Source organism: Cellvibrio sp. UBA7661 (assembly GCA_002483365.1).
Taxonomy (GTDB): Bacteria; Pseudomonadota; Gammaproteobacteria; order Pseudomonadales; family Cellvibrionaceae; genus Cellvibrio.
The window spans coordinates 1-114362 of sequence record DLHT01000019.1 but is presented as its reverse complement, the minus strand read 5'-3'; the positions used below and the strand labels follow the sequence as shown (position 1 = coordinate 114362).

At 47.0% G+C, this 114362-nt stretch carries 82 protein-coding genes; 37 read left to right on the top strand and 45 right to left on the bottom strand.

The window, feature by feature from the left end:
- On the top strand, positions 1 to 3156 hold a 3156-nt coding region (locus B2739_RS17860), incomplete at its 5' end, for a carbohydrate-binding protein (RefSeq protein ID WP_331347195.1).
- A gap of 103 nt (positions 3157 to 3259) precedes the next feature.
- On the opposite strand, the gene B2739_RS17855 is transcribed toward B2739_RS17860, so the two are convergent.
- From B2739_RS17855 to B2739_RS17845, 3 genes are all read right to left on the bottom strand, one after another.
- Positions 3260 to 4771 (bottom strand): tryptophan halogenase family protein, encoded by a 1512-nt coding sequence (locus B2739_RS17855; RefSeq protein ID WP_331347194.1) that lies wholly within the window; start codon positions 4769 to 4771, stop codon positions 3260 to 3262.
- 32 nt (positions 4772 to 4803) lie between these two features.
- A complete protein-coding gene (locus B2739_RS17850) occupies positions 4804 to 6309 on the bottom strand; it encodes a tryptophan halogenase family protein (RefSeq protein WP_331347193.1) in 1506 nt (501 codons plus the stop codon).
- A 146-nt stretch (positions 6310 to 6455) separates the two neighbouring features.
- Positions 6456 to 9596 (bottom strand): TonB-dependent receptor, encoded by a 3141-nt coding sequence (locus tag B2739_RS17845; protein ID WP_331347192.1) that lies wholly within the window; start codon positions 9594 to 9596, stop codon positions 6456 to 6458.
- A gap of 887 nt (positions 9597 to 10483) precedes the next feature.
- Here B2739_RS17845 and B2739_RS17840 point away from each other — a divergent pair.
- Positions 10484 to 11977, top strand: a complete 1494-nt coding sequence (locus B2739_RS17840; RefSeq protein WP_331347191.1) for an MFS transporter — start codon at positions 10484 to 10486, stop codon at positions 11975 to 11977.
- A gap of 23 nt (positions 11978 to 12000) precedes the next feature.
- On the top strand, positions 12001 to 13236 hold the full coding sequence (locus tag B2739_RS17835) for an RNA polymerase sigma factor (protein WP_331347190.1): 1236 nt from the start codon (positions 12001 to 12003) through the stop codon (positions 13234 to 13236).
- Between the two features lie 85 nt (positions 13237 to 13321).
- Here the strand turns inward: B2739_RS17835 and B2739_RS17830 are convergent, their stop codons facing one another.
- Genes B2739_RS17830 through B2739_RS17820 form a run of 3 tightly spaced genes read right to left on the bottom strand, consistent with a single transcriptional unit; the run spans position 13322 to position 16410 of the window.
- Positions 13322 to 13990, bottom strand: coding sequence for a polysaccharide deacetylase family protein (locus tag B2739_RS17830; RefSeq protein WP_331347189.1), 669 nt, complete (start codon positions 13988 to 13990; stop codon positions 13322 to 13324).
- Positions 13991 to 14033: 43 nt separating this feature from the next.
- Entirely contained in the window at positions 14034 to 14579 is a 546-nt protein-coding gene (locus B2739_RS17825) for a DUF4256 domain-containing protein (protein WP_331347188.1), read from the bottom strand.
- A gap of 28 nt (positions 14580 to 14607) precedes the next feature.
- Positions 14608 to 16410 (bottom strand): monovalent cation:proton antiporter-2 (CPA2) family protein, encoded by a 1803-nt coding sequence (locus B2739_RS17820; RefSeq protein ID WP_331347187.1) that lies wholly within the window; start codon positions 16408 to 16410, stop codon positions 14608 to 14610.
- Positions 16411 to 16591: 181 nt separating this feature from the next.
- On the opposite strand from B2739_RS17820, the gene B2739_RS17815 reads away from it, so the two are divergent.
- From B2739_RS17815 to B2739_RS17800, 4 genes are all read left to right on the top strand, one after another.
- Entirely contained in the window at positions 16592 to 16960 is a 369-nt protein-coding gene (locus tag B2739_RS17815; RefSeq protein WP_331347186.1) for a DUF1428 domain-containing protein, read from the top strand.
- A gap of 31 nt (positions 16961 to 16991) precedes the next feature.
- Positions 16992 to 17399 carry a VOC family protein gene (locus B2739_RS17810; RefSeq protein ID WP_331347185.1) on the top strand — a complete coding sequence of 136 codons (408 nt, stop codon included), beginning with the start codon at positions 16992 to 16994 and terminating at the stop codon, positions 17397 to 17399.
- 91 nt (positions 17400 to 17490) lie between these two features.
- A complete protein-coding gene (locus B2739_RS17805) occupies positions 17491 to 17877 on the top strand; it encodes a YciI family protein (protein ID WP_331347184.1) in 387 nt (128 codons plus the stop codon).
- Positions 17849 to 18367, top strand: coding sequence for a GyrI-like domain-containing protein (locus B2739_RS17800; RefSeq protein ID WP_331347183.1), 519 nt, complete (start codon positions 17849 to 17851; stop codon positions 18365 to 18367). Before B2739_RS17805 ends, B2739_RS17800 begins: the two co-directional genes overlap by 29 nt.
- On the opposite strand, the gene B2739_RS17795 is transcribed toward B2739_RS17800, so the two are convergent.
- From B2739_RS17795 to B2739_RS17785, 3 genes are all read right to left on the bottom strand, one after another.
- Positions 18354 to 20051 (bottom strand): carboxylesterase family protein, encoded by a 1698-nt coding sequence (locus B2739_RS17795; RefSeq protein WP_331347182.1) that lies wholly within the window; start codon positions 20049 to 20051, stop codon positions 18354 to 18356. The genes B2739_RS17800 and B2739_RS17795 overlap by 14 nt on opposite strands.
- Positions 20052 to 20230: 179 nt before the next feature.
- Positions 20231 to 22432, bottom strand: a complete 2202-nt coding sequence (locus B2739_RS17790) for a hypothetical protein (RefSeq protein WP_331347181.1) — start codon at positions 22430 to 22432, stop codon at positions 20231 to 20233.
- Between the two features lie 317 nt (positions 22433 to 22749).
- Complete coding sequence (locus B2739_RS17785; protein WP_331347180.1) at positions 22750 to 24675, bottom strand: L,D-transpeptidase family protein; 1926 nt, start codon at positions 24673 to 24675, stop codon at positions 22750 to 22752.
- 183 nt (positions 24676 to 24858) lie between these two features.
- On the opposite strand from B2739_RS17785, the gene B2739_RS17780 reads away from it, so the two are divergent.
- The 5 genes from B2739_RS17780 (at position 24859) to B2739_RS17760 (ending at position 32938) form a co-directional block, all read left to right on the top strand.
- Positions 24859 to 25626, top strand: coding sequence for a murein L,D-transpeptidase catalytic domain family protein (locus tag B2739_RS17780; RefSeq protein WP_331347179.1), 768 nt, complete (start codon positions 24859 to 24861; stop codon positions 25624 to 25626).
- 234 nt (positions 25627 to 25860) lie between these two features.
- Complete coding sequence (locus tag B2739_RS17775) at positions 25861 to 26670, top strand: DUF1080 domain-containing protein (protein WP_331347178.1); 810 nt, start codon at positions 25861 to 25863, stop codon at positions 26668 to 26670.
- A 109-nt stretch (positions 26671 to 26779) separates the two neighbouring features.
- Positions 26780 to 30031, top strand: coding sequence for a DUF7133 domain-containing protein (locus B2739_RS17770; protein WP_331347177.1), 3252 nt, complete (start codon positions 26780 to 26782; stop codon positions 30029 to 30031).
- Between the two features lie 180 nt (positions 30032 to 30211).
- Positions 30212 to 32074 carry a TonB-dependent receptor plug domain-containing protein gene (locus B2739_RS17765; RefSeq protein ID WP_331347176.1) on the top strand — a complete coding sequence of 621 codons (1863 nt, stop codon included), beginning with the start codon at positions 30212 to 30214 and terminating at the stop codon, positions 32072 to 32074.
- A 225-nt stretch (positions 32075 to 32299) separates the two neighbouring features.
- Positions 32300 to 32938: a hypothetical protein gene (locus B2739_RS17760; protein ID WP_331347175.1), complete on the top strand. Its 639-nt coding sequence runs from the start codon at positions 32300 to 32302 to the stop codon at positions 32936 to 32938.
- Between the two features lie 145 nt (positions 32939 to 33083).
- On the opposite strand, the gene B2739_RS17755 is transcribed toward B2739_RS17760, so the two are convergent.
- The 13 genes from B2739_RS17755 to B2739_RS17695 all read right to left on the bottom strand — a co-directional run bounded on the left by B2739_RS17755 (position 33084) and on the right by B2739_RS17695 (position 52418).
- Positions 33084 to 34604, bottom strand: coding sequence for a tryptophan halogenase family protein (locus B2739_RS17755; protein ID WP_331347174.1), 1521 nt, complete (start codon positions 34602 to 34604; stop codon positions 33084 to 33086).
- 11 nt (positions 34605 to 34615) lie between these two features.
- The gene (locus B2739_RS17750; RefSeq protein WP_331347173.1) at positions 34616 to 36106 is read right to left on the bottom strand and encodes a tryptophan halogenase family protein; all 1491 of its coding nucleotides are present in this window, start codon (positions 36104 to 36106) and stop codon (positions 34616 to 34618) included.
- Positions 36107 to 36116: 10 nt separating this feature from the next.
- Complete coding sequence (locus B2739_RS17745) at positions 36117 to 37619, bottom strand: tryptophan halogenase family protein (protein WP_331347172.1); 1503 nt, start codon at positions 37617 to 37619, stop codon at positions 36117 to 36119.
- A gap of 71 nt (positions 37620 to 37690) precedes the next feature.
- The gene (locus B2739_RS17740) at positions 37691 to 40966 is read right to left on the bottom strand and encodes a TonB-dependent receptor (protein ID WP_331347171.1); all 3276 of its coding nucleotides are present in this window, start codon (positions 40964 to 40966) and stop codon (positions 37691 to 37693) included.
- A 347-nt stretch (positions 40967 to 41313) separates the two neighbouring features.
- Positions 41314 to 42612: an adenylosuccinate synthase gene (locus tag B2739_RS17735; protein ID WP_331347170.1), complete on the bottom strand. Its 1299-nt coding sequence runs from the start codon at positions 42610 to 42612 to the stop codon at positions 41314 to 41316.
- A gap of 44 nt (positions 42613 to 42656) precedes the next feature.
- Positions 42657 to 43829 (bottom strand): ATP phosphoribosyltransferase regulatory subunit, encoded by a 1173-nt coding sequence (locus B2739_RS17730; RefSeq protein ID WP_331347169.1) that lies wholly within the window; start codon positions 43827 to 43829, stop codon positions 42657 to 42659.
- 179 nt (positions 43830 to 44008) lie between these two features.
- Positions 44009 to 44881 (bottom strand): protease modulator HflC, encoded by an 873-nt coding sequence (gene hflC, locus B2739_RS17725; protein ID WP_331347168.1) that lies wholly within the window; start codon positions 44879 to 44881, stop codon positions 44009 to 44011.
- A complete protein-coding gene (gene hflK, locus B2739_RS17720) occupies positions 44881 to 46011 on the bottom strand; it encodes an FtsH protease activity modulator HflK (protein WP_331347167.1) in 1131 nt (376 codons plus the stop codon). Before hflK ends, hflC begins: the two co-directional genes overlap by 1 nt.
- Before the next feature lie 81 nt (positions 46012 to 46092).
- On the bottom strand, positions 46093 to 47406 hold the full coding sequence (gene hflX, locus B2739_RS17715; RefSeq protein WP_331347166.1) for a ribosome rescue GTPase HflX: 1314 nt from the start codon (positions 47404 to 47406) through the stop codon (positions 46093 to 46095).
- 36 nt (positions 47407 to 47442) lie between these two features.
- Positions 47443 to 47709 carry an RNA chaperone Hfq gene (hfq, locus tag B2739_RS17710; RefSeq protein WP_039912679.1) on the bottom strand — a complete coding sequence of 89 codons (267 nt, stop codon included), beginning with the start codon at positions 47707 to 47709 and terminating at the stop codon, positions 47443 to 47445.
- A 132-nt stretch (positions 47710 to 47841) separates the two neighbouring features.
- The gene (miaA, locus tag B2739_RS17705; RefSeq protein WP_331347165.1) at positions 47842 to 48849 is read right to left on the bottom strand and encodes a tRNA (adenosine(37)-N6)-dimethylallyltransferase MiaA; all 1008 of its coding nucleotides are present in this window, start codon (positions 48847 to 48849) and stop codon (positions 47842 to 47844) included.
- A complete protein-coding gene (mutL, locus tag B2739_RS17700) occupies positions 48849 to 50738 on the bottom strand; it encodes a DNA mismatch repair endonuclease MutL (protein WP_331347164.1) in 1890 nt (629 codons plus the stop codon). Before mutL ends, miaA begins: the two co-directional genes overlap by 1 nt.
- A 24-nt stretch (positions 50739 to 50762) precedes the next feature.
- Complete coding sequence (locus tag B2739_RS17695; protein ID WP_331347163.1) at positions 50763 to 52418, bottom strand: N-acetylmuramoyl-L-alanine amidase; 1656 nt, start codon at positions 52416 to 52418, stop codon at positions 50763 to 50765.
- A gap of 272 nt (positions 52419 to 52690) precedes the next feature.
- Between B2739_RS17695 and traF the strand changes: the two genes are divergently transcribed.
- A complete protein-coding gene (gene traF, locus B2739_RS17690) occupies positions 52691 to 54064 on the top strand; it encodes a conjugal transfer protein TraF (protein ID WP_331347162.1) in 1374 nt (457 codons plus the stop codon).
- 25 nt (positions 54065 to 54089) lie between these two features.
- Here the strand turns inward: traF and B2739_RS17685 are convergent, their stop codons facing one another.
- The 3 genes from B2739_RS17685 to B2739_RS17675 all read right to left on the bottom strand — a co-directional run bounded on the left by B2739_RS17685 (position 54090) and on the right by B2739_RS17675 (position 58528).
- On the bottom strand, positions 54090 to 56423 hold the full coding sequence (locus B2739_RS17685) for a putative bifunctional diguanylate cyclase/phosphodiesterase (protein ID WP_331347161.1): 2334 nt from the start codon (positions 56421 to 56423) through the stop codon (positions 54090 to 54092).
- Positions 56424 to 56550: 127 nt separating this feature from the next.
- Positions 56551 to 57015 (bottom strand): tRNA (adenosine(37)-N6)-threonylcarbamoyltransferase complex ATPase subunit type 1 TsaE, encoded by a 465-nt coding sequence (gene tsaE, locus B2739_RS17680; protein WP_331347160.1) that lies wholly within the window; start codon positions 57013 to 57015, stop codon positions 56551 to 56553.
- Positions 57016 to 57028: 13 nt separating this feature from the next.
- Positions 57029 to 58528: an NAD(P)H-hydrate dehydratase gene (locus B2739_RS17675; protein ID WP_331347159.1), complete on the bottom strand. Its 1500-nt coding sequence runs from the start codon at positions 58526 to 58528 to the stop codon at positions 57029 to 57031.
- 156 nt (positions 58529 to 58684) lie between these two features.
- Here B2739_RS17675 and B2739_RS17670 point away from each other — a divergent pair, with 156 nt between their 5' ends.
- The 3 genes from B2739_RS17670 (at position 58685) to B2739_RS17660 (ending at position 61954) form a co-directional block, all read left to right on the top strand.
- The gene (locus B2739_RS17670; RefSeq protein WP_331347158.1) at positions 58685 to 60499 is read left to right on the top strand and encodes a DUF1631 family protein; all 1815 of its coding nucleotides are present in this window, start codon (positions 58685 to 58687) and stop codon (positions 60497 to 60499) included.
- Positions 60500 to 60531: 32 nt separating this feature from the next.
- The gene (locus B2739_RS17665; RefSeq protein WP_331347157.1) at positions 60532 to 60885 is read left to right on the top strand and encodes a PilZ domain-containing protein; all 354 of its coding nucleotides are present in this window, start codon (positions 60532 to 60534) and stop codon (positions 60883 to 60885) included.
- Positions 60886 to 60952: 67 nt separating this feature from the next.
- Positions 60953 to 61954 (top strand): sensor domain-containing diguanylate cyclase, encoded by a 1002-nt coding sequence (locus tag B2739_RS17660; protein WP_331347156.1) that lies wholly within the window; start codon positions 60953 to 60955, stop codon positions 61952 to 61954.
- Positions 61955 to 62067: 113 nt separating this feature from the next.
- Here the strand turns inward: B2739_RS17660 and B2739_RS17655 are convergent, their stop codons facing one another.
- The 4 genes from B2739_RS17655 to B2739_RS17640 form a co-directional block, all read right to left on the bottom strand.
- Entirely contained in the window at positions 62068 to 63945 is a 1878-nt protein-coding gene (locus B2739_RS17655; RefSeq protein WP_331347155.1) for a tetratricopeptide repeat protein, read from the bottom strand.
- Between the two features lie 175 nt (positions 63946 to 64120).
- Positions 64121 to 65194, bottom strand: a complete 1074-nt coding sequence (locus tag B2739_RS17650; RefSeq protein ID WP_331347154.1) for a PEP-CTERM sorting domain-containing protein — start codon at positions 65192 to 65194, stop codon at positions 64121 to 64123.
- 426 nt (positions 65195 to 65620) lie between these two features.
- Positions 65621 to 66442, bottom strand: coding sequence for an SIMPL domain-containing protein (locus B2739_RS17645; RefSeq protein ID WP_331347153.1), 822 nt, complete (start codon positions 66440 to 66442; stop codon positions 65621 to 65623).
- Positions 66443 to 66509: 67 nt separating this feature from the next.
- The gene (locus tag B2739_RS17640; protein WP_331347152.1) at positions 66510 to 67376 is read right to left on the bottom strand and encodes a diguanylate cyclase; all 867 of its coding nucleotides are present in this window, start codon (positions 67374 to 67376) and stop codon (positions 66510 to 66512) included.
- 124 nt (positions 67377 to 67500) lie between these two features.
- On the opposite strand from B2739_RS17640, the gene queG reads away from it, so the two are divergent.
- Complete coding sequence (gene queG / locus B2739_RS17635) at positions 67501 to 68607, top strand: tRNA epoxyqueuosine(34) reductase QueG (RefSeq protein ID WP_331347151.1); 1107 nt, start codon at positions 67501 to 67503, stop codon at positions 68605 to 68607.
- 32 nt (positions 68608 to 68639) lie between these two features.
- Here queG and B2739_RS17630 read toward each other — a convergent pair whose 3' ends face one another.
- Positions 68640 to 68810 carry a hypothetical protein gene (locus tag B2739_RS17630; RefSeq protein ID WP_331347150.1) on the bottom strand — a complete coding sequence of 57 codons (171 nt, stop codon included), beginning with the start codon at positions 68808 to 68810 and terminating at the stop codon, positions 68640 to 68642.
- Positions 68811 to 69304: 494 nt separating this feature from the next.
- On the opposite strand from B2739_RS17630, the gene gnd reads away from it, so the two are divergent.
- Together gnd and B2739_RS17620 are read left to right on the top strand one after the other, a co-directional pair.
- Positions 69305 to 70759: a decarboxylating NADP(+)-dependent phosphogluconate dehydrogenase gene (gene gnd, locus B2739_RS17625; protein ID WP_331347149.1), complete on the top strand. Its 1455-nt coding sequence runs from the start codon at positions 69305 to 69307 to the stop codon at positions 70757 to 70759.
- 86 nt (positions 70760 to 70845) lie between these two features.
- Entirely contained in the window at positions 70846 to 71628 is a 783-nt protein-coding gene (locus tag B2739_RS17620) for a DUF2971 domain-containing protein (RefSeq protein WP_331347148.1), read from the top strand.
- Between the two features lie 153 nt (positions 71629 to 71781).
- Here the strand turns inward: B2739_RS17620 and B2739_RS17615 are convergent, their stop codons facing one another.
- Complete coding sequence (locus tag B2739_RS17615; protein WP_331347147.1) at positions 71782 to 72138, bottom strand: hypothetical protein; 357 nt, start codon at positions 72136 to 72138, stop codon at positions 71782 to 71784.
- A 184-nt stretch (positions 72139 to 72322) separates the two neighbouring features.
- Positions 72323 to 72679 carry a hypothetical protein gene (locus tag B2739_RS17610; protein WP_331347146.1) on the bottom strand — a complete coding sequence of 119 codons (357 nt, stop codon included), beginning with the start codon at positions 72677 to 72679 and terminating at the stop codon, positions 72323 to 72325.
- A gap of 174 nt (positions 72680 to 72853) precedes the next feature.
- Between B2739_RS17610 and fos the strand changes: the two genes are divergently transcribed.
- The 4 genes from fos (at position 72854) to B2739_RS17590 (ending at position 77113) form a co-directional block, all read left to right on the top strand.
- Positions 72854 to 73252 carry a fosfomycin resistance glutathione transferase gene (gene fos, locus B2739_RS17605; RefSeq protein ID WP_331347145.1) on the top strand — a complete coding sequence of 133 codons (399 nt, stop codon included), beginning with the start codon at positions 72854 to 72856 and terminating at the stop codon, positions 73250 to 73252.
- A 100-nt stretch (positions 73253 to 73352) separates the two neighbouring features.
- Positions 73353 to 73751, top strand: coding sequence for a GFA family protein (locus tag B2739_RS17600; protein ID WP_331347144.1), 399 nt, complete (start codon positions 73353 to 73355; stop codon positions 73749 to 73751).
- An 83-nt stretch (positions 73752 to 73834) separates the two neighbouring features.
- Entirely contained in the window at positions 73835 to 74932 is a 1098-nt protein-coding gene (locus B2739_RS17595) for a DUF2817 domain-containing protein (protein WP_331347143.1), read from the top strand.
- A 93-nt stretch (positions 74933 to 75025) separates the two neighbouring features.
- Positions 75026 to 77113, top strand: coding sequence for a tetratricopeptide repeat protein (locus B2739_RS17590; RefSeq protein WP_331347142.1), 2088 nt, complete (start codon positions 75026 to 75028; stop codon positions 77111 to 77113).
- Positions 77114 to 77241: 128 nt separating this feature from the next.
- On the opposite strand, the gene B2739_RS17585 is transcribed toward B2739_RS17590, so the two are convergent.
- The 7 genes from B2739_RS17585 to rfbF all read right to left on the bottom strand — a co-directional run bounded on the left by B2739_RS17585 (position 77242) and on the right by rfbF (position 83487).
- Positions 77242 to 77892, bottom strand: a complete 651-nt coding sequence (locus B2739_RS17585) for a hypothetical protein (RefSeq protein ID WP_331347141.1) — start codon at positions 77890 to 77892, stop codon at positions 77242 to 77244.
- Entirely contained in the window at positions 77876 to 78730 is an 855-nt protein-coding gene (locus tag B2739_RS17580) for an NAD(P)-dependent oxidoreductase (RefSeq protein WP_331347140.1), read from the bottom strand. The genes B2739_RS17585 and B2739_RS17580 overlap by 17 nt, the downstream gene beginning before the upstream one ends.
- A gap of 15 nt (positions 78731 to 78745) precedes the next feature.
- Positions 78746 to 79729, bottom strand: a complete 984-nt coding sequence (locus tag B2739_RS17575) for an FkbM family methyltransferase (protein ID WP_331347139.1) — start codon at positions 79727 to 79729, stop codon at positions 78746 to 78748.
- A gap of 131 nt (positions 79730 to 79860) precedes the next feature.
- Complete coding sequence (locus B2739_RS17570) at positions 79861 to 81096, bottom strand: class I SAM-dependent methyltransferase (RefSeq protein ID WP_331347138.1); 1236 nt, start codon at positions 81094 to 81096, stop codon at positions 79861 to 79863.
- Positions 81093 to 81656, bottom strand: coding sequence for a dTDP-4-dehydrorhamnose 3,5-epimerase family protein (locus B2739_RS17565; protein WP_331347137.1), 564 nt, complete (start codon positions 81654 to 81656; stop codon positions 81093 to 81095). The genes B2739_RS17570 and B2739_RS17565 overlap by 4 nt, the downstream gene beginning before the upstream one ends.
- The gene (gene rfbG, locus B2739_RS17560) at positions 81641 to 82717 is read right to left on the bottom strand and encodes a CDP-glucose 4,6-dehydratase (RefSeq protein WP_331347136.1); all 1077 of its coding nucleotides are present in this window, start codon (positions 82715 to 82717) and stop codon (positions 81641 to 81643) included. Before rfbG ends, B2739_RS17565 begins: the two co-directional genes overlap by 16 nt.
- Positions 82714 to 83487 (bottom strand): glucose-1-phosphate cytidylyltransferase, encoded by a 774-nt coding sequence (gene rfbF, locus B2739_RS17555; RefSeq protein ID WP_331347135.1) that lies wholly within the window; start codon positions 83485 to 83487, stop codon positions 82714 to 82716. The genes rfbG and rfbF overlap by 4 nt, the downstream gene beginning before the upstream one ends.
- Before the next feature lie 182 nt (positions 83488 to 83669).
- On the opposite strand from rfbF, the gene B2739_RS17550 reads away from it, so the two are divergent.
- From B2739_RS17550 to B2739_RS17525, 6 genes are all read left to right on the top strand, one after another.
- A complete protein-coding gene (locus tag B2739_RS17550; RefSeq protein WP_331347134.1) occupies positions 83670 to 84464 on the top strand; it encodes an alpha/beta hydrolase in 795 nt (264 codons plus the stop codon).
- Positions 84465 to 84638: 174 nt separating this feature from the next.
- Positions 84639 to 85283: a gluconate 2-dehydrogenase subunit 3 family protein gene (locus tag B2739_RS17545; protein WP_331347133.1), complete on the top strand. Its 645-nt coding sequence runs from the start codon at positions 84639 to 84641 to the stop codon at positions 85281 to 85283.
- Between the two features lie 77 nt (positions 85284 to 85360).
- Positions 85361 to 87094 (top strand): GMC family oxidoreductase, encoded by a 1734-nt coding sequence (locus B2739_RS17540; protein WP_331347132.1) that lies wholly within the window; start codon positions 85361 to 85363, stop codon positions 87092 to 87094.
- 116 nt (positions 87095 to 87210) lie between these two features.
- The gene (locus tag B2739_RS17535) at positions 87211 to 88077 is read left to right on the top strand and encodes a sugar phosphate isomerase/epimerase (protein ID WP_331347131.1); all 867 of its coding nucleotides are present in this window, start codon (positions 87211 to 87213) and stop codon (positions 88075 to 88077) included.
- A 100-nt stretch (positions 88078 to 88177) separates the two neighbouring features.
- Positions 88178 to 89254 (top strand): SGNH/GDSL hydrolase family protein, encoded by a 1077-nt coding sequence (locus tag B2739_RS17530; protein ID WP_331347130.1) that lies wholly within the window; start codon positions 88178 to 88180, stop codon positions 89252 to 89254.
- A 119-nt stretch (positions 89255 to 89373) separates the two neighbouring features.
- Positions 89374 to 90354, top strand: a complete 981-nt coding sequence (locus tag B2739_RS17525) for a family 43 glycosylhydrolase (protein WP_331347129.1) — start codon at positions 89374 to 89376, stop codon at positions 90352 to 90354.
- Between the two features lie 233 nt (positions 90355 to 90587).
- Here B2739_RS17525 and B2739_RS17520 read toward each other — a convergent pair whose 3' ends face one another.
- The 5 genes from B2739_RS17520 to B2739_RS17500 form a co-directional block, all read right to left on the bottom strand.
- Complete coding sequence (locus B2739_RS17520; RefSeq protein ID WP_331347128.1) at positions 90588 to 92774, bottom strand: xanthine dehydrogenase family protein molybdopterin-binding subunit; 2187 nt, start codon at positions 92772 to 92774, stop codon at positions 90588 to 90590.
- A complete protein-coding gene (locus B2739_RS17515; protein ID WP_331347127.1) occupies positions 92775 to 93239 on the bottom strand; it encodes a (2Fe-2S)-binding protein in 465 nt (154 codons plus the stop codon). It abuts the gene before it with no gap.
- Positions 93240 to 93263: 24 nt separating this feature from the next.
- Positions 93264 to 93875: a nucleotidyltransferase family protein gene (locus B2739_RS17510; protein ID WP_331347126.1), complete on the bottom strand. Its 612-nt coding sequence runs from the start codon at positions 93873 to 93875 to the stop codon at positions 93264 to 93266.
- Entirely contained in the window at positions 93872 to 94915 is a 1044-nt protein-coding gene (locus tag B2739_RS17505; RefSeq protein ID WP_331347125.1) for an XdhC family protein, read from the bottom strand. Before B2739_RS17505 ends, B2739_RS17510 begins: the two co-directional genes overlap by 4 nt.
- Before the next feature lie 351 nt (positions 94916 to 95266).
- Positions 95267 to 95920, bottom strand: coding sequence for a phosphatase PAP2 family protein (locus B2739_RS17500; protein ID WP_331347124.1), 654 nt, complete (start codon positions 95918 to 95920; stop codon positions 95267 to 95269).
- 199 nt (positions 95921 to 96119) lie between these two features.
- On the opposite strand from B2739_RS17500, the gene B2739_RS17495 reads away from it, so the two are divergent.
- From B2739_RS17495 to B2739_RS17485, 3 genes are all read left to right on the top strand, one after another.
- Entirely contained in the window at positions 96120 to 97043 is a 924-nt protein-coding gene (locus B2739_RS17495) for a peptidoglycan-binding protein (RefSeq protein ID WP_331347123.1), read from the top strand.
- Complete coding sequence (locus B2739_RS17490) at positions 97040 to 97582, top strand: hypothetical protein (protein WP_331347122.1); 543 nt, start codon at positions 97040 to 97042, stop codon at positions 97580 to 97582. The genes B2739_RS17495 and B2739_RS17490 overlap by 4 nt, the downstream gene beginning before the upstream one ends.
- A gap of 233 nt (positions 97583 to 97815) precedes the next feature.
- Positions 97816 to 98073, top strand: a complete 258-nt coding sequence (locus B2739_RS17485) for a hypothetical protein (RefSeq protein ID WP_331347121.1) — start codon at positions 97816 to 97818, stop codon at positions 98071 to 98073.
- Positions 98074 to 98182: 109 nt separating this feature from the next.
- Here the strand turns inward: B2739_RS17485 and B2739_RS17480 are convergent, their stop codons facing one another.
- Positions 98183 to 98812: a tyrosine-type recombinase/integrase gene (locus B2739_RS17480; protein ID WP_331347120.1), complete on the bottom strand. Its 630-nt coding sequence runs from the start codon at positions 98810 to 98812 to the stop codon at positions 98183 to 98185.
- A gap of 208 nt (positions 98813 to 99020) precedes the next feature.
- On the opposite strand from B2739_RS17480, the gene B2739_RS17475 reads away from it, so the two are divergent.
- The 5 genes from B2739_RS17475 to B2739_RS17455 form a co-directional block, all read left to right on the top strand.
- The gene (locus B2739_RS17475) at positions 99021 to 101219 is read left to right on the top strand and encodes a type I secretion system permease/ATPase (protein ID WP_331347119.1); all 2199 of its coding nucleotides are present in this window, start codon (positions 99021 to 99023) and stop codon (positions 101217 to 101219) included.
- A complete protein-coding gene (locus tag B2739_RS17470; RefSeq protein WP_331347118.1) occupies positions 101212 to 102630 on the top strand; it encodes an HlyD family type I secretion periplasmic adaptor subunit in 1419 nt (472 codons plus the stop codon). Before B2739_RS17475 ends, B2739_RS17470 begins: the two co-directional genes overlap by 8 nt.
- A 35-nt stretch (positions 102631 to 102665) precedes the next feature.
- On the top strand, positions 102666 to 103889 hold the full coding sequence (locus B2739_RS17465; protein WP_331347117.1) for a glycosyltransferase family 4 protein: 1224 nt from the start codon (positions 102666 to 102668) through the stop codon (positions 103887 to 103889).
- A 171-nt stretch (positions 103890 to 104060) separates the two neighbouring features.
- Entirely contained in the window at positions 104061 to 104645 is a 585-nt protein-coding gene (locus tag B2739_RS17460) for a hypothetical protein (protein ID WP_331347116.1), read from the top strand.
- 17 nt (positions 104646 to 104662) lie between these two features.
- Positions 104663 to 114362, top strand: a 9700-nt coding sequence (locus B2739_RS17455; RefSeq protein ID WP_331347115.1) for a flagellinolysin, incomplete at its 3' end; no start/stop codon positions are given.

The window sequence follows — 114362 nt, the reverse complement described above, 5'->3', positions numbered from 1 at the left end:
GCGCGCTATGTGCGGGTGAATGTCGCGAGCAACACCGGTTGGCCTGCAGCGCAAATTTCAGAACTGGAAGTGTTTGGCGATAACCAGACTCCACCACGCGATGCTTTTGCACAAATCAAAGCAACCTCGTACAACAGCATGAGTGGCATTCAAACCGAAGGCACTTCAGATACCGGTGGTGGCAGTAATATCGGTTGGATTGACGATGGCGATTGGGTTGCTTTCAACAATGTGAATTTCGGTACTGGCGTAAATAAAGTGAGTGCGCGCGTTGCAACTAACACCGCAGGCGGTACGATTGAAATGCGTTTGGGTGGCGTGAGCGGTTCACTGATTGGCACTATCGCTGTGACCAACACGGGCGGCTGGCAAAACTGGACAACCAAAACCGCGAACGTTTCGGCGATGGGCACGCATGATTTGTATCTGGTCTTTAAAGGGACTGCCGCAGGTGGTTTGTTTAATGTGAATTGGCTGCAATTCAGTAACGATAATGCGCCTGCCGTTCCTGCGGTACCGCAAAATTTATCGTCTACTGGAAAAACCACATCGAGTGTTTCACTGTCCTGGACAGCCGCAAGCGGTGCTGATGGTTATGAAATTTTGCGCAATGGTAATGTGGTCACCACAACCACCGGTACCACTTACACCGATAGCGGTTTAAGTGCAGGCACCACTTATGCGTATACAGTGCGTGCGTTTAATGCAGCGGGGAGCTCTGCGCAAAGCAATAGCGTAAGTGTGACTACCGATACCAATAACCAAAATCCGTTGGTGGTAAAAGTCTCTGCAGGCAAACCGATTGTGGCAAGTACATCGCTCGGGCATACACCGGCCACTAACGCGGTGGATAACAACCAGGCGAGCTATTGGGAAAGTAATAACAACGCCTTCCCACAAACACTCACCATCGATTTGGGTAGCACCCATCGCGTGAGCAAAGTGATTTTGAAATTACCAAACGATGCAGCATGGGCAACCCGCACGCAAACCTTGTCAGTTCTTGGTAGCAGCAACGGTACTGCATTTACCAATTTGGTAAATTCATCCGGATACAGTTTTAATCCAGCATCGGCCAATACCGTGACGATTAACTTCACTGAAACTGCCACACGTTTTGTGCGCATTAATGTCACCGGCAACACCGGTTGGCCTGCAGCGCAAATCTCCGAATTTGAAGTACATGGTTATCCTGATCCGGTACCACCGGCGACTCCGCAGAATGTTGCAATTGCGGGCGGCACTTCATCCACATTATTTTTAAGTTGGGATGCAGCGGATTTGGCAAGCGGCTATAAAGTGTTGCGCAACGGCGTACAAGTTGCCGATGTCACCGCCACTTACTATCAAGACACAGGTTTAACCGCGAGCACGAGTTATCAATACCAGGTTCGCGCGTACAACCAATTTGGAAATTCTGCGTTGAGTACAACCGCAACAGGAACAACACTGGCAGAAAACCAAAATCCAAACCCCGGTACTCAACGCGGTGCCAATATGCCTTATAAAATTTATCAGGCAGAGAGTGCAACGGTTGGCGGCGGCGCACAAATTGTTGGACCCAATCGAAATATTGGTGATATCGCCGGTGAAGCGTCTGGCCGTCGTGCAGTGACACTCAATGGCACCGGTAGCTATGTGGAATTTACCACTAACGAAAGTACCAACACCTTGGTCACTCGCTATTCCATTCCCGATGCACCGGGTGGCGATGGCATTACCGCGACACTGAACATTTACGTGAATGGCCAGTTTGAAAAATCGATTACGCTAACATCAAAATATGCGTGGGTGTATGGCAATGAAGACAACCCGATCAACAGCCCAAGTGCTGGCCCTGCGCGTCATATTTACGATGAAGCGAACATTATGTTTGATCGCACCATTCCAAGCGGAAGTAAAATTCGTTTGCAAAAAGATGCACAAAACACCTCGCAATACGCAATTGATTTTATCAGCCTCGAACAGGTAGCGCCGATTCCAAACCCCAATCCCAGTGCGTTTATTACACCGAGTGGATTTACCCATCAGGCAGTACAAAATGCATTGGACCAAGCACGCATGGGCAATGCGTTGGGCGTTTATTTGCCTGCCGGTGTTTATCAAACGTCAAACAAATTCCAGGTGTACGGCAAAGCGATTCAAGTGATTGGTGCTGGCCCTTGGTATACCCGTTTTGAAACGCCTTCCAATCAAAACAATACCGATGCCGGTTTTGCCGTTAGCAATTCTGCCAATGGTTCAACCTTCGCCAATTTTGCCTTTTTTGGCAATTACACCAGCCGCATTAATGGCCCAGGTAAAGTGTTTGATTGGAATGGCGTATCCAATATGACGATCGACAACGTGTGGGCAGAGCATCAAGTCTGTATGTTCTGGGGTGCCAGTGTTCACAACATCACTATTAAAAATTCACGCATGCGCAACCTGTTTGCCGATGGACTTAACTTTACCAACGGCAGCAGTGGCAACCACGTAGTGAATAACGAAGCGCGCACTACGGGTGATGATAGCTTTGCACTGTTTGCGGCAACTGATAATGGCGGCGGCATTGTGCAAAACAATTTGTTTGAAAATTTAACCGCGATGACACCCTGGCGCGCTGCAGGCATGGCGGTTTATGGCGGGCAAGGTAATACCTTCAAAAATATCCATGTGGAAGATGCATTGGTCTATTCCGGTGTAACTATCAGCTCGCTGGATTTTGGTTATCCGTTTACCGGGTTCCAATCCAACCCGACCACCAATTTTGAAGGCATTACCATTTTGCGCTCTGGCGGCACCTTCTGGAATAACCAGGTATTCCCCGCGCTTTGGATGTTCTCTGCATCAAAAAGTTTTCAGGGAATTCGCGTGCGCGATCTGGATATTATTGACCCCACCTTCCACGGCATTATGTTCCAAACCAATTATGTGGGCGGCCAGCGGCAAAATATTTTCCAGGACACCGTATTTACCAACGTGAAAATTTCCGGCGCTATGCCACACCCGTCTTACCCCAACCGCTCCGGTTATGGCATTTGGGCCAACCCGATGCCAGAGGCAGGGCAAGGTTGCGCGGCGGGACAAGTGGAATTTAATAACCTGACGCTGACAAACAATGCCGTCAATATTAAAAATGATTGCCCGGGTGACATCACCATTACGGTGAGATAACCCGATAATTAAATGCCAGGAAATGCAAAAGCCTGCTGGATTACTCCAGCAGGCTTTTGAGTACATATCGTCACTCCCGCTTGCGGGAGTCCATTCGTTTCTGTTAATACGCCGAACAGTTATCGCGAATAAATTGATCATGTGTTGGCAATTTATTAATAAATGTTTCCAGCACCTCACGATAGGCCAACAAATTTTTGCGTGCCACTGAATAGTCATCCTCTATTAAAATAGGAGAGTACTTTTTGGGTCGGAGCCCCATACCTTCACAAACTGAACGCCAGTTGATCGGCTGGAAAAGTGCATCAATCATTTCCGGCAAGCCGCCTTGAACATTAAAATAATCAATCATTTCCTGCAGCGACGGCGGCAATTCCATATTTTTACACCAGCGCCAGAATGGCGTGTCCTCACGCTCGGTCAAACAATAATGCAACACGATAAAATCGCGAATCTCTTCGTATTCCATCGTCATACGACGATTGTATTGATGAATTAACGCAGGCTCACAATCCTGATCAGGAAAGTTACGCATAAAGTGGATAACACCGCGCACCACCAAATGAATCGCTGTAGATTCGAGCGGCTCAATGAAGCCCGAGGCCAAACCAATTGCCAGACAATTTTTCTTCCAGATCTCCTTACGCACGCCGGTTTTAAACGGAATGACCCGTGGCTCAATTAATGGTTTTCCATCTACCACACTCAGCAAGGTATTAATGGCCTCGTCATCGCTACAAAATTGGCTGGAATAAACGTAACCGTTACCTGTGCGGCGCTGTAATGGAATGCGCCATGTCCAACCATGGTCACGTGCAGTTGCACGGGTATAGGGTGTGGTATCGCCAATATTTTCGGTTTGCACAGCTACCGCGCGGTCGCAGGGCAAATAATGCGTCCAATCGCAGTAGCTTGACCCCAAGGTTTTTTCAATTAACAGTGCATGAAAACCACTGCAGTCAATAAAAAAATCCGCTTCAATTTCTTCCCCAGAGCGCAGGACGACTTTGGCGATAGCGCCATCGTCGCGCTGTACTACCTGCATTACCTTGCCTTCGGTACGTTTAACTCCCATTGCTTCGGCATATTTACGCAAATATTCTGCAACTAACTTGGCGTCCAAATGCAATGCATAGCGCGCTTCACCAATTGCCGTTTTTTCTGCAAGTTGTGGCAAATAAAAACGACCATTTTTGGCCATCACATTACAAGGAGAAAAATCCTGCAGTGCGAAGTCATCACCTTGGTGAAAACTTTTTAACCAGGTTTGATAAAACGTATATTCCGTCATTCCCGCTGTGATAGTACCAAAGGGGTGAAAATAGGATTCTCCCTTGACCCGCCAATCAGTAAATTGAATACCCAACTTAAAGCTGGCCTGTGCGTATTTGATAAATTCCTGCTCATTGATTTCCAGATTTTTCAACATTTCCAGAAAAGGTGGAATGGTAGATTCACCCACACCGATAGTGCCAATTTCTTCTGATTCCACCAATTCAATCTGTACGGCTGAGGGATTACCATCTTGTTTCTGAAGTTGTTTTGCGATCATAGAGGCAGCGATCCAACCGGCTGTACCGCCACCAACAATTAAAATTTTCTGTAAGGGTTTCATGGTGTCTTCCCAATATTTTTTTATTTTGTTGTTTATGCAAAGTCAGGCGCAGCGCAGTGCTGGGCAATGAACTCATGGTGGTGTGGCGTATCGTCCACCACCCTAACCAAGGACTCACGCATTTTTTCCAGATTTTGTGCAAGCATGGTTTCATCCAGCAGATCCACCTGCGCGTCATATGCATCAGGCAGATAATTGAACCCTTCGAATATGGCAAGCCAGCTAGGCAACCCGAACATTTCCCAACGATAATTGACTACATGGCCGCTCGCCTGAAACAATTCCATTTTATGCTGGAGCGAATCCGGTATCTTCATTGCGCGACAGTAGCGCCAAAATTCAGTGTCATCACGCGCGCTCAGTTTGTAGTGCAGAATAATAAAGTCACGTACGCGCTCGTACTCCAACAGGGTCGTCTCATTAAATTCACGCACGATGCTGTCGTTATATTGCGCCGCTGCCAATAGCGAACGGATTTTTTCAATACCGGTTTGCACCAATGCAATACTGGTACTTTCCAGCGGTTCCAAAAACCCTGCCGCCAGGCCTATTGCAATACAGTTTTTATTCCACGCCTGTTTGCGCCGCCCGGGCACAAATGCAATTTTGCGCGGCTCATGGAATAATTCGCCCTGTACATTTTTAATCAGCATTTCACGCGCAATTTCATCGCGCATAAATTGGCTGGAAAATACATGACCATTGCCATCGCGATGCTGCAGCGGAATTTTCCATTGCCAACCGGCGGGGCGCGCATTCACTTTGGTATAAGAGTGCGGCACATCAATGGATTGGCTTTGCACCGCAAAGGCGCGGTCGCACAGCAACCAGTCTGTCCATTTTTCGTAACCGGTTTGCAGGGTTTCTTCAATCAGCAGACCTTTGAAGCCGGAGCAATCAATAAATAAATCAGCAGAAAAATGTGCGCCGTAATCCAACTGTACAGACTCAATAAAACCATCGTTTTCACGGCGTTGTACATGCGTGATTTTGGCATCAATCCGGCGCACGCCATTTTGCTCTGCGTGTGTGCGCATCAGCCCCGCAAACAAGGTTGCATCAAAATGCAATGCCCAATCAAACACCGAGAGTGAAGAAGGAGGATTTATCGCAGGAAAGGTAAATTTATTGTGTTTGGCCAGCGCAACACCAAGCGAGTAATCGCCCAACTCAGTGGCCATATTTTTTTTGCGCAACTTCAACCAATAGTGATGGAAATCAGTTCCTTTTAGCGATTGCCCATACACGCCAAAAGGATGAATAAAACTCGATCCGGGTTTATGCCAATCATTAAATTGGATACCCAATTTACAGGTCGCGCGCGTCGCGCGGATAACATCAAGGTCACTTAAACCCAGATGGCGATAAAACTGACGGATGGTGGGAATGGTTGCTTCACCGACACCTATAGTGCCAATTTCAGAAGATTCGATCAGCGTAATATCAATTCGCTGTTTGAAGTGGTGCTTGAGGCTTGCTGCTGTCATCCAGCCTGCGGTGCCCCCACCAACAATAATAATACTGTTTACTGCACGCATATATTTGGGGTCGTTTATGTGAGGTCATTGTTATATTTTTATCCTGTGCGACTGCATCCTGCATCGCGCTGGATTATCCCGGGCAGCAGTGTCTCTGCCCGGGATAATGTTGTTGCCGTCTATCTAAACGCTAGTAAACACGCCTATTAGAACTTGGCACGCACACCCAGTGAGTAGCGCGCTTCGTTGTCATATACCAACGACGATTGCTCTACACCATCAGCCAAACGATACACTTCCTTCACATCTTCACTGGTGAGGTTAGCGACCTGACCAAACACAGTGACGTTGTCCAACACATCATAACTCACGTTGAAATCAACATAAGTAGCGCCTTTCACGAAGTTTGCGTAACTCAACGTACCGTAATCTTGGGTAAAACGATCATCACGGCTGTTGACGGCAATACGCGCCTGCAACTTATCTTGTTGGTACCACACAATAAAGTTGTAAGTGTTTTCCGAGTTGTTGGCAAATGGATATTTTTCGCCAGTTACGTCAGAAGCCAAACCTGGACGCTCACTTGGGGAATAAGTGTAGTTAGCTTCAACACCAAAGTTGCTGAGGAAGCCATCGGTCACGTCACTCAACGCCAATTTCGCGCCCAGTTCAAGACCTTTCACCTCACCACCTTTGCCTACAACAGGACCGGTACCACGGATGTTGTAGGTTTTACCGCGTGAGACCACATCGATGAAACTTTCTTTTTGCTCAACGAAAGATTCAATCTCAACCAGATATGCACCGATGTTAAACATACTTGCTTCGCCGAAATAGTATTCCGCCGAAACGTCGTAGTTGGTACTCAACCACGGATCCAGATTGATGTCCGCGTTGGAGTTCCAACCACTTGGGATACGCTGGGTTGAATCATCCGGATCCGGCCCGGTATAGATATCCAGGCTTGAACCATAACGATACAAATCCAATTCCTGTTTGTTTTTCGCTGCACTCAAACGCAGTTTGATATCGTCGGTTACCGTCCACGCCAAGTTCAACGATGGCAATACATCCGTGCGACTCTTGGTCTTGGTCTCGCGGCCAGTGTAGTAATGCGAACCACCGTATGCACGCTGAACGCCGGTACTTTGATAAGCATTCGCCTCGATTTCTGCCTCAATCACTTTAACGCCCGCAGTACCAGACACAGGGCCGACCTCAAAGCTGCCCACGAGGTAGCTGCTGAGTTCATTCAACGTCACTGTATAGCTGTTAGCTGGGCCAACAATTTTTTTGATGTCGTTGAATGCCTTGCGGTTGAAACCTTCGGGATCATCAAAGGTAGTTGGATCAACTGCCCAGAAACCTGGAATACCCTTGGCATATTTACCCAAATCAGTAACGAACGTGAGTTTTTCTCCGAAATGATCCAAAGGTTGTGGAGGCAATACGAAGTAAGGTGTGAAGGTAGAGGGATCATTTGCATCCAAACGTTCACCCGCAGAGCACTCACCGCCACTACCACCACCATCAAATTTTTGGTCGATTGAACGCCACATGGCATAGCAACCGGTGATGTTATTAGCACCTGGGAGATCAGGGCCAGTCAGGCGATTATTGGAACCCACATAGAATTGCGCCCAATAATCGTAAGCTTCTACATCAACCATACGTGAGCTTGCACGCAAGCCTACTTCTACATCGGTAATGAAAGAATCTTCGAACTTGTAATTGAGATGACCACTGATGGCTTTGAGTTTTGCGGAGGTGTCGTTGTCTTGCTCCAACTGTTCACCTTCCATGATCCAACTGTCTTTGTTGGCCATGTAAGTAGCAAGGGATTTCTCACCGGAAGCATCAGTCAAACCGCCAGCGATAGGCTGATCCCAACCACTCCAAACATGCTTGAAGCCATCCATTTTCAAACCTAACAATGGATCTTCATTGTAACCCTTCGGGTTTGGCAACACGAAACGGCCACCATTCACACCCACTTTATCCAAATGATCCGGATCAAGTGTCAAACCATATTGCTCAACCACATCCTTCGGATAGAAGTGACCGTAAAGACGCTGAACAGTGTCACCACGGAAACTGTTAATACCGCCTTGCGCAGTGGCAAACAACACGTTGTTGTAGGCCTCTGCATTAACGCCGCGCACGCCACCGGTAAGTGCGCCACCATTATCAAAGTTCACTTCTACGTTGATGTTGGTGGAACCTGAATCGATAACGCGGTTGCCACCAATCGACTGTAACCAAAGTGGCTGGACATTAAACTCATCGGCAATAATCCATTCACGGCCATCTTTTCCGGTAACAGAGTCAGAGGCGTTGGTCGGCACAGCAATTTGTGCTCCCGTCCAACCGTTTTGGTATTGATCGTCAAACATCGCCAAACGATCCGGCTTCAGCGCCGTCATCCCCTGCCAACGGTTGGAGATATTCAGGCCTACTTCACGTTGATATTCTTTGGCTGTTGTATGGAAAGCCTCGACCACCAACTCAAGACCATTACCCAGATCCGCTTGTAACGCACCATTAATACCATCGCGGTTGCGCTCATTGGTTGAGTGCGAGAAGCGGTAACCGTGCGCATGGTTAACCATCCACTCCTGATCAAACGCACTGCCAGGACCAAACTGGAAGCCATTCGGATCACCTGCACGGCCAGCATAGTCGTTAGCAAGATTCTTTGACCCACTTACACCGGACAACATTACACCCAGGTTTTCATTACGCCAGTTAATCAATGCGTTGAACGTACTATCCATTTCATCGCTGATTTCGCCGTTGGACAACTCATAGCCGCCTGCAGCGCTAAAGCCATCTTTGAAGTCCATAGGACGGAAGGTCTTGATATCAATAGTACCGGTAATACCCGATACCTTATTGGTCACATCGAGACTTTTGTACACATCGGCTGCGCGCAACAATTGCGCAGGCACATCACCAAAGTCAGGTTGTGCGCCGGCAAGGTTACCTGCCGCCAGGAATTGTTCGCCGTTCAGCATCACCGCAACCTGATCAAGGCCGCGCACGCTCAAACGGGCACCTTCACCTGCGTTACGCTGGATTTGTACACCGGTGATACGTTGCAATGAGTCAGTGATGGTTACGTCGGGCAGCTTACCGATATCTTCTGCGGAGATGCCGTCAACTATCGATTTTGCTTCGCGTTTGGTGTTGATCGCATTTTGTTGCGCCCCTTTCACCCCAAGTACTACTACTTCTTCGATGGCATCGTCGTTGGATTGTGCAAATACCTGAGTTCCCAAGCCGAATGCAGCGTAGGAAGCAATTGCACTGGCGATGAGTTTTTTCTTAAAGCCTCGCTTCGTGTTCATGGACTTCTCCGTTTACCGATTTATGGAATTATTGTTAACACGTTTAATAGCCCTCCTGTAAACCTTGCGCACCCAACACAAAAATTATCAGGTAACGCAAATCATCCCACAGGAGAAAGGATGAATCCGATGTTATAAATTTTTTGAAAAAAATGCTCATCAATGAAATGTATGTTGAGACAGCAACAGCGATGCGGGAGCCATTGGCGAAAGTCGGTATTTTTATACTTAAAGTCCTAATGACAACGTGCGATTTTATCCCGGGAAACTGCTGTAATCTTTTAATTTTTATCATCTTAATGACGGCAATCGCACAATGTCCATAGCTAAAAGCAGTCTAGCAAAAAAGAAATCGTTTTCAATTTTTTGAAATCGATTTCAACTTAAATTTATTTTTAAAATTTAAAATTGGTTTTTAAAAAACATTTCTGAAAACGTTTTCAGAAATGTTTTTGCAGAATAAATTTCATGGATAAATTTCTGCGCGCACCAGATAAAAAACACAACACTTAAAAATCAATTGCGACACAACTACAGCACACCAAGACACGATTACGGCACAACATAAAAAATGTGCGTAGACGATGAATTTGATAGGAGCAACCAGCAACACACACAAATAAGAACGAAGCCACGTAATTGCGCGCACAGCTCATTTTCATAAGTTAACGTTGTACACAACCAATGCGCAGCACATAACGCAGTGATACACATCCACTCAGCAAGAAAAATAAAAAGCCGCGCGCAACCTCAGCACTATCAAGAACCCTTTCGCTCCCGTCGCCACAGCCTGGGTTGTTTTCGCTATAATCCCGTCACCTGTACCACGCCTCCTGGCAGCCGCGCACATGCCTCGCATAGATAACAACCATAACCAGACAGGATGTATGCAACACAAACCCACCCTCAGTTTTTGGCAAATCTGGAACCTCTGTTTTGGTTTTTTTGGTATCCAGTTTGGCTTTGCCTTGCAAAATGCCAACGTCAGCCGGATCTTCCAGATTCTTGGTGCCCCCATAGAGGAAATCCCCATTTTGTGGGTCGCGGCACCTATCACGGGTTTGTTGATCCAACCGATCATCGGTTATATGAGCGACAGGACATGGAATCGCTATGGCCGTCGCCGCCCCTATATTCTGGCGGGTGCCATATTGGCGACGCTGGCATTGGTGGTGATGCCCAACTCACCCACGCTGTGGATTGCCGCCGGAATGTTGTGGGTGCTGGATGCATCGCTGAACATCGCCCTTGGCCCTTCCATTGCGCTGATCAGCGACATGCTGCCGGAAGAGCAGCGCGCCCCGGGATTTTCAATGCAGAGTTTTTTTATTGGCGTGAGTGCAGTTGTCGCTTCGGCATTGCCGTGGATTTTCAGCAACTGGATGGATATCGCCAATACTGCCCCTCACGGGCATGTCCCACCCTCGGTGGCCTACGCTTTTTACGCAGGTGCCGCGCTGCTGCTGTGCAGCCTGCTGTGGTCAGCACTATCAACACGCGAATACAGCCCGGAACAAATTGCCTTGTTCCAACGCTGGCACGATCAACACAGCAGCGCTGATGACCAGCGCCAGTATTCCGGTTTTATCCGCTGGGGTTATAGATTGGGTGCAGCAGGTGTTGCCCTTACCGCGATAATCGCCATCACACGAATGGATCCAAAACTCTATGTGTTGAGTGTCGGTATTTTTTTATTTGGCTTGCTACAGTTGGCTGCCGGGCAATTACAACAGGCAGGCAAAACCGATAACGCGCTATACCAAATAACGCGCGATATGGTGCTGATGCCGCGCACCATGAAGCAATTGGCACTGGTGCAATGCCTGTCGTGGTTCGCACTGTTTTCGATGTGGATTTACAGCACCGCCGCTGTGACTGCGCATCACTATCACAGCAATGATCCCAGCTCCCACGCTTACAACGAAGGCGCAGATTGGGTGGGCATTTTATTTGCCGCTTACAACGGCTTTGCGGCTCTGGCGGCGGTACTCATTCCGGTGCTGGTAAAAAAAACCAATCGCAAAATTACCCATATGATTAACCTCTGCCTAGGTGCCGCGGGATTGATGTCGTTTATTGTTATCCGCGATCCGCAATGGTTATTGCTCTCGATGGTGGGCGTTGGTTTTGCATGGGCTTCTATATTGGCACTGCCGCTGGCGATTTTAAGCAGCGCCCTGCCTCCCACAAAAATGGGTGTGTATGCGGGAATTTATAATTTTTTTATTGTCATACCCCAGATACTGGCATCGAGCATACTGGCAATCATGATCAGTAAATTATTTGGCGGCCAACCCATTTATGCGCTGGTGTGCGCCGGTGTGTTTATGATCCTTGCCGCGATTGCCACTGCCTTTGTCGATGACCCCGGCAATCCCTAACGCCATTTATAAAGACGACCAATATGCCAGCCAGTATTGAAACACTAATCCATGGAATTTATCGCACTGAATCGCGGCGTGTATTGGCAACACTGATTCGTTTGTTAAAAGATTTCGATCTCGCCGAAGAAGCATTACAAGATGCATTCACCGCTGCACTGCAACAATGGCCGCATGACGGTGTACCTAATAATCCGCGCGCATGGCTTGTATCCACCGGGCGCTTCAAAGCAATCGACCAATTGCGCCGCTGCGCAAAATTCCACGTATCGTTGGAAGATGTCATCGAACAACTGGAAGAAGAAACATTTGAGCAAGATGACGAACACAATCATCATCTTGAAGATGACCAGTTGCGCCTGATCTTCACCTGCTGCCATCCAAGCCTCGCACCGGAAGCGCAAATGGCGCTCACCCTGCGCGAAGTGTGCGGGCTTACTACCGAGGCAATTGCACGCGCATTTCTCACCACACCCAGCACACTGGCACAGCGCATTGTGCGCGCTAAAAATAAAATCCGCGATGCAAACATTCCCTACGAAATACCGGCACGCAGCGAATTACCAACGCGCCTTGATAGCGTACTGCACGTTATTTATTTAGTTTTCAATGAAGGCTACTCCGCCTCATCCGGCAGAGAACTCATTCGTCAGGAACTTGCGCAAGAAGCGATACGTTTGGGGCGATTACTCGCCCAACTATTACCGGACGCCGAAGTATTAGGTTTGCTTGCGCTCATGCTGATACAAGATTCGCGCAAGCACGCGCGCACTGACAATAATGGCGACTTGATTCGTTTGGAAGATCAGGACCGTTCGCGTTGGGATAAAGCACAAATTGCCGAAGGCTCCGCATTAATACAGCGCGCGTTAAGCAGCGGCAATGCTGACATTTATTGTCTACAAGCAGCAATTGCCGCACTGCATGCCGAGGCACGCAGCTTTGAACAAACCGACTGGCAAGAAATTTGTGGCTTCTACGATTTATTATTGATCCGCAATCTATCGCCAGTGATAGAACTCAATCGCGCTGTCGCTATTGCCCATCGCGACGGTGCCGCACAAGGCCTGGCGCTACTGGATGATTTGCTCGCACGAAAACAACTGACGGATTACCATTTATTACACGCAGCGCGCGCTGAATTTTTATCACAATTACACCGCACATCTGAAGCAAAAAACGCCTACGAAAAAGCAATAGCGCTGACCACACAAGAACCGGAACTCCGCTTTTTGCGCAGCAAGCTTAATGCGTTGTGATTCTGTTCTTAATACAGAAGAATCAAACGTCTTTCCCGTTATAGTGATGCACCGGAATCCAATCCAGATCGACAACTCACGAATCTTATTTTCGAACAGCCAAAACCAATAAATCATTCACGGTAACAAAGCGATAACCCTGCGCTTTCAATTCACGAATAATACTTGGCACTGCATCCATTGATACCTTGCGCGATGGATACATGATATGCAGCAAAATAATTGATCCCGACTTGGCTTCTGCCACGACGTGTTGGGTTATTTTTTCGCTACTGATACTGACCTCGGAAAAACTTTCCGGTTCTATATCCCAGGTAACTGTAGTCATATTGTTACGCTGCAAATATAACGGCAACATCAGTAACTTTTTGCCATAGGGTGGGCGAAATACTATTTCGTTTTTATAACCAAGATTGCGAATTAACTCGTTAGTGTTAGCAACCTCATTAGTCACATCCTGATAAGACATAAACACCATCCGTGGGTGCGAGTAAGAGTGATTTCCAATTTGATGACCGGCAGCGATTAATTTTTTTGCTTCTTCCGGATACTGTTCCATCTCCCGCCCCGTCAGAAAGAAAGTCGCTGTGATTTGCTCCTGTGCCAGAATATTAATGATTTTTTCTGTCGCCCCCGGTAGCGGGCCATCATCAAATGTCAGTGCAATTATTTTTTCGTCTGTATCTACGCGATTAACAATTTTACCAAACAGTTGAAAATCCCGGCATTTACTGATGTTAAACACAACCGCCATTAGCAGCACCAGAGTAACGAACCCTATCGCAACGTATCTCACATTAAACCCTCAACAAACCGCGAAAACCTCGCGCGGCGTAATAGGATTGTGCACCGTTGTGATAAACAAATACTTGCCCGTAGCGACGATCGCCAAACAGCGCTCCGCCGAGCTTGCGGATATTGTCGGGCGTTTTTATCCAGCTGGATGTTTTCAAATCAAAATCGCCCAGCGATTGCAACCAGCGATATTGCTCTTCATCCAAGAGTTCAATACCAATAGCGGTCGCCAGATCTATCGCATTATGTTCAGGTTTATGCTCCTTGCGCGAGTCCAGACCTTCGCGGTCATAGCAAGTACTACGCCGTCCAGCGGGGCTTTCGGCTGAACAATCGCAAAAGAGATATTCATTGGTTTTTTTATCGTAACCAATCACATCCGGCTCACCACCTGTTGCTTCCATTTGCGTCAACGCATTTACTTTTTTGGGCTGATTTTTTAACTTCGCCTGTACGTCACTCCATTGAATATCCGGATGACGATACCTGTTTTTTTCAAAACGGGCGTGTAATGTCTGGATTAAATCGTCGCTTTTCTTGACCCCCATCGCTAGCTCCTTTACACATTGTGCGAAATCACAATTGAATATCTTTGCTGAATAAATCTTGCAGCTCTTTACGGCTTTGCTTAACAAGCAGCGCCAATTGTTTAGGGTCCTTACTGATGGCAATTGCCGCATTCAACAGACCCTGGTCGTGCTCACGGAAAATATTAATAGCGCGCTGCGATTGACCTTCAGTGTATCCAACCTCTGTTAACGTGCGCACTGCAGCACTCAGGCTGGATTCGTAAATTTCACGAATAGGATTTTCTACACCTAGCTCAGCCAATTGATACGCATGCGCCCGGTCGCGGGCACGAACAATCAGCGTAATATGAGGGAAATGGGTTTTTACCAAGCGAGTAATTGCAAGCGATATATCAACATTGACTAATGCAATCACCAGTACCTTGGCCTCGCGAATGCCAGCCGCTTCCAATAATTCAATACGTGTTGCATCGCCGTAATAACTTTTCACACCATAATTTTTTAAAAACTCGATATGGTCAGGATTTTTATCCAGCGCATTAAAGGGAATATTGCTGGCGGTTAGTATTCGGCCAATAATTTGTCCGAAGCGGCCAAACCCTGCAATGATCACTTCAGCTTTATGCGCTTCCGGCTCATCCAGCTCTTGCAAAGAATGCTCTGCTTGCTGCGCCTCTTCACGCGCTTTTTCCTGAAGTGTGCGTTTACGCGTAATCAATTCATGCACAATCACCAGCGGACTGGTTAACGCCATTGAAATTCCCACCACCAAAACTACGTAACTGGCAATATCTTTAGGAATAAAGGCAGACTGTTCTGCAGTTGCCATCACCACAAACGCAAACTCACCACCTTGCGCTAACATCAAGCCAATCAATATGCCTTCTTTAAAAGGATATTGACGGATGCGCAAAATAATCGCGATCACGGTTATTTTTATCAGCATCAACGCAAGGGCAAGGGCAAGGATCAATACCGGCTCTGCAAATAACAAACGCAAATTCAGCGACATACCCACGGCAATAAAAAATAAGCCTAATAACAAACCTTTAAAGGGTTCGATATCAGCTGCCAATTGATGGCGGAAGGTCGATTGCGCCAACAACATACCCGCCAGAAATGCGCCCATGCTCATGGAAAATCCAACCAGTTGCATCAGGTAAGCAACACTCAACACAATCAGCAAACCTGCGGCGGTAAGAATTTCGCGGCTGCCGTATTTAGCAACGATTTGCAGCAACGGATTAAAAATACGCGCCCCTGCCAGCAATAAAAACGCCACGGTACACAATCCCATCCACCAAGGAACATGCGTATCTGCATCGGCCGCCGGAGACCAACTTGCCAACAATAATAAAATGGGAATGACGGCAAGATCTTGCATTAATAAAATCGAAAAACCTTTGCGCCCAATCGGCAAACCCATGATTTTATGCTCTTCCATTAACGGCACTGCAAACGCAGTTGATGAGAGCGCAAGCGCAAGGCCGATCATAAAACCCTGCTGCCAACTTATCCCGGGCAACAAGGTGAGCGCACCGGTGATGATGGCAGCTGTCACCAACATTTGTGATCCGCCCAACAAACCGACATCGAAGCGCATCTTCCACAATTGTTGCGGATTTAATTCAAGACCGATCACAAATAGCAGCAAGACTACACCCAGTTCAGAAAATTGGAATGTCGCCTCAGGTGAGTAAATAAGCCCCAATTCGTAAGGGCCAATAATCGCTCCCGCAACCAAATACCCCAATATCGCCCCCAGCCCCAGACGGCGAAACAACGGCACCGCAATAGTTGCCGCCAGCAAATAGTAGATGGCATGTAATAAGGTTTCGTGGTGTTCCATAGGGAGCAACCTTCAAAAAAGTGGAATGGGATTTAACCAACTGCGGTAGTGCACTGCTAAGCCATTGACTATAAAACAGTTTTTATACAACACAAAGAAAAGCATTATTTTTTTACTGTCGCTGTCGATTTTTATCCCGTTCACGCGACTAACTGGTAGCAATGAGAAAAACAGGAGATTGATGATGACTCACTATGTTGATGGATTTCTACTGCCTATCGCACCTGAAAAACTTCAGGAATATCAAAAAATGGCCGATCAGTCCGGTGCCGTTTGGAAGGAGCACGGCGCTATTGCGTATTGGGAATGCGTTGGCGATGATCTGGATATTCAGGATATGACATCCTTTCGCACCGCTGCAGGCTGCAAAGAAAATGAAACTGTTGTGATTGCCTGGATTATTTATCCATCGCGCGAAGAACGCGACCGCATTAATGCAAAGGTGATGGCGGACCCACGTCTGAAAGAGATATGCGACGAAAATAACCCTCCATTTGATTTTAAACGTATGGCCTACGGTGGATTCAAATCCATTGTATGCTATGAATAATTTTCATCACTAATCACTAAAGGAAAGGAACATGCAAAAAAAAGTATTTATTAATTTTCCAGTGAAGGATCTGGTTAAATCCAAAGCGTTTTTTGAACACCTTGGTTACACGTTTAATCCTCAATTTACTGATGACACAGCAGCTTGCATGGTGATTAGCGATACGATTTACTCCATGCTCGTGACCGAGCCAAAATTTAAAACATTTACCTCAAAAGACATTGCTAACGGCCATACATCCAAGGAAGTCATTGTTTGTTTGTCATGTGAAAGCCGCGCACAAGTTGATGAAACCATTAATAAAGCGATAGCCGCTGGCGGCAAAGCCTGGCCAGCGGATCCGCTGGATTATGGTTTTATGTATTACCACGGCTTTGAAGATCTGGATGGCCACCATTGGGAAATTATGTATATGGATCCATCACACGTTCAGGGTTAAAAAAATCCTGATACGATCTGGCGAGAAAACCTAATACAGCAGCGCCGATTAAAAAAGCAGGCTCTGCTAACAATCCTGAGCGAGACACACAATGAAATATTTATGCATGGTGTATTACGATGAAAACATCATCAACAATATGACTTCCAGCGAGTGGAAATCATTAAATGCCGAATGTGAAGCCTGCGGTGAAAGCTTACGCAGCACAGGCAAAATGATTGGCGGCAATGCACTGCACCCCACCACAACAGCAACCAGCCTGCGCATTCGCGAGGGTAAACCACTGATTACCGACGGCCCTTTTGCAGAAACCAAAGAACAACTGGCAGGATTTTATTTATTGGATGCACGCGATTTAAATGAAGCCATACAGCTTGCGAGTAAAATTCCACCGGCTCGTATTGGCACGATTGAAATCCGCCCCATTCGCGAACTGGATTCCACAAAAGATGAACGCAACCAACAACACACTGCCTGATACCAACACAAGTATTTCACAACCACGCATTGAACATGCAGGCCCGTTGCTAATTGCCGGTTTGCGCGAACCATTGGATGAACATGCGCAGCAGAAAATTCCGCAGTTATGGCAGCGTTTGGTATCGGTATGGGATGACATTCCCCAACGCCTGCCCCCACCTGATTACGGTTTATGCATCCATCTTAAAAACCGCGAATACTATTACATGGCAGGTGTTGCCGTATGGGACTTTGATGCACTGCCCGCTCTGTTTAGCCCGTTTATTATCCCTTCACAAACCTATGCCGCTTTTACACACAATGGCAGCGTCAATCATATTCGCGACACAATCGATTTTGCATTTGAGCAATGGTTGTCGCAATCGGGATACCAGCACGCATCAGCCGCGGAAAACAGTTTGCATTTTTTTGAACGCTATGGCGAAAAATTTGATCCGCAAACCGGCGAGGGCGATATAGAAATATGGATACCGATTACGGAACGTTGATCCATACTTCGCTGTTGTTAAAATGTTGATCCAACGGGCCGCTAAACCAGCGGCCATTCAATACCTGCTGAATAAGTATCTGCTTATGTTGCGCAGGAAGCGTTGTATCTGCTTCTATATCCGCAATAATTTGTTGATAGCTCCTGCCCGCTTGTTTCATTGAAATCAGTGCGTGTGATTGATCTGCATCGAATGACAAATATTGAAAACCTTTATCTGCATCTTGCAATGGCACCCACTTAACCAATGCCTCGGCATTGGGGTTACCTGTCCATAGAAATTGTTTTATATAGCGAGTAAACACCTGTGCTAATTGTTGGGCGCCAGGTGTTTGTAACGCAGCGCTGAAATGGGTAGCTGTCTCTTTTATTTCACCCGTCAAAAACGGCAGCCACACACCGTGATAAGAACCAAATAGTGCAGCAGCATTGCCAGCAACGGCAGGATTTTCACCCCAGTTAAATTCAGCGATGTATATCGGTGCCTTATAGAATGGCAGCATCGTTTGTGCGGGTGCTTGCGCATTAAACAAGGCATAGAGTTCACTGCCGTAGTGTTTGGCAAATTCAAATTCTTTTGCAGTTAATGAATTATTGATAAGCGTTTCTTGCGGGCGATTTATAAAATGCTTATCCCAATACGCAAATAATGAAAATTCTTCCGCACCGGTGAACAGAATAACCGGCACGTGATGGTATTGATCTGCATGAAAACCTTTTTTAGGCAGAACTTGCCCATCGTTAAACAAATGTGGAAACGCTGCCATGCGGATGCCCGCATTGATCATGAGTTGCGATAAACGCTCTGCAGAAACTGTGCTCAAATAATCGCGCACATCACTGTCATTACTTAACAGCCATGCAATTGCAGCTGGTTCAGCTTTTTTAACCCCGTCCGCCACTACAAGCGGTGCAAGAGCGCGCGCAATAATCGGAGCACTCGCATCATAATCTGCCAAGGTCATTCCACCGCTAAAGGAAATAGCCTGTTGGAATTGGCCGCGAAATAATGGCGAGATGAGCATGGCCATCACATCGCGCCCACCGGCAGAGAATCCCGCCACAGTAATATTGTCTGGATTGCCACCAAACTGCTGAATGTTATGCCTTACCCATTGCAGCGCCTGATGAATATCCAACAACCCAAAATTGCCCGATGCTTCTTGCGCGTTTTTATTGCGCAATGCAGGAAGGTTATTAAAGCCCAACACCCCCACACGATAATTAATCGATACCACCACCGCATTGGCATTAACCACCAATTCCCCGGGATTCACTTCGCTGCTATCGCCCATTTGGTTATTGCCACCGTGGATATAAAACATCACCGGCAGTTGGGTGTTCTTGGAGTTGGGGCGATAAATATCCAGAGTCAAGCAATCTTCATGGCCTAAAAATTTCCCCGCTTTAATTTGCGGGCAAATACTGCTGGACTGGTTGGCATTGAAGGTTTTCTTCCAAGGCTGTACCGGTTTGGGCGCTCGCCACCGCAGTGCATTAACCGGAGCTTGTGCGTAGGGAATTGCCTTCCAGACCAGTGTGGCATTTTGGTTGGTAACATAGCCTTTCACTTTGCCTGAGTGCGTTTGTTGGATAACACCTTGGCGATAATCCAATATCCTGGTATCAGCATATGCAAGGTTTATGAAAAAGAATGCCACCAATACAACAACTGACTTGCCCATTAATTTTCGTACTGACTGATGCTTAATGTGACCCAACAATTTTTTACTCCACACACTCATTTGACGACTTAATGTTTAACCTGCGCAAATAAAAAACGGAGAGGAATTCCTCTCCGTTTTTTATGGCGATCCGTTTTATAGAGCGATCCGCTTTTATACGACGATAATAAACCCGGCTATCAGGTTTTGGGTTTATCGAGCGACAATGACGTTGAATTGAGCGAGACAATACGCGTTTTGCTGATTTTATGGCGATAAATCTCACGCAAATATTTGATCGCTTTTTTCACGCTGTCGCGCGTCAGACGGATATCGTTGATGGAGCAGAATTTTTCCGAGTCATTGATCAGCTCGCGATATTTCTTCTCGTACATCGGCTTGATGGCATACCAGTTAGTATCCAGAATCTTGGCAGGGTTTTCATACTCGTTGAGCATGTTATCCACCAACTTTTCATCAAACTCATCCGAGCGGATAAAGTCGAGCATCGCGATATCCAGCTGATCATCAAAACGGTAAGAGTCTTTTGCAAAACAGCGTTTGATAAAGGCCACAATCAACGTCAGGAAGTCATCGCTCAAGCACGGACTTTTCACGATCAAGGTGGTCAATGAAATATTGGCCGATGCGCCAATGACCAACGCATAACGCTTCAGCGTAGTATTCGGGAACAACGCATTCAGGTGAGATTTGAGTTTATTCAAATCCATGTAGCTGAGTTTGTAATCTTTCGGCAATGAAATAATCGATACCACTGACGAGCAGTTTTTGAAGAAATGCAGGTCTTTCAACTCGCTGGCATCGTAGCCTTGCTGCAAATAACGGGCGAGCGCCTCGCGATAGCGGGTCGATTCAATCGGCAGCAAGCTGATCCCTTCAATCGCCTGGGTCACTTTATTAAAGTGCGGCAGGTCAATGGAGCGATAGAAAAGGTCATCGATGTTTAATTCGCTGACTTTTTTGTTTTCGATGCCGCGCAATTTATCAACACCCTGAATTGGCATCGCCGTCGGAATCACCGATTCGGCGTAAGCAACTGCCACAGGGCCTGCAAGGCTCATAAACAAGTCGTTGGCATCAAGACGGATGGTTTCACCAATATCGATACCGGCGCGACGGAAATAATTTTCGTCGTAATCCGTTGTCACTGCTTGCGCGGTGAGGATGTTAAAAATTTGCTGGGAGATATATTGGTTGGCGTATTTCTCCATTGCGTTGACATCGATGTGTTGGATAGCGCCTTCATCGGTTTCCTCTGCGTAACGCATGATGTCGTTGGAGATCAGCATCATTGCATTCCAGGGGCGGATGCGGTGCATCACGCTCGCTTCGCTGCTGTCTTCATTGTCGAAGTTGTAAGAAAAATCCCACTCTTCCGATAAATATTTACACAGCAAACGGCCAGCATTGATGTGCAATGCTTCCGACATTTCCACACCGTGGTCGGAAATATTCGGCAGGATACAAATACCGCTGGTAAAAATAGGCTCAAACACAAATGAGTGACCACGGTTTTCCGCACTCTCGGATTGCGCGCGCGAATCAAACGTTTTGCTCATGTAGGCATATTGCTGCGCGAGGCCAAACTCACTCGCCATACCAGAACCGGTACCGCCGCCCGCACTGAAAATATAAAAATACAGGCGCGATTGGTTAGCTTTGATGCCGCAAGAATCGATCAAATAGGAATGCACATGCTTCCAATCAGGATTGGAGAAGCGCTGGGTATCTTTATTCAAAATAATTTTGGCAAGGTACTGGCCAAGGATAGGTGCGTTACCTGAACCACCCGCATGGACTTCAGACAAGTCCATGATTTTCATTTTGGTGTAATCCTTGAGGAACCCCGAACGTTCGCCTTTGTGCGAAAAACGGATACGCCCTTCGATGTCTTTGTCCAGATCGCCCAACATCACCAGAGGCTCAATCAAAAACACTGGCTTGAGTTGATGCCCGCCTTTCAAATGCAGGCTGCGCTTGATCCAGCGCATAGGCTTGTCTTGCTCGCGGACTTCTTTTTCTTCGCTGTTGAATTCATTGAGGTAGAAATTGCGCGCGTTATACACCAGCGAGGCAACATCCAGCGCGATATTGGAGCCACAGCGACCAAGACCGATCAGGCACACCGATGGAAATTGTGGTTGTTTGTAGTTATCGGAATCCTGCTGGTTGGCCATGTGCGGGTAAACACTGGTGCGCAGGGTATCCAGGTTATAGAGGATTTTGCTCAGGTCGCGCTCGGTGAAATACATGTAACCACTGCCTGGCAAGCCGGGGGCAGTCAGGGTATTGATAACGTTCTCTTCCGGCGGCGCATCCAGAGTGATTAACTCCTCCTGCTCTTGAGGTTCGGTGGTGCGGGAGGATTTGCGAGTGGCCATGATGGGGTGATCCTTATTGGTCTAAAGCATTTGTTATTGGATCAGGCGGGAGCGCCTGGAAGCTGTACATTTGGAACGCGCGCAGGCGCACGCACCAATACGAATGGTCTAAATTTCTATTAAAGCTAGCCTTGAGTTGGCATAAATACAAATTTACATGGCACAACAATACAAAAAAGCTCCCTGAGTAGATTAAAAAAAACCAAAACAACAGCCCCTTGGTACTTTATCGTCACTCCCGTTTGCGGGAGCCCAGCAATTAGTCTTAAAAACTATGGATCCCCGCCAGCGGGGATGACGATTTGGATCATTGGTTACTAATCACGTCGATTTAGCGCTGCCAACACTTGCGCATCGCGGTTGTAAATATCCGGCTTGAACGCCACTTCTGTCTCGCTGAGCGCATCCACTGTCCAATAGGCCAGCAAGATCGGCACTCGTTTGGCCAGAGTGACATTGCGCGTCTTGCCTGTCGCCAGGGCCTTATCGATAGCGGCTTTATCCCAACCGGGTGTTTCCGCCAACAGCAGCTCAACCAATTCCAGTGCGCGCTCAACGCGAATACAGCCCGAGCTGAAAGCGCGCTGGCTTTTGTTAAACAGCTTTTGGTGCGGGGTATCGTGCAGATAAACCGCATAGGAATTAGGGAAACGGATTACCGCCTTACCCAATGCGGCATGGGAGCCTGCATCCTGACGCAGGGTGACATTGCCCGGCTTGTACCAATCTACCGTCGCCGGATCCAGTTCTTTGCCATTGCTATCCAGCACGCGGATTTTGTTATCGCGCAGATAACCCAGATCCTTACGCAATTTAGGCAGCACATCCTTGCGCAAAATAGTGGGTGGAATAGTCCAGGTCGGGTTGAGGGTAATGTAATTCACTTCCGAGCGGAAAATCGGGCTGGTTCGATACGACATACCCACCTGTACGCGCGAGCGCCAGACAGGTTGGCTGGCCTTGAAATAGGTAATTTTAAAACCGGCCACATCGACCAGCAGCATTTCCGGCGGGATGTTATGCAATAGCCAGCGGGCGCGATCAAGGTTGACGCGGATCTGATCAATGCGAGATTGCACCGATACATTCAGCGCCGCACGGGTTGCAGGCCCAACGCTGCCATCATCCTCAAGGTACTGCGCGCGCTGGAAGCGTTTGATCGCTTCGACCAAGTGCTCATCAAATACCTCATCGGGATTTACCGGCGCGACACTGGAGGCACTGGAAGAGGATGCAACACTGCTTGCATCTGTTGATAACGCGCTCGCTGAAGAACCCAGTGAAGAGTCCGGCGAAGAGCCCAGAGAAGACACTGCAGCCGCACTTGCCGCAGCGGTTTTGGCATTTGCCAACACGCACACCTGGGCAGGTGTCAGCGCCTGCGGATCTTCAGCAGCAGGCGGTTCAATGTACTCACCGGTCACGCGCAACCGCTGGCGTAGTACGGCCACCTGCGGATCAACCATACAGGGTTTTAACGTTGGCCCAACCGGCAATGAAGGCCATCCACCCTGCCCGGCCAAAGAGCGGTAATGCTTCAAACCGGCGACAAAGCTGCGGTAGATCATATGTTGGGGGCGGGTTTGGTCGAACAGGCTGGCGATTTGTCCGGTTTCGATCACATCGGCAAGGCGTACGCTATCGGCTATGGGTGCCATATCCAGCAAGTCAAAGTTCCACTGGGGATCAAGCCCGGCAGGATTCACCTTGCCGTTGTAGAGGTGATATAGCGCACGCAGGTAAGCATTGGTTGCGCGCAGCTCATCAGCAACACGCCGGGGTAGATCGGGAGCACCAGCATCGCCCGACAACAGCAGCGCATTGCGCAATTGGCCGATGGCGTAATCCTCGGGATTCAGGCCATCATCTGCCAGAGACTCCAATGCGGCGACCAACTGCTGTACGCGCACGGGCTTATCCCAGATGGGGCGATACTGCCGCTGTACATAAAAAGCGATCAATGCCTGAGTCAAATGCTCCGCACTGTCTTTGGTATCGCCTGCGACGACATCCAGCTGCAGGGATGTCATTTGCATCTCTATCGCTTGCGCCATCTCCTGCTCTTGCAGCTGCAGATTGCGGTAATCCTGGACTTTGCCCAGCGCCATCGCAGCTTCGCCCACCTGAGCCTGCGCAGGCTGCACCAGACATAACATGACCACCAGCACCAACCATCCTTGTGCCACTTGCAAGTGCTTTTGCAGCGCCTGCAGGCGGCAACTCAATACATCCAATAACAACATAAACAAGCGCCTCTGCACGCTATTTACCCAGTAAAACTTATAAAACTCACACAATGCGATGAATTTGCTGAACTTTTGTTATTTGCCGCACTCCCAAACGGATGCTAGCATTTACTTTCTTATAGCCATAAATCCATAGCAAGGCCGCTACAACTCTAATTACCCAGAATTTCGGGGATATCCATGTTGTACACCAGTTTCAGGGCCTTGTCTTTTTCTGCCCTATTTAGCATCGCTTTTGGCATCGTTTTCGTTAGTCTTGTGTCATCCGCGCAGGCAAGCGTAGCGCAAACTCCATCCGAAAACCCCTTTAGCCAGGCGTTTAATCACGAACACGCACAGGCGTTATTAAATAAGTTGACGCGTGCAGCACCGGCGGCCAATCCACAGGTCATCAGTCTCGCGCTGTCGGCACTGGATTGCGCCCTTGCGCAAGGTATGTCACCCGCGCGCAACCTGACGGTAATTGATTACTCGCTGGTGTCCACCAAGCCTCGCCTTTGGGTGTTTGATCTGGTTAGCGGCAAATTACTGTTTCAGGAACTGGTCGCCCACGGCATGAATACCGGCAAAAACGTTGCCCGCCACTTTTCCAATGATTACGGCAGCCACCAGACCAGCCTGGGGCTATTCCGCACTAAAAACACTTACGTAGGAGCCAATGGCTATTCCCTGCGCATGGAAGGTCTGGAAGATGGCTTTAACGACAGAGCGATGGAACGTGCGATTGTTTTCCACGGTGCCGATTACGTCGATCTGAAACTTGCCCAAAAACTGGGACACCTTGGCCGTAGCCATGGCTGCCCGGCAGTGCGCAGAGGTATCGCGCGCAAGGTGATCGATACCATCAAGGGCGAGCAGTTTTTGTTCTCTTATTACCCTGACAAAAACTGGTTGAGCAGATCGCAATTCCTGAACTGCCCGGCAAGCCAGCGCTGGGCAAAAAAATGATGCGCAACACCCGTGCAAGACCTTGTTGACACTGCGGTGCTGGTTCACCGCAGCAGCCCTTCTGACCACTCTGTAAAGCAATGTTAACGAAATCCATATTTATCTGATAATTTTATCAAGCTGTGTAAAAGACTTCGCATATCCCTTATCTGGCCGCTATAAATAAACTCACTTTCTATAAAAAACCAAAAGCAATCATCATAAAAACGACCACAACACAATCAGGAACCATCCATGAACAATCCCCTATTGAAGCGCGGCCTGACACCGGCTTCTATCGCTTGTTTTAGCGCAGCACTTATGTGCTCTTCTTTTACTGTCGCCGCTGAAAAAGCCGCTCAGGAAAAAGCCAAAGAGCCGTGGCAATTAGCCGAAGAAACAGAAGTTTGGGAACCGGTTCCTCCGGTCATCAGCTCACCGGTCAATGGCATTCCCTCTGATGCGATCGCGCTGTTCGATGGAAAAAATCTGGAGCAATGGCAAGGCGCTGAAGGCGGCGCAGCCAAGTGGAAAATCGTCGATGGTGCGCTGACCGTAGTGCCATCGACCGGCGATATCAAAACCAAAGAATCATTCTGCGATGCGCAATTGCACATTGAATGGAAAACCCCAACCTTGATCACCGACGACAAGGGCAAATTGTTAGAAGGCCAGGCGCGCAATAACAGCGGTGTATTTTTCCAGGAACGTTATGAAATCCAGATTCTGGATTCGTACAACAATAAAACCTATCCCAATGGGCAAGTCGGTTCGGTTTACAAACAAACTATCCCCTTGGTAAATGCCTCGCGTGCACCTGGCGAATGGCAAACTTACGACATCATCTTTACTGCGCCTAAATTCGATAGCGCACAAAAACTCAGCAAGCCGGGCTATGTCACTGTGTTGCACAACGGTGTGTTGGTGCAAAACCACGTTGAAATCCAGGGTACTACCGAGTGGATCGGCAAACCGGTATACAAAGCCCACGGCTGTGCTCCTCTGCGCTTACAAGACCATGGTAATGCCATGGCCTTCCGCAACATTTGGGTGCGCAAACTCTAATTTTTCCGCTCTATCCGCTGACTGTTACAGCTAAATGCTTTGACCGTCGTCTGTTTGCGCCGCAGTGAATAACTGCGGCGCTTTTTTAATTAAATCGCAGGTACGGATTATGTCTCTCCTGAAAAAAACATTGCTCGCTTCACTCATCGTCTTCAGCGCACCACTCTTTGCCGCGAATAACGCGCAAAACCATGCACAAAACCCGGCCGAATATTTCAAGGTAAACAGCGGTTGGATCAGTGCCAGTAAAGTCAGCGCTGTTGGCAATAAATTGCAAATCACCCCCGCAAAAGATGGCGATATCCTGGTGCTTAACACTAACGGCAGCAGCGAACATCTAAACACCATCGAACATATTGGCGATTCGGTGCTTGAAACCGAATTTTTGGTTCCCGAAGGCAGCGATGCAAAATTGTATGTGCAAGGCCGCTACGCCATCGATCTCAAAAACGTCAACAATGAATGGCAAAAACTCTACGTAACTTTCCGCGCTCCGCGCTATAACGAGGCGAGTGCAAAAGTGGATTCGGCCTTGATTGTAGAAGTCCGTATTAACGGTGAAACGATAGCGGTGAATGACATCCGCACCGGCATGAGCGAGAACGCCAATGTCGGCTGGGAAAACCCTGCGGGCATCACCAGTTTTTTAGTTAACAAAGGTCAGCTCGCACTGCGCAATTTCACCATTGCACCGGCTGATTTTTCATTACTCACAATGCCCAAAAATTCTGGCGAAATGACCAACCAAAAAGAGTTGGTTGATTTTGTTGCACTGGGCAAAGAAACGTTTGAGTCGGTCGGTTGTAATGCTTGCCACTCCACGATTAAAAATGATGCGGGCGTGAGCACCGGGCCAAATTTGTTCGGTTTATTTAAACGCGAACCGCGCGACCGTGAAATTGTTGAAGGCGGTGAAGGCCATCGCTTTACCATCAAAGCTGATCGCCAATACCTGCACCGCAGCATCCGCGCCGCTACCGACCAATTGGCTGTTGCAGAAAGTGGAGCGAAGAAAGGCGAGCCATTCTTGCCGATCATGCCAGCGTTTTCGCAACAGGTATTGAGCGATGTACAAATTGATGCGATTGGCGATTACCTCGCCACATTGAATGACCTGCATGACCAAGGGCCAGCGATTAAATTACTCGCGCAGACCGGCGCAGAAGAATACGACCCAATTGCTGACCGCTTGCAATTATTGGTGGATGATGAAGTGCGCATCCAACGCGGCCCTATGCCAGGCGTATCCGGCCGTGCCATTCATGTGGGATCGCCTTGGGGTGTTAACTATTCATTTGATCCACGCCTGCTCGCCATCACCAAAATTTGGCAAGGCGGCTTTTTGGATATGACCGGCGAATTTACCAACCGCGGTGGTAAAGGTTTGAAGATGGGCTTTGAAAGCCGCGAAATGAATTTCGGCAATCAGGAATTTTTATTTGCGCCGCTCAACGCACAAGGAAAAATTATCGACTTCTCATTTAAAGAAGCCAAATTTGGCGATGTAGAAACCATTAAGGCATCGCTAAATAGCAAAGAAGATCACCTGCCGCGCGTGGCTGCGATGGATGCGCAATTTTTGGGCTATACGCGCAATTCCAAGCAAAAAAATGAATTGCCAACCTTTAACTATCGCGTTGGCAAAAATACGCTCAATATCCAAACCGCGATTGCAGCCAATGGCGATGTCACCATCAAGGTCAATGGCGAGCTAAAAACAGCGCAACAATTTTCACTGAACACACAGCTTTTACAAAATGCCGCTGTCAGCAAAGGTGAAATCAAAGACGGCCAATGGACATTGCCCGCCGGCAGCAAAAACGTAACCCTCACCGCCAAAATGCAAGTGGCAGCCAATGTGTGGCACGCGAAAAAATCTGAATTTGATTATCGCAAACAACCCATCCGTATCACCGAATCCAAAGCCGATTTGCCAGCGGGTTATCGCGTTGAAAGTTATTACCCACCAAAAGATAATTTTGGCCGCGAGCAATTATTTGAAGCGCTGGGGCTGACGTTAACTGATGACAAAACCGTGGTAGTCGCCACGCGCACGGCCGGTATTTGGCGCATTGTGAAAGGCCAATGGCAATTATTTGCCGAAGGCACATTTGACAGCCTTGGTGTGGTAGCCGAAGACAAAAAAGGCCTCACCGTTATTGCCGGGCAAAAAGCAGAACTCACACGCATCCGCGACACTAACGGCGACGGCATTGCCGATAGTTACGAAACCTTATTTGATGCGCATTCGTATCACGGCAATTACCACTCGTATATGCATGGCCCAACACGCGGCAGCGATGGAGCCTACTACATCAGCATCAACCTCGCCGATGGCGGCGATGGCTCCACTTACAAAGCCGGTGGCAAATACATGGGCACACAAGGTGGTTTATCCGGTTGGAATATCCGCGTTGAACCCAATGGCAAATTTGAGCTTTGGGCAAATGGTTTACGCAGCCCGGCAGGCTTGGGAACAGCGCCCGATGGCCGTCTCTGGTATTCCGATAACCAGGGCGAATATATGGGCACTTCAAAAATATTTACCATCGAAAAAAATAATTTCTTTGGTCACCCATCGGCGTTGGTGGATTTACCGGGCATGACCGCCGAGTCACCTGAAATCGCATGGGAAAAAGTACAAGACAAACGCACCAACGCGATCGTTTTATTGCCGCACAACCGCGTCGCCAATTCACCGGGCCACCCGGCGTGGGATACCACCAAAGGAAAATTCGGCGCGTTTGCGGGGCAAATGTTGATGGGCGACCAAACTCAATCGAATTTACTGCGCATCGCAATTCAAAATGTCGATGGCGTTGAGCAAGGCAGTGTCATGCCGTTTATCGATGGTTTGGAATCCGGTGTGATGCGCCCACTCTTTTTGCCTGACAACAGTTTGCTGCTCGGCCAGACCGGTCGCGGTTGGCAAGCCAAAGGCGGTCATGTTGCCAGTTTGCAGCGCATTGTGTGGGACGGAAAAACCATCGCTCCGGCCATAACGCAAATGCTTGCAACACCAACCGGTTTTGCGCTTGAGTTTACCCAACCAATTAACAGCAATATTACTGCAGACGAATTAACATTACTGCTCGGTTTGGAATCCTGGGTTTATCGCGATGCGCCGGATTATGGCTCTGAAGAAATGGATGTGACAAAAGAGGCCATTAAATCCGTATCCATTAGCGATGACCGCAAAACCGTGAATATTGGTTTGTCATCACTGGCGCAAAAACAAGTTCATCCACAACAAACAGCGCGGGTTTACCATGCACAGGTAAAAACCCAAACGCTGTTTGAAAAAAATGCACCAGAAAAAATGGATGCGTATTACACGCTGTATCAATTTCCCAAAAAGTGAAATTAAAAATCTTTCCAGGTGAGATAAAAATGGAACCCGGCATTTACTCTGGAACCGTGCGCAGCATGAATGCTGCGCACGAAACGCCCACAATTTATCGTAGGCGCGCTCCGGAGTGAATGACAGAGTCCACTTCTCTTGTACAACAGTAAATTTTGTAAATCACGTTTAAGGTCTTCAATGAAAAACTTCCGCTTTACTCCGCTGTTCCTCGCTATCGTTGCCGCTCCTGGTTTTTCCGCAACAGAAGAATTAATCGTCACCGGTAGTTATAACCCTGTTACTAACGAACAATTGTCCTCATCGGTATCGGTGATCAATAAACAAGAGTTGCTGCAATTGAGCAGCAACAATGTGATTGATGCCCTGCGCCAAATTCCCAGCCTGTGGGTTGAAGAACAAGGTGGTCCGGGCGGAGTGACATCCATCGCGCTGCGCGGTGCAGAAGCAAACCATACGTTGGTGTTATTGGATGGCGTGCAATTAAATGACCCAACCAATACCCGCGGCGGTGCATTTGATTTGAATAGCATTAATATCGAATCGATTGAGCGCATTGAAATTATTCGCGGTGCACAATCGGCTGTTTACGGTTCCGATGCATTGGCCGGTGTTATCCACATCATCACCCAGGCACCGAGCAAATCCACCACCCAGTTCAATGGCACAGTAGGTAGTGACGACTACGGCAGTGTCGGCATGAGTACCTCGGGTAAATTTAATAATCTGGGTTACGCCTTCGCGGTGCAATCCAAAGATGCCGGTGAACCCGTTCCCGGTAGCACCGCAAAAAATACCGAATTCACCAGCCGTTTAAACTGGCAGCAAGACAATCACACCGTGAATTTTAATTACCGTTATTTTGATGGCGAGCGCACCAGCTTCCCCGAGCAAAGTGGCGGCCCTGAATTCGCAGTAGACCGCAGCCTTGACCACAGCGAATACACCGACCAAAACGCGGGCTTGGGTTGGACCATGCAAGTGAATGACATGTGGCAATCGCGCGTGCAAACCAGTTGGTATCAACGCGAAGAGACCATCGATTCACCCGGTATTGCACCTTATTATGAATTGCCGCCCAATGGTTCGGTGATTGATTTTGATCGCACTAATGCAAGCTGGATTAACACACTGGGCGATAAAAATACGCTGTGGTTTAACGTCGGTGTAGAACACAAACGCGAACAAGGCACCAATTTGGGTTATGCGGTGTCGCGCGATGTATTCCCCCTGGATTTCAGCCTCACCCGTGAAATTAACAGCGCCTTTATCAATGCAAATGCTTACGTGACGAAAGAATGGTTAATACAAACAAGTGTGCGCCATGACGACCCGAGCAATTACTCGGCAGAAGACACTGCGCAAATCGGCACACGCTATCAATTGAATGACCAGGTTTCGCTGTTCGCCAACTGGGGCGAAGGTTTCAAATTGCCGAGCTTTTTTGCATTGGGCCACCCGATGACCGGCAATCAAGACCTGGTACCCGAGACCGTTAAATCAGGCGATGTCGGAATTGAATTTTCAGGTAGCGAATTTTCATCGCGCATCAGTTACTTCGAGCATAACTACCGCAACCTGATCGACTTTGATGCCGAAGCATTCCGCAACGTCAATCGCTCGCGTGTTGAAACCAGTGGTGTCGAGTCGGAAGTTACCTGGCAAGTACAAAGCAATTTGAAATTGCGCGCCCATGCCAGCTACACCGATATCGATATGATGTCGTCGGACAACCATTTGCTCGGCCGCCCACAAACTACCTACGGTGCATCAGCACATTATTCACTGAATGATGATTGGCAATTTAACCTGAATTATTTGCGCGTCGATGAGCGTTTTGCGGCGAGCCTTTATACAGGGAGCACCGTTGAACAAGTGTTGGGAGCTTACGACCGCCTGGATGCCAGTGCGAATTGGCAGATGAATACCAATGTCCGTTTTAATTTGAGTCTGGATAACCTGACCGATGAAAATTACTACACCGACATAGGCTTCCCTGCTGCAGACCAGAGCGCCAAACTGGGTGTAACCATTACCTTTTAATCCACGCCCCATGCTCCCTGTGCCCCGACAGGGAGCAAAACGCCTGCTGTAACGCCATATCCAGTCGGGTAGCTTTACAACTGTCATCTCAATCATCCTTTTGAGCAAAATATAACCTATTGTTTCACAAGAAAATTTGTGAACTGGCACACATAATGCTCCCGTTTATCACTGCATAGATCATTTTTACTCACTCATGTAGTTAATGGACAAAGGAAAATTCAGATGAAACTCATCAAAATCGCCGCTGCGGTGCTCATTTCACTGAGCTCGCTTGCCGCACACGCGGGACTGCTTTACATCGACAGCCCTTATGCTGACCAGGTAGTCGCAAACAGTAATGACTTCAAATTCGGCAAATCAATGGCAGCCTTACCTTCCGGCCAAATGTACAACATTGGCGGAAACCTCAAGGCAAACCAGGATGCAGTGCTGGATCTTGAATTTGTATTCCTGGGCAAAGAAGCGGGCTGGAACAATAAGTTCACTTCGGGCGCACTGACCAACCTCATCACCACCGGTGGTGGCGGTTCATTCTCGTATAGCCAATACTTCGCTGCGGGTGCACTTATCCCGTTCACGTTCACCACTGGTGGCGCAGTACTTCCGCCCAGCGTTGCAAATGGCAGCAACAATGACGGAGACCACTGGGTATCGTTCGCGATTGCGTTGGACACAACCTTTAAAGGTATTAAGTACGATGCCATCCTGTTCTTTGATGACACAGGTGGCTACAACGATGACGATAACCACGATGACTTGATTATCGGTCTCAACGTCAAAACAGTACCCGAATCATCAGCCTTCGTGCTGATGCTGATGGGCTTGGCAGGCTTGTTTGCTGCGCGTCGCATGAAACCTTAATCAACGTTAAGTGTTTTTAAAAAAATAAACCCGGCTTATGCCGGGTTTATTTTTTTATGCAGATACTCTTTAGTAACCAAAACTATTAACCAGAACGAGTAGCCAGAACGTCATTCCCGCTCGCGGGAATCCATAGGTTTCAATTTCAATACACGCTTTTTGCAGACCGGCAATTCTCGCTAATAAAATGCTCATGTGTCGGCATCATGTTCAAGCGATTCTGGATGCCGGTGCGGATTTGGGTAAGCCGGACGCGCAAGTCATCATCCGATACCACATCGGCAATCGGGTGATATGACTCCGGATATAACCCCTGCCCCACCAGCACACTGAACCAACTTTGCTCCTTGAATAATTCATCCAATTTAACCATCACATCGCCACGGGTGCGGAAGGTATCCAGTTTTTCCTGCAGCGTTGCCGGAATATCCATATGCTTCACGTAGCGCCAGAATTCGGTATCTTCCCGTTCAGACACTTTGTAATGCGCGATTAAAAAATCTTTGATGTCAGTATATTCATGCAACATTTCGCGGTTAAATCGATCGACAACAAAATCGCTGATATTGTCCTTGGGGAACATGGTCAGCAACTTTGCAATCACAACCTGAACCAAATGGATGCTGGTGGATTCCAAGGGCTCTAAAAATCCGCTGGCAAGGCCAACCGCGACACAATTTTTAATCCAGCATTTTTTGCGTACGCCGGTGACAAAACTCAACACTTTGGGGGATGCGGTAGCCTTGCCATCCAAGCGCGATAACAGTGTTTCAGTCGCTTCATCGACACTTAAAAATTTATCGCAAAATACATAACCATTACCGGTGCGGTGCTGCAATGGAATTCGCCACTGCCAACCAAATTCCTGCGCAGTCGAGCGCGTAAAAGGCAACAAAGGCCCGGCGCTTTCACAAGGAACGGCCACCGCTTTATTAACCGGCAACCATTGGCTCCAATCTTCATAACCGGCTTTCAAGGTTTGTTCGATCAGCAAGCCTCTAAAACCGGAGCAATCAATAAAAAAATCCCCTTCGATCACCGTTCCGTTTTCCAGTATGACTGACTCTATGTATCCGGAATCGGCATGCTGTTTTACTTGGGTAATTTTGCCTTCCGTGCGCTTGACCCCTCTCAATTCGGAATAGCGGCGCAAATAATTTGCGTAGAGGCTTGCATCGAACTGGAATGCGTAATTAATTTTGGGCATGTACGCTGGGCCAGTTTCTGAATTGGTGCGGATAAATTTGTTGGCGCGTGCCGCTTCGGTTTCAATACTGAACCTTGAGTAATCCAAACCGCCGCCGCTGTTTTTCCAGCGCATCCAAAAATGATTAAAGCTAATACCCTCCATGTCCACACCCAATGAACCAAACGGATGAAAATAGGTTTTGCCTATTTTTCCCCAATTGACAAATTCGATCCCTAATTTAAAAGTCGCATTGGTTTCGCGTACAAATTCATCTTCATTAAGGCCGAGAATGCCGTTAAACAAATTAATCATTGGGATAGTCGCTTCACCTACCCCGACTGTACCAATCTGCTCTGACTCGACCAGCGTTATCGTGTAATTATTGCACCCCAACACTTTGGCAAAAACAGAAGCGACCATCCACCCCGAGGTTCCACCTCCCACAATCACAATATTTCTGATCTTATTTTTATTCATCGTTTTAATACTCACATTAAATTCATCTCAACATAAGCCTGCATACTGGGCATATGTTGTATTTCATTTTTGATATTCGAGAGTAATTTTTGGAAATATTCAATCAACTCTTGTTCCGGCAATACATCTACCAATGGATCGTAGGTTGTGGTTTCCAATTTTTGCCCGACAAATAATGAAGTCCAGTTTTCCTGTAGAAACGTTTCGTTTTCATTCAGGGAAACCACACCGCGAGCCGCAAATAAATCAATTTTGTGTTTTAAGGAATCCGGAATCGCCATATGACGAACATAATCCCACAGCGGTTCGTCATAGCGTTTATTCAAATGGTAATGCGCAATTTGGAAATCGCGGACATTTTCCATAAACGAAAAAAACTTCTGGTTATACACATTCGCTTCCGGCATGGCACTACTATTGTTCGGAAACAATTCATGCAGCAAAGACAAACCAATATGCAAAGGATGAAGCTGCACGGCATCTAGCGGCTCCAAACTCACCGCAGTAGCGCCTAGGGCTATGCAATTGCCAGCCCATGATTTTTTGCGTGCACCGGCGGAAAAAGGCACATCCGTTACATCGATAATTGGCATGCCGGTATACACGCTGGCAAGATCCGCAAGCGCAGCCGGGGTCACTTCTTTGGATGAATAGGCAAAGTTAATTGCTGTTCTGTCCAACAGTGGATAGATTCCAAACCAGCCATGTTTAAACGCTGATATCTGGCTAAATGAGGGCAGTGAATTTAATACCGGTGCTGATGCGACCATGATGTGATCGACAGGCAACCAATCTGACCATCGCTCAATATTATTTTTTTCTACTGCTTTCATTAAAACAGCTTCTGTGCCTGAGACATCAATAAACAGATCGGCTGTTATTGTTTGTCCGTCTGCCAGCACAACAGATGTTATTTTTTCACCCTCGGTATTCACATGGGCAATCTGCGCAGGTATGCGCTTCAAGCCTTTGGCTATTGCGCCTTTTGCAATAGCCTGCACGTATTCCACAGCACTCAAATGGTAGCCACAGGAAGCACGCGAAAAGATTTTTGCTGCACGCTCTGGCTCTACATATTTTTGCTGCTTGGCTGCCGCTGCACCCAGGCAAAAATCCTCAAGGGGCACTTGCAACCCATTCGCTTTTGCTTTGAGCCAATACTGATAGAAATCAACACTGTTAAAATCAAAACCAAAACGGTCATAGGCATGCATATAGGGTGCAGCGCCACCGCACCAATTAGAGAAGCGCTGCGCAAAACAATAATGCCCTTTGGATTCCTTTAATAGTTTTCGCTCATTCGCGCCCAATACTTTATGCAAAATTTTATAAACAGGGATAACCGAGAAAAAATCCTGCCGGGTTAATTCTGCAGGCAATTCAATCAATACAATATCAACCGCAGGTTGGACACCCGCCAGTGCCTGCTGCAAATACAGTGCAGTAATCCAGGCATCTGCATCGCGCCCTACGATTGCAACTTTTTGAATAGCATTACTCATGCGTGATACCTCAGGGCCTGGCAGAACAGTAATTTGCGATAAAGGCTTTGTGTGTCGGCGTATCATCAAGTGCGCTGGCGATATTCTGATAAATACCCTGCAGCTTTTGGCTTGCCGCCTCTACGCTTAATTTTGATGCAAATGGATCCATTCCCTCTTGTACCAAGTTTTGCCCCGCCAGAACTGACACCCAGCTCGGCACAGAAAATAAACCGTAGGTATAAGAATCCACATAACCTCTATGTTTGAATAGATGTATTTTTTCTTTGAGACTGTCGGGCACTTCCATTGCGCGGCAATAACGCCACAATTCTGAATCGTCACGCTGATTGAGGTGATAATGCAATATCAGAAAATCACGGATACGCTCATATTCAATATCCATCAAACGATTGTATTCATCCAATATCGCTTGCTGCGGATTTGCACCAGGCAGCAACTTTATAAAATTTAATATAGAGGCCTTAATTAAATAAATACTGGTGGATTCCAAAGGCTCCAAAAATCCACTCGCCAAACCAACAGCAATACAATTTTTGGTCCAGGATTTTTTATACCGCCCTGAAGTAAATTTTAACAACCGCGGTTCGGACAACGCCTCGCCATTGATACCCTGCAATAAAGAGTTTGCCGCTTCATCATCACTAATAAAGTCGCTGCAAAACACATAACCATTCCCTGTGCGATGCTGCAAAGGAATACGCCACTGCCAACCCGCCGCTTTGGCTTTTGATTGTGTATAGGGAGGAAGCTCATCGGTTACTTTACTTGCAACCGCAAAGGCTTTATCGCACACCAACCACTTGGACCAATCTTCAAACTGTGCCTGTAGGTTTTTACCTAACAAGAGCGACCTGAAGCCGGAGCAATCAATAAAATAATCGCCACTGATTTTTTCACCTGACTCCAACAGGATTGACGCTATGTTGCCGCTATCAGGATGATTGGTGATATGGGTTATTTTTCCTTCAACGCGCTTAACATGTTTTTGCTCTGCAAAGCGCCGCAAATAATTCGCATAAAGCCCTGCATCAAAATGATAGGCATAGGAAAACGTAGAATTAATATTCTGTTGGTCTTGGCCAGGAAATTGAAATTTATTCTGCAACGCACTTTGGATTGCAAAAGAATAGGCATCGATAGGTTTTATTGCATCCAGATGCCGGACTCTCGCCCATTGTTGATGAAATTCTACGCCGTCAATGCGCGCACCATGGCTACCAAAAGGGTGAACATAGGAATTTCCCAGTGATCCCCAATCGACAAATTGTATGCCGAGTTTAATGGTTGCCTGGGTCTGCTTCATCATATCGGCTTCATCAATCCCGATACGATCATTGAAAAATTTCATGTGTGGCAAAGTTGCTTCACCCACACCGACACTGCCAATCTCATCGGATTCAACGAGAGTGATGTTACACACTTTTTCTCCGGCCAGTGATGCCAGCGCAGCTGCACACATCCAACCTGCGGTACCACCACCTACGATAACAATTTCCAGTTTTTTTAACATTTTTATAATCCAGAAATAAAAAACGCCACTACAGGGTAGCAGCGTTTTTTTTCAACAACAATATAAACAACTTAGTACTTCAAACGCAGACCAAGTGTGTAACGGCGATCGTTTTCATGCCACGCATTCGGCAATCTCAAACCACCTTTATCGTAGTCTTGAACTTGTTGAGTCAATACAGTTTGCTCATTCAGGATGTTACTAATCTGGAATGAAACCTCAACATTATCATTGAAAGTATATTTCACCGATCCATCCATTGTACCTGTCGCTTCTGTCCAAATAGGCACAGCAACACAGCAATCGATCGCGGTAATCATATACTCGGAACGCCAGTTATACGCTACACGGGCAGCCCAATCATTCTTCTCATACATCAACACGAAGTTGGCTGTGTGATCCGACAGACCTTCCAAACGATCTACCTTAACGCTATCAGGTGCTTGTCCTGAAATTGCATCCGGGTTGGATGTATCGTTTTTGATACCGGTATTGGTAATACCATCGTTTTTCAGATAGGTGTAGTTTGCTTGCACACCGAATCCATCAAATGGTTCTGGCATAAAATCGAAGAAGCGTTGGAATGCAAATTCAAGACCGCTGATTTTTGCACCTTCACCATTCACCGGGCCACGCACCTCAACCGTATTGGTTATACCGTTGCTGGTGATTTCACGGTTGTAACGTGAGAATTGAATGTAATCTTTAAACTCTTTTGCAAAAGCTGTAGCGGTAAATGATCCCACCGCCGCAAAATAATATTCAAAGGTCAAATCAATCTGGTCAGCAATGATTGGCTTCAGATAGGGGTTTTGCGCATCCGCGGTATAAACGATTTCAGCACCGGTAATATTTCCACTTGCATCTTTAATCCACAGCGGATCTGTTGCAGATGAAATTGAAGGAGCGGTTTTGCTGATTGAAATGTAATTACGCATATTGCCGATATCAGGGCGCGCCATTGCACGCGATATCGCCAAACGCATTAACATTTCATCGTTGAGCTCATACTTGATGTTCAAGCTCGGCAATGCATTGTGATGCGTAGTGGTGGCGCTTGAAAGGATGTTGGCACCGTTTGCGTAGGCCTTATCCGCAGCCGATAAATAATGCCCCAGCGTATAAGGTACTGGTGGAGTTTCCGCAGGGTTCTCGGAGACAACCGGTTCATCTTTCAGATCGGCTTCAGTAAATTGCGGAAGCTTGATCCCGCCCGAGCTTTCCACTTCGGTCTCAACATAGCGAACACCAACGTTACCAGTAATAGGTTTGCCGAAGAGATTTAAATTATCGCCGCCAAAATGCAATTGCACATAGAAAGCGTTCGACACTTCGGTGATATCCACCATATCGGCTGGTTCGAAGCAGGTGCCGTCAACTTCATCACTGCGATCACCTTTGCCGGAACAAATCGGGTTCCAGCCATTAAAACCATCTGGAATACCCAGCGCATCTTTCGACATCAAAGACGCCCAGCCTTTGCGGTCTTGCAGCAGTTTTGCATCCGCAAACACAAATTCCATATTGCCACCGGATGTAGCAAGAGTGCCTACACCTGCGTCAAATTCTTTGGTTCTGAATACATCCGGATAGCCCTTAAAGCCCGTTGTGGCATTAGGACCGCTATCCAAGTTAAACCAGCTGGCACTGGCACCACTGGTCCAGGTGTTGGAAACACCGTTCCAGTTGTAACCCGCATTTCTGATCTGCTGTTCACGATCAGCAAAACGGTAACCAAATTTCAACGAATCAACCCAGCCGGAATCAATGTCTAACTTGAATGCAGTCTTGAAGGCAAACTCGTCACCCTCACTTGCTTCATAGTGATCCATGATATTGGCGAGGTAATAGTTGTTAGGATCAGACCACAGCGCTGAACTCAGGTTTTGGTTTGGCGGAGCTGAGAGCGTCAAAGAAGGCACGCCTCTTAAATCAACAGCGGCGGTTGCAAAGCTCTTGTTGTCGGTACTGATGTCGTAACCATCAACAGTGGAGTCTACGTAGTGCACATCGAACACAGCGTGCAACGTATCGGTTGGTTCCCACTTCACATTGACACCAAAATCCTGGGTCATGTTTTTGCTGGCAGATGCGCGGGTGGTGCTCAGGATACCCATACCTCTGTTAACCGGCTCAGGGCCATCGGTACAACCGTTCCAGGCAAAACACACATTGGTCAAAGGCAAGCCGCTCGCCATAGTCGCGAACTGCTTGGACTCTTCATTGCTGCCACCCCACCAACCATGTTGGGCGGTCAGTACGCCGGTCTGGAACATGCCTCTTTCATCGAACGTGAATGGGTCTGAACCATCAGCAGGAAGAGGGATCTTGTCGCTGCCCGCCTCAACTTCCCAGAATACGCTCTGGCCAAACGAGGCATTACCCATATCGGTAGCAACAACATACTCTTCCATGCTGTTTTCGTATTCGGAGCGATTGTATTGGAAAGCGACTTCGTATTTGCCATCGTGATCTTTCCATTGCGCAGCCAGCGCAATCCCTTGGCGGTCGCGGTCATAAGTGATATCGCGGAAATAAACACCATCAGGAATGTAGGTCAACGATGGTGCATCGGCACCGAAAGTATCGCGGAAACGGTTAATACGGAACAACTGGACGCCCTGTGAAGCCGTTTCGATTTGGGACATCGCAATGTTGCCCAAAATCCCGAATTCACCGGCAGAGGTATCCCAACGGGTGCTGTAAAGCGCGGAAACCTCAGGAGTGTATTCTTTAGACAGATCGCCGTAGTTGTAGTTGAGCGTAACGGCTTTCAGGTCGCCTTCCTGATCAAAAGGAAGACGGGTACGCAGGTTAATGGTACCGGCGATACCACCTTCAATTAACTCTGCAGTCTGGTTTTTGTAGGTATCAACACCAGACATCAGTTCGGGCGATACATCACCCCAACTCAATCCACGTGAAGCATTGGCGCTGAAAGAATCGCGCCCGTTAAATTCGGAACGGACTTGCTGTAAGCCACGAACTACCACTCCGGCAGGTTCTGCCGAGAAGTGCGATGTATCAGATGGCGCAGCAAAACGGCTGACGGATATCCCCGCAACGCGCTGTAAGGCCTCGCCTACTGATTTATCAGGGAAAGATCCCAGATCTTTTGCAGTAATTGAGTCAACTACGGTATCTGCATTTTGTTTGATGTCCTGGGCGGTACTCAGTGCTTGACGCATACCGGTAACGACCATCTCCTCGACTTCTTCCCTCTCCGGTGCAGCGCTGTCATTTTGTGCAAAAGTGGGCGCACTCAACGCCATTATGCACATCGCCAACATGGATTTTTTGAATTTTATCGCTTGCTGTTCGGTCTTGTGATTTTTATTAAAAACCATGGCCAACCCCTTTGTTAAATTTATGATTAGGTAACTTTGTTATATGCCTATTGCGGGCAGTCAAACTTAAAACTTGTAAATCAAGGATTTAAATACCAACCCTATCCCGATACTTTTATGCGATTCATACCTAGGATCGCCTAATATTATGCGAATGTAACCGGTTAAGTCAATTTGACAATAAGATAAATAACATACAATTTGCTTATGTTTTGATAAAAAGCAGCAATGTTTGATAGCGCTATCAATCAAAAGCAAATTGTGACTTCAATGATGAGCGAAGATTTTGTAAATAAAAAAGCCCGCTATCAGAAGCGGGCTTTTAGGGAGGGGCAGAAGGCTGCTATTTAAGCAGAGAACGGATGGCGTAAAACAATCGTTTCAACCCGATCCGGACCGGTAGAAATGATATCAATCGGCGCTTTAATCAACTCTTCCAAACGGCGGATATAAGCACGAGCATTAGCTGGCAGCGCATCCAATGACTGGGCACCTACGGTAGATTCGCTCCAACCGGGCATTTCTTCGTATATAGGTTTGATTCCTGCCCAACCATCAGCATCATAAGGCATGCCAACAACAGGCTTGCCTGCAGCATCCTGATATCCGATACAGATTTTGACCGTTTCCAAGCCATCCAGCACATCCAGCTTGGTCAAACAAATACCTGTGACACTGTTGATGCGGTTAGCGTGACGTACAGCAACGGCATCAAACCAGCCACAGCGGCGCTTGCGGCCGGTTGTTGCCCCAAACTCATGACCTTTCTTGCCAAGATATTCGCCAATTTCACAATCCAGTTCGGTCGGGAAAGGACCCGAGCCTACGCGGGTGGTATAAGCCTTGGTAATACCCAACACATAATCGAGATAAAGCGGACCAAAACCTGAGCCAGTCGCTGTACCACCAGCTGTTGTGTTTGATGAGGTCACGAACGGATATGTACCATGATCGATATCCAACAGAGAACCTTGGGCACCTTCAAACAAAATGCTCTCGCCGTTCTCGCGGGCAGTATGTAACTGCTCAGTGACATCCGCCATCATGGGCAACAATTGCTCTGCCCAGGCTTTGCAATCAGTCATCACCTTATCGAAATCAACAGCTTCTACTTTGAAATAATTAGTTAACACAAAGTTGTGGTAAGACAGGATGTCTTTCAGCTTAACCGCGAAACTTTTCAAATCAGCCAAGTCACCAAGGCGCAAGCCCCGACGGGCAACCTTGTCTTCATAGGCTGGACCTATGCCGCGGCCGGTGGTGCCAATTTTAGCATCGCCACGAGCCAACTCACGCGCCTGATCAAGCGCAACATGATAGGGAAGAATAAGGGGGCAAGCCGGTGACAGGCGCAGATTCTGGCGCACCGCTACACCATTTGCTTCAAGACCTGCAATTTCCTTGAGTAGGGCTTCAGGCGATAACACCACCCCATTCCCAATCAAACAGGTTACGCCTTCGCGCAAAATGCCTGATGGAATCAGGTGAAGGACAGTCTTTTTACCGTCGATCACCAGGGTATGACCCGCATTGTGACCACCTTGAAAGCGTGTCACCAGGGAGACCTGATCTGTCAACAAATCTACGATCTTACCCTTGCCTTCGTCACCCCATTGGGTGCCCAATACCACGACGTTCTTGCCCATGACTGGTTTAACTCTCTTTGCTTGATAAAAAGAAAACGGTTTGATTAAAGCTCGATGACTTGATATTGGCCATCTTTTAACAATAACTGGCGATCGCATCCCAGCTCGGCAAGATCTTCATTGCAGCTAACGGCAATAACACGCTGCCCGCCTTGCCTCAGTTTTTGGATAGCTCGCCATTGCAATTCATCACCAGTATCAACCACAGCAATGGCAGAAACAGGCGACTTGGAAAGCAAGCCCAATTTGCTAATAGCAGTGATATCAACCGCAAAGCCGGTCGCCGGGCGCGCACGCCCAAACACTTCACCGATATGATCGTAACGGCCACCGCTGGCGATGGGGTTACCATAACCAGGGGCAAATGCAGCGAATACCAAACCGGTCAGGTAATGATAGCCGCGCAGCTCACCCAAATCGAAATAGAATTCTACCGATGGATAACGCTGCTCGATAACCGTAGCAACCTGATCAAGCTGCTCAACTGCAGCTTGCGCAGCTTTGACACCATTAAATAGCTCACGGGCCTTGTTCAATACACTGCGGTTACCAGCCAAACCAGGCAGAGCCAAAAACAACTGCGCTTTGGTTGTATCCGAAATGTTTGACGCAACCCAGCTACGAATTTCTGTACTTGCTTTGCGTTGCAACAGTTCAAAAAAGGTATCTTCCTGATCTTTTGTCAGTCCGGCATCAACGGCTATAGCGCGATAGATGCCGACATGCCCCAAATCGATATGCAGTCTGGGTAGTCCGGCAACCAGCAAGGACTCCAACAGTAGGGATACCACTTCGATGTCAGCAGCAATACCCGATTCACCATAAAATTCGAGGCCGGCCTGAATTGGGGTGCGCGTCGCCAACGGATTTTTTGGTCTTGTATGGACAACATGTCCGGCATAACAAAGACGATTGGCACAATTGCGGCCAAAACTATGGGCATCCATACGAGCTGTTTGCGGGGTGATATCCGCGCGGATACCCAAAGTGCGACCACTGAGTTGGTCGGTCACTTTGAAGGTCAATAAATCCACATCACGTCCCAAGCCAATCAGCAGGGAGTCAGTGTATTCAAGTAATGGTGGGATCACCATGTCGTAGCCCCAAGTGCTGTACAAATCCAGCAAACGGCGGCGCAAACTATCTATGGCTTTGGCCTCGGCCGGAAGGATTTCTTCCACTCCGTCCGGCAACAGCCAGCGATCAGCGTAGGTCATAAGCGACTCTAGGTTCCAGATGCAGGGTTAAATGCAGGTTATCCAGCAAGCGCGCATAAAAAAACCGAGCTCCTGGCTCGGTTGCGGCATTTTAACACTGTTTACCGATGGATTTGTAGGCCAAATGCAAACAGATGCCCTATGAAAGAACATCGCCCGCAATGCGGGCGATTAGCTACCTAGTTTTTACCCTTCGGATCCTTCAAATAACGGAAGAAATCACTGTTAGGGTCAACTACCATCAAATCCTCTTTTCCATTGAAACTCAGACGATAAGCATTAAGGCTGCGTACAAAACTGTAAAACTCAGGATCCTTATTGTAAGCCTCAGCAAAAATAGCCGCAGCAAGCGCATCACCTTCACCGCGGATGCGCTCTGCATCGCGATAAGCATTAGCTTCCAGCACCGCAACTTGCTTGTCCGCATCTGCACTGATGACTTCAGCCTGCTCTTTACCCTGCGAACGGTATTCACGCGCTTCTTTTTCACGATCTGCAGCCATACGGGCAAATACAGATTGGCTCGCCTCTGGCGGGAAATCGATACGTTTGACACGAATATCTTTCACTTCAATTCCCAGCAACTTCACTGCATCAACATTGATACTGGCAGTAATTTCGCTCATCAGCTCATCGCGCTTACCTGATACAACATCATGCAAAGTACGACGACCAAACTGGTTACGCAAACCATCTGCTACGCGCTGAGCCAAACGGTTTTCAGCAGTTGCCTCATCACCGTTGGTTGCCTTGTAGTAGGTTTCAACATCTTTCACCTGCCACTTAATATAAGAATCAACCACCAGGCGTTTATTTTCGACGGTAAAAAAGCTCTCGGGTGTCATATCTGCCGTTAATATCCGCGCATCAAACTTGGCCACCTTGGCCCAAGGCTTTTTGACATGTAACCCAGGCTTGATATCCGCCTCAACCAAGCGACCAAACTCCAACTTGATTGCGCGCTGATATTCTGTAACCACAAAGATTGAGTTAAATGCCAACAGCAATACGATTATCAACGCAATTAATGAAGCAAAACCTTTAGTTGACATTAGCGCATCTCCCGACGAACAAGTGGCTTGGTTGGCTCAACAGTCTGGGTAGCCCTGCTGTTATAGCTCTCTGCAGGCATTTGGGCTTGCGGCTCTACTGCTGGGGAACGGGTACCCATACGATCCAGTGGCAGATACAACATATTATTGCCGCCCTCTACATCAACCATCACTTTTGATGAATTTTTCATCACACTTTCTACAGTTTCCAGATAAAGCCGTTGACGTGTCACTTCGGGAGCACGCTTATACTCAGTCAGCAGGCTTTCAAAACGGTCAGATTCACCCTCTGCGCGAGCAACAACTTCTGCCTTGTAGGCTTCCGCCTCTTCAAGCATACGTTGAGCGCGGCCACGCGCTTCAGGAATGATGCCATTCGCATAAGCTTGTGCCTGATTTTTCAAGCGTGCTTCATCCTCTTTTGCCCTGATCACATCATCAAATGCGGAGCGCACTTCTTCAGGTGGACGAGCATCCTGAATGTTGACATTGATTACTTGAATACCTGCACCATAAGAGTCCATGTAAGCCTGCAAACGCTGCTTAACTTCAGCAGCAATCGCTTGACGACCTTCAGACAAGACCTGATTCAATTCACTGGAACCAATCACGTGACGCACAGCAGAATCCGTAGCATGACGCAAACTGATCTCAGGATCTTTCACATTCAATACGTAGGCACGTACATCAGACACGTTGAATTGCACAGTGATTGGCAGCTCAACAATACTTTCATCTTCGGTTAGCATAAGCCCGCGGGATGGATACTGACGCTCACCAGTTACGTTGACTATGTACACCTCAGTGATAAAAGGCGCATTCCAGTTCAAGCCCTCAGTTTTTATTTCCGAGAAGGCACCAAACTTCAGAACCACCGCGCGCTCTTTGGCATCCACCTGATATACACCGGCACCCAGATACAAAACCAAAGCAACCACCGCAATAATCCCAAACAAAGGACCAAAGCTACCGGAGCTTCTGCCACCGCCGCCGGAATTTCCACCAAACATACCGTTCAGCTTTTCTTGCAATTTTCTGAACGCCTCATCAAGGTCTGGTGGACCATCATTATTCTTGCCACCACGCCCCCCCCAGGGGTCTTTGTCTTTTCCCGGTTCATTCCAGGCCATAGTTTTTCTCCACGTAGAAAGTAAAGCTGTCTTGGGGACGATGATTCAATTTACAACTCCCCTCGAATTCTCATCAATTGACTATTGATCCAACACTGGAGTCTGGTCAGCCCACTGTAAATCATCAAAAGCAATTGCAACTGCACTGAGAATTCTCAATAAATCACTTTTGGGTATACGGATATGAAGCAAACTGGATCCATCATCCCGATACCCTTCATCCAGTACTGCTTGCTGGGTGTAGAGCATAGCGCGCAATCGCCCTTGGGTGGGAGTCAAAACCAACCGGCCTTGCACGACCTCTTTGCCCAGCAACTCAGAGATGGCCGCTGCCAGCAACTCACAACCCGCACCGGTTTGGGCTGAGAGCCAAACCGCAACTGGTTTGCCTGCCTCATCGCGATCAATATGCGGCTCTGTATCAGTGAGCAGATCCAGTTTGTTGTACACACGCAATTGCGGTAAATCTGCAGCACCAATCTCTTCCAATACCAACTCCACTTGCTCGGTATTGCGCATACGCTCCTCGGCAGCGGAATCTATCACATGTAAAAGTAAAGTTGAGTTACTGGCTTCCTCCAGAGTTGCCCGGAAAGCTTCGACCAATTTATGAGGTAAATGACTGATGAAACCTACTGTATCAGCCATAACTACTGCACCTATATCAGCCAACTCGATACGACGCATAGTGGGGTCAAGCGTTGCGAATAACTTATCTATCGCATAAACATCCGAGCCCGTGATTCGATTAAACAACGTAGACTTTCCTGCGTTGGTATATCCAACCAACGATACTGTCGGTATTGCAGCACGCTGACGCGAGCGACGCCCCTGCTCTCGTTGTGAGCGTACTTTTTCCAAGCGCTGCTCGATCATAGCGATACGGTTGCGCAATAAACGACGATCCGTTTCCAATTGCGTTTCACCCGGCCCACGCAATCCAATCCCCCCCTTCTGCCGTTCAAGGTGGGTCCAGCCGCGGATCAATCTTGTTGCGGTGTGACGCAACTGCGCCAACTCTACTTGTAACTTGCCCTCGAACGTACGTGCACGCTGGGCAAAAATATCCAATATCAATCCTGTCCGATCAAGCACGCGACACTGGAGAACTTTCTCAAGATTACGCTCCTGGCTCGGAGTAAGTGTGTGATTAAAAATCACCAGCTCGGCTTTGTGTTCGGCGACCAAATCAGCCAGCTCTTGCAGCTTGCCGGTACTGATAAGAAATTTTGCAGTAGGAGTGATACGGGAACCAGTTAAAAAAGCCACAGGATCACCGCCTGCAGACAAAACCAGCTCTTCAAATTCGCGGGGATCTTCGGCTTCTTGGCCGTGAGATAAATTCAGGTGAACTAGCACAGCCAGTTCACCTGATTCAGGGCGATCAAAAAACAATTAGCGACCTCGAGGCTACATCAATAGCTTGATAGATTACTCGGCTTGCTCGTCTTCTTCGCCTTCAATACCACCTGCTTCGTTCAGCAAAGGTACGCGTACTGCACGTGATGGAACTACAGTGGAGATAGCGTGCTTGTAAACCATTTGGCTTACTGTATTTTTCAACAGCACGACAAACTGATCAAATGACTCAACCTGACCTTGCAACTTGATACCATTTACTAAATAAATGGATACAGGTACACGTTCTTTACGCAGAACGTTCAGGTAAGGGTCTTGTAAACTATGCCCTTTTGACATGTTTATTCTCCTCGGGACAATAAAATTTGCAGTTTAAGACTGCATTAGTTACCCACCCAAAACACCTTATACATCCAGTAAGGAGGGGGTGGAAGAAAGCATGAAAATCTGACTAGGGTTCTCACGTAGGCATTATATGGCTGCGGAACCTATAAAATTCAAGGCGCAACGCACAATTTCTTCCTTTGTGAGTGAAATTCCCTGCTCAGTCTCAGTGTATATCCAGTGTAGATCACTATTTGGTGTTGTCGACCAGCCACGCAACCAAGTGAACTGGCGCTTGGCCAATTGGCGCGTGGCGATCACACCACGCTCAATCATTTCATCGTAATCCCACACTCCGTCAAAGTAATCCCATACCTGGCGATACCCGACAGCACGAATTGCGGGCAAATCTTTATGCAGGTCACCTCGATCATAGAGTTTTCTCACTTCATCGAGCAGACCGGTTTTGAGCATTTTTTCAAACCGAAGTTCAATACGTTTGTGCAGTACTGAACGATCACGTGGTGCAATCGCCAATTGACAGACATTGTAGCGTTCGGAAAAAGCACCTACCCCAGTCTGCGAGTGTTGTTGCTCGCGTAACTGCGACATAGTTTTGCCGCTTACGCGATATACCTCAAGCGCACGACTTAACCGCTGTGAATGATTGGGGTGGATCTCTGCTGCTGTTTGCGGATCTACTGCTGCAAGTAGCACATGAATGTAGGGCCAGCCAAACTCTGCCGCCTCGCGCTCGATTTGCGCACGCACTTCAGCATCAGCTTCCGGCATGTCGGCCAAGCCATCGAGTAATGCGCGAAAATAGAGCATGGTTCCGCCAACTAACAGCGGGATTCTGCCTGCGCGATGAATGTCGGTAATTTCCCGCTCTACATCTGCAAGAAAATCAGCAACGGAATAAGGTTCAGATGGATCGCGAATATCGATCAGCCGGTGGGGTGCTGCGGCCAATTCTTCCTCGGTGGGCTTGGCTGTGCCTATATCCATACCGCGATAAACAAGGGTGGAGTCAACACTGATCAATTCCACCGGCAAATGCCTGCGCAATGCGATAGCCAGATCTGTTTTTCCAGAAGCCGTTGGACCCATTAAAAAAATAACGGGCAACTTTTTTGTAGCCGTTTCAACATTCATTACTGGCCACGCATGAATAATTTATCAAGATCATCGAGCGACTGTAACAACCAGGTCGGACGACCGTGATTGCACTGACCGCTGCGCTCAGTCGCCTCCATATCGCGCAAGAGCGCATTCATTTCTGGAATCGTTAACTTGCGATTAGCGCGCACTGAACCGTGACATGCCATAGTGCCAAGAATTTCATTGATGTGATGCTGGATGCGCTCGCTGGTGCCATGTTCAATCAAATCGGACAATACGTCGCGCACCAATTGTTCTACTTTTGCGCGATGCAAAATCACCGGTAGCTGTCGGATCAATAATGTCTCTGGCCCTGCACGCTGCAATTCAAAACCGAGTGTTTTAAAAATGTCAGAAAAGTTTTCTGCGCAATCCGCTTCTTTTTCACTGACCGCAATACTTTCAGGGACTAACAGTGGTTGCGTCTGAATACCCCCGCAAGCAAAGGATTCTTTCATTCGCTCATAGGTAATGCGTTCATGCGCTGCGTGCATATCCACCACAATCAAACCCTGCGCATTTTCGGCGAGAATATAAATACCTTTGAGCTGCGCAATTGCATAACCGAGTGGCGGAATATCCTCACTGGATGATTCAGGCAAGGTATAGGTCGCAGTGGAATTTACAGGGCGATGCAATTCACCATAACTCGCCATCTGCTCGCGCACAGCATCAGCATTAATAGCGGCAGGTTGATAACTTTGTGACGAATAGTTTTGTGATAAATAGCTTGAGCTTGGTGACGCACGAAAGCCGATTGTTTCCTGCCCTTTAAATTCACCCGCTGCAATGCCTTGTATAGGGCGCATTGATGTCAATGCAAACGGATTTACGCCTGCATCGCCCCCCGCCATATCACGCCGTGCGAGTGTGTCTTCCGGGCGCACTTTGGCGAGCGCGTGATGCAAACTCGAATAAATAAAATCGTGCACGCTGCGGTTATCGCGAAAGCGCACTTCATGTTTGGTGGGATGCACATTCACATCGACAGTCGATGGATCCAGCTCCAGGTACAACACAAATGCCGGATGGCGTCCGTGATACAACACATCTTGATACGCCTGACGCACGGCATGACTAACCAATTTGTCGCGGATCGCACGGCCATTTACATAAAAGTGCTGCAGGTCTGCCTGGCTGCGCGAAAAAGTGGGTTGTGCAACCCATCCCCACAAACGCAACGGACCGCGTTCAATATCGATATGCACCGCATTTTCCATAAATGCAGGCCCACAGACTTGTGCAACACGGCGCTCTTGCTCCAACTGCGAATCACCCGCACGCCAGGAATAAATCGCGCGGCCGTTGTGACGCAAATTGAACGCCACATCAAAGCGCGACAACGCCAAACGTTTTACAACATCCTCAAGATGGGTATATTCGGTTTTATCCGTGCGCAAAAATTTTCGCCGCGCCGGTGTGTTAAAAAATAGATCGCGCACTTCAACTGTTGTACCGCGCGGATGCGGTGCCGGTGACACTTGCGTTTCCATATCGCGCCCTTCTGCAACCACTTGCCAACCTGCACTGTCATCGTTAGTGCTACTGATCAACGCAAGGCGCGCAACCGAGCTGATACTCGCCAGTGCTTCACCGCGAAACCCCAAAGTGGCAACGGCTTCAAGATCATCCAGTTCATAAATTTTGCTGGTTGCATGGCGACTGAGTGCGAGTGGCAAATCTTCTTTGTCGATACCACCGCCGTTGTCGCGCACGCGCATCAATTTAATTCCGCCCTCTTCTACATCAATTTCCAAACGCGTTGCGCCAGCATCGAGCGAGTTCTCCAACAATTCTTTAATCACCGAAGAGGGGCGTTCCACCACTTCACCAGCAGCAATCTGGTTGGCAAGGCGCGGGCTGAGTAATTTAATTTTTGACATGGGACGGAACCGCAGCAGGATCAATCAAGAAGTAGGAATTTTCAGGGTCTGGCCAATCCTGACCGTCGAACTTTTCATATTGTTGTGGCGTTGCAATGCTCTCACACTCACACCATAACGCGATGCGATGCGCGATAAAGTATCGCCCGCTACGACGCGATGTTGTTTGGGCAATGCTGCCGGAGGCGTATAAGTTGCGCGCACGACAGGCTGGCTGGCTACTGTATTTGCAACTGGCGCTGAGCCGCCGGGAATTTTGATTGTCTGGCCGACACGGACATTGGTATCGCGCAGGTTATTGTGTTCTTGCAGTTGCCTCATGCTCACACCGTAACGCGCTGCAATCGCCGACAAACTATCGCCTGCAACAACCAAATGCTGCCGTTCAAAATCTTTCAAATTGCCCGATTCCAACTGGGCAGCAACATAAGTCCCGGCAGGTGGATGCTGGTAAAAATATTGTTTGATGCCTTTAAAAACCGACTGCGCCATCTGTTTGCGATAAGCAGGCGTCGCTAACTTGCGCGCCTCTTGCGGATTGGAAATAAAACCGGTCTCAACCAAAATCGATGGCACATCCGGCGATTTGAGCACCATAAATCCTGCCTGCTCGACATGACGTTTGTGCAAATGCGCAATACCGCCCATTGAATTCAACACCTGATGACCTACTTGCAAACTCGAATTCAAAGTCGCCGTCATGGACAAATCTACCAACACACCGGCCAGCACCTGATCTTTATCATCCAGACTGATATTGCCCACACCGCCAATCAAATCCGATTCGTTTTCGCGCTGCGCGAGAAAGCGTGCCGTTTCAGAAGTCGCACCGTTTTGTGAAAGCGCAAATACCGATGCACCGCGCGCGCTGGCTTTGGTAAACGCATCGGCGTGGATGGAAACGAACAAATCCGCTTTCATATTGCGTGCGAGATCGCGGCGTTTTTTAAGCGGGATAAAATAATCGCCCGTGCGCGTCAGCTTGCCGGTAAAGCCGGGTTGCGCATTGATCGCCGCAATTAATTCTTTGGCAATCGCGAGTGTGACTTCTTTTTCGCGCAAACGGTTTGGCCCCATTGCACCCGGGTCTTCACCGCCGTGGCCAGCATCTACCGCAATCACAATAAAACGTTTGCCCGCCACATCGGCTTTTACCACCGGCTGAGGTTGGGCTGCAGGTTTATTTACCGGCTTATCCGCGACAGGCATGGTTGGTGTGCTGGGTGTCGGTTTGTTGGATGGCGTTGCTGCAGGAGGTGTTGCCGCCGCAGTGACTGCCGGAACATCATCGTAGAGATCAATAACCAAACGGTCGTGCATTCCCCCATGAGCTTTCAGCAAAAAACTATTGGGAGCGACTTTGTTTTTTAAATCCAGCACCAAGCGCAGATCGGTTTTATTTTGCACAGAGCTACGAATGATTTTGACCGGCGTATCGGCAAGCGGCAGGCGCGACACATCGCCTTGCAGACGCGTGTTGGACACATCCAGAATAATACGATCCGGATTGGCAGCCAGTGTAAGGCTGTGTTTCACCGGTGCATCCAGATCCAACACAATTCGGGTGTGGTCAGGCGCGCGCCAAACACGCACCCCATTCACCGTGGAGGACTGGGCAATCTGGGCGAAAATCAAAAGCCCAAGACAAAAAGCCGTGCTCAGCCAGCGAAAAAAAGACATAGGCAATCTCAGCAACATCAAAACCAAACTGATTGTAGTTATAGGGAAATCGTTAAAGGCAGACCGCGGGTTCCGCACTAAGAACACCAGAAACCGGCACAAGTTCGCACTTTACCGCAAAACGCCAATGTCGCCCTAGCAAAATTGCCATGCCAAGTTCATCAGGCATGGGGGATTACTGTGCGTTTTACCCCGTTTCTGTGAACCATGTACGGCTAATCGCCATAGAGTCTCTGCATTATGGCGGCCAGTATTTTCATCTGGTACTTATCATGTCACCTATCACAGCGTTAGCCGCCCAGCTTTCTCACCCACGCCATCCAGTTGTCGCCACCTGCTTCGCGCTGGGCGGACTGTTGATAGCCGCCCCAGTCAGCGCAATCAGTTACGGCGTTTATGATTCACGGGCACTCGCGATGGGGGGCGCAGCGACCGCCATAGGCACCCATGCCCAAGCTGCGTTTTACAATCCGGCGCTGCTGGCATTTCATAACCGTGAAGAGGAGGAAGGCCGCGATGGCAGGGTTTATCTACCCAGCCTTATTGTGCAGGTTTCAGACGGCGCGCAGGATGCTGTAGATGCAGTTGAAGATGAACTGGACATCCAGCTCAGTAATGCCGTCAATCAATTTAACAGTGCGCCCTTACAAACATCCGCCGGGCTGGTACGCGATGTCGCAACCGACCTGCGCGACCTGCTCGATGACATTTCAGATGATGATTTATCAGTCGATAGTTTTGTTGGTATCAACATCAGCGAGCCAAGTAATGGCGAAGGCGGCAGCTTTTATGTTGGCTCGCGCGTGATTGCCGGTGGTGTTGCCAATGTAAGCGATGAGGATCGCGCCCTGCTGGAGGATTATATTGAATCCATGGGCAGGGTTGCCGCAGGCGAAGACCCAGGCAGCGTAGCGGCGGATTATCCGCAATTGATCGATACCAATGGCCAACTGATCGACCCCACCGAGACGCTTACCTCTAATGCCGATGTCAACGCACTGGTGATCAGCGAATGGGGCATGGCGATGGCCAAACAATTTGAATGGTTCGGGCAAGCGGTCGCTATTGGAGTTACCCCGAAATTGATGCGCGTTGATGCCTTTCGCGATACCGCAGACTTCAACGATAACCTGGGCTCAGTGGATGAAGCCGAAGATGAGTTTAAAGATACCCAGGAAACTCATCTGGCATTTAATGCTGACTTCGGCATTGCCACCACACTCGCCGAACACTACCGCATCAGCCTGACAGTGAAAGACGCGTTCAAAAAAACCTTCAGCACCAAACAGCAACCCGACCCTATCACCGGCGAAACGCCCGAGCGCGACATCACATTAAGTTCGCGTGCGCGTATAGGGCTGGGTTATGTGAGCGAAAATTTTACCCTTGGACTGGATTACGATTTAAGCGAATCCACCCCAATGGCGGAAGAAGCAGGCATACAGGAACTAGCACTCGGTGCCGAATACCGCTTGTTTGATAGCCTCGCGCTGCGCGTGGGTTATCGCAACGACCAAACCGGCCTGCGCGATAATTTAATTAGCAGTGGGATTGGTTATCGCTGGAAACGTTTTGTGATTGATGCAGCCTATGCCAGCGGTGGCGATTATCGCGGTGGCGGTTTGCAAATAGGTTGGACGTTTTAATAGCGCTGGGGACGCATCACACCTGTTATTTCATAAACTTGCTGATATCAAATATCTCGGCCGCATGGGCGCGCATAAATTCGATAAATTCTGCTTCGGGCAGCGGCCGTGCAATCACATAACCCTGTGCGACATCGCAGCCGTCTTTTTTCAATAAGTTGAGTGTTTGATCGTCTTCCACACCTTCGGCAACCGTCACCAAACCCAGCTCGCGCGCCATCAAAATGGTGGAGCGGACAATGCTGTGGTTGCACGGGTTGCCGAGCATGTCGCCGACAAATGAGCGATCGATTTTTAATTCGCGGATGGGGAACAAACTTAAATACGACAGCGATGAATAACCGGTGCCAAAATCATCAACCGCAGCATAAATTCCCAGCTCGCTTAATTGCATAAGCACATTTTTTACACGCTGCGGATCAGAGGCAACCGAGGTTTCGGTCAACTCCAATTTAATATCGCCGGGCACGCCTTGGTAACGTATCAGCGCCTGATTAATGATCTCGGCAAGATTGGTTTCAATTAAATCGTATGCAGCAATATTTACACTGATGCAACAAGGCAAGCCGCGTTTGCGCAACAGCACGGCAACACGCACAGCATCATCAATCATTTGTTCAGTGACTTGCTCGATAAGTCCGGAGTTTTCCAACAAAGGAATAAACACATTAGGCGGCACCAATCCCAAACGCGGATGTTGCCAACGCACCAAAATTTCGGCCGATAAAATTTTGCCCGTGCGCAAATCCAGCTGCGGTTGGAACACCGGAAAAAGCCCCTGCACATTGCCATCAATAAAAATAGAAATAATATCCAGATCAACACGGCTGGGTTCCATTGAGGGCTCATAGGCCAACCAACGGCGACGGCGCGCCTCGCTCATCGCCAGCGCCGTTTCGGCATGACGCATTAATTTACTCGCCGAGCGACCATGTTCAGGCCAATACGCTGAGCCACCAACAAATTGCGAGGTGAAGCCAGGATCGGAATCGGCAAGGTCTGCATAAAGCTGGTCAAATAACACCAGCGCATTGGAGTTACTGCCTCTTTCTTTGTTGAGAAAGAGCGCAAATACACCGCGCCCTAAATACGATGCCAACACATCGTCCATTTTTAACAGGTGCGCCGCAAACACACTGACAATCATTTCGGCACGCGAAAAGCCAAGCGTACGTACAATCACATCCAAATCGATAAGTTTGATCACCAGCAGTTCTTTTTCCTGTTTTACTGGCAGTTGGTGTGCGTGAAAATAATCATCTAACTGATCGATAAAATACGGCAGTTTTGCAAGGCCGGTTAATGAGTCAATATTCGCAACACGGCGCAATTCCTCCTCGATGGCATCCCGCTCATGCAGCGCATTGCGCAACTCTTGCGTGCGCAATTCCACTGTGCGTTTTAAGCTCCAATACCAAACACCACCCAACACCACCACAACCAATAAAATAACAAACCCCGTGAAAAAAAAGTTCAGCCATTTGCGCGATGTTTGCACTGGCTCCAATTCGTTTTGCCACTCTTGGTAGAGTGCCTGGTAAGTGCCATCGGCAATGACGGTACCCAGCGAATTCTGTAACCATTCAGCTAATTCAGGCCGGTTTTTATTAATCGCAAATGCATAACCGCGCGACCAAAAAGGCGCCCCCATACGCTCCAGCTTCCAATCGTGCTGGCGCAATAAATTATCGGCCGCCAAGCTCGTAAGCACTGCATATTCCGCATTTCCGTTTAACACCGTTTCAATCGCGGTCAGCGTATTGGATGTCAATACCAATTGCGGTGCGAGCGCGGCGGCGCGCAGCTGTTGATGGGCAAAGGATTCTTCTTCTACCGCGACGCGTTTGCCGATAAGTTCATCAATAGAGGAAACGCGCCGGGTACCGGGCACAGCGTAAATAGAATGTGTTAGATAATAATAAGCGTGGGTAAAAATAAATTTTTTTGCGCGCTCAGGTGAATAGTACATGGGCACCGCATCAATACGCCCTTCTTCCAGCGCGCGCATGGTGTCAGGCCAGGCATCCAGAACATGTTCCGCGCGGCTTCCGCCTTTGTGGGCGACGGCGCGTGCGAGCTCAACATTGAATCCTTTGGCCTCACCGTCTTCGAGCCATTCCAGTGGAGGGTAAGTGAGATCGCCACCAAACAGGACTTGCGATGGCGGCTCATAGAGAGAATCCGGAGCTTGTGGAATCTGCGCCGCTAGTGGGGAAGCAAACACGCTGGCAACCAGCAATAACAAAATCCGTTTGCCTGCACTCAAAATGGTCGCGCGCGCAATGACTGCGATGATGAAAGCGACATATAAAATCATGCAACGAAGGAGTGAATCAGGGCGCATCCTTTTAATACTCACGATTAATCCGCAATATCCGCCGAGGACATTTAAGTACTCTCGAATATCCACTAAGACTAGGGTATGAAATCCATTTCTACCAATGGCTGAACACTATGTCAGGAAGTAAAAACAAGGAGATGATTGACTAGAAATCCAATGCCAGTGAGCGGGACTCAAGTTGGAGCCGACGGCCTTCACCCTCGGCCTGGATACGCACCACAATATCCGGCTCGGGCAACACGCCTTCGCCGCGCGCAGGCCACTCAATCAGGCAGATGTTGTCGTCGGCAAAGTAATCGCGAATGCCCATGTATTCGAGCTCTTCTGGATCGCCAAGGCGATAAAGATCAAAGTGATAAATACGGCGCACTGCGCTCTGGCCTGGATTAAGTTCATAACCCTCAACCAGTGTGTAAGTAGGGCTTTTCACGGCCCCTTGATGACCAAAGGCGCGCAAGATCCCACGCGTGAGCGTGGTTTTCCCCGCACCTAATTCGCCCAATAAATGCACTGTGACCGATTGCGGGTGCAGCGCCAATAACTCACCCAAACGGCGGCCAAACACAACCATCTCATCTTCGCTGTTTAATTGGCATTGGTAGTGGTGCATCGCAAATCGCCTCTTACAGCAACTGCCCAAGGTAGGGAATTAAATCGGTCGCAAGCAGGCTGCGCTGGCCTACATCGTCAGCCGCGAGATCAGCCGCACAGGCATGGATAACCGCTCCCAGACGCGCCGCCTCCGGCAATGCCAGCGATTGGGCAACCAAAGCGCCGAGGATGCCCGAGAGCACATCGCCCATGCCGCCGGTCGCCATGCCCGGGTTACCATCGGTCACGACGCCAATCGCACCATCAACCGATGCCACCAGACTGCCTGCACCTTTTAAAATCACACTGGCGCTATAACAGCTTGCCAGCGCACGCACTGCACCAAAACGGTCGGCCTGGACTTCCGCCGTGGTGATGCCGAGCAAACGCGCAGCTTCGGCGGGGTGAGGCGTCAGCAACCAGGGGCTATGTTGCTGATACCCAGCGGCAGGCACTACGCGCCCTTCGGCGAGAATGTTCAAGGCATCTGCATCCAACACCAAGGGCAAACCGGACTTCACGGCCTGCTGCAACATTTGCTCGGACCAGGGCGAACGCCCCAAACCGGGGCCGACAACCAATACCGTCGGGCGCGCCAACAAAGGTTCCAATTCCTGCCCGGAGACCACACCGCACGCCATCACTTCAGGGCGGCGCGAAAGAATGGCCGGAATATGCTCAGGGCGTGTCGCCACACTGACCAAGCCAGCACCTGAACGCGCGGCCGCTTCTGCTGCCATCAGCGCAGCGCCGCCGTAACCAGTATCGCCGCCAATCACCATCACATGGCCAAAATCACCTTTGTGAGCATCGGCTGCGCGCGGGGCAAGTAGCGATAACAACGCCGGCAAATGCAAGCGTTCAACGTCTGGCCGTGCATGGTCATAAGTAGATGCAGGCACTTCAAGATTAGCAAGGACTAACTTACCGGTCAGTGCAGCACCGCGCCCGGTGAGCAGTCCGCGCTTGAGCGCGATAAAAGAGATGGTCAAGCTGGCCGCCACCGCAACGCCTGTGGTAGCGCCGGTATCGGCATTCAAACCAGAGGGAATGTCCAATGCCAACACAGGCAACCCCGATTGGTTGATCTGGTTAATCGCTGCGGCATATTCCTCTGCAGGTGCGCCGCGCAGTCCAATGCCCAGCAGCGCATCCACAATCACGCCCGCCGAAGGCGCGGTCGCGTGTGTAAAAGGCTGCATTTTTACGCCTTCCTGCAAGGCGAATTCGTAGGCTTGGTGCGCTTCACCTGTGAGCTTTTCGGGCGCAGCTAATTGGATCACCTGCACCGGCAACAAACGCTGGGCCGCCAGCGCCGCCAACACATAACCATCGCCACCGTTCTTGCCTGCACCGCAGTAAATATTGATCAACTCCGGAGCCGGAAACCGCTCCTGCAATAGATCGAACGCTGCCCGTCCGGCGCGCTTCATCAACTGGATGGAGGGAATACCACCGGCGATAGCTGCGGCATCCAACGCATAGGTCTCAGCAGCGGTGTAAAGATAAGGGGAGTCGGCGGTAATTTTCATGGACGGCAACCAAATAGCGAAAAATGAGGCGCGATTATACGCAACTTGGGCAAACCCAGCACCCAACGACAGACGCGAAAAAACAGCAGCGTTGTGCCAAGTTGGCTATATTGAGCAAAAGCACTTGATCAGCAATTCCCGCTGTAACGGAACCGCATGTCTGAATTTACGCTACACAGCATCCTCAATGGCGATTCGCTCCAGCTCAGCGAAGCCTTTGCCAGCATTGCTGCAGCAGAATCGATCACACCAGAGACAATCCGCCAGCAACTGGCGGTAGCGTTTTCCGCTGCGCTGGCACTTCATGATTGGGACCAACATCTGCACGCAAAGGCCACCCTGTTTCAGGGCGCGCTGGAAAAACACATCGCCGGTAATGATGATTTTTATTGCTCTCGGCAACATCCGCTGCGGGAATTTCTCGCCGTTATTTATCCACCTGCCAGCCGCTGGAGCCAGCGCGATTCAAAACCCAACCAGCAGCTTCAGGACAAGCTGGGCACATTATTCGAAAGCGCTATTCGCTATTCCAACAGCAGCGAAAAAGAACAACTCTTATCCGCTGGTCAATTGCACCATGACCTTGGCGATTTCGGGGAATGGCTCGCCGCGGAAGGCAAACGTGCCGCCATGCTGGAGAACCGCTTATGCGAGAGCGAACTGGCCAATCTCAAGCTCTTACAAGCCGAAGCCAAAGTGGTGGAACTGTTTAACCGCACCTTGGCTGGACAGCCCTTGCCTACCGAGTTGCACAGCAGCCTGGCGGGCAATTTAAAAGGTGAGCTGCAATATTGGGCATTCAACACCGAGGCTGCCGAACTGCCGCAGCTGCCGCTGTGGAAAAGCTGGCAGCGCATCTTGCCCGCCCTGGGGCAGGTATTCACCAGCGAAGGCGAAGAAGCTGATGACCAATATATCTACAACCAAATTCCACTGCTTCTGGCCGAGCTGGAGCGCAGCCTGCAATACCCCACCAGCAACCCCGCCGCCTATACCCAACTGGTAGAACAAACCAGCCAATTACTGATGGCCGCCATCCAAAAACAACCGGTGGAGTGCACAAGGTTTATCGCACTGACAAGCAATGCCGGGCAAAGCGATGTCAACACCCGCATCCCCAACAGCTTGTTGCAACAAACCGAAAAAATCCGCGAGGGTGACTGGATAGTGTTTGATGGGGAGGATGAAAACCCCATCCGCTGTAAACTTGCACTTAAAAATCCGGCGGTCGATCTGTTGTTATTTGTCGATCACACCGGGCGCAAAGTCATGACCAAAAACAACAAGGATTTTGCACTGTGTTTATCAACTGGAATCGCGCGGCCATTGGAAAATATTGACCTGAATGACATCCTCGTTCGCTTGCTAACACCGCTGTTGGAACGCGCCCACCGCAGTGTGCAAACACAACTGCTCGCGCAAAAACGCAAAGCCGAGCAAGTGGTCGCCGCGATCATTGCGCAGCAACAAGCCGCAGCAAAAGCAGCAGAAGAAGCGCGCCTCGCAGAACAAGAAAAATTGCAGGCGCAATTGGAAGCAAGGCGCAATGCCGCGCGCAAAGCCCTCGCCGAAGCAAAAGCCTTGGCCGATGAAAAAAAACGGCGTGAGGCAGAGCAAGCTGCAGAAGCCGAACGTTTGCGCATTGAACAAGCCGCGGCCGACGCAGCTGAGCAACTTGAGCGCCAACAACAGGCAACGCTCGCGGTGAATGAATTACAAGTGGGTGCCTGGTTGGAAATCAGCGCGCAAGACAACACTACAGAAACGCTGCGTGCAAAACTGTCTGTGATTATCAGCTCCACCGGTAAATATATTTTTGCCGATCAGGTCGGGCGCAAACTTGCGGAATACAGCCGCCCCGATTTAATTGAATCAATCGCCAAGGGCACGCTGCGCGTATTGCGCAATGGCGACAACTTTGAAGACCAACTCGCTAAAGTGATTCGCGGTTTGCGCCGCGACATCCCTTAATAGCCAGCGACATCCAGATGGAAAATGCGCTTATGAATAATAATGATCAACGCCAGGAGTTCCGCCTCGAAAATCAACTTACTGTGATTATCGAGCTGGACTCATCGGCTAACGGCGAACCGACACTGGTCGTCACCAAAAGTCTGGATATTTCTGCCAATGGTATGCGCGTGATTGCCCCCCAAGCCATCGCTACCGATATCATCCTGCGCTGTTGCATTCGCGATGCGGACAATGATCGCCAATTTCTGGTGGTAACCGAAGTCAAATGGTGCCGCCCTCACGATACCGAAGGGGATTATTTAATCGGCCTCAGCTTGTTTGATTCCGAAGGAACCAACATTGTTGAATGGAAAGAATTTATTGCACAGCACTGCGTCAACTGAATGCAATGTGCGTTGTCTTGAGCCGAAGCTGTACTACACTTTGGGCTGAGTTTACGAGACATTCCCCATGAACAGTTTGGATGCGATAGAACAAGATACCTTTATTAGTGCAGCAACACCCTTGCTGAATTTAATTACCCATATCACCGGGCTGAAAACCTCATTTATAACCACAATTGACTGGCAGGCACAGCAACAAACGGTAGTCATCGCCCAGAATACGGGCGACCTTCATATAGCATCAGGCTCGCAATTGGCCTGGACTGATTCCATGTGCCAACTCATGCTCTCCGAACAACTTACTGCAACAACGGAAATACAACTCAGGTTTCCTGACAGCGGTGGCGCACAGCTGGGAATGCAAAGTTTTGTTGTGCTGCCGATCAAAATTGCCGACCAAATGATTGGCACACTTTGTGGTGCGAGCGATGATAAAGTTGAACTTAACAATCACCAAATCGAAAGCCTTGGCTATATTGCTGATGCACTCGCGCTACAGCTAAAACTCACGATTGATGCACGCAATGCTGAAGCCAAAATGGATTCACTGCGTGACCAGATTGAAAATCTAGCGACCCTTGCTAATACCGATCCACTGACAGAACTACTGAATCGCCGTGCGTTTCAGCAGCGCTACGAATTCGCTATTAAACTCAGCAAACGAACCAAACAGCCATTGTCAGTTATGATGATCGACATTGATGACTTTAAACAATTCAATGATGAGTTTGGTCACGAAACAGGTGATGCCATTATTAAAATGGTGGGCGACGGCCTCAAGTACATTGCGCGCAGTACTGACATTCCCTGTCGTGTTGGAGGCGATGAATTTATTCTGGTTGCACTGAATACCGACAGCAATGGATTAATGCTGCTGGCAAAGCGATTGAACGACTATGTCAAGCTGCACAGCAAGCAATTGCAGCGCCCCTGCTCACTCAGCATAGGTATTGCTTGCTCAAGCCATGGCGCGCCAGAAGAGTTAATCCGTTTTGCTGATGAAGCACTTTATATGAGTAAAGCCAGCGGGCGCGATGCGATTAGTGTTTATCAAGCAGACGATGCTTAAATTGTAACAATCAAAGAAGCCGTGCAAGGTAGAACTAAAGTGATCAGCTCGCGCACGTAAACGCGCGAGCTGAAACAGCGAATGGAATTTTAAATCAATATTATTACGCCAGATTAGCGAATGGCCGCAACACGCTGTTTGGCATCCTGCACCCAATAACTATTGGTATCCAACGATAAGGCTTTTTCAAGAGATTTTTTGGCAGCCCTGGTATTCCCAGAGGCATCATAGACAACGCCGGCATGATAGTGGATAACGGCAACTTGCGGAGCAAGGTCTGCAGCATTTATCAGTATTACAAGCGCCTCACTGTATTTGCGCTGTTGATACAAAATCCACCCTAATGTATCCATTATTTGGGGATTGGTTTTAGCAAGGCCATGGGCCTGACGCGCCGTTTTTTCTGCCGTATCTAAATTGCCCTGCTCTGCCTGTAAAGTCGCAAGATTATTTAATGCAACCAAATTGCCTGCATCCTGTGCGAGCACTTTCTGGTAAATCGCAGCCGCTTCCGGCAATTGCTTATCCTGTTGTAATAGTGTTGCGTAGAACAGTGCTTCAGGTACCGCCTCCCCGCGCACGCTATAAAGTTCGCCTGCGGTTTCTGCAGCCGCTTTGGTTTTTCCTAATTTACTTTGTACCAAACTATACGCGCGTAAAACATCCGGATTTTGCGGCTTTAATTGAATTGCCTTTTCAAAATAAGGCACCGACTCATCGTAACGACGCATAGCAGCCAATTCACTTCCCATGCGGAATTGCAACAAACTATTGTTCGGAAATTTTTCTATGCCCGCACGCAGTGCATCAAGCCCCGCCTCCACATTATTTTGCGAACGCTCCAATTCAGCTAACAGCGTGTAACTCTTTGCCCGTGCAATACCTTTTTGCATTCCACTGCGTAAACGCTTTATAGCGTCGGCAGGTTTTTTGTTGGCGAGGTAATAGTTAGCGATTTTGTAATCGATAAATGCGGCATCTGCACCTTTGCTCACTGCTGTCGCAAATGCAGTTTCTGCTTGTGCCATATCACCATTTGCAAGCGCCAAATCACCCTGTTCAATGTACACCGATATCCACTCAGGATGTCGCATTGCCAATTGCTTGAGTGTCGCAGCAGCAGCAACGAGCTGGTTACTTAACCGTTGACTTGTCGCTAAACCCAATTGGTATTCTTTATTGTCGGGCTGTAATTCCACTGCACGAGTGAAACGCTCACGCGCTTTTTCGTATTCCCCTTCCCCCATGTAAGAAGCAGCTAATATCACGTGCACATCTGCACTAGTTAATGTAAGTGGTGCGCGAGGCACCAGTTTTTCAATTGCCTCTTTATAGCGGCGCTGCTTGTTCAGTAGTTGCGCTAAATTCGGTGCAACCCCCAGATAATTACTCCCTGTTCCCTCCAACCCTTTTTGTAAGTGCTCAATAGCGAGGTTATTTTTTTTCTGATATTCGTACAAAAGTCCGAGCCGCTGGTTGGCAATACGATTACTCGTGTTGATTGCTAGCGCGCGCAACAACGATGCTTCAGCATCTGCCAGTTTGTTCAGCTCCATTTGGACAATGCCAAGCTTGGTCCAAGGCCCTGCTTGCTCGGGCTCCAATTGAGAGGCTTTACTAAATGCACCCAGCGCCCCATCCAGATCGCCCGAATAAAACAAAGCAGTACCAAGCACTTCATGAGCCAAACCTGACTTGGGGTATTGTGCTATTGCATCGCGCGCCATCTTCTCCAGATTAGCCAGGCCTTCTTTGCCCGGCTTGATAGTCGCCTGGGTGAACGCCTCGGACCCAATCCTGTTTTTCAGTTCAATATCCGGAGCCGGACTTGCACCATTATCGGTAAATGCAACAAACGGATCCTGAGTGATAATGGCTGAAGCGGCAGAATTGGCATTCAGCAATAAACAGGTTCCCAGTACTAATGCACTGAAAAAGCCAACAGGTAAACGATGCTTTTTTTGGGGGAAAAATAAAGACGCAGGGCTCATCACTATTACCAACTCCTTTCTTTGAATAGGTTTTATCTATTTTGACTTTACCCGGCAGGGGCAGCGACCCATCTTATCTGCTCAGAGGTTATCGACAAGTCTTTTTATGGCAGGATAGACACTCATATCCAATAAAAAAGCGGCCATAAAGGCCGCTTTTCTTACTACATCAGAATCAGGCTTTCAATTGACGACGGGTTAAACCCAAGCCCAACAAGCCCATGCCCAACAGCAGAAGGCTGCTTGGCTCTGGCACTTCAGTACCGGTTACAGTAATGCGATCTTTCTCACTGGCAACAATACCGCCATCCACCAGACCATGAGTCAGGAATGAGTGAGTGCCAGCTTCCAAACCAGTGAAAGTAACAGAGAAGGTAAATGAGCGAGCTACGCTACGATCAAAATCACCTACCGCTGTATCACCTACGCAAGCGCCAACATCTGCAGTGAGGCAAGTTACAGAAACACCAACGCCAGGCATGCCTGCACCCAAATCATCTACAGTCACTTTATCGTAGGTGGCAAAAGAATCATTGATACCCGCAACGATTGAGGCAATCAGTGCATTAGGGTTAATTGCACTGGAAACAATTGAACCACCAGAAGCAGTTGCCAATACAGTAGGATCAATACCGCCCCATGAGGAGTAAGTCATGTTGCCAAAGTCGATACCAATAAAGGTAACATCATTAGCTGCCAAGGCAGCTTGCGCAGATGCCAAGGTCGAACCGTCGGATTCTTTGAAGGTTGCATCACCCAACGCAATGATGAAACGTGAAGAACCTGGTCTCCAGGAGGTATTTTCAGCGGCCAGCTCAACTGCATGAATACCCTCTTCGGGGAAATCACCACCGTAACCGCCATCACCCAAATTAATTGCGTTAATTGCAGCAACGCCTGCAACTTCGTCAGTCGTCAGGTCAGTATTCAAGCCCGAACCCGGCTCACTGTAGTAACCGGTACCTGTCGCCAAATCACCAAAACCAGCCAAACCTGTCAGCAAGTTAGCAGCAGCAGCTTTAGCAGCACTAATAACGCTACCCATGCTGCCTGAAGTGTCAATCAAAAACACAACGTCAAGTACACCACTGGTTACAGATTCTTCGATAGTTACTGTTTTGGTAATGGTTACACTTTCACCTACCGCCAGAGTTGCTGCGTAGGTTTCAGGAGAAATAGTGTCAGCATTTACTGCCGCCACTGGCAAAACCAGAGCAACAGATAATGCAAGTTTTTTGAAAAGAGTCATGGCATCAGATCCTTCGTTTATAAACTGGATTAATAACTTCAGAGACGGTTAGGTTTATCCGCTCTAACCAAAAAGCACAGTATGCTCACGCAAATAGCATTATGTTTTCGATGCTATTTAATTCTTGAAACACACAGCAACCGCTCCCTAGCAATACCCAGGCCAATATAAAAAAAGGTTTAATTATCAACGCAAACCATGTCTGTAATATCATGTAATTGTCGCGCAAGTGTAAATATGGTCGACAATTTATTATGATGTAAAATGCGCCATTTGCAGGCGCACTTTATTCGTTAACCATTTATAAAATTTTGTAGGGATAGAATAAATTTTATTCTCTTCAAGCCCCGCCTTACTTGATTACTTCAATAAATTATGACACCTCGGGTGTAGATCCGGTCGCCCTTCAAGCCCCGCTTTACTTGACTACTTCAATAAATAAACCACGTAAATTTGTGCGCTAATTCTCATTATTCCAGGTTCAAATGGTTCAGATGAATCAGCCATGCGCATTGCACTGACTTCTGCAAGTTTTCCAGAGCTTCCTCTTAACTGGCGATTGGGAATTAATTTCCAACGCTCCTGTTCACGATCATTAAATTCAGAAATGGACCAAGGCTCACCCACTGCTTTACCTTGGGATTTTGCAAGACGGCTAGCGCGAGCTTTGGCATCTGCCATTGCAGCCGCCTGCACCCTTTCTTCAATAATTTTTTTATCTGCTACTGTTAGATTGGTATTGATGGTCTCTGAAATTTTTGCATCAACCATTGCTTTCATCATGTCGGGATATTTTTTCAGGTCACGCAAATTAATATCAACTTGACGAGACACGCTGTTGCCAGTTAGCACACGCTGATTGTCTTTGTAATCATATTCCGGGCGAATGTTTAACGCTGTCGTAGCTATATCATTCGTTTTAATTCCAAACTTTTTTACCGTATCGATCAGCAAACGTGAACGCTCATCAACATCGGCTTTGGCTTTTGCCAAATCCATATCAACTTTTTGGATGCTAAGCGTAAATGTCATCATATCTGGTTCAACATCCAATTCAGCTGAACCTTCAACATACACATGAGGCTGTGCAGGTAATGGATTTGCGATAACAAAAGAACTGATTGCCATTAACGCGGCTGCAAATAGTGTTGATTTCATAGATAACTCCTTAAAGAAAAAATACATCGTCAGTCTACCGCGACAACCTGAATCAAAACGAAATAACTTGTTAAAGAATGTAAACAACAAAGGGCACCGTTTTGATGCCCTTTGTTGTTATTTTTCTAACTACTTTTTTGCGGAGGAAATAACACAGCTAGAGACTATTAACATCCAGCCAAAGTTCCGGACGGTCTATTGGCGTTTCTTTTGAGAGCGTTGGATTATCCAAATGCAAAATAATGCGATTTTTTATATCTGCCTTCTCAAGTGCAGAACGAATGGATGGATCATTAAAAAACACTTTATCAAAACTACCATCAGCAATAGCGCGGTTTAAACCCAGCTCAATATCTTTGGCCAGAGCACTATTCGACTTGTTAGTAAAAAAATACATCGGCATTTTATAGACCAACATAATGCGCTTTTCGACTTCAAATGGCAGACCACCAAAATTCACTTCCGACCAAGGCTCTGATACACCACGCGGAAATGCATCAAAACGCCCTCCATCCAACATATACATCAGTCCAGCAAACTTTTGTGTTGTCACTACGTTCAGGTTATTGGGCTGCAATATTTTGGTATCTGCCCAAGTGGTACCCTGCCCCAGCTTTATCTGTTTTAAATCATCCAAAGTCTTCACGTGATCAAAACGCGCCTGATCGCCCTTGCGGATCAAAAAAATCCTATGACCTAAAAAACCTTTCAGGATGGGAATACGGATAGGAGTCAGCTCAGATTCCAGCGTCTGATCTGTCGCTGCCCACATAATTTGGGTCACGCCATTTTTGATGTCTTCGATTACCCGCGCCTGGGTGCGCTGCTCACCCGTCTGTGGAACCTGCACATATTTTCCATCAGTGTGCTCAAATACCACCTTCAACAACTCGACCGCATAGCGATCCAAATCAGAGACGATCGACATGGTGGCAATTTTGGTGGGGTCTTGCGCATGCGATGAAAACGAAAAGGAGAGTAAAAGAAATAATGCCGCAGCAGTAATTAACGATGTACGGGGCATGCTAACCTCAAGAGTATTAATGTAATTATATGTCTTTGAGTGTAGCCAAAATCAGCCAAAGTGCCTGTGCCCCATGCACTGCAAATCTGGCAAAATGCCCACCCCTCCAGCCGAATGAACTCACATGCCAGACCTTGACCTCCATCAACTTGCCACTGATATCAAACACTGGGGGCGCGAACTTGGCTTCCAGCAAGTCGGCATTACCGATATCGATTTGCAGGCTGCAGAAACGCGCTTGCAAGAATGGCTGGCAAAGGGGTATCACGGCAGCATGGAGTGGCTCGCCGCCCACGGTAACAAGCGCTCGCGCCCCAATGAGCTATTACCCGGCACCCTGCGGGTGATTTCGGTACGGATGGATTATCTTCCGGGCGATACACAGCACATCAAAATCCTCAAAGACCCCACCAAAGCCTACATCTCGCGCTACACCTTAGGGCGCGATTACCACAAGCTCATCCGCAAGCGGCTGAGTGTGCTCGCGCAAAAAATTGACGACGCCCTACCAGACGACTATCCACTCAAAGGCCAAAATCGCGCATTCGTTGACAGCGCACCGGTCATGGAGCGCCCGCTCGCGGAAAAAGCCGGTTTGGGCTGGACGGGAAAACACACGCTGATCATCAACAGCAACGCAGGCAGCTGGTTTTTTCTGGGTGAGATTTTTACGTTTATTCCGCTCCCAACGGATGAGCCACAACAGCCCAACCAATGTGGCGAATGCACCGCGTGCCTCAAAGTCTGCCCCACGGACGCATTTCCACGCCCCTATGAATTGGATGCCCGCCGCTGCATTTCCTACCTCACCATCGAAAACAAAGGTGCGATTCCCGAAGAATTCCGCGAGCCGATCGGCAACCGTATTTTTGGTTGCGATGATTGCCAAGCCATCTGCCCCTGGAACAAGTACGCACAGTTCACCAACGAGACCGATTTTTTACCGCGCCATGGTTTAGCCGATAGCGATTTAGTCGATCTTTTTAATTGGACAGAAGAGGAATTTTTAGCGCGCACCGAAGGCTCGGCGATTCGTAGAGTTGGGTATGAGGGATGGTTGCGCAATATCGCCGTAGGCTTGGGCAATGCACCAACTGATGAACGGATTATCACCGCACTGCAACAAAAGTATCCAAACGCACCACCACTGGTACAAGAACATATTGATTGGGCGCTGGCGCAACAGGCTAATCCCCAGCGTCGCCGTGCTCGTAAAATAAAACGTCATTAACACCAAACCACACCGGCAAACACACCGCTCGATCAGCGCAACTCACTTAACGAGACCACCACAGTCAAGGCATTCTCAGTCCGCACCAGATTCACCAATAATTGTATACGCGCCAAATTTATCAGAATCCGCTTTTCACGAACCCCTTCACGCGGTACCGGTGCCGGGGTTTCATAAAGGCTGTACCCAAGATCAACCGGCACATGCCTTGCCATTGATATGATTGAGATTGAACAAAGCAAACTCATCAGCAATATCATCACCCACTTCACACTCATACCCCCTGAATTGTTTCACGATCGCACCGCAACTCCCGACTACAGGGATGAATTCTCGTTACCATCGGCGGCCAACCTCATAAAAACTATCAGAAAAGACATTAAAATCAATATTTATTTATTGCCAAACGATAAATAAATATTTATTAACAATAAAAAAATAAACAGTTGATGATTACTATCGCCAAAATAGCCATAAGTTTTCCCCTATCGGCTGTTTTTTTGGCGCGCAAACAGGAATAATACGCACCCCTTCAAGAGCGCAGCCGATAGAGCAGCGCCATTTAGATAGACATCGGTCAATCACTGCTCCCTGGATTGTCTCCGGGTCAGCGTTCGGTGACACAACGGCCGGAACTGCCCTGTTGAACTGCTCCTGCGAGCCAGGACATCAACCACAACGATAGGCTATTACTACTATGAAACCACTCTCCGATATAGGCTTGGTTGGCTTGGCTGTAATGGGTGAAAACCTCATCCTGAACATGGCTAGCAAAGGCTATACAGTTACTGCTTACAACCGCTCCGTAGAAAAAGTAGACGCGTTCATCCAAGGTCGCGCAGCGGGCAAAACCATTCGCGGTGCGCGCTCTATTGAAGAGCTGGTCGCCTCACTGGCTAAACCACGCAAAATTATGTTGATGGTAAAAGCCGGTAAAGCAGTAGACGATTTTATTGAATTGCTGATTCCACACCTGGAACAAGGCGACATCATTATCGATGGCGGCAATACCCACTTCCCTGACACCGACCGTCGCACCGCTTATTTGGCGAGCAAAGGTCTGCGTTTCATCGGCACCGGCGTTTCCGGTGGTGAAGAAGGCGCATTGACTGGCCCATCCATCATGCCCGGCGGCTCACCCGAAGCATGGCCTTATGTAAAAGACATTTTCCAAAGCATCTCCGCCAAAGTTGACGATGGCAGCCCTTGCTGTGATTGGGTTGGCGAGAACGGCGCTGGCCACTTTGTGAAAATGGTGCACAACGGTATCGAATACGGCGATATGCAATTAATTTGCGAAGCCTACCAATTGCTCAAAGAAGTGGTTGGCCTGAGCGCTGACGAAATGCACGAAGTATTTGCCGAGTGGAACAAAGGTGAACTCGATTCTTACCTGATCGAAATCACCCGCGACATCCTCGCGTACAAAGATACCGATGGCGAACCTCTGGTTGAGAAAATCCTCGACACCGCGGGCCAAAAAGGTACCGGCAAGTGGACCGGCGTAATCGCATTGGATTTGGGCGTACCTCTTACCCTGATTTCTGAAGCAGTGTTCGCGCGCTGTCTGTCATCACAAAAAGCAGAACGTGTTGAAGCATCAAAAGTCATTAAAGGCCCAGCGGTGAATTTCACCGGCGATAAAAAAGCGTTCATCGACGATTTGCGCAACGCGGTATTCGCATCAAAAATTATTTCTTACGCACAAGGTTATTTGCTGATGCGTGAAGCGGCGAAAGAATACGGCTGGCACTTGAACTACGGCGGTATCGCATTGATGTGGCGCGGTGGTTGTATCATCCGTTCATCATTCCTCGGCAACATCAAAGAAGCATTCGACAAGAATCCTGAATTGAAAAACCTGCTGCTGGATGATTACTTCGCCAAGACTGTCGATGCAGCCCAAGCTGGCTGGCGTCGTGTTGCTGCTGCTGCGATTGTGAACGGCGTCCCTGCTCCAACCATCACCTCAGCCCTGACTTACTTCGACGGCTACCGCACTGCCCGTTTGCCAGCAAACTTGCTGCAAGCCCAGCGCGACTACTTCGGCGCACACACCTACGAGCGCACCGACAAGCCACGCGGTGAATTCTTCCACACCAACTGGACCGGCCGCGGCGGCAACACCGCATCGACCACTTACAACGTTTAAGTTTTTAAACGCGGTGTGAGAAAACAAAAACCCGAATCAGAAATGGTTCGGGTTTTTTGTTGGGATCAAAAATAAGGACTAACAATATGAAGCTTTATAGATTTGAGAAAAATGAAGAAGAAAGATTGAACTCAATAAAAAATGGCAACATTTTTATATCGAGTCCTAAATCATTCAATGATTTAGATGACTGCTCATTAAATAGCATTTACAGTACAAACCGTAAAAATATGGAAGCAGCCCTACATGCGCTTTACGAATCTGAGGACGATTTCCCTTATGGACAAATAGTTTTTAAATTATTAAAAAAATTCCTCGATAACGAAGCTCCCGACAAAGATCAACCAACAGCCCAAAAGAATAAAGAAACATTAGCCCAAAAAATATACGACCCCATTAGAAACGAAACAGGCATATACTGCTTTTTTAGCGGAGCCCCACTACATCCATTAATGTGGGCTCACTATGCAAATAACCACACGGGATTTTGCATAGAATATAATTTTGAAGATCAAACCCGAGAAACGCCGCTCTACGAAGTAGACTACTCAACAAAGTCAGTACAACTTTCTATAGACGAACTTCTTCTTTGTCCACAACAAGCTTTTACCAGATTATTAACAACCAAAAGTTCGGAATGGCAATACGAAAAGGAGTTTAGGCTTATTTATTTAAATGCTGTTCCTTCTTATAAAAATGGAACGACCATCCAACGCCCGAAAACAATAATCCCCTCAAAATTAATTACTGGTGATAAATTTTGTTACGCAATGAATGAAAAACTAATTAAAAGCTTAAACATTGAGATTGTTGAATATAAAAAATTCGTAGCGGATCAAAAGAAACAATTGAATAAAGATAGACCGTAGGTTGCTGGTGAGGAACGAACCGCAACATTCGCAATCGCAAACGGCACATTGTTCTATTGATACGAAAAATAACGGCGCACGCATCTTGGTTTTGGCGGTTGCGGATACATGGTCATGTTGCGGTTCGTTCCTCACTGCCAACCTACAGCAAGGTTATTCCACAGCACCCGTTAACGGAGCAAGCTTTTCCATTGCCGGACAATTCCAAGTCTCATTTAATGCTGACTCGGCACCCATTTTAAAGATTTCATACCTTTGCTCAGGAGCAGCATAACTCACTGCTTCCCACGAAATACTTGCGGCGCTATCAGAGATATTCTTCTTAATCCGTACAACAATAAAATTATTACGCTGCTCTGCAGTGAGCGCATCCACATCTTCCAATTTTTCTAACTCTTGAAAGTATGCGCAGACAGCCTGAAAATCATTATTAGTCGCTAATTTTTCTGAGCACCCGAACAAGCCTGTTGAAAACAAAATAGCGAAAAAAATAAATGAACGTCTATTCATCGAGTAATACCCCACACAAATTTTCCATTTTTCCGTACCAAAGGCTCTTTTGGTTGATAGATGACAACATATAAATTTGGCTTAAAGTCTTTAACCATTCGGCCATAAGCATCCGTGATATAAACCCACAAGCCATTTGGATGTAACCATGCAGTCCCTCCCTCGCCAGCAATAGTTTGAGCGTTTATTGCCGCAGGGGCAGAACTATAGTGATAACAGTTTTTAATATATGGAGCCAGCTTAGGAGGCTCGCACCGCTGGATTTCAGCAAGCTTTTTAGCATGCTGTCATCCACATGAGACTTAAGCAATCCCACAGTTGTAGAAGCGCCAGCAGACACAAAACCCGTTGCATAAATACCAATATCCATTGCATCAGGCTTGGCGTTTAAAAAAGTGTAATTAAAAAGCCATGCAGCAGGAGTGACCATAACACCCGCCACTTTCTGGCCAACCTTGTCTAATCCCATAGAAGCCACTGTTGCTGATGTCGCTTGAATTAAATTCCTATTTTCCTCTATTCTCGCTGCCACTTTATCCATAAATCACTCCATGAATTTTCAACTTTAAAAACACTCAGGTTTATTCAATATTAAACTCGGCAATACTATAAATTTAGGTGCATACTTTACAGGCATTACTTCACAATCCTTACCCCAGATGTCACTGAGAAGCGCACTCAAATAACAATTTCATCCAACTCAGGAAACAAGATTGTGCTAACCGGCCTAAACCACATCACCATCGCAGTCAGCAACCTTGATGTATCTTTTGTTTTCTATACGCAGCTATTGGGTTTTAAACCCCACGTCCGTTGGGATGCAGGCGCTTATTTGAGTCTGGGGAATTTATGGCTTTGTTTATCTTGCGATACCGCAATACCCAGCCAAGACTACTCGCATATTGCGCTCGACTGTGCAGCAGATAAATTCAATCTAATCACCGCGCAATTACGTGAAGCTAATGTTATTGAATGGAAGAAAAATACCAGTGAAGGAGACTCTTTGTATTTCCTTGATCCCGATGGACACAAACTGGAAATTCATTGCGGGAATTTGCAAAACCGGTTGGAATCATTAAAACAAAAACCGTATAAAGGTCTGGTGTGGTTTTAACCTGATAGATAATTGAGATATTTTTTTAGCTACTTGTCGATTGATAGATAACTCAACCGACTATGAGATACCAAATCATCACATATCAAGGCGATATAACATGCTAACCACCTACACCGGTAGCTGCCATTGCGGTACCGTTAAATTCGAGGCAGATCTGGATTTGGAGCAGAGTACTTATCGCTGCAATTGTTCTATTTGCCGTCGCACACGTTTTTGGCCAGCAGTTGCAAAAGAGGGAGGCTTACGGATTCTGCAAGGCGAAGATCAGCTCACTCGCTATACATTCAACACACATAAAAACGAACATTACTTTTGCAAGCACTGTGGTGTGCGCGTATTCGGAATAGGTACAGAGACACCGATTGGCAAAATGTATGGTGTAAATATAGGTTGCCTGGACGCATTAGGGGATAAAGAGCTAGCCGCGCTGAAAATCACCTACGTGGATGGGCTACACGATAAGTTTGCACCGCCGCAACATACGAAACATCTGTAGATTTTTTTATTGTCATAAAAGCGTCAAGAAAGCCCCGCACAAAAACCGCTATGCTCTCCAGTAGGAAATACGGAGAGCATTGAATGACAATCCAACAGCCGCGCTTTGCAACACCACAGATACAACAAGTGATTGCCCAACGCAGCACTGACGCGCAGCAGGATTTTGCACAAAAAATTCCTGAGTTATTAGCGTTGGAACGGCTGATCCAGCAGCACCCACACATTGTCCACACAAATACAGAAGCCTTGCTGGAATCACAATGGGGCGATTTCCCCCTTTACTCACTCACAATAGGAAACAGAAACACCAACGCCCCTACGCTGTTGATGACCGGAGGCATGCATGGCATTGAGCGCATAGGCAGTCAGGTGTTGCTTGCCTGGTTACACACGTTATTGGAGCGATTACAGTGGGATGCGCATTTGCAACAACTGTTCGCCAACATGCAATTGGTGCTCATGCCGATATTGAATCCTGTGGGAATGTATTTAAACCAACGCGCTAACGGTAACGGCGTGGATTTAAATCGCAATGCACCTATTGATGCAGAAGGACGCGTACCACTGCTTGGAGGAGGCCATAGGCTCGGACCATTTTTGCCGTGGTACCGTGGGCGCAAACGCGGCCAGATGGAGGCAGAAAATATTGCATTGGAAACACTGATGCAGCGGCAAATTTTTAATCGCCCCTTTGCCGCCGTATTGGATTTGCATTCGGGCCTGGGAATGCAAGACCGACTCTGGTTTCCGCATGCCTATCGCAAAAAAGCGATTGGCAATATTGCGGAATATGTCGCCTTGAAAAAATTGTGGGAATGCGGCCATCCCAATCACACTTATTTATTTGAACCACAATCGATCCATTATTTATCACACGGCGATTTATGGGATTATTTTTATTACCAATCGCGCGCGCAACATCAAAATCATTTTTTACCACTCACACTGGAAATGGGTTCTTGGCTCTGGGTAAAAAAAAGCCCGCGCCAACTGTTAAATATGGCAGGCCTGTTTAACCCACAAATCCAACACCGTCATACCCGCGTATTGCGCCGCCACATACTGCTATTGGATTTTCTACTCGCCGCCACACTCAATCACAACAATTGGTTGCCGGATGAAAAGCAAGGCGACGCATTGCGCCAGATGGCGAGAGAGTTATGGTTTAGTGGATTATAAAGCGCATTTACGCTTTCTGAAGATATGCTATCTTGTTAGCTGACTCGCATCGCTAACTTAGTTATTTAGAACAATAATCTGCAGGAGCATTTAATGCTTAAAAAAGGCCCCAGCCAGTCTGAACTAAACTCTTTGATTTATGCCATCAATAGCGGCGATTTCACCGCAGCAGAAACTATGGCGGCAAGTTTGAGCAAAGCTTATCCAAAATCCGTAATAGTATGGAAAATATTAGGCGTTGCGATTGCAGAGCAAGGGCGTATGGCAGAAGCTATAGAGTCCATGAAAAAAGTGGTAATGCTTGAACCCAAAGATGCAGAAGCCCATCGTAATCTGGCTACAGCACTAAAAGAAGCCGGCCATACGAAATTAGCTGAAACACACTTTCGCAAAGCTATTAGCTTGAATCCACAAGATTCATTAGCGTGCATATCCCTTGGAAAAACTTTGAATGAGCAATTCAGTTTTTCCGAAGCTGAGAAACTATGCCGCAAGGCAATTTTGCTCAGCTACGACGCACCCGATGCACATGACCAATTGGGAATTGCATTGCTTGGGCAAAAAAAAATATCCGATGCCGAGCAGGCATTCAGAGCGGCCATTTTACTTAATCCAAATATGGCAGATGCACACAATAATCTGGGTATCGCGCTAAATGAACAGAGAAAATTTGCAGAGGCTGATGAAAGTTATCGCCGTGCAATTCAACTAAACCCGGAATTTGCCAATGCGTACAATAATATGGCAAATAATTACTACGCCCAAAAGAAATTACCCGAAGCAATTGAAGGGCTTCATAAAGCCATTTCATTCAAAGCCGATTTTCCGGAAGCGTTCAACACACTTGGAAATATTTATAAAGACCTGGGGCATCTTGATGAATCGGTGACTTGCTTCCGCAAAGCAATCGCCTTAAATCCGGACATGACCGTAGCCTACAGTAATCTCTTGCTCACCGCTGGTTACAATACCAATCTTTCACAAGAAGAGTTATTGGAAACGGCCAAACGCTTTGGAACCTATTTCACCTCGCAGGTCAGTAGCAAATACACCAAGTGGCACTGTAAATTTTCGGATAAATCTACCAACAGTAAAATTAAAGTGGGTTTTGTATCGGGCGACTTAAGAAAGCATGCCGTTGCATTTTTTTTGGAAGGATTGGTGCGCAATATAGACAAAGACCAATTTGAACTTATTGCATTTCCCACGCAGCCCGATGAAGACGATATTACCAATCTGCTGAAAACTCACTTTACACAGTGGCAACCCATTTACAGCAAAAGCAATAAAGAAGCTGCAGAGATTATTCATAAAAGTGCGCCGCATATTTTATTTGATTTATCCGGCCATACTGCAGGCAACCGCTTGCCGGTATTTGCATATAAACCAGCTCCCATTCAGGTTACCTGGCTCGGCTACCCCGCCACTACAGGCATTGCCGAAATAGACTATATTTTGGGTGATCCTTACTTGACCCCTGTAGGGGACGAGCATTTATTTGTTGAAAAAATATGGCGCTTGCCTGAAATTGTCTGGTGCTTTAACCCTCTGGTCGATCACGCCTCACCCGCCGAATTACCAGCACTAAAAAATCACTATATTACCTTTGGTTGCTTTAATAACCTCGCCAAAATAAATGACCATGTTGTAAAAGTATGGGCAGATATTCTGCAGGCGCTACCTACTGCCAAGCTTTATCTTCAAGCGGGGCAATTAAATGAGCCATCCGTCATGCAAAAAACCTATGACCGCTTTGCCGCAGTTGGCATTACTGCTGACAGGCTGATTCTCGAACAAGGTGGAAGCAGGGAAAATTATTTCCAATCGTTTAACAAAATGGATATCGCATTAGACCCTTTCCCTTGCCCTGGAGGAACCACATCAGCCGATACCATTTGGATGAGTGTGCCAATCCTTACACTAAAAGGTAATAGTTATTGGTCGAGAATTGGGGAGACCATTGTTAACAACATTGGCCTGAAAGATTGGATAGCTGACGATATACCTGACTATATTAATAAAACCATCACTTTAGCCTCAGATATTCCTGCCTTGGCAGAAGTAAGAGCCAACCTGAAGCAACAAGCAATGAGCAGCCCATTATTTGATGCGCCTCGATTTACCCGACATTTTGAACAGGCACTCATAGAGATGGCACACATTTACTACGACAAAAAATAATTGGTTTACTTTTAAGAATGACCATCTCAAAAATAAACAAACCAAAAACAAAAAAACAAAGTGCGACTCAATAAAAAGCAACCAACCAAAGCTTCCGGCGCAGTAAAATTTTGAGGATTTTTTTAAAATCAAACCCTAAAAAAATCCTCAGTAAAATTTCGCGCCGTTGATTTGAATAATAATTCCCCTTCGAGCCCCTGAAAACATAAGCAGTTACCGGGAGTGTTTTGATTAATTACACTCACCCCCTGTGCAATCACACTGCCATCTGCAATATGGCACCGACCTATAATGGCGCTATTGGGATACACAATAACGCCCTCCCCCAATTGCGGGGCAACACCGTGATTTTTCCCAATGGTTGAGTTTTGATACAACACGAGATAGTTAGAATAATGTGCTTTAGCCAATACAATCCCGGCAGAATGCCCTATAAAAAAAATATCCGGCATTTCAATTTCATAAAACAGGTCGATTCCATTTAATGCTTTATTTAAATAAAATAATTTTGAACACAACTGGATATTTCGCTCATTACGCCAAAGAGTATTACCAAGATAATACAAAAAAATTGCATACTGGCTTGAGTGCAAGTAATCAAACTCTCCTTGCCTCCACATTTTTACAGCATTGATGCACACTTCAAGTCTTGCAAGTGCTTCATCAACATGGGATCGCAGCGCTATTCCGATTCCAGCCTGCCCATCAGGGAAAAAATGATCCAATTGTTTTTCAAGATAGATCAAAAGACTTTCTTTATCGCTATTTACTATTTTCAATTTGTTCCAACCTCAGGGTTAGCAGCGCTTCTATTGTTGACAACAGTGTCCTTGGCTTCCAGAAAAACTGGCCTTTCATTTTCTCAATGTTAATTAAAGGCGAATCCTGTGGGCTTGTGTTCCTCGTGGATAGAATAGAAACACCCGTGCAACTCTTGATTATCGAATAGATTTTTTCATTAGTGACATTTTCTCCGCTGGCAAGATTGTAAATCGAGCAACTCTCACCGCTCATGATTGAAATCAATCCATCGACCACATCATCTAAATGCACATAATCACGGGAATAAAAAGGAGAGCTATCAATCACAATTTCTTTTTGCTTTGTATTAATTACTTGCTGCAAAAGAGCCGATAAAAAACCATTATTATCTTGCTCATTAAAATACACGCAAGATAATCGGGCCACACTTGCCCTTCCTGATTGTAAACAAACCGATTCGCCCAACAACTTGGATATATCGTAAAGATTGCGCGGATTATTGGGATTTACCACAATATCGCTTGCCTCAGTTACCGGGCCGGATAGTCCGTCGTATAGACGGGTAGACGATAAATAAAGCAGCTTGTCGTAATGCGCTGAGTGGATAATGCTATTCAGCAAGCTGGCATGCGCCTCAACTGTATCAAATGGCCGCTGCAAATAGTCAGCGGTTAATCCTGCACAGTAAAAAACATTCCCCAAGTTTTTTAAAAATACTTGTGGATCATTCTTTTCAGGAACCCAAACATCCCAACCAGTATCGATTAATTTTCTGGCGAGTGCCCGGCCAACAAATCCATTGCCACCGATAACAGTGGCATGCTTCTGTATGTGTTCGCTATTTTCCTGACGCATAATTTTCAACCGCACTCAGGAAACGTTAAAGCCATAAGAGGGGTGATGTAATTGAGGGTCTTTGTGCAGCAATAATTTTGGGCTTACATTTTTTACCACAAGATAGTCAGAAGAATTGATCCTGCTGACATCGTGTATAGCCAACATATTAAACCCATGTGGCGGCCCCTCAAGGTATACATCACTGACAGGGATTAGCTCAACCGGATAACCCTTCATATCAATATGGGTATTAAAATCCCGGATCGCAAAAATGTGATATCCAAACTGGAGGAGATATTTGCAGATCTCGGTGTTCTCCAAACCATTACTCCAATCGACATACGAACGGTGAACCTCAAATACAATATCCGGTTTGGACGTTGCGATAGTATGCGCTGCACCTTTTAGTGCAGCAAGTTCAGCACCCTCTATATCAAGATGAATCAGACTGAGTTGACATGGCTGACTGGCAACATACTCATCGATCGTAATTGTTTGAAACCCATCCTCACTTTCGCTGGCCTCTATTGCATTGGCAAAAGAATCAAAACCATCCAATTTTAATTTCACACTGCTTGATGACCAGAGCCCTAACTTATTAATTTTTACATTAGTTAATTGATTTAAACTGACATTTCTTGCAAACATTCCAGCCTGATCACTATTAGGCTCAAAACCGTGCAGCCAACGGCCTTCAGCCTGAATAGCTTTCGCCAATAAAATTGCCTGGTCACCAAAATAAGCTCCGCCCACTAACACATCGCCCTTGGTTGCTTTGACCAACATTAATAGGAGCTTGGTCGTTTGTGGCTCCCATACATGATTGGGTTTTTCCTGATCAGACATTAAAAAATCGCGCGCGATCTTTGTCCTGAATAAAAAAGTAAACAGCGTGCCATCAGACAATTCTTTTTGGTACTCATCCGTTTCACTATGAAGTGCATCGACTATAGGCCCCGTAATATCTTCGCGAATAGAACCTTGGCTGTAATTAATGGACTTTTCTGCCTTTAACATCCATTCGATGAACGCTTGCTTCAGCTCCGGGTTTCTCCCCAATAACCATAAGGCTTTTTTCAGTTTATCGCCGTTGATATCACGTGGATCATTGCTCATAAAAACCTTCTCTCTAAATTTTTATACAACAGTCAATTAATAAGCAGCTCAGGAATTGCAGTAACAAATTTGCAGCCAGACTTAACCTGTGGTTTTAGCTGCGCAGCAATTTCCTCGCGCAAGTTCCACGGCAGGATCACCACGTAATCCGGATTATATTCCGCCATTTGTGCCGGTGATAATATGGGGATGTGGCTGCCGGGCAAAAACTTTCCTTGCTTGGATGCTGCGGCATCAAAAACAGCAGATATCAACCCGGTGCCAATGTGCGCATAATTTAAAAAAGTATTTCCTTTGGCAGCTGCACCATAGGCAACCACCACTTTATTATCAGCGTGAGCCTGTTGTAAAAACGCCACAAAGCGATCGACGACGTCGGTGATGATTGATTGGAAATCGGCGTAACCTTTTACACTGGTCATATCACGCAATACTTCTTCCGCCAAAATGTTTTCCACACTTGCATCAACCACCAATTGCGCTGCATTCGCAGCAACAGACAATCGCGCCCATACGCGCAAGCTGCCGCCATGGGTGGGTAATTTCTCTACTTTATAAACAACCAAACCTGCCGCGCGTAAAATACGCTGCACACTATGGAGCGATAAATACGAATAGTGCTCATGATAAATAGTATCGAACTGTCGCTGTTGAATCAGATTTAGCAGGTGCGGAAATTCCAGGCTGCACACACCATCCGGTTTGAGCAATTGCGCCATTCCCTCAACAAAATCATTAATATCCGGCACATGGGCAAGTACATTGTTGGCAATAATTAGATCGGCTTTGCCATAATCCGAAGCGATGTTATTTGCCAAACGCTTACCAAAAAAATCTTCAACAATGGCGATGCCTTTTTTTCGCGCAGCATCGGCTGTTGCGCTCGTTGGCTCGACGCCCAGGCAAGGAATGTCACTGCGCACAAAATGCTGCAATAAGTAACCATCGTTGGCGGCAAGCTCTATGACAAAACTGTTTTCATTGAGCTTTAGCTGCGCAATCGCCGCTTCAGTAAAACGCAGGGCATGGGCAACCCAGGTAGTGGATGTTGAAGAAAAGTAAGCGTAATCCGCGGTAAATAATTCTTCGGCGCGATTAAAATCTTCCGTCTGCACCAGCCAGCAGTTATTACATACCCATACCCGCAACGGATAGGCGCGCTCACTAGCACATTGCTCGCGCGACTGCGGATACGCATTGGATGGCGGCATCTCGCCCAAGTCAGCAAATGGAATAGTTAATAATTGCTGACAATGTCTACACTTCATAATCCGCTATCCCGTTTAGATTCAAATGCTTTATCGCGCTCCGATAAAAAACGGATAGGCAATGGCCACTGAATAGCAAACGCAGGATCATCTACCCGCACACCGGCATCCCAATCAGCACGGTAATCCTGCGTGTGTAGATACAGCAGCTGCGAGTTATCTTCCAGCGCTTGAAAGCCGTGCGCGCACCCCGGAGGAATCAATAACATGTGTTGATTGGCCGCACTCAACTCAACGGCGATATGTTGCCCATAGGTTGGCGAATCACTACGCAAATCCAACACTACGTCATACACACGGCCTGCTATACAACGCACGAGTTTTGTTTCGGTTACTGCTTCAGGCTCTGGCGCTTTTTGATAATGCATTCCACGCACAGTACCCGCATGCAAATTAAGCGAGTGATTGATTTGGCGAATGGACTGTTCACCTAACAGTGATTGCAATGTTGATAAACAAAACCATCGGCTAAATGCACCGCGCTCGTCGATATGTGGCTGCGACGCAATCAGCATCACGCCCGGCAAAGCGGTTTCACTTATTGTTAGTGGCTGGCCCATACCAATCCTGCTTGCTGTGCACAGCGAATATAAAAGTCCAACTGCTGTGCAGAGATAATATTATTGTGCTGATAAAACTGTTGATACCACTGCGCTGTGTGCTGGGCAGTTTGTGCAAAATTCCACACTGGCTGCCACTGCAACTGCGTTTGCGCAGCGCGGCTGTCGAGCATTAAACAATGCGCTTCGTGTACATGGGGCGGCGGCACTTCTGACCAGATCAACTCAGGCCAATGTGTTTTCATTTGCACGAGTACATCAGCGACGGTTTTGTTATCGCGTTGATCCGGCCCGAAATTCCAGGCGCGCGCTTTGTCGGCCTCACCCATTAACAAATGCTGCGCAACACATAGATAACCGGAAAGCGAATCCAGCACGTGCTGCCAAGGTCTTATTGCCTGCGGGTGGCGGATCATTAACGGCGAGTCGGCATGCATCGCGCGGATAATATCCGGCACCAAACGATCGCGCGCCCAGTCACCACCACCAATCACATTACCTGCGCGCGCGCTTGCCACCAATACGTTTTGTTTTGAAAAAAAACTGCGCCGGTAAGATTGCACAACCAATTCACACGCCGCTTTGGATGCACTGTAAGGATCGTGACCGCCGAGCGGATCGGATTCAGTAAAGTGTTCGCCGCGCTCGGCATTTTCGTACACCTTGTCGGTAGTGATCGCCACAATGGCTTTTACGGATGGCTGATGTCGACAAGCCTCCAACACATTTACCGTGCCCATCACGTTGGTTTGCCAGGTGGCGACGGGGTCTTCGTAAGAGGCGCGCACTAATGGCTGGGCCGCAAAATGAATTACCAATTCGGGAGCTGCCTGCTGCATTACCGCCGCTATATCTTGGCGATTATTGATGTCAGCAAAATGGCTGTTTAGCGATAACTGCAGCAAATCCCAATGCGCCGGTTGCGTGTCGGGCGGCAAGGCAATGCCGGTCACATTTGCACCCAATTGCCGCAGCCACAAGGCTAACCAACTGCCTTTAAAACCGGTGTGCCCTGTCAACAGAATATTTATCCCGCGAAAGCAGTCGTTGAATAACATCATTGCCAGGTTTTCCACGGCGCTTCACCGGAAGCCCACAATGCCTCCAGTTGGGTTTTATCGCGCAGGGTATCCATCGGCTGCCAAAATCCGTGATGTTCAAACGCCATTAATTGATTGGATTCTGCTAGCACTTTTAACGGTTGGTCTTCCCAGCTGGTTTGGTCGCTATCAATTAAATCGAGGCAGTTGGGCGATAACACAAAAAATCCACCATTGATCATGCCGCCGTCGCCGCGCGGTTTTTCAGTAAATCCTTTTACCTGATTGCCATCGCACGTCAGCGCACCATAGCGCCCTGGTGGCTGTACTGCCGTCACTGTTGCGCGTTTTTTATGTTGGAGGTGAAACGCAATTAATTCGCGGATGTTGACATCAGAAAGACCATCGCCATAGGTAAAACAAAAAGCGTCTTCATCTTTTAAAAATTCTTTGGCGTATTTCAAACGACCACCGGTTAAGGTGTGTTCGCCAGTGTTTAACAGGGTGACTTTCCAGGGCTCAGCGGCATGGTGATGCACTTGCATTTCGTTGGTGGACATATCAAAGGTGACATCGGACATGTGCAAAAAATAATTCGCAAAATATTCCTTGATGACATAGCCCTTGTAGCCGCAGCAGATAATAAATTCATTCACGCCGTGCGCCGAGTAATGCTTCATGATGTGCCACAAGATCGGCTTGCCACCAATTTCAATCATCGGCTTGGGCTTGAGATGCGTTTCTTCTGAAATACGGGTTCCCAATCCCCCCGCCAAAATGACCGCTTTCATAGGCGCTCCATTATTCGTTTATTCATTGTTATCGTTCGAGTATAGAAAAGATTACTATCAGCACAACAATCGTCTTTAATTCACACAATCGTCAACCTGTGCCTGGCAATAATCCCGTATTATTTTTCACAGCGCATTTTTTCATGTCTTTTTTTCATGCCCTTTTTCATGGAGCAAGCACTATGCAGATCATTTTGCTGCGCGGCCTCGCACGTGAAGCTGGGCACTGGTTGGAATTTCCCGACTATCTGCGCGCGGCGCTGGGCAACCATTGCACACTACATTTAATTGATTTCCCGGGCTGTGGTCGCTATTACCAACGCGATGCACTGACCTCCATTGCCGCCATGACGGATCATGCACGCGCTGAATTTACATCGGCTTTATCATCGCCTTTATCTTCACACACCCCCCCCAGTTCACCGGTATTGCTTATCGGTATTTCTATGGGTGGCATGGTTGCGCTGGATTGGGCGCAACGTTTTGCACAAGACATTAGCGGGCTCGTGCTAATCAACTCCAGCGCAGGTAACCAACCATTTTGGTGGCGATTAAGGCCTACCGCCTGGCCAGCGCTGTTGCGGACAATTGTTGCCGCTCCCGACACCCGCGAAAGCCTTGTTTTAAAGGTAGTTAGCAACCAACATGCCGATTACACCGCGCGCCTCACGCAGTGGCTGGCAATACAACAACAGCATCCGATTACCCGACAGACCATTATCACCATGCTGCGCGCCGCCGCCGCATTTAAACCCAAAGCCGACTGCAAGGTACACGGGCTGATACTCGCCAGCGAACAAGACCGCATGGTGTCGGTACGTGCAAGCCATGCTCTGGCACAACAGTACCAATGGCCAATTTACAACCACCCGACAGCCGGACACGACTTGCCGATGGACGATCCACAATGGGTTGCGATGCAAATAAAACATTGGCTCAACCAGCGCGCATCAAATCCCCATAAAAATACAATGTAAACGGTTACGAATTTACAAATATTGACCCCTCTTAACCAATCGCCCTACTAGACTTGATTGCAACCCATTCCTAAAACCGCCAAAACCAACAACTAAAAGAGATGGGCAACACCCCGTGTTTGCCTGCGCGCCTGACAGCCATGTGCAGCACAACAATAATGATTGAGGCTCTAAATGAACAACCCTAACCTGCTTATTCCATCAGTCGCGGAAGACATTGCCATATCCCAGGAGCAGGAAGTAAATACATCGCGTCGCACGGCCATTAAACAGCTGGCGGTATTTTGTGGTTTGGCTTTATCAGCCAATTCACTATCGGCATTGGCTGGCGCTGTTACCGCGCCGACCGATTTCAACCGCAGCAAAAAAACCTTGTTCAATACCGACCAATTGGCGCTGGTGCGCGAATTGGGCGAAATTATTATCCCCACTACAGACACCCCCGGTGCAATCGCTGCGGGCGTGCATGATTTCATCAATCATTTTGTCGTTTACTGCGCAGACAAAGACGAGCAGCAACAACTCGTGAGCGGATTAAAAACCATTGCGGATCGCGCCCAAAACGATTTCAAAAAACCCTTCCTGTCACTCGATAAAAATCAACAATTCGATTTGTTGACCAATATGGAAAAAGCCACCAACGGCTTTACGCCTGCTGACCGAGCCTTTTTCAAACAATTAAAAGGGTTGGTGACATTTGGTTATTACACATCGGAAATCGGTGCCACCCAAGAACTTGCCTACCTCGCCATTCCCGGCGGTTACAAAGGCAACTTTAAATTCAAGGAGGTCGGCAAGGCCTGGGCAATTCCTTACTGATCCCACGCGCATTGACCGATAACTGTCGGCATAACAGCCGGTTGATTTTTTTGAATGACTTTATGTGATGAATCCCCATGGATAAAAATATTTATATCGTTAAAAGCAAAGAAATTTTTGATGCAATTGTGGTTGGCTCCGGTATTACCGGCGGTTGGGCCGCAAAAGAATTGACCGAGAAAGGCTTGAAAACGTTGATGGTAGAACGCGGCCGCCCGGTTGAGCATCGCAAAGATTATGTCGGTGAAGGTATCAAGCCCTGGCAAATGCCCTTCCGCGGAAAAGTGGAAAGCGCGATTGTGGATGAGCAACATTATGTGCAGCAAAGATGCTATGCCTTTAATGATGCAACCAAACACTTTTTTGGCAACGATAAAGATTACCCTTACAGCACACCCAAAGATAAACCCTTCGATTGGATTCGCGGCAATCAGCTAGGCGGAAAATCCCTGCTGTGGCATCGCCAATCCTATCGCTGGAGTGAGCACGACTTCACCGCCAACGCGCGCGATGGCCACGGTGTCGATTGGCCCATCCGCTACAAAGATATTGAAAAATGGTACGACCATGTGGAGCTGCATGCGGGTATCAGCGGCTCGGTAGAAAATCTGGACATTTTGCCCGACAGTAAATTTTTGCCTCCGTTTGAAATGAATGCGGTCGAGAAAGAAATGAAAGCCCGTATTGAAAAAAAATGGAAAACGCGCAAATTAATTATGGGGCGCACTGCGCATTTGTCGGTTCCTGCGCCGCACCATTTGGCACAGGGGCGCATCCAATGCCAGGCGCGTAATGAATGCCAAAAAGGTTGCTCATTCGGCGCTTATTTTTCTACGCAGAGCTCGACCTTACCTGCAGCATTAGCGACCAATAATTTAAGCATTGCGACCAACAGCATTGTGCACAGTGTGATTTACGATCCTAAAACCAATCGCGCTACCGGTGTGCGGGTGATCGATGCCGAGACAATGGAAACACGCGAATATTTCGCCAAAGTGATTTTCCTGTGTGCATCCACGCTGGGCACTACGCAAATTATGCTCAACTCGGTCAGTGAAAGTTTTCCCACCGGCATCGCTAACTCTTCCGGTGCGCTCGGCCATTATTTAATGGATCACCTTTACGGCGCCGGTGCATCTGGCCGTGTAGAAGGTTTTACCGACGAATATTATTCCGGCCGCCGCCCAACCGGTTTGGTGATGCCGCGTTTCACCAACTACACCGAAATGAACCCCAACTTTTTGCGCGGCTATCAGCTGACCGGTAGCGCACAGCGTCAAGGCTGGGATGGCTTCACCCAAGCGGATGGCTTTGGTGCAGACTACAAACACAATATCCGCAATGCGGGCAGCTGGACATTCAACTTGGGCGGCTCAGGTGAAATGCTGCCGCGCTATGAAAACCAGGTGTCATTACACCCCACACTGAAAGACAAATGGGGCATGCCGCAATTGCACATTGAATGCGAACTGACAGAGAACGATTGGAAAATGTTTGAAAACATTGCTGACACCGCAGCCGAAATTTTGGAAGGCATCGGCGTGAAAGATGTGAAGAAAAGAATCGAGGCCAAGAATGGTTGGGCACCGGGCCTGGCAATTCACGAAATGGGCACTGCACGCATGGGCAAAGATCCTAAAACATCGGTGCTCAATGGCTGGAACCAGACGCATGATATTCCCAACCTGTTCGTCACCGATGGTGCCAGCATGAGTTCTTGCGCATCGCAAAACCCGTCACTGACTTATATGGCATTAACCGCGCGCGCTGCTGACTACGCCGTGCAGCAGTTGAAGCTCGGGAAAATATAACCCTGACAAACGCGCGTGTCGGTAAAAACCGGCACGCGTCGTTTTTTAAATCACCACATCACTACTGTAATGATACAAACACAATCAATAAACAGCCGATAACAAAGGAAACCACTATGACAACACTATCCAAGACAATTAAAGCCATTACTATGGCTGCTATTGCCAGCGTTAGCATTTCAACATTCGCTGCCGATGTTGCGCCAACCTCACCACAACTGAGCGTACAACTCTGGTCAATTAAAGATGACGTCGCTGCCGACTTTGAAGGCACCTTGAAAAAACTGAAAGCCATGGGTTTTCAGGGCGTGGAATTTGCGGGTAACTTTGGCGCTTACGCTAACGACCCTAAAGGACTGAAAGCATTTTTGGAAAAAACCGGATTAAAAGCATCTGGCGCACACGTGCCGTTTGAAAAATTGAATGATGCAAATTTCGATGCAACCGTTGCGTTCTACAAAGCGATCGATTGCAAATACTTGATTATCCCAATGGATCAACGCGCATTCACTGCAGAGGGTGCAAAACAAGTCGCAGCCGAGCTGGAAGCCATCCAGAAAAAATTGGACGCACATGGCATGCATACCGGTTATCACAACCACAAACCGGAAATGCTTGGTGAAATGGGTAAAACACCTTGGGATGTGATTGGTAAAAACACGGCCCACGCTGTGATCTTGCAACAAGATGTGGGTTGGACTGAAGTTGCTGGTAAAAATCCTGTTGATTTCGTTAAAGCCTATCCTGGCCGCACCATCCTCACTCACTACAAAGCGGCAGCACCGGATGAAGGTAACAAAGAACATCCAATTCTTGGTCAAGATACTACTGACTGGAAAGCCTTGATAGAAGCCAACAAAACAGTCGGCGGCACCTTGTGGTTTGTGGTAGAGCAAGAAGTGTATCCGGAAGGTATGTCGCCTATGCAAAGCGTAGAGGCATCACTGAAAGGCCTGCAAAAAATTATTGCAGACTCAAAATAATAACTGCTGTATAAAAAACGCCGCAACTGCGGCGTTTTTTAATTTTTAAAACACAAAATTCCCAATTAAAAAAATATAGTTAAAAATGAAAAGGATAAAAATGACAATGAACCTGACACGTATTTTAATGGGTCTGACAAGTATTGCATTCAGCGCAAGCCTATACGCCCAAGCAGCATTAACCCAACTTCCCGCACACTCTGGCGGGCGCGTATTGGTCACTACCAATGAAGCCGGAGAAAAAGCCTACGAATATTCCTGGCCGGGCGTGTATTTTGAAACGGCATTTGAAGGCGATTCGCTGACACTGAAGTTTGATGACGACCAAAATAATTTCCAGTTGATTATTGATTCAGGCGAGCCTATTGCGATTAAAAAGCCAGGCAAAACGGATTACCTGGTACCAAACCTGACCAAAGGCAAGCACCGTGTGCGCCTGGAAAAAATCAGCGAAACCCAATCCAGCAGCGGCCGCTTTCTGGGTTTTTATAGCGATGACAAACCTGCAGCCCTGCCCAAGCGCAAACGCCAAATTGAATTTATTGGCGACTCTTACACCGTAGGTTATGGAAACATATCGCCCAGCCGCGAATGCACCAATGACGAATTATTCAACACCACCAACACACAATTGGCATTTGGCCCGCTCGTCGGCAAACATTTTAATGCGGATTACCAGATCAACGCCTCATCCGGTTTTGGCATTGTGCGCAATTACAACGGCCACTCGCCAGATAAAAATTTAATTGGCTTGTATCCATTCACCTTGCACACCAATCACTACATCTACGCTAGCAATTGGCAACCACAAGTGATTGTGATTGGCCTGGGCACCAATGATTTTTCCACCCAGTTAAATGAAAACGAACGCTGGAAAACCCGTGCAGAACTGCAGCAGGATTATGTAACCAAATACGTCGGGTTTGTAAAAAGCCTGCACAGCAAGCATCCTAAAGCGCAGTTTGTATTAATGGCATCGGACAAAATGGAAGGCGAACTTGCTGGGCAAGTGGGCAAGGTATTAGCGCAATTGAAAGCCGACGGCATCAAGAAAATTGATTCGATTATTTTCAGCGAGCTGGACTATCAAGGCTGCCATTGGCATCCGTCCGCAAACGATGACAAGCTGCTCGCTGATTTAATTATCAAACATTTGCAAAGCAAAAAGGTCTGGTAACGCTAAAATTTGTTAACCTTACTGTTATAAAAATAAAAACCCGGATATATATAAACCTATCCGGGTGACAAATCGGCAAAATTATCGGTCGCCTCTATTTCAATAGCCGGACGACGAATATGAAAAAAATCCTTACCACTAGCGCGTTTTTGTGCTGCGCCTTTGCTGCAACTTCAAGCCTTGCCCAAAACCCGTTACATTTTGGCAACAATATCCGCACTGCTGATCCCTCTGGCCATGTGTGGCCTGATGGAAAAATGTATCTCTATACCTCGCACGATGAAGAATGCCAGGAAGACTTTCACATGAAAGACTGGTATGCGTTTTCATCATCCAACTTGGTGGATTGGAAAACCCACGGCCCAATTTTATCGATCAAGGATTTAACCTGGGCCGATAATTTTGCATGGGCACCCGATGCGGCTTATAAAAATGGAAAATATTATTTGATTTTCCCCGCAGGTACGGGCTTCAAAGACCGGGTAAATCCGGAAAAAAGTACCAAATGGATGGGGCTTGGTGTGGCAGTAAGTGAGTCGCCCACTGGCCCATTTAAAGATGCGATAGGAAAACCCTTATGGACCACGCCCTATGCGAATGACCCCAGCGTATTGATCGATGATGATGGCAAAGTTTATTTGTATTTCCATGGCATGAATGCCGATTATCAAGTCGCTGAAATGGCCGACGATTTACTCAGTATTAAAGGCGATTTGCAAAAAATGGATATGGGTGGTTATGAGCCCAAAATGGAAGGCCCTTGGGTGTTCAAACGCAACGGCATTTATTATTTCACCATGCCGGAAAATAACCGCGTACTCACTTACTACACATCCAAATCGCCTAAAGGCCCGTGGAAATATCAGGGCGAAATCATGAACGAGGAACACGGCAACAATCACCACTCGATTGTTGAATACCAAGGCCAATGGATTTTGTTCTACCACCGCTGGTTAGACACACCCGGCTGCCACAAAAAGCAGCGCCATGTCGCAGCTGAATATGTGTATTTCAATGAAGACGGCACCATCAAACCGATTAAACGCACCACAACTGGTGTTGGTGATTTTCCGGAGCGCATTAAAAATCTGAAAAAATAATCTATCGATAACATAAACTATCGATAAATAAAAAACGCCGCTCATTGAGAGTAATGCCAGTTAGTTAAGCAGTATATTGTCACCGGAACGTCATCCCCGCTTGCGGGGATCCATAGGTTTTAGGATCTAACGCTGGACTCCCGCGAGCGGGAGTGACGATGAGTTACTTAACTGAAAGGCATTACGCTCAATGAGCGACGTTTTTTATTAAGTTTCAGATTACATAAATCAATTTACACTTTATCGCCAATGGGCAATTTGGTGATCGGCTTACCAGTTGCAGCAAACAACGCGTTAACGACTGCACCTGCAATAGGTGGCAAACCAGGTTCGCCAACACCTGAAGGCATCTCGGCGGATGGAACAATATGCACCTCTATTTTGGGCATACTGCTGATGCGCAGCAGTGGGTAGTTATGGAAATTGGTTTGCTCGACTACACCATTTTTTAGCGTGATCGCTTCACCCAATGCGGCGCTTAAGCCCATGCCAATGCCACCTTCCATCTGCGCAGTAATCACATCCGGATTGATAGCAACGCCACAGTCTACCGCGCACACAACGCGCTCAACGTTAAATGTGTTATCGGCATTCACTCGCACTTCTGCGACCTGTGCAACCCAGGTACCAAACGATTTATGCACCGAAATTCCGCGCGATACCCCTTGCGCCAGTGGTTTGGTCCAATTGGCTTTTTCTGCAACCAAATTCAACACGCCTAATGCGCGCGGTTCTTTGGCAAGCAGCTCACGGCGAAAAATAACCGGATCTTTTTTAGCGGCTTTTGCAAGTTGATCAACAAATGTTTCCATCACAAACGCGTTGCCGGAATGGCCGACCGAACGCCACCAAAGCACAGGAATTTTGATATCCATTTCGGCCCCCTGTACCAATAAATTGGGAATAGCGTAATGGGTATCGCTGATACCTTCTACGATGCTGCCATCCAATTTATCGCCAGGGAAAAGCGATTGCGCAACGGCATGATGCTGCCATGCCAACAATTTTCCATCGTCAGTCACCGCACCACGTAAATGGTGAACAGCCATAGGGCGATAAAATGCATTCAGGATTTCATCTTCCCGCGTCCATACCATTTTGATGGCCTTGCCCGGCAATTGTTTTGCAATGGCAGCGGCATCCACCACGTAATCGCCCGGGCATGCGCGTCGGCCAAAGCTCCCTCCCGCATAGAGCGTATTAATTTTTACCTGCTCTGTTTTTAAACCAGTGGTTTGCGCGACTTGCTGTTGATCAACCGTTGGCATTTGGCAGGCGTACCACAACTCACAATACTGCTTTTCAAATTTAATAACGCAATTAAGCGGCTCAATTGGTGTGTGGGCAAGGAAGGGCAATTCATATTCAGCCGAGATTACATTTTTTGCACTTGCCAATACCTTGGCTGCATCGCCAATATTTTTATCCACTATGCCGGATTTTTTTGCCGCAGCGTGGCAGTCCTTAAACAGTTGCTCACTGCCACGGGGTTCACATGCCGAGAGATCCCACTCTATTTGCAATAGTTTGCGCGCTTGCTGTGCAGACCAAAAATCCTTAGCGACCACGGCAACACCGCGTGGAATTTCCACCACTGCAATAACACCGCCAGCTGCCTTGGCTTTGCTTGCATCCAACTTTTTCACTTTGCCATGCACTTGTGGCGGGTAGGCAACCAATGCAGTCAGCAAGCCAGGGAATTGGATGTCTTGCGTGTAAATTGCAGTACCGTTGGTTTTTTCAAACGTGTCTTTGCGTGGAATTTTTTTGCCGATCAATTGAAACTGTTTGGGATCTTTTAACATCGGTTTTTGCGGCGCGGGCAAGAGCGCAGCTTTTGCAGCCAATTCACCGAAGGTGGCTTTATGCGCACCATGGGAAAGCACACCTTGACTGACTTGAATTTCAGCTGCTGGCACTTTCCATTGCGCTGCCGCCGTTTCCACTAACATTGCGCGCGCTGCTGCACCGGCTTCGCGCAACTGTGCCCAGGAATTACCAATAGAGGAAGAACCACCGGTTCCCTGCATTTGCCCCCAAAATACATTGTTGTATTTGCTGTTGTCGGCCGGTGCAAATTCCCAATCCATTTGTTCCCAGCTTGCATCCAATTCTTCTGCAACAATCGCGGTCAAACCGGTACTAACGCCCTGCCCCATATCCAAATGCTTGATTACCAAAATCACTTTGTTATCCGGTGTAATTTTGATAAATGCATTGAAGCGCGGAGCATTGCTTTCGAGTGGTGCATTAGTGCCAAGCGGAATGTTATTGGCAGCCTGTGCATTGATACTGACAAAACCACTGCCAATCAATAAACCACCGCCTGCACTCATCGCCTGTAAAAAATGGCGGCGCGACACTGCCAGCGAATCCTGACCGGATTCCGTTTGGTTTTTTTTGCGTTCGAGAAATTTCATTTAGACTTTCTCCCCCAATTGATCGGCAGCCTGATGAATCGCCGCGCGTATGCGGTGATAAGTTGCGCAGCGGCAGAGGTTGCCGCTCATCGCCGCATCGATTTGCTCATCGGTAGGATTGTTATTGGTTTGCAGCAGCGCAGTGGCCGACATGATTTGCCCCGACTGGCAATAACCGCATTGCACTACATCCAGATCGCGCCAGGCTTGTTGCACGGCATTAAAGGCGGGCGAGTTTATGGTTTCAATTGTTTGGATATCCGCACCGGCCACGGCCGATACCGGCAAACTACAAGAGCGCACCGGCGTGCCATTCATATGCACAGTGCAGGCACCGCAAAGTGCCATGCCGCAACCTAATTTGGTGCCGGTCATATTCAGGTGATCGCGCAATGCCCACAGCAATGGCGTGTCCGGGGCAATATCCAACTGTTGGACTTTGCCATTAATTTTGAGCGAAATCATGCATGTCTCCTATACAAAAAATCGTTAGATAATTTTTTTACAGTATTCAGTAAAATCTGCCGGGGTATCGATATCAAACTCTGCCGATGGCATAGCGACGGGAATGACGTGATCGGCGTAGCGCTGCAATAAATATTTCGCACCGCGGTCACCACGACACTCGTACAAACGCGCTTTGAAAAAGGCCGGGAAAATCGCCGGAACTCCCAGCGTATTGGCAAAGCTGGCGCAGGCAATTTTTTTTGGATTTTCACACCATGCGCGATAAAGCCGCTGTAAATCCTGCGCACTGACAAACGGTTGATCACCTAACAGCACTAATACCGGATTGGCGTTTTGCAATTGTTTAACGCCAAACGCGAGCGAATGCCCCAACCCTAAATTCCACGCGCGAAATTCCAGAAAGTGAATTTCACAACCCGCATTTTTTTTAGGGGAGGTATCCAGCGCGGGCAGTGCTTGTTGCAGTTGGGAATAAAATGCACCAGCGACAATATAAATACCGGCCGGATCCAGTTTGCGCGCCGCCGCAATACTGTGGGCAAGCAGTGGCTTGCCATTCCACTCGGCCAATAATTTACAACTACCAAAACGGCTGGCATTACCCGCAGCAAGAATTAAGCAATCCAGTTTCATGAATTCACCGCCTGATTTGCCAATGTTGTAAATTCACGCGGTGCAACTGCGCCCAAGGGCAGCGCACTGCTACCAAATAAACACGCATGACATTCCGCCAAGACCGACAGTGCAATACTTTCCGGCAGATCACCACCCAGTGCCAACCCCATCGGCCCGCTGACCGGATAACGCAGATGTGCATCGGTTAATCCCTTCATTGCCAACACCTGCGCTTTACGCTGCGCAGGCCCAAGCAGACCAATGTAGGGATTACATAATTCGCGCGTTTCCAAATAGGCAACCGCCGCTGCATCCAGTTCCATATTGTGATGCGCAATCACGACCGCATCGACTTGCTGCAAAAATGCATCACTTAAACCTGTGACCGCCACCGTCTGGGTATCAATATCGGCAGGAAAGTGCGCGCGTTTTCCATCATGTAACCGCGCATCGGCCAAGGTCACTCGCCACCCCAGTGTATTGGCTAATTGGCATAGCGGAATCAAATCGATACCGCTGCCTAACACCAATAAATGCGGAAGGGGATTAATTAAGGTTGATAACTGTTGGCCGTGTACACGGCCATGCTGGCGCTGGCTAAATACGCGTGCGCAGGGATTAAAATCTGCGCGCGCTTCATCAACGGCCAAATGGTATTCGCAAGCCTGCTGTTGTTGCAGATGGGAGAACACCTGCGGCAAATGTAAATACTGGTTTTGTGCTGTGCAGGGGTGCAACACAATTTCGGCAGCGCCGCCACAACCAATTCCCAGTCGCCAGGCGATATTATCTTCGTCGCTTGCATCGTAAATCAGGCGGCGTGATTTCCCCAGCGCGATTACTTTGCGCGCTTGTAATAATAAATCCGATTCAAGGCAGCCGCCGCTTAACAAACCCAACTGGTCACCGGCATCGCTCAGCAACATCAGCGCACCGGTTTTACGGTAGACAGATCCGCGCGTATCAATCACTGCACCCAGCACCCAATTGGCCGCATCTTTTAACGGCAACCAGCGCGCCAGCAAATGATAAAAATGATGGGAGCTTGTATTGGGCATAACAGGTTCACCTGATTTTTATAAGAGAGACGCAACCTGACAGGATAATCCCATCTGCTTTGCTGGAAAGATAGCGCTGTTAACAAAACTAAACAGCCGCGTGACAAATAGCATTCTGCTACTGGTTTCACCCGCTTGAAGTGCTATTAAAATTTTTTCTGAGAAAAAATCGGGTAATGACTTGAGGATATAAAACAACACACACCAAATCCCTTATGGCTTTATAGCGGTGTGCTTTCGCGCTGATTCCTGATTCCTGATTCGGGATTACTGATGAGACAGTCATTAACTATGGTACTGATTGATCCTGTCTTGAACGTGTCAAACAATCTTCTATTTAAACGATATCCGCTAAACAACATACTTATGCACAAGCGCAACCACAAATAATAAATAAAGCAAATGAACAACCCTAATGCCTTTTTTGTTGTTTATGTGAATCGGTAAACCTGCGCTCACACTTGCCACAAATATTCCCAGCCCTGCTCCTGCCAATACATCCGCAGGCCAATGCACTCCTAGTGCAATGCGCGAGATTCCAATCGCCGCCAATAATATGCCTAACGCAATTTTGCCCAGCAGGTTGAGTTTTAAAAAATGAAATAACAATGTGCCCAATAAAAATGCCGCAATCGTATGTCCCGAGGGCATAGAAAAGCTGGTCACGCTCATAGGCTCCACCAACAAATGAAATGGCTGATCAAAGCTGGCAGTATGTTCAGGGCGAGGCACCGCAAATAAATACTTAAACCCGTTAGCCACAATCAACCCGGCAACCGCTGCAATTGCACCTTTCAACAATGCATCGTTATTTTTTCTCAGCAACAGATAAAAAATACAACCGGCTACCGAACCTTCACCAATGGTGGTAATCGCTGTCCAAAAAAGCTGATGCGGAAAAAGCGAATTGATATAAATAAAGAGCGATTGATTAAGCGCTGGTAAAAAAAATAACGCAGCACCGGCAATAATCAGGACAACAGCAGCAACAAGCGACAATTTCATTATTCGGCCTATTTAAATATCAATGGGTTATTGCAGCACAACGTAAAAAGGTATTGTGACAAACCTCATAAATCCGGTACAACCTATAAATACAACAAAAATGACAGGATATACTCCTAAGGGTCAGACCAGCGACACGCAACAAAATTCATAATCAGACACACCATCGAATAATTAGCGTAATTGCCAAGGAGGCAATATGAAGACAGGAATATCAAAATCAGTAGGACGATACGGAATCAACATCAAGGACGATGTGATGTTTATACAAACTGCATTAAACACCTACGCCAAAAAACACGCCAGCAACACCTTCCCACTCAAAGTCGATGGCCTTTGCGGCAACAAAACCGTTCAGGCAATTTTCAACTTCCAAAAAAACCACGTCGGCATATCTGTACCCGACGCACGAATTGATCCGAATGGAAGAAGCTTCCGCCACCTTACATCCACCTCTCCCATCGCTATCGCAACATCGAATACCTCAAGCACTAAACCCATCAGCTTTATGCTGAACGAAGCCCATGTCACCTATGCCAGTGACATTCCTGAAAACAGGAGGATCGTTTCGGCCTATGCGATTAACGTAGTCAAGCTTGCACTTATTGAAAGCAAGATGACTCATGCGGTGATTACCTCAACCTTGCGCACACCGCAGGATCAGGCAGAGATTATGTACAAGAATGCGAAGCTTAATTTTTCCGGACAATATGATCTTTATGGAACCAATGGAAAAGCAGTATTGGACGTATACAAGGAAAACAAATCAAAAAGTAAAGAAGCCACGACCAAACTAATGAAAGAAAAAATTGAATCTCTTCTTAAGGAGGGAGAAAAAACATCTCAACACTGTGTCACTATCGAGAATTTCAATTCATTAAACACATTTGATATTGGGCTTAACTCTACCAGATTAAAATCAAAAAACTTCAATAAAGACAGATTAACCAAGACTCTTCGCGAGCTTGAGAATCAAGGATACATAAGGAAATTTATTGATGAGACAAGAAAAACCAATAGCTGTTGGCATTTGGAAATTTCACCTCACGCCAAAGACATTAACCTTTACAAAAAAGAATCTATGCTTTTACCGTTAACATCAAATCTGAGCAGATATGTATGAAATTTTTACCTCTCCTGTTTTTTATCGCGATGAGCTCACCTACGTACGCCAGTAGTAAATGCAGCATCAAATCAAAAGACTTAAATTTTATTACCCCAAAAGCCAACAACATCGCTAATACCTATTGGCAAGACAGCAACGAGAATGGGGAATCTGTTAAGCGCTTACATATAACGTACAAAGATGGTTCTACTGCCGTTATCAAACATACATTCTGCTCAGAATACAAATTCGAAGCGGTTTATTACACAGAAGAACAAGAGCAGACTAACTCGACAGATAAAATAAAAGCATCGTTCACAACATTCCTCTCGTACGTTGCGCATAAAGACAACATGCAAAAAAAAGCGATAAAATCAATGATGGCTGAGTTGGATAAGTACACCTTTGTTCCCGATGAAGCGTTTGGCGCAACCTACAATGGGCATGAGTCAGTTTATGGTGATACCAGTTACAGCGTCCTTTACTCTCCTTTGAATTATTCCGCGATTTATAGCGCGGCCATTTCTGTGGAGGTGGGCATAGGGGGAATACATTAAAACCATCATAAAGGCGACGAAATGTCGCCTTTGCCCCAAAAGACCCCATAACCCACTGATTGCCCTACATTTTTCAATCTGCCATCGATAACAATACCCCGCTCAGACCTGCCATAATGTCGCGTAATTCGCCCTAAACGCCATTTTGGTGATAATCTCCCCGCTCAAACATTGACCGTAGAACGCGCCACCGCGCGGCAAACCACTGCCCCCACCAGTGGCAAGGAGTACAAATGCGCAGACCAATCCTATTGCTCATCATCATGGCAATCGCGTTTTCCCAAAGCGAAATAATGTCGCCCAGCACAATCAAAGGCGTGGCCTTTCCCCTGCTGTTTGTGTTCTCACTCCTATTACTACTGATTTGGTTTGTCCGCAGATTCAGCAAAAACCGCAAACATGATCTCAATACAGATGATGGCGGTAACGCCTATTTTCCAATTGGTAAAAATAACGATGGGAATTCAGATAGTAGTGACGGGAGCGATTAATAAAATTAAAGACTGCTTGGTGCCCAAAGCGGTCCTTGGAAAGATCAGAACAGATAAATTATTTGCCCAAAAGCGGTCCTTCGCGTTTCACAGCATAGTGAGTAGATTGCTATATTTCCGTCTGCTCGGAAATTTCCAGTGCGTCGTCCACATCAATTCCCAAATAGCGCACTGTACTTTCCAGTTTGGTATGCCCCAACAAAATTTGCACCGCACGTAAATTTTTGGTGCGTTTGTAAATGAGTGATGCTTTTGTTCGACGTAGAGAGTGCGTGCCATAGGCAGAAGTGTCCAATCCGATATCCGCAATCCAGCGGTGAACAATCCGTGCATATTGTCGTGTTGTGATATGCGGCGAATCATGGATGCGACTGGGGAACAGATAGTTGTCACTGCGAAGATTGGCTTTAGCCAACCAGGACTCAACCGACTGTCTGGTCAAGGATGTAATCTCGAATTGCACAGGTTGATGGGTTTTCTGCTGCATCACGGTGGCGCGATGCAGGAGTTGAGTACCGTGGCAGATATCGCGGACTTTCAACTTAACCAAGTCACAGGCTCGAAGCTTGCTATCAATGGCAAGGTTAAACAGTGCCAATTCACGGATTCGTTGAGTGATCTGCAAGCGCACGCGGATTGCCCATACGTCGCTCACTTTCAGTGGGGCTTTTTGACCAATCAGTTTTCCTTTGTTCCAGGGTTCGTGTGGTAAGTGGGTGCGGTAAGTGTTCGTAGACATAATGAGTACCTCTGATTTGCAGGTTCATTACTATGATGCGCCCTTAATTCAAATAGTAAACTAGACCTTAAGGTTTAAGGTGGGCTTGATCTGATCGTGTAAAGTTCAAACCGTATAGATCAGCGTAAAAATTACATAAATTTGAAATTACAAACTTTTACAATTAGTATTGGCACCAAATTTTTCATCGTCTCGAATGGACTAAACCATGGATACAGGTTTACAGTGCTTGGTAGCACTCGCAGGATTCCACCAGTTGCCCGCTGACGCGGCACAAATCACCCACCAGTTTGCAATTCCTGGCCAGCCCCTTGGCAATACTGAAATACTCCGCGCCGCCAAAGCGCTGACCTTTAAAGCCAAACTGTTTACTCTTCCTCTCGCTAAATTAATCGGCTCCAGTCTCCCTGCTATCGCCAAAACCAAAGGCGGTGATTACATTATTCTTGCGCGCATTGCCGAGGAAGATGGTGTACCGACGAAAGTGCTGGTGCAGGATCTGCGCGAGCAAACACCGAAAACATTAAGCGCAGACGAATTTAATTCGCTTTGGTCGGGTGAAGTGATTTTTCTCAGTCGTCGTCTCGGCATTCGCGAAAGCCTGCAACAAAAATTCGATATCAGCTGGTTTATTCCCTCGCTTATTAAATACCGCAAATTATTTGGTGAAGTGCTAATTGCATCGTTCTTTCTGCAATTGTTTGGTTTGATTACTCCACTGTTGTTTCAAGTGGTGATGGATAAAGTATTGGTGCATCGTGGCTTTAGTACACTTGATGTTATTGCCTTTGCGTTCTTTGCGATTGCCATTTTTGAAGCGCTGCTTGGCGGAATCCGTAGTTATGTCATGGCACATACCACCAGTCGGGTCGATGTGGAATTGGGTTCACGCTTGTTCCATCATTTGATGGCCTTGCCGATGGGTTATTTTGAGGCGCGACAAGTTGGGCAAAACGTCGCTCGGGTGCATGAGCTGGATACTATTCGTAATTTTATTACTGGCAGTGCACTTACCTTGATTCTGGATCTGGGCTTTACCATCGTCTTTCTGCTGGTGATGTGGTACTACAGCTCGACGTTATTTTTTGTTGTCGCTGCCACCATTCCTTGTTACATCCTGCTGTCTGTTTTTATTACGCCCATCCTGCGTCACCGTTTGGATGAGAAATTCAAACACGGTGCAGCGAATACCGCCTTCCTCACCGAATCCGTTACCGGCGTACAAACTGTAAAAGCCATGGCGGTTGAACCTCAAATGCAGCGCAAATGGGAAGACCAATTAGCCAATTACGTAAGCGCTTCTTTCCGTAGTCAAAACCTTGGCAATGTGGCTAACCAGATTGCCGGTTTGATCAATAAATTAATGACGCTGGGCATTATTTGGTGGGGAGCTCACTTGGTGATTGGTGGGCAACTTACGGTGGGTGAATTAATCGCCTTTAATATGTTGGCGGGCCGTGTGAGTGGCCCCATTCTAAAACTGGTGCAACTTTGGCAAGACTTCCAGCAAGCAGGTATTTCCATCGAACGCTTGGGGGATATTCTCAATACCCCGCGTGAGCCCGGCTACAACCCCAATCGCTCTACCTTGCCATCAATCTCCGGCGAAGTGAGCTTTGAGCATGTTCGTTTTCGCTATCGTCACGATGGCCCCGTGATTCTCGACAGCTTTAACCTGCACGTAAAACCCGGCGAGATTATCGGTATTGTTGGCCGCTCCGGCTCCGGTAAAAGCACGCTCACCAAATTAATCCAGCGCTTGTATTTACCTGAAAGCGGCCGCGTGCTGGTAGATGGTGTGGATCTCGCCATGGTGGATACTGCATGGCTGCGTCGCAACATTGGTGTGGTTCTGCAAGAGAACTTTCTCTTCAACCAAACCGTGCGGGAAAATATTGCACTCACTAATCCTGCTGCACCTATGGAGCAGATTGTGGCTGTTGCCAAGCTTGCCGGTGCTCATGAGTTTATTGTTGATCTTCCTGAAGCCTACGACACCATGGTCGGCGAGCAGGGCAGTAATCTCTCCGGCGGTCAGCGCCAACGCTTGGCAATTGCACGCGCACTCTTAACGAATCCACGTATTCTGATTTTTGATGAAGCTACCAGTGCGCTGGATTATGAATCCGAACGGATTATTCAAGACAACATGGCCGAGATCTGTAAAGGCCGCACCGTATTCATCATCGCCCACCGCTTGAGTACGGTGCGAATCTGCAACCGCATTATTGTGATGAACAAAGGTCATATCGTAGAGCAAGGTGCGCATGACGAATTGTTGCAACAACAAGGTTATTACGCGCAGTTGCATGGTTACCAACAGCATAGCCCGCAACCGAAAACTACTTCGGCGCATTCCTTGTCTGCGCAACAGGCAAGTCCGAAGCTGGAGGTAGTCCATGACTAACTTTTTCCAGCAATTGCTTGATGCCTGGCGTGAGCGCGCGAAACTCGGCGATGGTTCCAAACAACAAAACCTGGCTGAATTTATGCCAGCGGCGTTGGAATTGCAGGAGTCGCCACCCAATCCGTTAGTGCGTTGGTTGGCGTGGGTATTGATAGCGTTATTCGTACTGTCACTCATATGGGCTTGTGTAGGTAAAGTGGATGTCGTTGCCAGTGCCGAGGGCAAAATTATTCCCAGCAGCCGCGTCAAACAAATTCAGCCTTTAACCAAAGGCTTTGTAAAAGCCATTCACGTAAAAGAAGGCCAGTATGTGAATCAGGGCGATGCACTGATTGAATTGGATCGCACTATCACGGCGGCTGACCAATCGCGTATGCAACAAGAGCTGCACAATGCCAGCCTGAATCTCGCAGGCGCAGAAGCCTTACAGCAATTCCTAACGGATAAGTCACCCTCAAACATCAAATCGCCTGCCGGAATACAACTCAATGTTCCCGCAGACATAAAACCTACAGAAATAGAATTGCTGTTACACCAACAAAAAACCTGGCAGCAATGGCAGCAATATCAAGCGCAATTAAGCAGCCTGCACAGCGGACTTAAAAAAGTACAAAGCGAAAAAGTGGCTAATCAGGAAACCATTAAAAAACTTCAGCAAACCCTGCCGATGGTTAGCAAGCGCGCGCAGGCTCTGGAAAGTCTCTATGCCAAAAACATGGCTTCCGAAGCAGAGTATTTGGAGTTAGAGCAACAACGTATTGAGCGAGTACAGGATTTGGCAGCACAGCAACAAGTACAACAACAGTTGGATGCCGCCATCAATGAAGCACAGCAACAAATCAATGCGCTCAAGTCCGATACCTTAAGCAAGCTCCTTGCGCAAATTGCCGATAGTCGCAATCAAATCGCCACCATTACGGAAGAGTTGGTAAAAGCCACGGATATGAATGATAAACAAGTTCTCTATGCCCCCGTATCCGGTTATGTACAACAGTTGGCAGTCAATACTATTGGTGGTGTCGTCACTGAAGCGCAGCAATTAATGATTGTAGTGCCTGAAGAAGAAAGCCTGGAAGTACAAGTGATGCTGGGTAATCAGGATATTGGCTTTGTTGAAAAAGACATGCCTGCGGAAATAAAAATCCACACGTTTCCGTTTACTAAATACGGATTGATCGACGCTACCGTCACGCACATTTCAGATGACGCGATCCTCGACGAAAAGCTGGGTCTGGTTTACACCATGCATTTGAAAATGCACAAGAGCACGATTCGTGTTGAAGCGAAAGACGTAAAACTGATTCCCGGTATGGCTGTCACCGCAGAAGTAAAAACCACACAGCGTAGAGTGATTGAATACTTCCTCTCGCCACTCTTGCGCTATCAGCAAGAAAGTATTCGTGAACGTTAATTAGCACTGGTATCGATGGCAAGGAATAAAAACAAATGAGAGTGCTATTTATTCACCAAAACTTTCCTGCACAATTTGTGCATTTGGCACCGGCATTGGCGGCTGATGTCAAAAACGATGTGCGTGTACTCACACCCAGTCAGCGCCCCATTCCCAAGGGTGTTAAAGCGCATTACTACACCATCAAGCGCAGCAGCAGTGAAAATATTCATCCTTGGTTAGTGGACATGGAAACCAAAACCATTCGCGGTGAGGCGGCATTTTGGGCGGCATTGGAATTAAAAAAACAAGGTTTTACGCCCGACATTATTATCGCCCACCCCGGTTGGGGTGAAAGTCTGTTTTTAAAAGAAGTCTGGCCAAACGCAAAATTAGCGCTCTACTGCGAGTTTTATTATCAAGCCAAAGGTGCCGATACTAATTTTGACCCTGAGTTTTCAAAAGACGAAACGGATCTTGCGTGCCGCTTAAAACTCAAAAATGCAACCTTTGATTTACAGCTAGCTCAGGCAGATGCCGGTATATCGCCCACACATTTTCAACGCTCAGTATTCCCCGAGCAGTTTCAATCGAAAATCTCGGTGATTCACGATGGCATAGATACAAATCTAATAAAACCTAACCCGCAGGTCACCATGCAGTTAAATGGTAAAACCCTTACGCGGGATGACCAAATCATCACCTTTGTAAACCGCAATCTGGAACCTATGCGCGGCTATCATATTTTTATGCGTGCCTTACCGGAGATTCTAAAACAAAACCCAAACGCGCGAGTGGTCATTGTGGGTGGGGATGATGTGAGCTACGGCAGCAGGCCTCCCGCGGGTACAACATGGAAGGAGCTGTTATTAAATGAAGTCAAAAGCCAGTTGGATATGAGCCGGGTGCATTTTGTGGGCAAGCTTTCGTATCCAAACTTTATCCAGCTATTACAGCTCTCCACTGTACATGTATATCTCACCTATCCGTTTGTATTGAGTTGGAGTTTGCTTGAAGCAATGAGCGCTGGTTGTGCGATTGTGGCGAGTGATACGGCACCGGTGCGGGAAGTGATTAAGCAGAATGAAACGGGTGTTCTGGTGGATTTTTTTAATATTGATGCGATTACAGAATATGTATCCTATTTGTTAAAAAATTCAAAAGCTAAAGTTCTATTAGGCGAAATGGCTAGAGAGATTGTTTTGCAATACTACAACCATGAAAAAATATGTTTACCAAGACAAAAGTTATGGGTTAGAGAAGTTTTGGATAGATCATAAAATTATGATTACCTATATAAACTCACAAGGTAATGGATGGTTCGGTATCCCTAACTGGCTGTTCTTAACAGTAGAGAATGTTGAAATGCGACTGATAATTAAGCAGAATAAAATTCCTGATTTTATTCTTGAGTTTGTAGCGCTAAATTTTTACCAAAATAAGGAAATATTATGAAATATTTTTTTAAATCAATTGCGGTTATTTCAATTATTCCCCTTCTAATCGCTCTGTACTTTTTTGACAACATAAAAGGTTATTGGCGATTTAAACAGTATTGTGCAAGTGAAGGTGGTTTGCGGGTTTATCAACCACTTGAGAGGGGAGTGGGATGGTTAGCTGAGGATCAAGAACAGGCCAAGGCTGCATCTTTATTGGAGTATGTCGATTACGCTCGATATACAGATAAAAATGATGGGAATACATATGACTTGCGATATTTAGGGGGGGATTTGCAGCTTGATGCATCCTATGAAATAAAGCTTGAGGATCAGGCTAAAAATCCAGTTTATCTATGGAAAAGTGTTGGTGAGGGTGTGAAGGGTGAGTTAAGGCTAAGGCGATTTGGTTATGAGGTTGTGGAAATAAAAAGTTCAAAATTGTTTTCGCTCTATTATAGTTTTTCTTATTCTAAATTTGATAGATCGAAAACTATTCTTGATTCTCCTTCAAGAGTGTATTGTTTTACCGAGCACGAAAAAGGCTCAGAAGGCTTGTATGGCTGGAGAGTTGCATTAAATACAGCATTTAAAAACTAATTTAAGAGGATATGGAAATGACAATCAACAACATTGAGGCTCTTATAAAATTAATAAGCACGGCAAAAGCAATTTATGGTGATTTTCCATCAGATACATTAGTCAATGTTCTAAAAAATACGGCGGATTTTACTGCGTCAGAAGCTGATAAATTTATAGGGAATTTTAATTATCTATCATATTCATTTACGGATAATGATTCAGGTTTTCAAGCGGCTGTTTTCCAAGATAAATCAACTGGAAAAAAGGTTCTTGCTATCAGAGGGTCGGAAGAGGTTTGGAATGATCATGTCACTGCTAATACGCTAGGTATAGGTGTAGCTGGTTTTGCGAACGAACAAGCAGTGGATTTGTATCGTTATTGGAAAAAGCTAACCGCTACGGAAGGGCAAGAGAATATTTATTCTGATGATGAAATTGCCATGCTTTATCAAATGAAGCTTGCCAACGATTTTTATGAAACAGGATTGGATGAATTGTGGGAGACCATTGGTTTCCAATTATTTAAATTATCGTTGAGTGGTGACGTTGGTCTTGGTGTGATTGATGAAAATGAGGTGGTAGATGTTACTGGTCATAGCTTGGGGGGAAATTTAGCCTATGTCTTTTCACGAATGTTTCCTGAAAATACGGGGCAGGTTGTAACATTAAATGCACCCGGCTTGGGCGATGATTCTGTGCTGGGAGAGTTGGGATTTGTGGGCGGAGGTGCCAATATTACTTCAGTTATTGCTGAGGGTGATTTTGTTCATACTGTAAGTGGAGATACGATTGGTTCAGCTGTAAAAATCACTCAAGAGGTTGAGCATGGAATATTAGATTATGTAAATAATAACCACAGTATTATTAATGCAGTGGATGGCTTGCATCTTTTCGGCCTTTTTTCAAAACTCGATCCTACCCAAGCCAATAGTCCATCCGGGATTTTAAAAACCTTCATGCAGCAATCGTCCAATAAGGGATTGGATACGTATGAAAATATGCTCGATAGTTTGCGTAAATTGCTGATCGATGACGATATTATAAAAACACCCGCCGCCACAAAAAATGATCTTGCACAGCGTGAACAGTTTTATCTCAACATGAAAGAGCTTGAAGAAAGCGGTCATTTTGTGAATTTAAAAGGCCATATAAAACTGGTTGAGCCTTCACTGAATACAGCACAAGCAAAATCCGATTATGGCCAATTCCTCGCACTGTATTTTGCTGCACCTTTTGCCTTGCAAGGGGATGAAGGCATATTGTCCAATCTCCATTGGGATCTTTACAGCGCATGGACAGCCGACCAATCCCTCAGCGCTGTAGATCGTCAGGCTGGAAAAGCAAATTTCCCCGATGAATGGTATTACGACCGCGCCAATTATTTAAGTGCGTTGCTTGAGCGCAACGCTAACGATATTGATTCCTCTGAGAGCGCAAACCCATCAGGTGATGATGTTTTCTATGTAAATGTCGATGGATTTGATAATGGCAGTGGCTGGGTTTTTTCGGGTGATGTTGATGCAAGCAATATCAATCAGGTACCAGAGCCTAAACGTGTAATTTTTGGTACGAATGAGGGTAATTCACCTGCTAATACCGGTCCCGATGCTTTTGTTGGCGGCGACGGCAATGACCGTATTTATGGCTTGGGTGGTGATGACACACTTAATGGATTAAAAGGCAGTGATGTTTTATTCGGCGGAGCCGGTAATGACCAGCTCATCGGTGGTGAAGGTGCGGACAAATTGTTGGGTGGTGCTGGTAATGACACCTACATTTTCGACGGTAATTTCGGTCGTGACATGATTATTGATAGTGATGGCAACGGAGCCGTTGTTATCGATGGCGTAACACTGGGTGAGTTAACACCGGTCAAAGGAACAGATAACGTTTTTCGTTCCGGCAGTAATATCGAAGTCGTTCGTTTTAATGAAGGTGAAACGACCAGCTTATTTATTTCCACTCGCCCATCTGAGACATCACCGGGTAGCAGTGTGATGATAAAAAATTGGCAGCCCGGCCAATTGGGTATCACGCTCGGCGAGCCCGATGAAGACTCTCCAATTTCCGGTGTAAAAGTGTTTAACGGTGATTCGGCCGGTAATGTGCTGAGCATGAATCGTGTATTAGAGATTTATGAAAGTGACCCCGCTAAAGATAGCTGGAAGCATCTGCAAGCCGATGGAGGTGAAGGCCAGGATTTTTTAATGGGCACATTAAATGGTAACGATACCCTTAAAGGCGGTGCTGGCGATGACTTTATTTTAAGTGGCAGCACCATGCTGGGCGACATGACTCTTCGACTTTTCTCGTACCTGGATAATCACGGCACCGATGACATAGATGGTGGTGAAGGTAGTGATTACATTGTTGTAACGGGTAAAAACTCTGTCGCACACGGTGGTGATGACAATGATTTTATTCGTGCTGATTCTTCTATGGCTGCCTATTTTAATGAAGTTTCTAAGCTCGATGGTGATGGCAATAAAATTGTTAATGTCACTACTGATCAAGTATGGCAAGACTACCGCCAGAATTTATTTCCGCAACTTACCGAAACGCAAAATGGTGATCTGACTATATTTACTTTGGATTTTATAGATGAAACAAGAAACAATTTGGATTGGGTGATACAGCCATCTGTTTCTGGTATGCCCTCTTATTTGTTGCAGCGCCCGATCAACAATGTTGATGAAAATCATACTGTATTGGCTACGGCCTATGGTGAACATCGTCCCTTTATTGAAATGTCAGAAACTTCTAGCGTCGGTGCTTGGTATTTTGCTGGTGGGAGCATTGCCGGACGTTCGATATATGCAAGCTATTATGCGGAAACATCACTTAATATTGCTCAATACCAAGATATGAAAGGTCATAACCTGTTGGGTGACAAAGGTAATGATGTCATTTTCGGTGGCATCATGAGTGATTACATAGTAGGCGGAGAAGATAAAGATACACTTTTCGGTCTCGATGGACATGATCTCATTGATGGTGGTGCAGGTATCGATCACATTAGAGGTGGAACGGGTAATGACACGATCATGGGCGGTGGTGATGCTGACATTATCTATGGAAATGGATTTGAAGTTTCTTCTCAGCGAGCTCATCTGCCCGATAATGATGTGTTATACGGAGGTGATGGAAATGATTCAATTTATGGCAACGCAGGTAATGACTACATAGAGGGTGGCGCAGGAGCCGATTTGCTTCTTGCGGATGAAGGTGATGACATTATTGTCGGTGATATCGAAGACCAAGGCTGGGGTGGTGGCCAGGATAATGATATTTACATCATCGAAAATATTGTTTTCACACACAGCGAGCTTGAAGCTGCCGCGAATACTACCTCAATAGATAACGCGAATATTTTGTCTAACACCACACCAACTACTTCCCAAAATAACGAACCAGTCAACACCATCAGTTTATTTGATGATGATGGCAACAACACCTTGGCAATTGCCGGTGCAACACTGCTTGAACAAATTAGCCTTACCGCACAGGGGCAAGATCTCATTCTGCGAGTCGGTAATGGAAAAATATTTATCTTCAATGGCCTTAATAATTCAGTAAATCAAATTGTGTTGGGGGATTCAGCTGAGGCACTCATTAGCCAAGCACAAAACGGCATTATCAACGCCAGTTCAGTTGCGATGGATACTGTTATTGCTGAGCGCTTAACTACTGATATAGCGCGAACGGCGCAGGCAGCGGGAAGCCTGCTGGTAGGCGGTGTGGGGAATGACACCCTAACAGCCCACGCCGGGGGCTCAACTTTCCTTGGCAGTAAAGGCAATGATTTACTCATAGGTAGTAGTGGGGACGATGTTTATATGATTCGGGCTAATGATGGCCAAGACACCATTACCGAAAGCGGCGGCAATAATAAAATTAAATTCGCTGAAGGTATTGTGCCCGAGCAAGTAACACTACGTCGTAGTAATGGAAATTTATTGGTACTGGTTGCAACTGGCGAAAGCATCACCATTAACGGTATGTTTAATTCCGCCACTGGTGAGGTAATAGTAAACAGTTCCATTCAATCGATTGAGTTTTCCGATAAAACACAATGGGACTTAACACGGATTCTTCAAGAAACGGAAAAAGGCATTACCTTAGTAGGCTCTGATCATGCGGATGTTCTCACCGCCTACGAAAGTAATGACACGCTAATCGGCGGTATGGGCAATGATAAATTGGATGGCGGTAAAGGGGACGATCATTATCAATTTGACCGCAATCATGGTGCAGATACCGTTGCTGATCTAGAGGGATATGATCACATTCATTTGGCTGATGGTATTAGCGAGGCTCAAGTGAATCTCCGCAAGGATATTAATAATAATCTCATTATTCGTATCAATAACGTTGACAGCATTACAGTTTCTGCAATGTTTGATGCGGCGGGTGCGTTAACGACGAATGCTATAGAAGAAATTCATTTTGGCAATACAGTGGTATGGAATGCAGAACGTATTTCCCTTGAGCTTGAGCGCAATCAGCCCTATGAATTTATTGGTACGGACGGTGATGATCTGCTGACGGGCGATAACGTTAATCAAACCTTTATTGGGAATAAAGGCGATGATCAACTGAACGGAGGTGCAGCCAACGATATCTATCAGTTTGCACTCGGTGATGGCAAAGATGTGATTCAGGATATAAATGGGATAGATCATCTGGAGCTAATTGGTATTGAAGAAAATGGTGTTGTTGCGCGTCGCGTAGGCTCAGATTTACAGCTGACTATCAACGCTCACGATGGGATCACCATTAAAAATGCTTTTGATGTAAAAGCTGCCAACGTCGTAGCACCAGGAATAATCAGCATTATTGAGCAATTACAAAATCGCTGGCTGTCACAATCCGAGGCGTTAATTGAAACCCATTATGGATTAATAGGTAGCGGTAACATGCTACTTGAATTTGAAACGGATGCTGTAGGCGGAGATGCTGCACACGTCGAAACAAGCTACTCGCAAGGTTCCAGTATAAGCACAACCGTAAAACTAATGATTGATTTGGCTGACTTTGCGGCTCCCCCAAATGGTGATAGCTATTTATATTACGACCGTATTATCGCTCACGAAATGGTGCACGCGGTGATGGCGCGAAACATGAACACGTCGCTTTTACCTGGTTGGTTCAATGAAGGTGTTGCTGAATTCATTCATGGCGCAGATGAGCGCGTAAAAGGTGATGCCAGTATTATTGGCTTGGAGAGTAATTTTAATCAGTTGTTTAAAACAACAGTTGGCTCACCCTCTACTTCAGCTGGCTATTCTGTTAGTTATATTGCAGTCAAGCTATTAGATAAGGAAATTCGAGACCAAGGCGGACTTGGCGTTAAAGAGGTCTTTAATCACCTTAAAACTGGCAAATCATTGGATGAAGCACTTGTTGCAGTAAGTGCGGCACATGGTGGCATGTCTGGTATATGGAACAACCTTGCTTCTTTTGAAGCACATTTTCTTTCGGTTGGATTTTCACTCTACCCAACATTACTTAATTTATCAGATGGCGATACCGGTTCAATTGCAGGGTCTGATTATGGAAATTCTTCTCTCTCCGCTGAATCTATTCTTCCTGAAGTATCGACTGGCTCTGCAAAAAATTTCACGCTTGTTATTCTCGAACAATATATTCCGTCACCAGAAATTAACGGCATATTAGAAACCATTAGCTTTGAATCAGGTTCTGAATGGGATCTTGCTCGTGTCATGCAAGAAGTCCTAAAGCCGACGAATAGTGATGATGTTATTCATGCATTTAGTACTGATGACGTAATTTCAGGTTCTAAAGGCAACGACCAATTATTTGGTTATGCAGGTAATGATGTATACCGGTACGCGTTAGGCGACGGAAATGATGTGATTGTTGATAGTGCCGGTACTGACCAGATTGAATTTGGTGAAGGCATTCTGGAGTCGGATATTGAGCTGACCCGAGATTCATCGAACAATTTAGTCATCACATTAAAAGACCTGTCGGCCATCACTGTTCGCGATTCGTTTATAGCGAATGGAGAGTTGAGCTCCAGTAGTATCGAATTCATTAGTTTTTCGAATGGCGACGTATGGAATAACGAAAAAATACTGCAAGAGGCTAATCGCGTTAGAGCGCTTGTTATTCGCGGTACTGATGGTAATGACTTTCTGCCTGGCTCTGAAAACGGAGATATTTTAATCGGTGGATTGGGCGATGATGTTCTTGATGGAGGTGCAGGAGATGATGTTTATCGTTACCAGCTGGGAGATGGTAATGATCGTATAACCGATATGTCGGGTGTGAACGAAATAATTTTTGGTGATGAAATATTTTCTTCTGAAATAGAGTTTAAACAGCTCTCTTCAAATAGGCTTTACCTTAAGTTTAAGGATGGAGCACAAATAGAAGTCGAGGGCTCACACAGCCATGGGTTAAATGTCGGTAGTCTGCGTTTTGCGAATGATGAGCTATGGAGCGCGGACTTTTTAAAAAATAAAGTGCATACGGGTACTGAAGCTAACGATAAGCTTTATGGTTGGGACAGTAGTGATTCGATCAATGGTCATGGAGGTGCGGACTACATTGATTCCTATGGTGGCGATGATGAAATAACTGGAGGTGCCGGTTCAGATGTTCTATGGGGCGGAGACGGTAATGATACCTATTATTATTCCATCGGCGATGGTGTAGATACAATCAAAATGTCGGAAGGTAAGGATAGGTTAGTTCTAGATGCAGGAATTTCTGAAGATGATGTCATTCTACAACGTGTAAATAGCGATACTATCATCGTATCCTTCAGGCAAGGTGGTAGTGTTCTTTTACAAAGAGTTTTTATTATGAATGGATCCAATGTAGGTGCATTCAGTGATCTGGCGTCTATTAAAGAGATTGTTTTTAACAACGATGTAGTGTGGGATTTGGACACGATTAAAGAAAAGTTAAAGCCTATTGGATCTGATTCGTCCGAATATTTACATGGATTTGATTCAGATGACCTCATTACAGGATTAGCTGGTAATGATGAGATCGAAGGGTACTCGGGTGATGACACGCTGAATGGTGGAGACGGTAAGGATCGGTTATACGGAGGTGCAGGCAATGATCATCTGATAGGTGGTGCGGACACTGATAGTTTGTTTGGCGGGTTGGGCGATGATAGCTACTACCTTAACGCAGAAGATGTTAAATCTGGAAGTTATTTTAGTGAATTTACCGACGGTAACTACCTTAGCGATGAGGGGGGCGTAGACACCCTTTATTTAACCGAAAGTTTTTCATCAGATTTTAAATTTATTGTAGATGGAAAGTCTCTTTATTTTGTAGACAAAAACAGGAATTATTTCGAGATATATTTCGGTAATGAAATAACCGAAGATGTTCTGATCGAGAATGTAGTTTTCGCAGATGGCATCACTATGAATATTCATGAAATATTGGCGCAAAGCAAATTTTCGACACCACTGTTGCACGGGAATGTTGAGATTCGTGGTAAAACGAATGAGGTGTTGGAAGGTACTGAAGGTAACAATAGGCTAAGCAGTGCAGCAGGGAATGATACCTACTACGCGGGTTCAGGGGTTGATACATTAAAAGGAGGTGTCGGTGATGATACGTATATTATTAAATCTGGAGACGGCTATAAGCTGATTGGTGATTCCGGGGGGAGTGACGTTATTCAGTTTGGGGCGGGCATTAATCAGGATGATCTCATGGTTTCCAAAAATGGGGATTATCTTTATCTTTATAATCGCAAAGGTCAATTTGTTGTCATTGAAGATTGGTCTGCACGGCAGAAAATTGAGCGAATTGAATTTGAAAATGGTGATGTTTGGGACTTAAACACTATCCAACAACAAATTCTGAAAACCAAGTTAATTACAAATTTTGTTGCGCAGGAGAGCACTTCATCTTCATTCGCCACAAGTCAAAATGCAGGTGTATTTATTGCGGCATTTAACGCTAATCGAATAACAGGAGGAAGCGGGGACGATACAATCGTTTCGGCAAGAGCTAGTGGGGTTATCGAAATGTTTGGTGGAGCCGGTCGAGATCGGTTCATTATAAATCAGGGAGCACCAAAAAAAGTTGCCGATTTTGAGGTTGGATCAGACGTTGTGGTTTTTCCAGATATATACAATCTTGAGGATCTCGATTTTCATGTAATCAACGAATATGGTGGCGGTTACGGTTCAAAGAAAAGCACACTTCACATTTATGATCAAACAGGTAATTCATCTGTCCAAATAGAGAATAAAATTGTCCATTACCTAGACCGCCATTTAGAAGAAAATACATATTTAACTTATGGTTATGGCTCATCCTATTTAGACAAGTTTATAGTTTTGGCTGATGGGGAGGCTTACTCATTCTTGGATTTTTTACAAGCTAAAAATATAGTAACTGATGGAAACGACTTTATTCGCTTGCTCGATGACGCTGATAATGTTAATGCTGGTTTTGGTCAAGATTATGTAAATGGAGGTTCCGGCGATGACACCCTAAAAGGTGGAGAAGGAAATGATGAGATTTATGGCAGCTATGGCAATGATCAGATTGATGGTGGCGAACACAATGATGTTTTAACGGGTGGTTATGGTAATGATTATATTACTGGGGGAGATGGAAACGACACACTGGACGGTGGATATGGTGTAGATACCCTCATAGGTGACGCGGGTGATGATATTTTGTATGCACGTAGACTTGGAAATGATCTTGCTGCGTTTGATGCTGAGAGGATTAAAACTACCTATATTTATCGATTGGGCGACGGTAACGATACAATAATTGATAAAGATGGTGATGATAAAATTATCTTCGATCAGGGAATTTCTGCCGAGGATATAGAGTTTGAGCAAATTAATGGCGAATACTCAAATAGCGGCCATCTTTTAATTAAAATTCGCCAAGGCGGGTCAATTCTTATTCAGGATGCTTTATCACATGGAGCCCCTAACTATGGATTTATTGAACAAATTGAATTCTTTGATGGGCCGATTTGGGACAGAAATGCGCTAATTGCAAAAATAGGAGGAGCTGATGTTATAGCGCCGTCCATGCCTACGGCTGAATTTAATTCTGCGGGAACTACTATTTTTGGTTATGCAGAGGCTAACTCTTTGGTTGAAGTAAAATCACTTAGTGATGTGATTCTTGGTAGTGCAATTGCTGATTCAATCTCTGGCGCTTACACAATCACTTTGGCTTCAGGATTACTTAATAAAGAAACGGTTAATGTTACGGCCGAAGATGCGGCGGGTAATGTGTCCGTAGTGAACACGCTTTTTGCACCTGATAAAACGCCACCAGTTCTTCCTACCGCGAGTTTTGACACCACAGGAAAGGTAATTTCCGGTATCGCAGAAGCAGGTAGTGTTGTAGTTGTCAAAAATGCAGGTAACACCGTCACTCTAGGTACTGTTACAGCTGACGCAGTCACCGGTGCCTATTCAATCACGCTGGGGACAGCGTTAATTAACAAAGAAACGATTAATGTTACAGCGAAAGATACCGCAGGAAACATATCGATTGCTAAATCAGTTATAGCTCCGGATCTGACAGCCCCATCTGCTCCCACTGCGAGTTTTGATGCAGCAGGCAAGGTCATTACCGGTACAGCAGAAGCAGGCAGTGTTGTTCTGGTTAAAAATGCAAACAATACAACCACGCTGGGCACAGTGACAGCCGATGCAGTGACAGGAGTCTATTCAATTACGCTGGCAACGGCGTTGACGAACAAAG

Bases quoted from the DNA above. Each gene is read 5' to 3' on its own strand.
- B2739_RS17480 (WP_331347120.1), bottom strand. From the start codon at position 98,812: ATGTCTACGAACACTTACCGCACCCACTTACCACACGAACCCTGGAAC.
- B2739_RS17795 (WP_331347182.1), bottom strand. From the start codon at position 20,051: ATGGGCAAGTCAGTTGTTGTATTGGTGGCATTCTTTTTCATAAACCTT.
- mutL (WP_331347164.1), bottom strand. From the start codon at position 50,738: ATGTCAAAAATTAAATTACTCAGCCCGCGCCTTGCCAACCAGATTGCT.
- B2739_RS17510 (WP_331347126.1), bottom strand. From the start codon at position 93,875: ATGAAACTGGATTGCTTAATTCTTGCTGCGGGTAATGCCAGCCGTTTT.
- miaA (WP_331347165.1), bottom strand. From the start codon at position 48,849: ATGAATGTTGAAACGGCTACAAAAAAGTTGCCCGTTATTTTTTTAATG.
- B2739_RS17490 (WP_331347122.1), top strand. From the start codon at position 97,040: ATGAAATTTTTACCTCTCCTGTTTTTTATCGCGATGAGCTCACCTACG.
- B2739_RS17675 (WP_331347159.1), bottom strand. From the start codon at position 58,528: ATGAAAATTACCGCCGACTCCCCTTATCTTTACACCGCTGCTGAGACC.
- rfbF (WP_331347135.1), bottom strand. From the start codon at position 83,487: ATGAAAGCGGTCATTTTGGCGGGGGGATTGGGAACCCGTATTTCAGAA.
- traF (WP_331347162.1), top strand. From the start codon at position 52,691: ATGTCACCTATCACAGCGTTAGCCGCCCAGCTTTCTCACCCACGCCAT.
- B2739_RS17745 (WP_331347172.1), bottom strand. From the start codon at position 37,619: ATGTTAAAAAAACTGGAAATTGTTATCGTAGGTGGTGGTACCGCAGGT.
- queG (WP_331347151.1), top strand. From the start codon at position 67,501: ATGCCAGACCTTGACCTCCATCAACTTGCCACTGATATCAAACACTGG.
- B2739_RS17535 (WP_331347131.1), top strand. From the start codon at position 87,211: ATGACAACACTATCCAAGACAATTAAAGCCATTACTATGGCTGCTATT.
- B2739_RS17550 (WP_331347134.1), top strand. From the start codon at position 83,670: ATGCAGATCATTTTGCTGCGCGGCCTCGCACGTGAAGCTGGGCACTGG.
- B2739_RS17735 (WP_331347170.1), bottom strand. From the start codon at position 42,612: ATGGGCAAGAACGTCGTGGTATTGGGCACCCAATGGGGTGACGAAGGC.
- B2739_RS17730 (WP_331347169.1), bottom strand. From the start codon at position 43,829: ATGACCTACGCTGATCGCTGGCTGTTGCCGGACGGAGTGGAAGAAATC.
- B2739_RS17520 (WP_331347128.1), bottom strand. From the start codon at position 92,774: ATGAAATTTCTCGAACGCAAAAAAAACCAAACGGAATCCGGTCAGGAT.
- B2739_RS17565 (WP_331347137.1), bottom strand. From the start codon at position 81,656: ATGGGCCAGCCACTAACAATAAGTGAAACCGCTTTGCCGGGCGTGATG.
- B2739_RS17540 (WP_331347132.1), top strand. From the start codon at position 85,361: ATGGATAAAAATATTTATATCGTTAAAAGCAAAGAAATTTTTGATGCA.
- B2739_RS17500 (WP_331347124.1), bottom strand. From the start codon at position 95,920: ATGAAATTGTCGCTTGTTGCTGCTGTTGTCCTGATTATTGCCGGTGCT.
- B2739_RS17815 (WP_331347186.1), top strand. From the start codon at position 16,592: ATGATGACTCACTATGTTGATGGATTTCTACTGCCTATCGCACCTGAA.
- B2739_RS17695 (WP_331347163.1), bottom strand. From the start codon at position 52,418: ATGTCTTTTTTTCGCTGGCTGAGCACGGCTTTTTGTCTTGGGCTTTTG.
- B2739_RS17460 (WP_331347116.1), top strand. From the start codon at position 104,061: ATGAAATATTTTTTTAAATCAATTGCGGTTATTTCAATTATTCCCCTT.
- B2739_RS17780 (WP_331347179.1), top strand. From the start codon at position 24,859: ATGTTGTACACCAGTTTCAGGGCCTTGTCTTTTTCTGCCCTATTTAGC.
- B2739_RS17515 (WP_331347127.1), bottom strand. From the start codon at position 93,239: ATGATTTCGCTCAAAATTAATGGCAAAGTCCAACAGTTGGATATTGCC.
- B2739_RS17600 (WP_331347144.1), top strand. From the start codon at position 73,353: ATGCTAACCACCTACACCGGTAGCTGCCATTGCGGTACCGTTAAATTC.
- B2739_RS17495 (WP_331347123.1), top strand. From the start codon at position 96,120: ATGAAGACAGGAATATCAAAATCAGTAGGACGATACGGAATCAACATC.
- B2739_RS17755 (WP_331347174.1), bottom strand. From the start codon at position 34,604: ATGAATAAAAATAAGATCAGAAATATTGTGATTGTGGGAGGTGGAACC.
- B2739_RS17805 (WP_331347184.1), top strand. From the start codon at position 17,491: ATGAAATATTTATGCATGGTGTATTACGATGAAAACATCATCAACAAT.
- B2739_RS17775 (WP_331347178.1), top strand. From the start codon at position 25,861: ATGAACAATCCCCTATTGAAGCGCGGCCTGACACCGGCTTCTATCGCT.
- B2739_RS17610 (WP_331347146.1), bottom strand. From the start codon at position 72,679: ATGGATAAAGTGGCAGCGAGAATAGAGGAAAATAGGAATTTAATTCAA.
- hfq (WP_039912679.1), bottom strand. From the start codon at position 47,709: ATGTCAAAAGGGCATAGTTTACAAGACCCTTACCTGAACGTTCTGCGT.
- B2739_RS17595 (WP_331347143.1), top strand. From the start codon at position 73,835: ATGACAATCCAACAGCCGCGCTTTGCAACACCACAGATACAACAAGTG.
- B2739_RS17835 (WP_331347190.1), top strand. From the start codon at position 12,001: ATGCCAGCCAGTATTGAAACACTAATCCATGGAATTTATCGCACTGAA.
- B2739_RS17485 (WP_331347121.1), top strand. From the start codon at position 97,816: ATGCGCAGACCAATCCTATTGCTCATCATCATGGCAATCGCGTTTTCC.
- B2739_RS17850 (WP_331347193.1), bottom strand. From the start codon at position 6,309: ATGCGTGCAGTAAACAGTATTATTATTGTTGGTGGGGGCACCGCAGGC.
- B2739_RS17765 (WP_331347176.1), top strand. From the start codon at position 30,212: ATGAAAAACTTCCGCTTTACTCCGCTGTTCCTCGCTATCGTTGCCGCT.
- B2739_RS17640 (WP_331347152.1), bottom strand. From the start codon at position 67,376: ATGCCCCGTACATCGTTAATTACTGCTGCGGCATTATTTCTTTTACTC.
- B2739_RS17845 (WP_331347192.1), bottom strand. From the start codon at position 9,596: ATGAACACGAAGCGAGGCTTTAAGAAAAAACTCATCGCCAGTGCAATT.
- B2739_RS17525 (WP_331347129.1), top strand. From the start codon at position 89,374: ATGAAAAAAATCCTTACCACTAGCGCGTTTTTGTGCTGCGCCTTTGCT.
- B2739_RS17825 (WP_331347188.1), bottom strand. From the start codon at position 14,579: ATGGGGGTCAAGAAAAGCGACGATTTAATCCAGACATTACACGCCCGT.
- B2739_RS17750 (WP_331347173.1), bottom strand. From the start codon at position 36,106: ATGAGTAATGCTATTCAAAAAGTTGCAATCGTAGGGCGCGATGCAGAT.
- B2739_RS17580 (WP_331347140.1), bottom strand. From the start codon at position 78,730: ATGCGTCAGGAAAATAGCGAACACATACAGAAGCATGCCACTGTTATC.
- B2739_RS17470 (WP_331347118.1), top strand. From the start codon at position 101,212: ATGACTAACTTTTTCCAGCAATTGCTTGATGCCTGGCGTGAGCGCGCG.
- B2739_RS17760 (WP_331347175.1), top strand. From the start codon at position 32,300: ATGAAACTCATCAAAATCGCCGCTGCGGTGCTCATTTCACTGAGCTCG.
- B2739_RS17810 (WP_331347185.1), top strand. From the start codon at position 16,992: ATGCAAAAAAAAGTATTTATTAATTTTCCAGTGAAGGATCTGGTTAAA.
- B2739_RS17770 (WP_331347177.1), top strand. From the start codon at position 26,780: ATGTCTCTCCTGAAAAAAACATTGCTCGCTTCACTCATCGTCTTCAGC.
- B2739_RS17530 (WP_331347130.1), top strand. From the start codon at position 88,178: ATGACAATGAACCTGACACGTATTTTAATGGGTCTGACAAGTATTGCA.
- hflC (WP_331347168.1), bottom strand. From the start codon at position 44,881: ATGTCAACTAAAGGTTTTGCTTCATTAATTGCGTTGATAATCGTATTG.
- B2739_RS17615 (WP_331347147.1), bottom strand. From the start codon at position 72,138: ATGAATAGACGTTCATTTATTTTTTTCGCTATTTTGTTTTCAACAGGC.
- hflK (WP_331347167.1), bottom strand. From the start codon at position 46,011: ATGGCCTGGAATGAACCGGGAAAAGACAAAGACCCCTGGGGGGGGCGT.
- B2739_RS17650 (WP_331347154.1), bottom strand. From the start codon at position 65,194: ATGACTCTTTTCAAAAAACTTGCATTATCTGTTGCTCTGGTTTTGCCA.
- B2739_RS17660 (WP_331347156.1), top strand. From the start codon at position 60,953: ATGAACAGTTTGGATGCGATAGAACAAGATACCTTTATTAGTGCAGCA.
- B2739_RS17665 (WP_331347157.1), top strand. From the start codon at position 60,532: ATGAATAATAATGATCAACGCCAGGAGTTCCGCCTCGAAAATCAACTT.
- B2739_RS17855 (WP_331347194.1), bottom strand. From the start codon at position 4,771: ATGAAACCCTTACAGAAAATTTTAATTGTTGGTGGCGGTACAGCCGGT.
- B2739_RS17800 (WP_331347183.1), top strand. From the start codon at position 17,849: ATGAACGCAACCAACAACACACTGCCTGATACCAACACAAGTATTTCA.
- gnd (WP_331347149.1), top strand. From the start codon at position 69,305: ATGAAACCACTCTCCGATATAGGCTTGGTTGGCTTGGCTGTAATGGGT.
- B2739_RS17785 (WP_331347180.1), bottom strand. From the start codon at position 24,675: ATGTTGTTATTGGATGTATTGAGTTGCCGCCTGCAGGCGCTGCAAAAG.
- rfbG (WP_331347136.1), bottom strand. From the start codon at position 82,717: ATGATGTTATTCAACGACTGCTTTCGCGGGATAAATATTCTGTTGACA.
- B2739_RS17840 (WP_331347191.1), top strand. From the start codon at position 10,484: ATGCAACACAAACCCACCCTCAGTTTTTGGCAAATCTGGAACCTCTGT.
- B2739_RS17740 (WP_331347171.1), bottom strand. From the start codon at position 40,966: ATGGTTTTTAATAAAAATCACAAGACCGAACAGCAAGCGATAAAATTC.
- B2739_RS17465 (WP_331347117.1), top strand. From the start codon at position 102,666: ATGAGAGTGCTATTTATTCACCAAAACTTTCCTGCACAATTTGTGCAT.
- B2739_RS17620 (WP_331347148.1), top strand. From the start codon at position 70,846: ATGAAGCTTTATAGATTTGAGAAAAATGAAGAAGAAAGATTGAACTCA.
- B2739_RS17570 (WP_331347138.1), bottom strand. From the start codon at position 81,096: ATGAAGTGTAGACATTGTCAGCAATTATTAACTATTCCATTTGCTGAC.
- B2739_RS17790 (WP_331347181.1), bottom strand. From the start codon at position 22,432: ATGGCCACTCGCAAATCCTCCCGCACCACCGAACCTCAAGAGCAGGAG.
- B2739_RS17655 (WP_331347155.1), bottom strand. From the start codon at position 63,945: ATGAGCCCTGCGTCTTTATTTTTCCCCCAAAAAAAGCATCGTTTACCT.
- B2739_RS17830 (WP_331347189.1), bottom strand. From the start codon at position 13,990: ATGGCGGTTGTGTTTAACATCAGTAAATGCCGGGATTTTCAACTGTTT.
- B2739_RS17590 (WP_331347142.1), top strand. From the start codon at position 75,026: ATGCTTAAAAAAGGCCCCAGCCAGTCTGAACTAAACTCTTTGATTTAT.
- B2739_RS17670 (WP_331347158.1), top strand. From the start codon at position 58,685: ATGTCTGAATTTACGCTACACAGCATCCTCAATGGCGATTCGCTCCAG.
- B2739_RS17820 (WP_331347187.1), bottom strand. From the start codon at position 16,410: ATGGAACACCACGAAACCTTATTACATGCCATCTACTATTTGCTGGCG.
- B2739_RS17545 (WP_331347133.1), top strand. From the start codon at position 84,639: ATGAACAACCCTAACCTGCTTATTCCATCAGTCGCGGAAGACATTGCC.
- B2739_RS17575 (WP_331347139.1), bottom strand. From the start codon at position 79,729: ATGTTAAAGGCAGAAAAGTCCATTAATTACAGCCAAGGTTCTATTCGC.
- B2739_RS17505 (WP_331347125.1), bottom strand. From the start codon at position 94,915: ATGCCCAATACAAGCTCCCATCATTTTTATCATTTGCTGGCGCGCTGG.
- tsaE (WP_331347160.1), bottom strand. From the start codon at position 57,015: ATGCACCACTACCAATGCCAATTAAACAGCGAAGATGAGATGGTTGTG.
- B2739_RS17475 (WP_331347119.1), top strand. From the start codon at position 99,021: ATGGATACAGGTTTACAGTGCTTGGTAGCACTCGCAGGATTCCACCAG.